This is a genomic window from Streptomyces sp. NPDC012510 (assembly GCF_042955065.1).
In the GTDB taxonomy this organism is placed as follows: Bacteria; Actinomycetota; Actinomycetes; order Streptomycetales; family Streptomycetaceae; genus Streptomyces.
The window spans coordinates 38022-151688 of the sequence record NZ_JBIBEN010000018.1 but is presented as its reverse complement, the minus strand read 5'-3'; the positions used below and the strand labels follow the sequence as shown (position 1 = coordinate 151688).

Annotated in this window: 104 protein-coding genes, 1 tRNA gene and 7 pseudogenes (1 of these 112 cut by a window edge); 53 read left to right on the top strand and 59 right to left on the bottom strand. The window is 70.1% G+C overall.

The window, feature by feature from the left end; all coding sequences use genetic code 11:
* The 4 genes from ACFY9I_RS30050 to ACFY9I_RS30035 form a co-directional block, all read left to right on the top strand.
* A protein-coding gene (locus ACFY9I_RS30050) for an aminotransferase class III-fold pyridoxal phosphate-dependent enzyme (RefSeq protein ID WP_391007219.1) crosses the window boundary here: on the top strand, positions 1-1318 show its 3' portion. Its footprint begins 38 nt before the window's first position; 1318 of the gene's 1356 nt are visible here — the last part of the coding sequence; the start codon falls outside the window, past its left edge; the stop codon is at positions 1316-1318.
* 167 nt (positions 1319-1485) lie between these two features.
* The gene (locus ACFY9I_RS30045; RefSeq protein ID WP_391007217.1) at positions 1486-2172 is read left to right on the top strand and encodes a GntR family transcriptional regulator; all 687 of its coding nucleotides are present in this window, start codon (positions 1486-1488) and stop codon (positions 2170-2172) included.
* A complete protein-coding gene (locus ACFY9I_RS30040; protein ID WP_391007215.1) occupies positions 2169-4625 on the top strand; it encodes a glycosyltransferase in 2457 nt (818 codons plus the stop codon). The genes ACFY9I_RS30045 and ACFY9I_RS30040 overlap by 4 nt, the downstream gene beginning before the upstream one ends.
* 98 nt (positions 4626-4723) lie before the next feature.
* Positions 4724-5374: a hypothetical protein gene (locus ACFY9I_RS30035; RefSeq protein WP_391007213.1), complete on the top strand. Its 651-nt coding sequence runs from the start codon at positions 4724-4726 to the stop codon at positions 5372-5374.
* A gap of 20 nt (positions 5375-5394) precedes the next feature.
* On the opposite strand, the gene ACFY9I_RS30030 is transcribed toward ACFY9I_RS30035, so the two are convergent.
* Positions 5395-5688, bottom strand: coding sequence for a DUF3303 family protein (locus ACFY9I_RS30030; protein WP_391007211.1), 294 nt, complete (start codon positions 5686-5688; stop codon positions 5395-5397).
* Between the two features lie 265 nt (positions 5689-5953).
* Positions 5954-6271: pseudogene (locus ACFY9I_RS30025) on the bottom strand (RNA polymerase subunit sigma-70); the annotation flags it as partial.
* Here ACFY9I_RS30025 and ACFY9I_RS30020 point away from each other — a divergent pair.
* Positions 6270-6359, top strand: a pseudogene (locus ACFY9I_RS30020) (carboxymuconolactone decarboxylase family protein); the annotation flags it as partial. The pseudogenes ACFY9I_RS30025 and ACFY9I_RS30020 sit on opposite strands and share 2 nt — an antisense overlap.
* A 159-nt stretch (positions 6360-6518) precedes the next feature.
* Here ACFY9I_RS30020 and ACFY9I_RS30015 read toward each other — a convergent pair.
* The gene (locus ACFY9I_RS30015; RefSeq protein ID WP_391007209.1) at positions 6519-7802 is read right to left on the bottom strand and encodes an adenylosuccinate synthase; all 1284 of its coding nucleotides are present in this window, start codon (positions 7800-7802) and stop codon (positions 6519-6521) included.
* Between the two features lie 199 nt (positions 7803-8001).
* On the opposite strand from ACFY9I_RS30015, the gene ACFY9I_RS30010 reads away from it, so the two are divergent.
* Together ACFY9I_RS30010 and ACFY9I_RS30005 are read left to right on the top strand one after the other, a co-directional pair.
* On the top strand, positions 8002-8979 hold the full coding sequence (locus ACFY9I_RS30010) for a diacylglycerol kinase family protein (protein ID WP_391007207.1): 978 nt from the start codon (positions 8002-8004) through the stop codon (positions 8977-8979).
* 482 nt (positions 8980-9461) lie between these two features.
* Positions 9462-10094: a hypothetical protein gene (locus ACFY9I_RS30005; RefSeq protein WP_391007205.1), complete on the top strand. Its 633-nt coding sequence runs from the start codon at positions 9462-9464 to the stop codon at positions 10092-10094.
* Between the two features lie 171 nt (positions 10095-10265).
* Here ACFY9I_RS30005 and ACFY9I_RS30000 read toward each other — a convergent pair whose 3' ends face one another.
* Together ACFY9I_RS30000 and ACFY9I_RS29995 are read right to left on the bottom strand one after the other, a co-directional pair.
* Complete coding sequence (locus tag ACFY9I_RS30000; RefSeq protein WP_391007203.1) at positions 10266-10451, bottom strand: DUF397 domain-containing protein; 186 nt, start codon at positions 10449-10451, stop codon at positions 10266-10268.
* Complete coding sequence (locus tag ACFY9I_RS29995; RefSeq protein ID WP_391007297.1) at positions 10448-11317, bottom strand: Scr1 family TA system antitoxin-like transcriptional regulator; 870 nt, start codon at positions 11315-11317, stop codon at positions 10448-10450. The genes ACFY9I_RS30000 and ACFY9I_RS29995 overlap by 4 nt, the downstream gene beginning before the upstream one ends.
* Positions 11318-11505: 188 nt before the next feature.
* Between ACFY9I_RS29995 and ACFY9I_RS29990 the strand changes: the two genes are divergently transcribed.
* Entirely contained in the window at positions 11506-11916 is a 411-nt protein-coding gene (locus ACFY9I_RS29990; protein ID WP_391007201.1) for an ATP-binding protein, read from the top strand.
* Between the two features lie 232 nt (positions 11917-12148).
* Positions 12149-12394, top strand: a complete 246-nt coding sequence (locus ACFY9I_RS29985) for a hypothetical protein (RefSeq protein WP_391007199.1) — start codon at positions 12149-12151, stop codon at positions 12392-12394.
* A gap of 32 nt (positions 12395-12426) precedes the next feature.
* Here ACFY9I_RS29985 and ACFY9I_RS29980 read toward each other — a convergent pair whose 3' ends face one another.
* On the bottom strand, positions 12427-12762 hold the full coding sequence (locus ACFY9I_RS29980) for a hypothetical protein (protein WP_391007197.1): 336 nt from the start codon (positions 12760-12762) through the stop codon (positions 12427-12429).
* 124 nt (positions 12763-12886) lie between these two features.
* Between ACFY9I_RS29980 and ACFY9I_RS29975 the strand changes: the two genes are divergently transcribed.
* The 4 genes from ACFY9I_RS29975 (at position 12887) to ACFY9I_RS29960 (ending at position 15747) form a co-directional block, all read left to right on the top strand.
* The gene (locus tag ACFY9I_RS29975; protein WP_391007195.1) at positions 12887-13420 is read left to right on the top strand and encodes a DNA-binding protein; all 534 of its coding nucleotides are present in this window, start codon (positions 12887-12889) and stop codon (positions 13418-13420) included.
* A gap of 121 nt (positions 13421-13541) precedes the next feature.
* Complete coding sequence (locus tag ACFY9I_RS29970; RefSeq protein WP_391007193.1) at positions 13542-13949, top strand: YciI family protein; 408 nt, start codon at positions 13542-13544, stop codon at positions 13947-13949.
* 17 nt (positions 13950-13966) lie between these two features.
* A complete protein-coding gene (locus tag ACFY9I_RS29965) occupies positions 13967-15148 on the top strand; it encodes a DUF6596 domain-containing protein (RefSeq protein WP_391007295.1) in 1182 nt (393 codons plus the stop codon).
* Between the two features lie 134 nt (positions 15149-15282).
* Positions 15283-15747, top strand: coding sequence for a hypothetical protein (locus ACFY9I_RS29960; RefSeq protein ID WP_391007192.1), 465 nt, complete (start codon positions 15283-15285; stop codon positions 15745-15747).
* Here the strand turns inward: ACFY9I_RS29960 and ACFY9I_RS29955 are convergent.
* The 18 genes from ACFY9I_RS29955 to ACFY9I_RS29870 form a co-directional block, all read right to left on the bottom strand.
* Positions 15730-16947, bottom strand: coding sequence for a cytochrome P450 (locus ACFY9I_RS29955; RefSeq protein ID WP_391007190.1), 1218 nt, complete (start codon positions 16945-16947; stop codon positions 15730-15732). The two genes, ACFY9I_RS29960 and ACFY9I_RS29955, sit on opposite strands and share 18 nt — an antisense overlap.
* Before the next feature lie 178 nt (positions 16948-17125).
* Positions 17126-17791 (bottom strand): response regulator, encoded by a 666-nt coding sequence (locus ACFY9I_RS29950; RefSeq protein WP_391007189.1) that lies wholly within the window; start codon positions 17789-17791, stop codon positions 17126-17128.
* Positions 17788-19137, bottom strand: coding sequence for a histidine kinase (locus ACFY9I_RS29945; RefSeq protein ID WP_391007187.1), 1350 nt, complete (start codon positions 19135-19137; stop codon positions 17788-17790). Before ACFY9I_RS29945 ends, ACFY9I_RS29950 begins: the two co-directional genes overlap by 4 nt.
* Positions 19138-19263: 126 nt before the next feature.
* Entirely contained in the window at positions 19264-19668 is a 405-nt protein-coding gene (locus ACFY9I_RS29940; protein WP_391007185.1) for a DUF1772 domain-containing protein, read from the bottom strand.
* Positions 19669-19885: 217 nt separating this feature from the next.
* On the bottom strand, positions 19886-20782 hold the full coding sequence (locus ACFY9I_RS29935; protein WP_391007183.1) for an alpha/beta hydrolase fold domain-containing protein: 897 nt from the start codon (positions 20780-20782) through the stop codon (positions 19886-19888).
* A gap of 297 nt (positions 20783-21079) precedes the next feature.
* Positions 21080-22438 (bottom strand): aminotransferase class V-fold PLP-dependent enzyme, encoded by a 1359-nt coding sequence (locus tag ACFY9I_RS29930; RefSeq protein ID WP_391007181.1) that lies wholly within the window; start codon positions 22436-22438, stop codon positions 21080-21082.
* Positions 22431-23276, bottom strand: a complete 846-nt coding sequence (locus ACFY9I_RS29925) for a tryptophan 2,3-dioxygenase family protein (protein ID WP_391007180.1) — start codon at positions 23274-23276, stop codon at positions 22431-22433. The genes ACFY9I_RS29930 and ACFY9I_RS29925 overlap by 8 nt, the downstream gene beginning before the upstream one ends.
* A gap of 152 nt (positions 23277-23428) precedes the next feature.
* Positions 23429-23842 carry a DUF3151 family protein gene (locus ACFY9I_RS29920; protein ID WP_391007178.1) on the bottom strand — a complete coding sequence of 138 codons (414 nt, stop codon included), beginning with the start codon at positions 23840-23842 and terminating at the stop codon, positions 23429-23431.
* Between the two features lie 54 nt (positions 23843-23896).
* A complete protein-coding gene (locus tag ACFY9I_RS29915) occupies positions 23897-24079 on the bottom strand; it encodes a GntR family transcriptional regulator (protein WP_391007177.1) in 183 nt (60 codons plus the stop codon).
* A gap of 100 nt (positions 24080-24179) precedes the next feature.
* Complete coding sequence (locus tag ACFY9I_RS29910; protein WP_391007175.1) at positions 24180-25652, bottom strand: DHA2 family efflux MFS transporter permease subunit; 1473 nt, start codon at positions 25650-25652, stop codon at positions 24180-24182.
* A 142-nt stretch (positions 25653-25794) separates the two neighbouring features.
* Positions 25795-26817 carry a class II fructose-bisphosphate aldolase gene (gene fbaA / locus ACFY9I_RS29905; RefSeq protein WP_391007173.1) on the bottom strand — a complete coding sequence of 341 codons (1023 nt, stop codon included), beginning with the start codon at positions 26815-26817 and terminating at the stop codon, positions 25795-25797.
* Positions 26818-26983: 166 nt separating this feature from the next.
* A complete protein-coding gene (pyrE, locus tag ACFY9I_RS29900) occupies positions 26984-27538 on the bottom strand; it encodes an orotate phosphoribosyltransferase (RefSeq protein WP_391007171.1) in 555 nt (184 codons plus the stop codon).
* A gap of 48 nt (positions 27539-27586) precedes the next feature.
* Positions 27587-28381 (bottom strand): aldose 1-epimerase, encoded by a 795-nt coding sequence (locus ACFY9I_RS29895; RefSeq protein WP_391007169.1) that lies wholly within the window; start codon positions 28379-28381, stop codon positions 27587-27589.
* Positions 28374-28817 carry a hypothetical protein gene (locus ACFY9I_RS29890; protein WP_391007167.1) on the bottom strand — a complete coding sequence of 148 codons (444 nt, stop codon included), beginning with the start codon at positions 28815-28817 and terminating at the stop codon, positions 28374-28376. The genes ACFY9I_RS29895 and ACFY9I_RS29890 overlap by 8 nt, the downstream gene beginning before the upstream one ends.
* Positions 28818-28847: 30 nt before the next feature.
* Complete coding sequence (locus ACFY9I_RS29885) at positions 28848-29903, bottom strand: carbon monoxide dehydrogenase (RefSeq protein ID WP_391007165.1); 1056 nt, start codon at positions 29901-29903, stop codon at positions 28848-28850.
* 87 nt (positions 29904-29990) lie between these two features.
* Positions 29991-31628 (bottom strand): polyamine aminopropyltransferase, encoded by a 1638-nt coding sequence (locus ACFY9I_RS29880; RefSeq protein ID WP_391007163.1) that lies wholly within the window; start codon positions 31626-31628, stop codon positions 29991-29993.
* Positions 31629-31933: 305 nt separating this feature from the next.
* The gene (locus ACFY9I_RS29875; protein ID WP_391007161.1) at positions 31934-32455 is read right to left on the bottom strand and encodes a DUF2617 family protein; all 522 of its coding nucleotides are present in this window, start codon (positions 32453-32455) and stop codon (positions 31934-31936) included.
* Positions 32456-32994: 539 nt separating this feature from the next.
* Positions 32995-33408: a hypothetical protein gene (locus ACFY9I_RS29870; protein WP_391007159.1), complete on the bottom strand. Its 414-nt coding sequence runs from the start codon at positions 33406-33408 to the stop codon at positions 32995-32997.
* Positions 33409-33935: 527 nt separating this feature from the next.
* Here ACFY9I_RS29870 and ACFY9I_RS29865 point away from each other — a divergent pair.
* The 5 genes and pseudogenes from ACFY9I_RS29865 to ACFY9I_RS29845 form a co-directional block, all read left to right on the top strand.
* Positions 33936-34644, top strand: a pseudogene (locus ACFY9I_RS29865) (aminotransferase class I/II-fold pyridoxal phosphate-dependent enzyme); the annotation flags it as partial.
* A 245-nt stretch (positions 34645-34889) separates the two neighbouring features.
* Positions 34890-35081: a hypothetical protein gene (locus ACFY9I_RS29860; RefSeq protein WP_391007157.1), complete on the top strand. Its 192-nt coding sequence runs from the start codon at positions 34890-34892 to the stop codon at positions 35079-35081.
* Positions 35078-36568, top strand: a complete 1491-nt coding sequence (locus ACFY9I_RS29855) for an N-6 DNA methylase (protein ID WP_391007155.1) — start codon at positions 35078-35080, stop codon at positions 36566-36568. Before ACFY9I_RS29860 ends, ACFY9I_RS29855 begins: the two co-directional genes overlap by 4 nt.
* A gap of 434 nt (positions 36569-37002) precedes the next feature.
* Complete coding sequence (locus tag ACFY9I_RS29850; protein WP_391007153.1) at positions 37003-37878, top strand: restriction endonuclease subunit S; 876 nt, start codon at positions 37003-37005, stop codon at positions 37876-37878.
* Between the two features lie 13 nt (positions 37879-37891).
* On the top strand, positions 37892-39058 hold the full coding sequence (locus tag ACFY9I_RS29845) for a pyridoxal phosphate-dependent aminotransferase (RefSeq protein WP_391007152.1): 1167 nt from the start codon (positions 37892-37894) through the stop codon (positions 39056-39058).
* Positions 39059-39628: 570 nt separating this feature from the next.
* Here the strand turns inward: ACFY9I_RS29845 and ACFY9I_RS29840 are convergent.
* A complete protein-coding gene (locus ACFY9I_RS29840; protein WP_391007151.1) occupies positions 39629-39979 on the bottom strand; it encodes a hypothetical protein in 351 nt (116 codons plus the stop codon).
* 113 nt (positions 39980-40092) lie between these two features.
* On the opposite strand from ACFY9I_RS29840, the gene ACFY9I_RS29835 reads away from it, so the two are divergent.
* From ACFY9I_RS29835 to ACFY9I_RS29825, 3 genes and pseudogenes are all read left to right on the top strand, one after another.
* A complete protein-coding gene (locus ACFY9I_RS29835; RefSeq protein ID WP_391007149.1) occupies positions 40093-40305 on the top strand; it encodes a hypothetical protein in 213 nt (70 codons plus the stop codon).
* 242 nt (positions 40306-40547) lie between these two features.
* Positions 40548-40820 (top strand): annotated as a pseudogene (locus ACFY9I_RS29830) (ATP-binding protein); the annotation flags it as partial.
* Between the two features lie 32 nt (positions 40821-40852).
* Entirely contained in the window at positions 40853-42064 is a 1212-nt protein-coding gene (locus tag ACFY9I_RS29825) for a hypothetical protein (RefSeq protein ID WP_391007147.1), read from the top strand.
* A gap of 60 nt (positions 42065-42124) precedes the next feature.
* On the opposite strand, the gene ACFY9I_RS29820 is transcribed toward ACFY9I_RS29825, so the two are convergent.
* Complete coding sequence (locus ACFY9I_RS29820) at positions 42125-42664, bottom strand: YbjN domain-containing protein (RefSeq protein WP_391007145.1); 540 nt, start codon at positions 42662-42664, stop codon at positions 42125-42127.
* A gap of 198 nt (positions 42665-42862) precedes the next feature.
* Positions 42863-45472 carry an ATP-dependent chaperone ClpB gene (gene clpB / locus ACFY9I_RS29815; RefSeq protein ID WP_391007143.1) on the bottom strand — a complete coding sequence of 870 codons (2610 nt, stop codon included), beginning with the start codon at positions 45470-45472 and terminating at the stop codon, positions 42863-42865.
* 254 nt (positions 45473-45726) lie between these two features.
* Here clpB and ACFY9I_RS29810 point away from each other — a divergent pair, with 254 nt between their 5' ends.
* On the top strand, positions 45727-46140 hold the full coding sequence (locus ACFY9I_RS29810; protein WP_391007141.1) for a TIGR03618 family F420-dependent PPOX class oxidoreductase: 414 nt from the start codon (positions 45727-45729) through the stop codon (positions 46138-46140).
* Between the two features lie 183 nt (positions 46141-46323).
* Here the strand turns inward: ACFY9I_RS29810 and ACFY9I_RS29805 are convergent, their stop codons facing one another.
* Positions 46324-46659: a hypothetical protein gene (locus ACFY9I_RS29805; RefSeq protein WP_037702762.1), complete on the bottom strand. Its 336-nt coding sequence runs from the start codon at positions 46657-46659 to the stop codon at positions 46324-46326.
* A gap of 309 nt (positions 46660-46968) precedes the next feature.
* On the opposite strand from ACFY9I_RS29805, the gene ACFY9I_RS29800 reads away from it, so the two are divergent.
* Together ACFY9I_RS29800 and ACFY9I_RS29795 are read left to right on the top strand one after the other, a co-directional pair.
* A complete protein-coding gene (locus ACFY9I_RS29800; protein ID WP_391007139.1) occupies positions 46969-47976 on the top strand; it encodes a helix-turn-helix transcriptional regulator in 1008 nt (335 codons plus the stop codon).
* Positions 47977-48016: 40 nt separating this feature from the next.
* Positions 48017-49018, top strand: a complete 1002-nt coding sequence (locus tag ACFY9I_RS29795; RefSeq protein ID WP_391007137.1) for a LuxR C-terminal-related transcriptional regulator — start codon at positions 48017-48019, stop codon at positions 49016-49018.
* Here ACFY9I_RS29795 and ACFY9I_RS29790 read toward each other — a convergent pair.
* From ACFY9I_RS29790 to ACFY9I_RS29775, 4 genes are all read right to left on the bottom strand, one after another.
* Positions 48975-50036 carry a LuxR C-terminal-related transcriptional regulator gene (locus tag ACFY9I_RS29790; protein ID WP_391007136.1) on the bottom strand — a complete coding sequence of 354 codons (1062 nt, stop codon included), beginning with the start codon at positions 50034-50036 and terminating at the stop codon, positions 48975-48977. The two genes, ACFY9I_RS29795 and ACFY9I_RS29790, sit on opposite strands and share 44 nt — an antisense overlap.
* Positions 50037-50498: 462 nt before the next feature.
* The gene (locus ACFY9I_RS29785) at positions 50499-51671 is read right to left on the bottom strand and encodes a substrate-binding domain-containing protein (protein ID WP_391007134.1); all 1173 of its coding nucleotides are present in this window, start codon (positions 51669-51671) and stop codon (positions 50499-50501) included.
* Between the two features lie 486 nt (positions 51672-52157).
* Positions 52158-52661, bottom strand: a complete 504-nt coding sequence (locus ACFY9I_RS29780; protein ID WP_391007132.1) for a hypothetical protein — start codon at positions 52659-52661, stop codon at positions 52158-52160.
* 295 nt (positions 52662-52956) lie between these two features.
* Positions 52957-53391, bottom strand: coding sequence for a Uma2 family endonuclease (locus ACFY9I_RS29775; protein WP_391007130.1), 435 nt, complete (start codon positions 53389-53391; stop codon positions 52957-52959).
* A 220-nt stretch (positions 53392-53611) separates the two neighbouring features.
* Here ACFY9I_RS29775 and ACFY9I_RS29770 point away from each other — a divergent pair, with 220 nt between their 5' ends.
* Positions 53612-55687 carry a PA14 domain-containing protein gene (locus tag ACFY9I_RS29770; RefSeq protein ID WP_391007128.1) on the top strand — a complete coding sequence of 692 codons (2076 nt, stop codon included), beginning with the start codon at positions 53612-53614 and terminating at the stop codon, positions 55685-55687.
* 241 nt (positions 55688-55928) lie between these two features.
* On the opposite strand, the gene ACFY9I_RS29765 is transcribed toward ACFY9I_RS29770, so the two are convergent.
* The 5 genes from ACFY9I_RS29765 to ACFY9I_RS29745 form a co-directional block, all read right to left on the bottom strand.
* Positions 55929-56381 carry a heat shock protein transcriptional repressor HspR gene (locus ACFY9I_RS29765; protein WP_391007293.1) on the bottom strand — a complete coding sequence of 151 codons (453 nt, stop codon included), beginning with the start codon at positions 56379-56381 and terminating at the stop codon, positions 55929-55931.
* 5 nt (positions 56382-56386) lie between these two features.
* Positions 56387-57556: a molecular chaperone DnaJ gene (gene dnaJ / locus ACFY9I_RS29760; protein WP_391007126.1), complete on the bottom strand. Its 1170-nt coding sequence runs from the start codon at positions 57554-57556 to the stop codon at positions 56387-56389.
* Positions 57557-57598: 42 nt separating this feature from the next.
* Positions 57599-58291, bottom strand: a complete 693-nt coding sequence (grpE, locus tag ACFY9I_RS29755) for a nucleotide exchange factor GrpE (RefSeq protein ID WP_391007124.1) — start codon at positions 58289-58291, stop codon at positions 57599-57601.
* Positions 58288-60138 (bottom strand): molecular chaperone DnaK, encoded by a 1851-nt coding sequence (dnaK, locus tag ACFY9I_RS29750; protein ID WP_391007122.1) that lies wholly within the window; start codon positions 60136-60138, stop codon positions 58288-58290. The genes grpE and dnaK overlap by 4 nt, the downstream gene beginning before the upstream one ends.
* A gap of 341 nt (positions 60139-60479) precedes the next feature.
* Entirely contained in the window at positions 60480-61667 is a 1188-nt protein-coding gene (locus ACFY9I_RS29745; protein ID WP_391007120.1) for an undecaprenyl/decaprenyl-phosphate alpha-N-acetylglucosaminyl 1-phosphate transferase, read from the bottom strand.
* A gap of 276 nt (positions 61668-61943) precedes the next feature.
* On the opposite strand from ACFY9I_RS29745, the gene ACFY9I_RS29740 reads away from it, so the two are divergent.
* Positions 61944-64265, top strand: a complete 2322-nt coding sequence (locus ACFY9I_RS29740) for a heterodisulfide reductase-related iron-sulfur binding cluster (RefSeq protein WP_391007118.1) — start codon at positions 61944-61946, stop codon at positions 64263-64265.
* An 87-nt stretch (positions 64266-64352) separates the two neighbouring features.
* Here the strand turns inward: ACFY9I_RS29740 and ACFY9I_RS29735 are convergent, their stop codons facing one another.
* Positions 64353-64640, bottom strand: coding sequence for a hypothetical protein (locus tag ACFY9I_RS29735; RefSeq protein WP_391007117.1), 288 nt, complete (start codon positions 64638-64640; stop codon positions 64353-64355).
* Positions 64641-65065: 425 nt separating this feature from the next.
* Between ACFY9I_RS29735 and ACFY9I_RS29730 the strand changes: the two genes are divergently transcribed.
* The 4 genes from ACFY9I_RS29730 to ACFY9I_RS29715 all read left to right on the top strand — a co-directional run bounded on the left by ACFY9I_RS29730 (position 65066) and on the right by ACFY9I_RS29715 (position 71195).
* Positions 65066-65338 (top strand): GntR family transcriptional regulator, encoded by a 273-nt coding sequence (locus tag ACFY9I_RS29730; RefSeq protein ID WP_391007115.1) that lies wholly within the window; start codon positions 65066-65068, stop codon positions 65336-65338.
* 281 nt (positions 65339-65619) lie between these two features.
* Complete coding sequence (locus ACFY9I_RS29725; RefSeq protein ID WP_391007114.1) at positions 65620-67095, top strand: FG-GAP-like repeat-containing protein; 1476 nt, start codon at positions 65620-65622, stop codon at positions 67093-67095.
* A 248-nt stretch (positions 67096-67343) separates the two neighbouring features.
* A complete protein-coding gene (locus ACFY9I_RS29720; protein ID WP_391007113.1) occupies positions 67344-70700 on the top strand; it encodes an NACHT domain-containing protein in 3357 nt (1118 codons plus the stop codon).
* A 99-nt stretch (positions 70701-70799) separates the two neighbouring features.
* Positions 70800-71195 (top strand): nuclear transport factor 2 family protein, encoded by a 396-nt coding sequence (locus ACFY9I_RS29715; protein WP_391007112.1) that lies wholly within the window; start codon positions 70800-70802, stop codon positions 71193-71195.
* Positions 71196-71305: 110 nt separating this feature from the next.
* Here the strand turns inward: ACFY9I_RS29715 and ACFY9I_RS29710 are convergent, their stop codons facing one another.
* Complete coding sequence (locus ACFY9I_RS29710) at positions 71306-71725, bottom strand: nuclear transport factor 2 family protein (RefSeq protein WP_391007292.1); 420 nt, start codon at positions 71723-71725, stop codon at positions 71306-71308.
* Positions 71726-72049: 324 nt separating this feature from the next.
* Here ACFY9I_RS29710 and ACFY9I_RS29705 point away from each other — a divergent pair, with 324 nt between their 5' ends.
* The 3 genes from ACFY9I_RS29705 (at position 72050) to ACFY9I_RS29695 (ending at position 76039) form a co-directional block, all read left to right on the top strand.
* Positions 72050-73528, top strand: a complete 1479-nt coding sequence (locus ACFY9I_RS29705) for an FG-GAP repeat protein (protein WP_391007110.1) — start codon at positions 72050-72052, stop codon at positions 73526-73528.
* Positions 73529-73681: 153 nt separating this feature from the next.
* Positions 73682-74719, top strand: coding sequence for a YIP1 family protein (locus ACFY9I_RS29700; protein WP_391007108.1), 1038 nt, complete (start codon positions 73682-73684; stop codon positions 74717-74719).
* Positions 74720-74929: 210 nt separating this feature from the next.
* Positions 74930-76039: a hypothetical protein gene (locus ACFY9I_RS29695; protein WP_391007106.1), complete on the top strand. Its 1110-nt coding sequence runs from the start codon at positions 74930-74932 to the stop codon at positions 76037-76039.
* Positions 76040-76108: 69 nt separating this feature from the next.
* Here ACFY9I_RS29695 and ACFY9I_RS29690 read toward each other — a convergent pair whose 3' ends face one another.
* Both ACFY9I_RS29690 and dcd read right to left on the bottom strand, forming a co-directional pair.
* The gene (locus ACFY9I_RS29690; protein WP_391007291.1) at positions 76109-76621 is read right to left on the bottom strand and encodes a phosphoribosyltransferase family protein; all 513 of its coding nucleotides are present in this window, start codon (positions 76619-76621) and stop codon (positions 76109-76111) included.
* A 68-nt stretch (positions 76622-76689) separates the two neighbouring features.
* Complete coding sequence (gene dcd / locus ACFY9I_RS29685; protein ID WP_391007104.1) at positions 76690-77265, bottom strand: dCTP deaminase; 576 nt, start codon at positions 77263-77265, stop codon at positions 76690-76692.
* Positions 77266-77795: 530 nt separating this feature from the next.
* Here dcd and ACFY9I_RS29680 point away from each other — a divergent pair.
* Positions 77796-77869, top strand: a tRNA-Gly gene (locus ACFY9I_RS29680).
* A 490-nt stretch (positions 77870-78359) separates the two neighbouring features.
* Positions 78360-78878 (top strand): hypothetical protein, encoded by a 519-nt coding sequence (locus ACFY9I_RS29675; protein ID WP_391007102.1) that lies wholly within the window; start codon positions 78360-78362, stop codon positions 78876-78878.
* Positions 78879-78936: 58 nt separating this feature from the next.
* On the opposite strand, the gene ACFY9I_RS29670 is transcribed toward ACFY9I_RS29675, so the two are convergent.
* From ACFY9I_RS29670 to ACFY9I_RS29650, 5 genes are all read right to left on the bottom strand, one after another.
* Entirely contained in the window at positions 78937-79416 is a 480-nt protein-coding gene (locus tag ACFY9I_RS29670) for an ASCH domain-containing protein (protein WP_319131457.1), read from the bottom strand.
* A complete protein-coding gene (locus tag ACFY9I_RS29665; protein WP_319131460.1) occupies positions 79413-81479 on the bottom strand; it encodes a GNAT family N-acetyltransferase in 2067 nt (688 codons plus the stop codon). The genes ACFY9I_RS29670 and ACFY9I_RS29665 overlap by 4 nt, the downstream gene beginning before the upstream one ends.
* Before the next feature lie 199 nt (positions 81480-81678).
* Positions 81679-82830: a site-specific integrase gene (locus ACFY9I_RS29660; protein ID WP_319131462.1), complete on the bottom strand. Its 1152-nt coding sequence runs from the start codon at positions 82828-82830 to the stop codon at positions 81679-81681.
* Positions 82830-83042 (bottom strand): helix-turn-helix domain-containing protein, encoded by a 213-nt coding sequence (locus tag ACFY9I_RS29655; RefSeq protein WP_210551118.1) that lies wholly within the window; start codon positions 83040-83042, stop codon positions 82830-82832. The genes ACFY9I_RS29660 and ACFY9I_RS29655 overlap by 1 nt, the downstream gene beginning before the upstream one ends.
* A gap of 141 nt (positions 83043-83183) precedes the next feature.
* The gene (locus ACFY9I_RS29650; protein ID WP_143640031.1) at positions 83184-83441 is read right to left on the bottom strand and encodes a helix-turn-helix domain-containing protein; all 258 of its coding nucleotides are present in this window, start codon (positions 83439-83441) and stop codon (positions 83184-83186) included.
* A 480-nt stretch (positions 83442-83921) separates the two neighbouring features.
* Between ACFY9I_RS29650 and ACFY9I_RS29645 the strand changes: the two are divergent.
* The 6 genes and pseudogenes from ACFY9I_RS29645 to ACFY9I_RS29620 all read left to right on the top strand — a co-directional run bounded on the left by ACFY9I_RS29645 (position 83922) and on the right by ACFY9I_RS29620 (position 89972).
* Positions 83922-84727, top strand: a pseudogene (locus tag ACFY9I_RS29645) (helix-turn-helix domain-containing protein).
* 12 nt (positions 84728-84739) lie between these two features.
* Complete coding sequence (locus ACFY9I_RS29640; RefSeq protein ID WP_391007289.1) at positions 84740-85429, top strand: hypothetical protein; 690 nt, start codon at positions 84740-84742, stop codon at positions 85427-85429.
* 314 nt (positions 85430-85743) lie between these two features.
* Positions 85744-86626 (top strand): annotated as a pseudogene (locus ACFY9I_RS29635) (DUF2637 domain-containing protein).
* A 123-nt stretch (positions 86627-86749) separates the two neighbouring features.
* Positions 86750-87415, top strand: a complete 666-nt coding sequence (locus ACFY9I_RS29630) for a plasmid mobilization relaxosome protein MobC (protein ID WP_391007099.1) — start codon at positions 86750-86752, stop codon at positions 87413-87415.
* Positions 87412-89118 carry a relaxase/mobilization nuclease domain-containing protein gene (locus ACFY9I_RS29625; RefSeq protein WP_391007097.1) on the top strand — a complete coding sequence of 569 codons (1707 nt, stop codon included), beginning with the start codon at positions 87412-87414 and terminating at the stop codon, positions 89116-89118. Before ACFY9I_RS29630 ends, ACFY9I_RS29625 begins: the two co-directional genes overlap by 4 nt.
* Positions 89119-89618: 500 nt before the next feature.
* Entirely contained in the window at positions 89619-89972 is a 354-nt protein-coding gene (locus ACFY9I_RS29620) for a hypothetical protein (RefSeq protein ID WP_391007096.1), read from the top strand.
* Positions 89973-90131: 159 nt separating this feature from the next.
* Here the strand turns inward: ACFY9I_RS29620 and ACFY9I_RS29615 are convergent, their stop codons facing one another.
* Both ACFY9I_RS29615 and ACFY9I_RS29610 read right to left on the bottom strand, forming a co-directional pair.
* On the bottom strand, positions 90132-90653 hold the full coding sequence (locus tag ACFY9I_RS29615) for an NUDIX domain-containing protein (RefSeq protein WP_391007094.1): 522 nt from the start codon (positions 90651-90653) through the stop codon (positions 90132-90134).
* A complete protein-coding gene (locus ACFY9I_RS29610) occupies positions 90650-91915 on the bottom strand; it encodes a helix-turn-helix domain-containing protein (protein WP_391007093.1) in 1266 nt (421 codons plus the stop codon). The genes ACFY9I_RS29615 and ACFY9I_RS29610 overlap by 4 nt, the downstream gene beginning before the upstream one ends.
* 232 nt (positions 91916-92147) lie before the next feature.
* Here ACFY9I_RS29610 and ACFY9I_RS29605 point away from each other — a divergent pair, with 232 nt between their 5' ends.
* The 8 genes from ACFY9I_RS29605 (at position 92148) to ACFY9I_RS29570 (ending at position 96996) form a co-directional block, all read left to right on the top strand.
* Positions 92148-92729, top strand: coding sequence for a hypothetical protein (locus ACFY9I_RS29605; protein ID WP_391007091.1), 582 nt, complete (start codon positions 92148-92150; stop codon positions 92727-92729).
* Positions 92726-93274 (top strand): hypothetical protein, encoded by a 549-nt coding sequence (locus ACFY9I_RS29600; protein WP_391007089.1) that lies wholly within the window; start codon positions 92726-92728, stop codon positions 93272-93274. The genes ACFY9I_RS29605 and ACFY9I_RS29600 overlap by 4 nt, the downstream gene beginning before the upstream one ends.
* Complete coding sequence (locus ACFY9I_RS29595) at positions 93264-93806, top strand: DUF6415 family natural product biosynthesis protein (RefSeq protein WP_391007087.1); 543 nt, start codon at positions 93264-93266, stop codon at positions 93804-93806. Before ACFY9I_RS29600 ends, ACFY9I_RS29595 begins: the two co-directional genes overlap by 11 nt.
* Positions 93807-93919: 113 nt before the next feature.
* Positions 93920-94108 carry a hypothetical protein gene (locus ACFY9I_RS29590; RefSeq protein WP_391007085.1) on the top strand — a complete coding sequence of 63 codons (189 nt, stop codon included), beginning with the start codon at positions 93920-93922 and terminating at the stop codon, positions 94106-94108.
* A gap of 172 nt (positions 94109-94280) precedes the next feature.
* A complete protein-coding gene (gene tgmA, locus ACFY9I_RS29585) occupies positions 94281-94574 on the top strand; it encodes a putative ATP-grasp-modified RiPP (protein ID WP_359144491.1) in 294 nt (97 codons plus the stop codon).
* Positions 94571-95524, top strand: coding sequence for an ATP-grasp ribosomal peptide maturase (tgmB, locus tag ACFY9I_RS29580; protein ID WP_391007083.1), 954 nt, complete (start codon positions 94571-94573; stop codon positions 95522-95524). The genes tgmA and tgmB overlap by 4 nt, the downstream gene beginning before the upstream one ends.
* Positions 95521-96651: an ATP-grasp peptide maturase system methyltransferase gene (gene tgmC / locus ACFY9I_RS29575; RefSeq protein ID WP_391007082.1), complete on the top strand. Its 1131-nt coding sequence runs from the start codon at positions 95521-95523 to the stop codon at positions 96649-96651. Before tgmB ends, tgmC begins: the two co-directional genes overlap by 4 nt.
* Positions 96652-96678: 27 nt before the next feature.
* The gene (locus ACFY9I_RS29570) at positions 96679-96996 is read left to right on the top strand and encodes a DUF6087 family protein (RefSeq protein ID WP_391007080.1); all 318 of its coding nucleotides are present in this window, start codon (positions 96679-96681) and stop codon (positions 96994-96996) included.
* 118 nt (positions 96997-97114) lie between these two features.
* Here the strand turns inward: ACFY9I_RS29570 and ACFY9I_RS29565 are convergent, their stop codons facing one another.
* Positions 97115-98056, bottom strand: coding sequence for a TIGR03564 family F420-dependent LLM class oxidoreductase (locus ACFY9I_RS29565; RefSeq protein WP_391007079.1), 942 nt, complete (start codon positions 98054-98056; stop codon positions 97115-97117).
* 274 nt (positions 98057-98330) lie between these two features.
* On the bottom strand, positions 98331-99254 hold the full coding sequence (locus tag ACFY9I_RS29560; RefSeq protein ID WP_391007077.1) for an NAD-dependent epimerase/dehydratase family protein: 924 nt from the start codon (positions 99252-99254) through the stop codon (positions 98331-98333).
* A gap of 87 nt (positions 99255-99341) precedes the next feature.
* Here ACFY9I_RS29560 and ACFY9I_RS29555 point away from each other — a divergent pair, with 87 nt between their 5' ends.
* The 3 genes from ACFY9I_RS29555 (at position 99342) to ACFY9I_RS29545 (ending at position 102676) form a co-directional block, all read left to right on the top strand.
* Positions 99342-99908, top strand: a complete 567-nt coding sequence (locus ACFY9I_RS29555) for a TetR family transcriptional regulator (protein WP_391007075.1) — start codon at positions 99342-99344, stop codon at positions 99906-99908.
* Positions 99909-100043: 135 nt separating this feature from the next.
* Positions 100044-100877, top strand: a complete 834-nt coding sequence (locus tag ACFY9I_RS29550) for an SDR family NAD(P)-dependent oxidoreductase (protein WP_391007073.1) — start codon at positions 100044-100046, stop codon at positions 100875-100877.
* 587 nt (positions 100878-101464) lie between these two features.
* A complete protein-coding gene (locus ACFY9I_RS29545; RefSeq protein ID WP_391007072.1) occupies positions 101465-102676 on the top strand; it encodes a trypsin-like serine protease in 1212 nt (403 codons plus the stop codon).
* A 389-nt stretch (positions 102677-103065) separates the two neighbouring features.
* Here ACFY9I_RS29545 and ACFY9I_RS29540 read toward each other — a convergent pair whose 3' ends face one another.
* A complete protein-coding gene (locus tag ACFY9I_RS29540; RefSeq protein ID WP_391007070.1) occupies positions 103066-103902 on the bottom strand; it encodes a trypsin-like serine protease in 837 nt (278 codons plus the stop codon).
* Positions 103903-105018: 1116 nt separating this feature from the next.
* Between ACFY9I_RS29540 and ACFY9I_RS29535 the strand changes: the two genes are divergently transcribed.
* The gene (locus ACFY9I_RS29535) at positions 105019-105261 is read left to right on the top strand and encodes a PLDc N-terminal domain-containing protein (RefSeq protein ID WP_391007069.1); all 243 of its coding nucleotides are present in this window, start codon (positions 105019-105021) and stop codon (positions 105259-105261) included.
* Positions 105262-105275: 14 nt separating this feature from the next.
* Here ACFY9I_RS29535 and ACFY9I_RS29530 read toward each other — a convergent pair whose 3' ends face one another.
* The 8 genes and pseudogenes from ACFY9I_RS29530 to ACFY9I_RS29495 form a co-directional block, all read right to left on the bottom strand.
* Positions 105276-106508 (bottom strand): histidine kinase, encoded by a 1233-nt coding sequence (locus ACFY9I_RS29530; protein ID WP_391007068.1) that lies wholly within the window; start codon positions 106506-106508, stop codon positions 105276-105278.
* A 209-nt stretch (positions 106509-106717) separates the two neighbouring features.
* Positions 106718-107725, bottom strand: coding sequence for an ElyC/SanA/YdcF family protein (locus ACFY9I_RS29525; RefSeq protein WP_391007066.1), 1008 nt, complete (start codon positions 107723-107725; stop codon positions 106718-106720).
* Between the two features lie 144 nt (positions 107726-107869).
* Positions 107870-108517, bottom strand: a complete 648-nt coding sequence (locus ACFY9I_RS29520; protein WP_391007064.1) for a response regulator — start codon at positions 108515-108517, stop codon at positions 107870-107872.
* On the bottom strand, positions 108514-109701 hold the full coding sequence (locus ACFY9I_RS29515; RefSeq protein ID WP_391007063.1) for a histidine kinase: 1188 nt from the start codon (positions 109699-109701) through the stop codon (positions 108514-108516). The genes ACFY9I_RS29520 and ACFY9I_RS29515 overlap by 4 nt, the downstream gene beginning before the upstream one ends.
* Positions 109701-110390, bottom strand: a complete 690-nt coding sequence (locus tag ACFY9I_RS29510; protein ID WP_391007061.1) for an ABC transporter permease — start codon at positions 110388-110390, stop codon at positions 109701-109703. Before ACFY9I_RS29510 ends, ACFY9I_RS29515 begins: the two co-directional genes overlap by 1 nt.
* Before the next feature lie 29 nt (positions 110391-110419).
* Positions 110420-111355 (bottom strand): ATP-binding cassette domain-containing protein, encoded by a 936-nt coding sequence (locus tag ACFY9I_RS29505; RefSeq protein ID WP_391007059.1) that lies wholly within the window; start codon positions 111353-111355, stop codon positions 110420-110422.
* Between the two features lie 481 nt (positions 111356-111836).
* On the bottom strand, positions 111837-112619 hold the full coding sequence (locus tag ACFY9I_RS29500) for an NPP1 family protein (RefSeq protein WP_391007057.1): 783 nt from the start codon (positions 112617-112619) through the stop codon (positions 111837-111839).
* A gap of 172 nt (positions 112620-112791) precedes the next feature.
* Positions 112792-113320 (bottom strand): annotated as a pseudogene (locus ACFY9I_RS29495) (hypothetical protein).
* Positions 113321-113667 lie beyond the last annotated feature (347 nt).

Sequence of the window (113667 nt, the reverse complement as noted above, 5' to 3'; positions counted from 1 at the left end):
GAAGGCCGCGGACCGCGCGCACGTGTTCCACTCCTGGTCCGCGCAGGAGCTCATCGACCCGCTGCCCGTCGCCGGCGCGGAGGGCTCGTACTTCTGGGACTACGACGGCAACCGCTACCTCGACTTCACCAGCGGCCTCGTCTACACGAACATCGGCTACCAGCACCCGAAGGTCGTCGCGGCGATCCAGGCGCAGGCGGCGACGATGACGACGTTCGCCCCGGCGTTCGCGGTCGAGGCACGTTCGGAGGCGGCGCGGCTGATCGCGGAGCGGACACCGGGCGACCTGGACAAGATCTTCTTCACCAACGGCGGCGCGGACGCGGTCGAGCACGCCGTCCGCATGGCCCGGCTGCACACCGGCCGCCCCAAGGTGCTGGCCGCGTACCGCTCGTACCACGGCGGCACCCAGCAGGCGGTGAACCTCACGGGCGACCCGCGCCGCTGGGCCTCCGACACCGGGACGGCCGGGGTCGTGCACTTCTGGGGGCCCTTCCTCTACCGGTCCCGTTTCCACGCGGAGACCGAGGAGCAGGAGTGCGCGCGGGCGCTTGAGCACCTGGAGACGACGATCACCTTCGAGGGGCCGTCGACCATCGCCGCGATCATCCTGGAGACGATCCCCGGCACGGCCGGGATCATGGTTCCGCCGCCCGGCTATCTGGCCGGGGTCCGGGAGCTGTGCGACAAGTACGGGATCGTCTTCGTCCTGGACGAGGTCATGGCGGGCTTCGGGCGGACGGGCACCTGGTTCGCGGCGGACCTCTTCGACGTCGTACCCGATCTGATGACCTTCGCCAAGGGCGTGAACTCCGGTTACGTCCCCCTCGGAGGCGTCGCGATCTCCGCCGCGATCGCCGAGACGTTCGCCCGGCGCCCCTACCCCGGCGGTCTCACGTACTCCGGGCACCCGCTGGCCTGCGCCGCCGCCGTCGCCACGATCGGGGTCATGGCGGAGGAGGGGGTCGTCGAGAACGCGGCCACGCTCGGCGCGTCCGTCGTCGGGCCGGCGCTGCGCGAGCTGGCCGAGCGGCATCCGTCGGTGGGCGAGGTACGCGGCACGGGGATGTTCTGGGCGCTGGAGCTGGTGCGGAACAAGGAGACCCGCGAACCCCTCGTCCCCTACAACGCCGCCGGTGACGCCAACGCCCCCATGCTCGCCTTCGGGGCCGCCGCCAGGGCGAGGGGCCTGTGGCCGTTCATCAACATGAACCGCACCCATGTCGTCCCCCCGTGCAACATCACGGAAGCCGAGGCCAAGGAGGGTCTGGCGGCCCTGGACGCTGCCCTGTCCGTGGCTGACGAACACACGGTGTGAGGCGGTGATCCGCCGCCCCGTCCGCCCGTCGCCGGGCGGCCGGGGCAAAAACTCCTCGCAGGAATGCGAACGCGTAAGGTGACGTGCTCGTAAGAGAACTCGTAAGGGAACTCGAAGAGCACGCGCAGGCAGGCGTGCGCGTACGCGGATGGGGGAACCGGACCACAATGCCCGGCACCGGCGGCGGCAATGGCGCCGTGACTCGTAGCACCCTGCGGCAGCAGCTCGCGGACGCGCTCCGTGACGAGGTGCTCGCCGGCAGACTGAAGCCGGGTCAGGAGTTCACCGTCAAGGAGATCGCCGAACAGTACGGGGTGTCGGCGACGCCCGTGCGCGAGGCGCTGGTGGACCTGTCCGCGCAAGGGTTGCTGGACGCCGTGCAGCACCGGGGGTTCGAGGTCCACGAGTACTCGGAGCGCGACTACCGGAACATGGTCGAGGCCCGCATCCTGGTCACCGACGGCATGTTCCGGCGGCTCGGCGACCGCGAGGTGGACCCCCGTACGGCCGCCGCGCTGGCGGGGGTCCGACGGCGCGGCGAGGAGGCTCGACGCGCCGCGACCGCCGGGGATCTGGACATCCTGGTCGGCTACGAGCTGCGGTTCTGGCGCGAGTTGAGCGCCCTGTTCGGCAACCCGTACCTCACCGACTTCCTGCACCGGCTGCGGGTGCAGTCCTGGGTGTGCGCGGTCCAGCACCTGCGCCGGGTGGACGATCTGCGAGGCAGGTTGTGGGCCGACCACACCGATCTTGTCGACGCCCTCAGCCGTCGTGACGCGCAGACCGCCCAGGAGATCATCGCCGGTTACGACGAGCACTCCCTGACCCTGGTGGAACGCCTGGCGGGCGGATGAGCGGCACCCACAGGGCGGGCGGCGGCCAGGTGAGCGTCGACCTCTCCGTCGTCGTCCCCGCGTACAACGAGGAGGAACGTCTCGGCCCGACGCTCGACGCGATCATCGCCCATCTCGCGGCGGCCGAGGCCCCCGCGCGCTGGGAGATCATCGTCGTCGACGACGGGTCGACGGACCGTACGGCCGAGGTCGTGGCCGCCGTCACCGCCCGCGACGCACGGGTCCAACTCGTCTCCGCGGGGCCCCGCAACCGGGGCAAGGGCCACGCCCTGCGGCTCGGGGTGCTCGCCTCGCACGGCCGCCGGGTCCTGCTGACGGACGCCGATCTCTCCGCGCCCATCGACGAGTTGGAGCGCCTCGACAAGGCGTTGTCCGACGGGCACACGGCCGCGATCGGCTCCCGGGAGGCGCCCGGCGCGAGCATCGAGCGCCATCAGCACCGGTTGCGCGAGGCGCTGGGGCGGGCCGGGAACCTGCTGATACGCGGGGTAGCGGTGCCCGGAATCCGCGACACCCAGTGCGGCTTCAAGCTGTTCGACGGCGACCGCGCCCGCGAGGCGTTCGCCGCCTCCCGTCTCCACGGGTTCGGCATCGACGTGGAGATCCTGAGGTACTTCCGCCGCAACGGCTGGCCCGTCGTCGAGGTGCCCGTCCGCTGGTCGCACCAGCCGGGCTCGAAGATACGCCCGCGGGACTACGCCCGTGTCCTCGGCGAACTCGCCGTACTGCGGACCCGTTCCGTCCGCCCCGCCGACGTCCTCGCGGTCACCTGCTTCCTGTTGATGTCCGTGACCCTCTACATAGGCCGCTGGCGCGACCCGAACGGCCGCTACCTCCCCGACTCCCTCCAGGACCAGAACCAGTGGGAGTGGTTCTTCGCGGTCACGGCGGACAACCTCGTCCACCTCCGCAATCCCCTCTTCACCACCTTCCAGGGCTTCCCCGACGGCGTGAACCTGATGGCCAACACGGTCATGCTGGGCCTGTCCGTACCCTTCGCCCCCGTCACACTCGTCCTGGGCCCGGCGGTGTCCCTCGCCCTGGTGATGACGCTGGGCCTCGCCGCCACGGCCGCCGCCTGGTACTGGCTGATCGTCAAACGGGTCGTACGGCACCGGGGAGCGGCCTTCGCCGGAGCGGCCCTCGCCGCCTTCGCGCCGCCGATGGTCAGCCACGCCAACGCGCACCCGAACTTCGTGGTCCTGTTCATGATCCCGCTGATCACCGACCGGGCACTACGGCTGTGCACGGGCGCCCGGACCCAACGGGACGGGACGGTCCTCGGTCTGATGGCGGCCTACCAGATCTTCCTCGGCGAGGAACCCCTCCTGCTCGCCGCGATGGGCATGCTGCTGTTCGCCGCCGCGTACGGGCTGCTGCGCCGGGACGTGGCCCGCGCCTCCTGGCGCCCCCTGCTGCGGGGACTGGGCGTCGCCATCCTGGTCGCGATCCCCCTGGTCGCCCTCCCGCTCTCCTGGCAGTTCTTCGGCCCGCAGAGCTACGGGAACATCGCCCACGGCGCCAACTCCGGCAACAGCCCGCTGGCCCTGCTCTCCTTCTCCGAACGCTCGCTCCTCGCGGGCGACCGCGAGCGGGCGGACGCGCTCTCCCTCAACATCACCGAGCAGAACGCCTTCTACGGCTGGCCGCTGGTCCTGCTGGCCCTCGGCATCGTCGTACGGCTCTGGGAGCGCCCCCTGGTGAAGGCGCTCGCCGTCACCGCGGTCGGTGCGGCCCTGCTCTCCCTCGGCCCGAAGATCCGCCTCCCGCAGACGGATCTGGTGCTGCCCGGCCCGTGGGCGCTGTTCGCCGAGAAGCCGCTGCTGGAGTCGGTCATCGAGAGCCGGGTGGCGATGATCTGCGCCCCGGTGTTGGGCATGCTGCTGGCGATCGCCTTCGAACGACTGGCGGCCGTGCCGGGCCTCGGCACGCGGTACGTGGGCTTCCTGGCGATCACCCTCGCCCTGCTGCCGATCGTCCCGGCTCCGCTGAGGTCCGTGGAGCGCGCCGAGGTCCCGGCGTTCTTCGCGGACGGCACCTGGAGGTCGTACGTCGACACCGGCGCCGGCGAGACACTGGTGCCGGTGCCCCTGCCGGACCCGGGCAACGCGGAGGCGCTGCGCTGGCAGACCACGGCCGGTTTCGGCTTCCGGATGCCCGGCGGCTACTTCAACGGCCCCTTCGGCGAGGACCGCGTCGGCATCTACGGCGCCGTCCCCCGCCACACCTCCAACCTGCTGCGGGACGTCCGTCACAGCGGGCGGGTCCCGGTGATCGGCGACAACTGGCGGGCGCAGGCGCGACAGGACTTCGCGTACTGGCAGGCGGGCGCTCTGGTGCTGCGTCCGCAGATGTACGACGAGCAGGTGCGCGTCACCGTGGACAAGCTGGTGGGGCGACCCGGTAAGTGGGTGGGCGGTGTGTGGGTATGGGACCTGCACGCGGGGGACTGAAGACGCGTCCAGCGACTACGCTTCCCTGACCACTGTGTGCCGTACGCGAACGTATCCGTACCGTGCGTGTGCGTGCCGGATGACCGAGGAGTTCTCTTTTGGCCTGTGACCTCTGGCTGGTCCCGCTCGTCGACGTGTTGTGCCACACACCCGACAACCCCTTCGCCGAAGAACTCGCGCTCTACAACAAGCTGCTGGGTGAGGCCGGACTGCCGCCGGTGCCGGTGTACCAGTACATGCCCGGACTGACCGGTGAGGTCGCCCCGGTCGCGGGCTTCGACTACGACGCGCTGCACTTCCTGCGCCGCGCCTACCTGCTCCAGGTGTGCGGGCTCGCGGTGACCCCGGTGGACGCGCTGGGCGGCGACTACGAACAGCTCCTGGAGATGTTCGAGGGCACGGCCCAGCAGTCGCACCTGGTCTGGCACTACGACCACGCGGGCGCGTATGTCCCCGTCGACTTCCCGCACCCGCTCTCCAGCGACGAACTCCTCGCCGGCGGGGGCCCGTTGGGCTCCTCTCACGGTCTGCTGCGGGAACTGGAGTTCGTGGCCCCGGCGATCGGCATCGACCCGGCGAACCCTCCGGCGCCCCCGGAAGGGCCGCTCGCGCCCACGGAGTTGGAGGAACCGGCCGTGCCCGCCCCCTACGATCCCAGCCCCTTCGCCCGTGAACGCCACGTCTGGCTGGGTCTGCACGCGGCGGCGACCCGCAGCCTGGCGCAGGGGTCGATGATCGTGTTCAGCTGAGGCCCGGCGTTCTCCGAGGCTCAACGACCCAGCGCGGAAAGGCCCTTCTGCAGGTCCTCGGGGTTCATGACCGGGGTGTAGGTGACATCGGCGCCCAGTTCGAGGAAGAACGGCTCGGCGATGGACGGCATCTGGGAGCTGTCCTGCAGATCGAAGACCATGTAACAGGTGCGTTGCCCGTTGTCGGTCGTGAAGTAGGCCGCCTCCGGCTTGACCTGCTCCATGGAGGACTGCATCAGCTTTCCCAGAGTGCCGTTCCGAATGGCCTCGTTCGACTTCTCGGTGCCGAACCGGGCCTTGAGCATCATGCGCATGGCAATCACCGTTCCCCTGATCATCCGTCCGATATGTGCAGATCGCACATGCTTTAAGAATAGGTCCGAACTCGCGATCCCTCTCGGCCAACTCCCGCCCCCGCAGGGGTGCCGTGAACGGACGACTACGCCGAGCGACGGATGGCGTCACGGCACAGCGGGGATGCATCACGACACCGATGCCGGAACGACCGACGACAGACGGCACGGACTCCCCCAGCTTCGAGGGCCTGCCGGACGTCCCTCATGCGGTCCTGGACGTCCCTCATGCGGTCAGGCCGAGCGTGGCCAGGTGGTCAGGATCTGTGAGGATGTCGAGTCCGGTGATGCGGCCGTCCCGGATGGTGAACGACATGACGGACAAGGGTCGGTCTCCGGCGAACGAGACGACGCCGGGCGTGCCGTTGACCAGCACCACACGCGCGTCCGCCGCGAAGCGGGCGAAGGTGATCGCCTGGGACGCCACATCGCCCGCGCCGCGTCGCAGGATGCTCGGGACGAGCGTGCCGCCGTCGGAACGCGCGACCACGTCGGGGTGAAGGACGGCCAGGAGCGCCTCGAAGTCGCCGCCGCGGGAGGTGCTCTCCGCGATCATCCTGATGATCGGCCTCACCAACTTCTTCAACCGCATCAACACCACCATCGAGGAGCCCGCCGGCACAACCTGGTGACGCGCCGCCCGGGGTGCCGCCGACGCCGGACCCTTCGTCAGGGCCCGAGGTGCGTGCCCGGAGCGACGGTGCCGGTGGTCCATCCGGCCGCCGTCCCGGGTATGCGACGGCGGCCGACACCGTCACCGGGTCGGCCGCCTCGCGGATGGGGCCGGCGGACTAGATGAAGGAGTTGATCTCGATGGTCTCGTCGCGGCCCGGGCCGACGCCGATCGCGGAGATCGGGGCGCCGGACATCTCCTCCAGCGCCTTCACGTAGTTCTGCGCGTTCTTGGGCAGGTCGGAGAAGGACTTCGCCTTGGTGATGTCCTCGGACCAGCCGGGCAGGGTCTCGTAGACCGGCTTGGCGTGGTGGAAGTCGGACTGGGAGTACGGGAGTTCCTCGACGCGCTTGCCGTCGATCTCGTACGCCACACAGACGGGGATCTGCTCCCAGCCGGTGAGGACGTCGAGCTTGGTGAGGAAGAAGTCCGTCAGGCCGTTGACACGGGTCGCGTAGCGGGCGATGACCGCGTCGAACCAGCCGCAGCGGCGGTCACGGCCGGTGGTGACACCCCGCTCGTGACCGATGCGGCGCAGCGCCTCGCCGTCCTCGTCGAAGAGTTCCGTGGGGAAGGGGCCGGCGCCGACGCGGGTCGTGTAGGCCTTCAGGATGCCGATGACTCGGCTGATCTTCGTGGGGCCGACGCCCGCGCCCGTGCATGCGCCGCCCGCGGTCGGGTTGCTGGAGGTCACGAAGGGGTACGTGCCGTGGTCGATGTCGAGGAGGGTGCCCTGGCCGCCCTCGAAGAGGACGACCTTGTCGTCGTCGAGGGCCTGGTTGAGGACCAGGACCGTGTCGGCGACGAACGGGGCCAGCTTGTCGGCGTAGCCCAGCAGCTCCTCGACGACCTGGTCCACGGCGATGGCGCGGCGGTTGTAGAGCTTGGTGAGGAGCTGGTTCTTGATGTCGAGGGCAGCCTCGACCTTCTGCGTCAGGATCGACTCGTCGTAGAGGTCCTGGACGCGGATGCCGACCCGGTTGATCTTGTCGGCGTAGGTCGGGCCGATGCCACGGCCCGTCGTCCCGATCTTCCGCTTGCCGAGGAAGCGCTCGGTGATCTTGTCCACCGTCACGTTGTACGGCGTGATGATGTGAGCGTTGCCGCTGAGCAGGAGCTTGGACGTGTCGACGCCGCGCTCGTTCAGACCGCTCAGCTCGGAGAGCAGGACCGACGGGTCGACGACGACGCCGTTGCCGATGACCGGAGTGCACTCCGGAGTGAGGATCCCGGAAGGGAGCAGGTGGAGGGCGTACTTCTGGTCACCCACGACTACCGTGTGGCCGGCGTTGTTGCCGCCCTGGTAGCGCACCACGTAGTCGACGGATCCGCCTAGCAGGTCCGTCGCCTTTCCCTTGCCTTCGTCACCCCACTGAGCACCGAGCAGCACAAGTGCGGGCACGCGCGTACACCCCTTCCGGGCGGGGCATGTCCATGGTCGGGGGCGTGCGCGATGGCTTGTTACCGTCGCGTGCGCCGCGCGACCGTCGTTGGCCGCACACTGTGGACCCGGATGCCCCGGAATAGACGAAGCCCCTGGCGCAATAGCGCAAGGGGCTCTTGCACAAAGATGCTACCCGAGGAAGCGAGGCAGGACCGAGGTGGCGACTGACGACCAGCTCCTCGTGGTCATCGACCCCCTCGCCCGTCGCACGGACGGCGAGGCCGTACGGATCGCGAAAGACGTGCTCAGCGCGGGTGCGGCGAGTACGAAGGTGTGCCTTCCCGAGGGCCCCGAGGAATTCATGCGAGCGCTCGTCCGACGTGGTTCCCGGCGGCCCGTGGTGGTCGGCGACGACCGCGCGCTGCTGCGGACCGTGGCCGTTCTGCATCGGCGGCGGGAGCTGGCGGCGTGTGCCCTCTCCCTCGTCCCGGTCGGCTCGGCCCTGGGGCTCGCGCGCTCCCTCGGCGTGCCCACCGACGCGGTCACGGCGGCGCGCGCGGCCCTCGACGGCGTCGAGCGACGGCTCGATCTGCTCGTCGACGAGAGCGACGGGGTGGTGCTGGGCACGCTCCGGATCCCGGTCCTGCCGGGTACGGCGCCCCCGGGGCCGGAGGAGGCGACCGGGCCCGAGGCCGACGGCAGAGTGGAGTCGGGCAGGGGCACGGGCCCGGACACGTACGCGGACCGGGGTTCGGGGCAGGGCGGGGTCTCGGCCGACGGCCACCCCTCCTGGCTGCGCGCCTGGCCGCAGTCCCTCGTCCGTACGCTGTCGACGCGTCCCCACCGGCCCATCAGGATGTCCCGCCCGTTGCGGCCCTCACGCATACGGGTCGCCGCCGGGGGCGGGGCCGGGCCTTCGCGGCTGCGGGTGGAGGTGGACGGGGTGACGCTCGTCGACCTCGACCAGCCCGTGGAGGGTGTCTCCATCACCCCCGGTACGGACGGTGGCGCCGACGTCGAGATCCGCCCGGTGTCCGTGGGCGCCGAGGCGTCCCCGTTGCACGCGACCGGCCACCGGGTGACCGTGTCGGGCGCGGATTTCCGCTACGGGGCGGACTCGCTGGTCACCGGCCCCGTGCGCACCCGGACGTGGACGGTACGGGAGGGTGCATGGGGGCTGACCCTGCCGGGGTGACCACTTCGGCAGGGTCAGCACTCATCGCCCAGGTGCGGGATTCGCCGGTGGTGCGGGATTCGCCGGTGGTGTGGGCGGCGCCGCCCTTGTACGGCGACCGCCTGACCGGCCGTCAGTCGCCTCGACGGGCTCTTGAGGGCCCGTCAGCTGCTCGCCTCCCGAGGAAACGGCGCCGTGGGGGCAGGATCCCCTGACGGGAAGCCAGGGCGGAGGTCCGGCAAGGTCACCTCCAAGAGAGTGACGGCACGTCAGTTCCGGCAGGTGTGACAAGGCTTTTAATTCGAAATACCAGCTCACCGCCGTCCTTTGATGGCACATCAGGCGACTCACCGGTCCCCCGAAAGGGCGACTACCAATGCGACCATTCAGTCCTATTTTCACCGCACGCCGGACAACTTCGAGATGACAGCGGAAATGCCCCTCATTACGTTCGTTCTCGTCGGCGGATCCCGCCGACGAGAACGAAGAGAAGGGGAAGTGCATTGCGCACTCGTAAGATCACGGTGATCGCCGCTTCCGTCGGCGTCGCGGTCGCGGCCGCCACAGGTGTCACCTACGCCAGCTCCGCCCTGGATTCCGCCCCCAAGTCCGCCGCCGTCACGGACGCCGCCCCCGCCCCGCGCGGCGGAAACGGCACGGGCACCAACGCCGGCTCGAACGCCGCCTCCGACGCCGGACAGAACGACAACAGCTGGAGGCAGGGCAAAGGGAACGAGGGGCGGGGCGGCAACGGGGGCGGCAACGGAGGCGAGAACCGCGGCGGGAACGGGGGGGAGAACCGCGGCGGGAACGGGGGTGAGAACCACGGCGGGAACGGGGGCGAGAACCGGGGAGACCACCACCGGAACGACGGTCAGATCATGGTCAACGATCGCACGTACGCCGCCGAGCCGGGATCCTGCATCTCAGTGATCAGCGACGTTTCCACCTTCAACATCCGGAACGACAGCTACCGAACTGTCGAATTCTTCGCTGGGTCCGAATGCGCCGGCAGCCCCATTGCCACGGTCGGCCCCCACGGCTCCAACAACACTGTGACAGTGCCAGGTGCGGCTCCCTTCATGGGCAGTTTCCGCGTGATCCACGGGCACGACGGGTACAACGGGCACCACTGACGCGACTGAATCCGGCAACGAGGAAGGGCAGCCCTTCACCGCAACATCGGAAACCCCGGCTCGCCGCAATCGAGCCGGGGTTCCGGCACAGGGCCTCCCCATGTTAATTCGCGCGGATTAGCCGCAGGGTCCGCGATTACTCCTGACGGGTTTCTCCCGGCCCGTCCGTGTCTATCGGCCGACGATGCCGCTCAGGAAAGCGTGCCAGCTCGTGGGGCTGAGGTGCAGAAGGGGACCGTGGGGGTTCTTGCTGTCGCGTACGGCTCGGCCGCCGGTGGCTGTGGCGGCGACCTCGACGCAGTTACTTTCCGGTCCGGAGTACGTGGACTTCCGGAAGGGTCCTACGACGTCGGTCATGATGCGTCTTCCCCGATGCTCCGCAGTTCGCTCCGGATGAGTCTCGCGCTCGCTTCCGGAGCCAGTGCCGATGATCGTAGTAGGTCGAACACATTGGCGTAAGCCGTGAGGTCCTCCGCCCCCTCAAGGACCGAGGCACCCCTGAGATTGTCCAACGTCACCGCTTCGACCACAGGCTCCGATTCGAAACTGAACGTCGAGAAGGCCGAGGCCAAACCACCCAGTACACCTGCGCTGAACGGCAGAACCTGCACGGTGACGTTCTTCCGCTTTCCGATGTCGAGGATGGCGGACAACTGCTCCCGGTGAATGTCGACGCTCACCAACGGATGTGCGACGACCGCTTCCCAGAGGATGACCGAGTACGTCGCACCTCCTTCGTCGATCTTCGACTGTCGCCCCTTGCGCACTTTCACCAACTGTGCCACCCGTTCTGGGGCGATGTAGGTGGGGCTCGCCTTGATGATCGCCTCCGAATACGCGGGCGTCTGCAAGAGCCCCGGGACCAGGGCGGGCTGCCATTCCCTGATATACGTCGCGTCCTCCTCCAACGCGATGTGGTCGAGGTAGTCCGGCCGTAGATGCGCCGCGTGTTCGAGCCACCACCCGCGATGCTTCGACCGCTTGGCCAAGCCCTCAAGCGTGTCGCGGACTTCCGAATCATCGATGCCGTACGCGCTCAGCAGTGCGCGAATCTCGATGATGCGGGCGGTCACATGACCACTCTCCATGCGGCTGATCCGAGTCTGATGCACCCCAAGCACTTCGGCGGCCTGCGGCTGATCAAGCTTGGCGGCCTGTCGGTACCTCTTGAGCGCAGCGCCAAGTCGCCTGCTGCGCACCGTCGGCCGTCCCCCTGCGGGCATCGCTTCCCCTCTCCTGCGATAGCCGGTCTCGCCAACCCAACTGTAGGCGTGCGCACGCGCAGCACAGATGACAAACAGCATGCATGCTGTTCGTTCGATTGCAGTTCCGTCGACTTTTCTCATAGCCTCGTCGCACACGCACCACTACAGGGCGTGAACTTGACTGCACGTCAGGGGGTCTATTCGCCATGCCCGCTCTCACCCCACGTCGCGACTCCTTCCGTTTCCCCAAGCGGAGAAGACACGTTCCGGAGGCCCGCGCCCAGGTGTGCCGGATTCTCAAGGACTGGGCCCTCGACGGTGAACTCGCCCAAGACATCGCCACGGTGGCGACAGAGCTGGTCACCAATGCCGTACGGCACTGTCGGGTGGGCCTCGCCGAGGTCGAGGTCGTGCTGTCGGTCCGGGGGTGCGGGGTGCTGGTGGAGGTGTCGGACCCGGACAAGGGGAAGGTGCCTACACCGGTGGTGGAGTCCGACGGGGACGGCGGTCGAGGGCTGGTGGTCGTCGCCGGGCTGGCCGAGCGGTGGGGGCACGAACTGCGGCCGTTCACGAAGTGCGTGTGGGCGTACTTCGTGATCCCGGGGCGGTCCCGGTGAACGCGGCGACGCTGAGCCCGGAGCGGGGGCGCTGGCGGCGTTGGGCCGCGCGGGCGGAACGGCAATGGGCCGCGTCCGGCCGTTGGTTGGCGCTGCTCCCCCGCGAACCGTGCTGGGAGGTCCGGCGGCCGGCCGTGCGGACCGTATCGCCGGAGGACACGGCCGCCTTGGACGAAGGGGACGTCGTGCGGGCGTACGTCACGGCGTACCTGGGGGAAGGACGGACGGCGGCATGAGCGAGGACGAGGTGGGCGAGGGCGGGGAGAAGACGGCCCGGCCGGACGGTGACCCACCGCTCGACCCGGTCATGGCCACGTTCAGCGAGTGGCTCGACCACGCCGTGGCCTGCAAGGAGGCGTGTCGCAGGGAGGGCGTCTCGTGCCTGCACTCGATGCGGCTGGGGAGGCGGCACCGCGAGGCGAGAAGGGCCGCGGCCCGGGCGGCCCGCCGGACGGACGGCCCGCCGGAGCTTGTGTGAGCAGGCGGGACACACACCCGGTCGACGCATCATCAGTGAGACCGGTGTTCGCACGAAGCGCTCCTGCGGACATGGGGCGCACGTGCACGCTCCTCATGGGAGCCCTTCTCGCCGCCGGCCGGTGCGACGAGAAGGCTCAGCAGCGCGGTGACCGCACTCGCCACCGCCAGGCGCACGCTCCACTCACCCGCCCACCCGTCCCTGACCTCCGCGAGTACCTCCAGGTCGAGCAGCGCGGTGCCGACCGGGTAGGTGGCCACACAGACCGCCAGCACCATCCAGAGCGGCGGCTCGTGCGGGACCGAGAGAGCGGACCCGGCACAGATCACGACGGCGCTGAGGACGATGACGAGTGCGGTGAAGGGCATGACCACCAGGATTGCGGCGACCGCACGCCCGATCGTCAGCGTCGGCAGGAAAGGCGTCTCTATCGCAAGATGGAGAAGTAAATAAATCGTTGACAACAAGTTGTTTGCATTTCATGCTGGCTGTATGACGTCAATCCCGCAAATCCCGCCACCGCCGTCCGGAGCCGCCGACCCCTTCACCCCGCCGAGCGCGGACGCGGCGAGGGCACAGCGCGTCTACACCTCCCTGTTCCGCATCGCGGAACGGCACGCGGCCACGGACGCGCAGCGCCATCGCCAGACCCACCCGTACGTACTCGGTCCGCACGAGGCGATCAGGCTGGTGTCGTTCCTGCTCAGCGGTGCCGCGCTCCTCGACGAGGGCGAACCCGAGGTCGACCGCGCGGACATCACCGCCGCCCTCACCCTCGTCCCGCTCGCCCGCGCCGAGATGGACGAACTGGAGGTCGGCCTCCTGGAGATGGCCCGAGGTCGTGGCATGACCTGGCCGGAGATCGCCTTCGGCCTCGGCCTCAAGACCCCGCAGGCGGCCCGTCAACGCTACGAGCGACTGGCGAGCCGTACGGAGACGGAGACGGAGGCGGAGCCCCACGCGGAGAAGCACGCAGGGGAGGTTGAGAAGCACGCAGGGGAGGCTGCCGACGAGGACGCCGACTGAGGGGGCCTCCGAGACGGCCCGGAAAAAAATCTCGCGGCGATGTCGAGAATCCGTGCCCGGCTCCGTCCCCGGTGTGAACGCGACCACCACAATGGGTCGCCCAGCACGGAGGAGAAACACTATGGCCAAGTACCTGCTGCTGAAGCACTACCGCGGCGCCCCGGCCGCCGTCAACGACGTGCCGATGGACCGGTGGACGCCGGAGGAGATCTCGGCGCACGTGCAGTACATGAACGACTTCGCGGCCCGACTGGAGGAGACCGGCGAGTTCGTCGACGGTCAGGCGCTCGCTCCCGAGGGGATGTGGGTCCGGTACGACGGTGAGGGGCGCCCGCCGGTGACCGACGGCCCGTTCGCCGAGACCAAGGACCTCATCGCCGGCTGGATGGTGATCGACGTCGACAGCCAGGAGCGCGCGGTGGAGCTGGCCGGGGAGCTGTCCGCCGCTCCCGGGGCGGGCGGGAAGCCGATCCACGAGTGGCTGGAGGTCCGCCCCTTCCTGACCGCGCCGCCCACCATCACGGAGTGACCCGACCGGTGTCACAGATGGACGAGGCCCTGCTCAGGCGTCTCACGCCGAGCGTGCTCACCGTCCTCGTCCGCCGCGGAGCCGACTTCGCGGCGGCCGAGGACGCGGTGCAGGAAGCACTGGTCGAGGCGGTCCGTGTCTGGCCGGACGACCCGCCGAGGGACGCGAAGGGCTGGCTGGTCACCGTGGCCTGGCGCAAGTTCCTCGACCAGGCCCGGTCGGACGCCGCCCGTCGGCGGCGTGAGGACCTCGTCGACGAGGAACCGGCGCCCGGTCCCGCGTCCGCCGTGGACGACACGCTCCAGCTCTACTTCCTGTGCGCCCACCCGTCGCTGACGCCGTCGTCCGCCGTGGCGCTCACCCTGCGCGCCGTCGGCGGCCTCACCACCCGCCAGATCGCCGAGGCCTACCTGGTGCCCGAGGCAACCATGGCGCAGCGGATCAGCCGCGCCAAGCGCACCGTCTCCGGCATACGGTTCGAGCAGCCCGGCGACGTCGCCACCGTACTGCGCGTCCTCTACCTGGTCTTCAACGAGGGCTACTCCGGCGACCTCGACCTCGCCGCCGAGGCCATCCGGCTCACCCGACAGCTCGCGGCCTCGATCGACCACCCCGAGGTGGCCGGGTTGCTCGCTCTCATGCTGCTCCACCATGCCCGGCGCGCCGCCCGGACCGCACCCGACGGCAGCCTGGTACCGCTCGCCGAACAGGACCGGCGCCGGTGGGACACGAAGTCGATCGCCGAAGGCGTCGCGATCCTGCAAGCGGCGCTCGCCCGCGACCGGTTGGGGGAGTTCCAGGCCCAGGCCGCCATCGCCGCGCTCCACGCCGACGCGCCCACCGCCGAGGAGACCGACTGGGTGCAGATCGTCGAGTGGTACGACGAGCTGGCCCGGCTGACCGACAGCCCGGTCGTACGGCTCAACCGCGCGGTGGCCGTCGGCGAGGCCGAGGGGCCACGCGCCGGCCTGGCGGCGCTCGCGGCCCTGGACCCCTCCCTCCCCCGCCACACCGCCGTCGCCGCCTACCTCCACGAACGCGACGGCGACCTGACGACGGCGGCCCGTCTCTACGCCGAGGCCGCCCACAAGGCCCCCAACCTCGCCGAACGTGCCCACCTCACCCGCCGGGCGGCCCGCCTCAACAACCGGAGACAGCGGACCGCGCCCGAGACGGCGACGGGACTGATCCGCGACTGATCCACCAGTTCGACGGAGGTCAGCGCGCCGGTGTCGGAGGTGAGGAGCGCGGCGAAGGCCCGCGGGCGTACGCGGCAGAGGTCTGTCTCTCCTCCCCGGAGAACCGTGCCCCGGCGCATCGCGTCCCTCCGGACATGGACCGACCGGAGCGGCGCGACGACCGGGGTGAGCAGGGTGAGCGGGTCGAGGGAGGCCGGCGGTCGGACCGGGACCGGCGGTTCGACCGGGACAGTGCGCTGGGGTGTGGTGGGTGTGCGCTGTCGGCGGTGGGTGCGACGGTCGCGACGCTCGTGTGGGGCACTTCGGATCGCACCCGGCGCCACCTCCGGGGCGGCTTCGAGGGCGAGGACATGGACTACACCGTCCTCGCCACAGAACTCCCGTTCGTCGCCCTGGCCGGAGCCACCGTCCCGGCCCTCGTCTGCCTCGCGCTCGCCCTGCTGCTCCCGGCCCGGCGACGGCGAGCGAGGCCGGACGCCGGTCCGGGGCCGGGTGGCAGGCCGGGGCCGGGTGGCAGGGCGGGGCCGGGTGGCAGGGCGGGGCCGGGTGGCAGGGCGGGGCCGGGTGGCAGGGTGGGGCCGTCAGATCTCGACCGCTAGGCCGCCCAGGCCCCGGATCACGAAGTTCGGTTTGCGGGTCGGCTCGGCGGCCAGGGCGAGCGTCGGGGCTTTCTCCAGGAGGGCCGCCATGGAGGCCGACAGTTCGACGCGGGCGAGGGGGGCGCCGATGCAGTAGTGGATGCCCGCGCTGAAGGAGATGTGCGGGTTCTCCTCACGGGTGAGGTCCAGCTTCCCGGGGTCGGCGAAGACGGACGGGTCGTGGTTGGCCGAGCCGAAGAGCATCGCGATCTCCGCGCCCCGGGGAACCGTCGTCCCGTCGATCTCGATGTCGTCCAGCACCCAGCGCTCGAAGAGCTGCAGCGGGGTGTCGTACCGCATCAGCTCCTCCACCGCCGCCGGCACCAGCGAGTGGTCGGCGCGCAGCGCCGCCAGCTGCTCCGGGTTCCGGAACAGCGCCCACCAGCCGTTCACCGTGGCGTTCACCGTGGCCTCGTGCCCCGCGTTCAGCAGCAGGACGCAGGTCGAGATCATCTCCTGCTCGGTCAGCCGGTCACCCTCGTCGTGCGCGGCGATCAGCCCCGAGATCAGGTCCTCGCCCGGCCGCGCCCTCCGGTGCGCGATCAGTTCCCGCAGGTACTGCGAGAACTCCACCGACGCCCGCACGGCCCGCTTCGCCGTCTCCTGCGACGGACTCAGCTCGTACATCCCGCAGATGTCCGCCGACCAGGGGCGCAGCGGCGCCCGGTCGGCCTCCGGGACTCCGAGCATCTCCGCGATCACCGCGACCGGCAGCGGTTCCGCCACATCCGTCAGCAGGTCGCCTCCGCCGGACTCCACCAGCCGTTCCACCAGTGCACCGGCCAGCTCCTCCACATACGGCTTCAGCCGCTCCACCGTGCGCGGGGTGAACGCCTTCGACACCAGCCGACGGATCCGGGTGTGGTCCGGGGGTTCCAGGTCGAGCATCCCGTGGTCGTTCAGCGTGTGGAACGGCTCGTGCTCCTCCGGCGGCGCCGTCCGCCCGAAGTCCTCGTGCGTGAACCTGTGCTGATACGTCCGCCCGAGCCGCCGGTCCCGCAGCAGCGCCGACACGTCCGCGTGGTGCGGGACGAGCCACTGGTTCGTGGGCTCGAAGTACTGCACCCTGCCCCGGGCCCGCAGCTCCGCGTACGCCGGGTACGGGTCGGCCACGAAGTCGGGGTCCCACGGGTCGAAAGCGAGATAGGAAACGGCTGCCATGAACGGACGCTAACCGTTTCTCCGGGCCTTGGCCAGTGTCGGCCACTCGGCGTAAACCGGCTGGTGAGAGCGTGAGGCCCGAGGGACCGCTCTCCGAAACGCTCGGCCCGGGTGTGACAGGACGCCCCAGCCGTGGGGGACAGGACGTCCCCGGCCGGGTGTGACGGGACGAACGCCCTCAGCCGGGTGTGACCAGCCTCGCCTCGTAGGCGAACACGGCCGCCTGTGTGCGGTCGCGCAGGCCCAGCTTGACCAGGACCCGGCTCACATGGGTCTTGATCGTGGACTCGGCGACGACCAGACGCTCGGCTATCTCCGAGTTGGACAGGCCCTGGGCGATGAGGACCAGGACCTCCGTCTCGCGGTCGGTGAGTTCGCCGTGTGTGAGCTGGGTGGCCGCCGACACACGGGGTGTCTGGGCGAGCTTGGAGAACTCCGTGATCAGACGCTTGGTGACGGACGGGGCGAGCAGGGCCTCACCGGCGGCCACCACCCGCACCCCGTCGGCCAGTTGGCGTGCCGAGGCGTCCTTGAGGAGGAAGCCGGAGGCCCCCGCGCGCAGGGCCTGGTACACATACTCGTCGAGGTCGAACGTGGTCAGCACCAGCACCTTCGCCCCGCCGTCCGCCGCCACGATCTCCCGGGTGGCCTCGATGCCGTTCATCTCGGGCATCCGGATGTCCATCAGGACCACGTCCGGCGACAGTTCCCGGACCCGCTCGACCGCGTCCCGACCGTTGACCGCCTCGCCGACCACCTCGATGTCCGGCATGGCGCCGAGCAGCACCGAGAAGCCCTCGCGGACCATCATCTGGTCGTCGGCGATCAGCACGCGGATCGTCATACGTCGGCCTCGCTCACGGTGGACACGGGCAGGAACACCGTCACCTCATAGCCTCCGTCGTCCGTCTCGCCCGTCGTCATCTCGCCGTTCAGCATGGTGACGCGCTCGCGCATACCGGTGAGACCGTGGCCGGCGCCATGGGTGGACTTCGCCAGGCTCACCTCGGGGGACGGGCCGTTGACCACGCGCAGGCCCAGTCCGCCCAGGACGTAGGCGATCTCCACCCCGGCCGACGCGCCGGGCGCGTGCCGCAGGGTGTTGCTGAGGGCCTCCTGGACTATGCGGTACGCCGACAGCTCCACGCCCTGCGGGAGTTCCCGGACCGCTCCGGTGACCGTCTTGTCGACGGTGAGACCGGCCTCCCGCACATTGGCGAGCAGACCGTCGAGGTCGGCGAGGGTGGGCTGCGGGGCGTCGGGGGCCTCGTAGTCCTCGGCGCGGACCACCCCGAGGACACGGCGCAGCTCGGTGAGCGCGGCCACCGCGTTCTCCCGGATCGTGGCGAAGGCCTGCTCCAGCTCCGGCGGCGGGTTCTCCACCCGGTAGGGCGCGGCCTCGGCCTGGATGGCGACCACCGACATGTGGTGGGCGACCACGTCGTGCAGCTCGCGGGCGATCGTGGTGCGCTCCTCCAGCAGGGTGCGCCGGGAACGCTCGTGCTCGGTCACCGTCTGCTGGGCGGTGACTTCCCGCTGGGCCGTGCGGCGTATGGTCAGCGCGGAGGCGGCCAGCAGGGACATGGCGGAGACGACGAGCAGCGGGCCCGTGTTGTTCGACGCGTAGTGGCTGCCGCCGAGGGTGCTCTCCAGGAACACCCCGTACGCCGCGGTCAGGCCCCACATCCAGGCGGCTATGCGCGGCCGCGTGCGCAGGGCCACGATGGTCATCACCACGAGGTGGGCCGCGAAGCTGCCGGCCGTCCACGGCCAGTCGTCCCACAGACCGCTGCCCGCCGCGGCGAAGGGGGCCACGATCATGGACACCCAGAAGGCCGCCACAGGTCTGACCATGGTCAGCAGGACCGGCAGCAGGGCCAAGGCGCCGGCCGCCATCACGGTGAGCCCGCTTCCGTCGCTCGCGGAGGCGGCGATGGTCATCGAGAGCAGGCCGGCCGTCACGACGGCCGCGTGCGGGGCCCAGGCGGCGTACTCGCGGAGGCGGCCGGACAGCCGACCGGTGAGCATGCCGTCCATCTTCATCGGGGGCATCGGCCGGTAGGCGAGCGCGTCGTGGAACAGGTCCTGCCGGAGCCTGTGCCACGCGTCCATCACCACCCGGAACTCCGGGCTGCTCAACCTGCCCCCGCCTCGCGAGGGCATCGTCTGCGTCTGGGTCGTCTCAGTCACGTGGAAAACGGTAGGCGGAGAGCAGGGGTGGCGTCGTCACCAGTGAGGAGGTCTGTCCGCGTCCGTCTCAGGTACTACGGCCGAGTGTGGTCATGGCGTGTATCACGTTCCGAAGCGGAAAGCTTCTCAGGCCAGGGCGAGCGCAGTGCATAGCGCGGCAACCGCGATCGCCTGCAGGGTGAGGCGGGCCGGCAGCACGCCGTCCCAGCGTCGTTGCAGGGCGTGGGCGTCCGGGACTGCCGCTTCTCCGGTGGCCGCAGCGATGAGAGCACGATTGATCGGTGCGCTGACTCGGAAATAGATGCTGATCCAGCAGAGGAGGGCCGCCACCGCGACCATGCTTGCCACCGCGACCGCCGTGCGCCCGGACACCAGTGCCGCCACCGCGCTGAGGGTGCCGGCGACGACGCTGACGGCGAAGGGGACGGGCAGCCGCTTGTCGCCGTAGTGGTGCACGCGGCCCATCGTGGTGATGAGGGTCTGATCATCGACTTCGGACAGCGCGGAACGAAGGACGACAGTCGCGAACAAGTCGGCTCCGTATACGGCCGAACAGGCGAGCACGGCGATACCGGGGAGCACGTGTATCAGGACGTCCATGCTTGAGCAAACCTCAGATCACGTCGGTGACTGAACCGCTGCCTGCTCGTCCGTATGCACCAGGTCGGGCCGGCCGCCATGATGCTACTGGGGTGGGACTCCCTGAACCTGGCCCCGGGCTCCCGCCGGGAGGGGGGCCGGGCGCCGCTCACCAGGCCAGTTGGGCGATTTCCTCCGCCACCACCGCGCACGCGTCTGCCGCCGGGTCTATGAGGGCGAAGTGGCCCACGTCCTCCAGGAGGGTGAGGCCCACGACCTCGCCCGCCCTGGCCGCGGCGTCTGCGTACGCCTCGGCGACGGCCTGAGGGACGACGATGTCGGAGCGGCCCTGTACGACGGTGGTGGCGATGCCGGTCGGGAGGAGGAGCGCCGGATCGGCGTAAGGGCGGCGTTCGGTGAACTTGTCCTGGCCGCCGAGGAGTTGGGTGGCCGCGCCGCCGCAGACGTCCAGTTTCCCGGCCACCACGAAGTCGGCGATGGGGGCCAGGGCGACGACGCCTCGGAGGGGGGCGGGGCGGGGGGTGCGCCACGGGCTGTCGGCCGGGAGTACGTGGCGGGCGGCGGCCCACAGGGCGAGGTGGCCGCCGGCGGAGTGCCCGGTGAGGACCGTACGGCGGGGGTCCGCCTGGGGGAGGGCCTGGCGTACGAGGTCGGGCAGGGCGTCGAGGGCCGCGGCGACGTCGTCGAACGTATCCGGCCAGCGGCCCGCGAGCGGGCCCGGGGTGCCAGTCCGGCCGGACTCGGCGGGGAGTGAACTGCCCCTTCTGTACTCGATGTTGGCCACCGCGAAGCCGTGACGGGTCAAAAAGTCGGCGAAGGGGGTGATGTGGTGGCGGTCGTAGGGGGCTCGCCAGGCGCCGCCGTGCAGGGCCACGACCAGGGGGGCGGTGGCAGCGGCCACGTCGGAGGTGCGGGGGGCGTAGAAGTCGATCAGCTGGTCGGGGTGGTCGCCGTAGGAGGTGGTGGTGTCGGGGGCGACCGGGGAGTGGGAGAAGGCGGACGCCTCTTCGGCGGCATCGCGGGCTGCGGCGTCGTCGTCCGGCATGCGTCGACCTCTCGGGTGAAATGGTTTGGAAGGGTTTGGAACGGGCGGGCCTCGGGGGCGGGGAGGCCTGCCGTTGGCGGGGACGGTATCAGGCCGGTGACGTGCGTTGACACGGGGATATGACACTGGGTCAGGGTGGGCGCGGAGAGACGGGCGAGGAGCGGCGTAGCGCTGGGGCGGGGTCGAAACGGGGCCGGGCGAGGGGGGGTTCGCTTGCTGCGCTTGCAGGGCGCCGCTGCGTCCACCCGCCCCCGCCCACCGCCCCCGCCCCGCCCCTGGCGGCACGACTGCCCGCGGCTACGACCGGCGGACCTGTCCCAGCGATCCCAACGTCTCCCCCAGTACCCGTGCCGCGCGCTCCACGTCCGCGAAGCTGACGTACAGCGGGGTGAAGCCGAAACGGAGGACGTCGGGGTGGCGGAAGTCGCCTACGACTCCCTGGTGGATGAGGCGTTTCATGACGTCGCCGGCGTCGTCGCAGCGCAGGGCCACCTGGCTTCCGCGTTCCGCGTGGGCGGTCGGGGTCAGGGACTCGACGCGGCCTTCGGGGACGTACGTCGCCACGCAGCGCAGGAAGAAGTCCGTCAGGGCGAGGGACTTGGCGCGAACCGACTCGATCGTCACCCGGTCTCCGTCTCCGTCCCCGCCCGCTCCCCCGGGCGCACCGCCCCACTGCCACACATCGAGCGCAGTCTCCAGGGCGAGCATCGACAGGATGTCGGGGGTGCCCACGCGGCCCCGCCGGGCGCCGGTCGTGGGCTCGTAGGCGGGGTGCATCGCGAAGGGGTCGGCGTGGGAGGTCCAGCCCGGGAGGGGGGAGTCGAAGCGGGGCTGGAGATCGTGGCGGACATAGAGGTAGGCCGGGGAACCGGGGCCGCCGTTGAGGTACTTGTACGTGCAGCCGACGGCCAGGTCGACGCCGTGTTCGTCGAGGCCGACGGGCAGTGCGCCGGCGCTGTGGCAGAGGTCCCAGACGACGCGGGCGCCCGCCCGGTGGACCGCCGCCGTCAGCGCGGGGAGGTCGTGGAGGCGGCCGGTGCGGTAGTCGACGTGGTTGAGGAGGACGGCGGCCGTACGGTCGCTCAGCGCGGCCGGGACCTCCGACGGCGTCACCGGGCGTAGCGTGCGGCCGGTCATACGGGCCGCGGACTCGGCTATGTACCCGTCCGTGGGGAACGTCGTCGCGTCGACCAGGATCTCGTCGCGCCGACGGCCACCGGCGTCACCGGCCCCGGCCCCGGTCCCATCCACAGTCCCGTTCGCACCCGCGTCCGCGTCCGCGTCCGCGTCCGCCATGCGTACCGCCGCCACAAGCGCCTTGAAGACGTTCACACTCGTGGAGTCGCCGACCACGATCTGGCCGGGCGCCGCGCCGACCAGCGGAGCGATGCGGTCGCCGATCCGCTCCGGCGCGGTCCACCAGCCGCTCTCGTCCCAGGAGCGGATGCGCAGTTCGCCCCACTCGCGGTAGACGACATCGGCGAGCCGCCCGGGTACCGAGACCGGCAGCGCGCCGAGCGAGTTCCCGTCGAGGTACACGGCGTCGTCGAGGACGAAGCGCGTGCGCAGGCCGGCCAGTTCGTCGGCCGCGTCCAACTTCCGTGCCTCAGCCGCCAGTCCGGCGTCAGCCGGTTTCGACTCGATCAGTTCAGACATGGGAGCGCGCCGTCCACAGCTCGGGGAACACGTTCTTGCGGGCGCGCTTCTCCAGCCAGGCCACGCCGGCCGAACCGCCCGTGCCGGCCTTGGAGCCCATCGCGCGACGGGTGGCGACCAGGTGGTCGTTGCGCCAGCGCCAGACGAGTTCGGCGACGTCGGTCAACGCCTCGCCGAGGCGGGCGAGTTCGTGGTCCGGGTCGCCGGAGTACAGCTCGGTCCACACCTCCTCGACCTCCGCGGAGGGCTCGTACCGCTGGGAGACGTCACGGTTCACGACGGACTCGGGGATCGCGTGGCCGCGACGGGCCAGGAGCCGCAGCACCTCGTCGTAGAGGCTCGGCTCGTGCAGCGCCTTCTCCAGTTCCGCGTGGACGCGCGGGGCGCCCCGGTGCGGGACGAGCATGGAGGCGGACTTCTCGCCGAGCAGGAACTCCATCCGGCGGTACATCGCCGACTGGAAGCCGGAGCCCTCGCCCAGGGCGGCGCGGTAGGAGTTGAACTGGGCGGGGGTGAGCTGGGCGAGAGGGCGCCAGGAGGCGTTCAGGGCCTCCAGCTCGCGTACGGAACGCTTGAGCGCGTCCCTGGCCCTCGCCACGTCGTCGTTGCGGATCGCGGTGGTCGCGGTCTCCCACTCGTGGACGATGACGGTGAACCACAACTCCATGACCTGGGTCGTCACCAGGAAGACCATCTCTCCGGGATCGTCGGAGAGGGGGTGCTGGAGGTGGGTGAGGACGTCCGCCTGGACGTAGTCCTCGTACGGGGTCGTGCCGTGGAAGTCGAGATGCGGGGTCTCGGGCTCCGAAGCCTCGTGGGGCTGAGCCTGGAGGGACATCGCTGTCTCCTGATGTGTACTCCGGGTAGCGGTCCGCCCCTGCCGAATTCCGACACGGGGGCCCCGGTCCCCACCGGCATGTTCGGGCATGCCGCCCCGGACCGCAAGGTCCGCCTGGTCACACCAGGCGGACCTGCGCGAACGCGACGTGACTAGCTCAGCGTCTGCGCCGCCGTCGGGGAGGAGTCCTTCAGGAACTGGGAGCAGCGCTCGTACTCCTCCTGCTCACCGATCTCTCCGGCGGCGCGGGCGAGGGCGTGCAGGGCGCGCAGGAACCCTCGATTCGGCTCGTGCTCCCAAGGCACGGGGCCGTGGCCCTTCCAGCCGCTGCGGCGCAGGGCGTCGAGGCCCCGGTGGTAGCCCGTACGGGCGTAGGCGTACGACTCCACGACACTGCCCCGCTCATAGGCCTCGTCGGCGAGCTGGGCCCAGGCGAGGGAGGAGGTGGGGTACTTGGCGGCGACGTCGGCCGGGGCCGTGCCGTTCGCGAGGAGTTCGCGGGGCTCCGGGTCGTCGGGGAGGTGCGTCGGGGGCGGGCCCCCGAGGAGGTTCTCGTGAATCGTCATGGGTTCCAGTCTGGCCCATGGGGGTGCGGGGGGCGGTACGGGTGGGGGGGTGGATCAGTCGGCGGTCGGGGACGCTTCCGGGGTGTCGTCGGTGGGCGGCTGTTCGGCTCGGACGAAGGCGCCCTTGACGGGGACCGTGATGACGAGACCTTGATCGCGGAGGTTGCGGACAGCCCGGCGGACGGTGTTGACGGCTACGCCGTACTGCTCGGCGAGGTCACGCTCCGCCGGGAGCACGCTCCGCCGGGAGCCGGGCCCCTGCGGACAGCCGCCCGGTACGGATCTGCTCGGCGATGTGATGCACGACCTGAACACCCAGCACGACGACAGCTGAGCCTCACTTCTCCCGGCCGCCCCCCGACTCCCCCGCCTCCAGCGGCGGAGCCGTCACCCCGCAGTGCGTCCGGCACTCGGGATGGTGGCAGTCCGGGGCCGGCCGGCGGATCGTGGCGTAGGCCAGGGCCGCGCCGGCCACCAGCGTGGCCGCGCAGACGATCATCGCCGTGCCGAACGCGTCGTCGAACTGCGTCGCCGAGCGGTACGCCTCCGGGCCCATCCCCGCCATCAGCGGCAACGCGGCCACAGCGATGAGGCCTGCCGCGCGGGCAGCCGCGTTGTTGATGCCGCTCGCCAGGCCCGCGTGCTCGGTGTCGACGGAGGCGAGGACCGTCGCGGTCAGCGGCGCGACCAGGGTGACCATGCCGAGGCCGAGCACCAGGAGCGCGGGGAGGACATCAGCGGCGTACGACGCGTCCGGCCCCACCCGCAGCGCCAGCAGCATGCCCGCCGCGCACAGCAGCGGGCCGACGGTGAGCGGGACGCGGGGGCCGATCCGTTCCCCCAGCGCACCCGCCCGGGACGAGAGCAGAAGCATCAGAACCGTGATGGGGAGCAGGGCCGTGCCCGCGCCCAGCGCCGAGTAGCCCGACACCACCTGGAGCTGGAGCGCGACGAGGAAGAAGAAACCACCGAAGGCCGCGTAGACGCACAGAGTGACCAGGTTGACCACGGTGAACTGGCGGGAGGCGAAGATCTCCGGCGGCATCATCGGGTCGGGACGCCGGCGTTCGACGTGGACGAAGGCCACGCCCGCCGCGACTCCCGCCACGGCCGACACGGTCACCGCCAGTGAGCCCTCCCCGGCCTCGATCAGTGCGTACGTCACCAACGCCAACGACAACGCGCCCAAGGTCGCGCCGAGGACGTCGAAGCGGCTCTGGTACGCCCGGCCGGCGCCCGACTCGGGTACGTGGCGGGTGGCGATCGGGACGCAGACGAGCGCCAGGGGGACGTTCAGCAGGAAGACCCAGCGCCAGCCGGGGCCGTCCACCAGCCAGCCGCCCAGGAACGGGCCGACGGCCGCGCCGACACCACCGAAACCGGACCACAGGCCGACGGCCCGCGCTCGGTCGTCGGGGTGGAACGAGGCCTGGATGAGCGCCAGCGAGCCCGGGGTGAGCAGGGCACCGCCCACACCCTGCAGCGCGCGGGCCGCGATCAGGACGCCGACGTTCGGCGCGAGGCCGCACAGCAGCGACGCCACGGCGAACCACACCACGCCGATCACGAACACCTTGCGCCGGCCGAAACGGTCGCCGAGGGCGCCGCCCAGCAGGATCAGACCGGCGAGGGTGAGCATGTAGGCGTTGACGGTCCACTGGAGGGCCGCGAGGTCCGCGTCCAGGTCGTCGCCCATCCGGGGCAGGGCGACATTGACCACGGTGGAGTCCAGCAGGGCCATGCTGGAGCCGAGGATCGTGGTGAACAGCACCCATCTGCCCTGGGGCGAGGCGAGCCTGAGGTCGGGCATGGGTCAGGTATACAGCGCGCCCGACACATGCGGCGAGCCCGGCGCCGCCAGGGCACCGGGCTCGCCGCGAGGTCGTCCCGCGAAGTCGTCCTCCGAAGTCGTCCTCCGAAGTCGTCCTGCGAGGTCGTCCTCCGAGGAGGAACTACTTGATCTTCGTACCCGCCGAGCGCAGGTTGCCGCAGGCCTCGACCACACGGGCGGCCATCGACGCCTCGGCGAGCTTGCCCCAGGTGCGCGGGTCGTAGGTCTTCTTGTTGCCGACCTCGCCGTCGACCTTCAGGACACCGTCGTAGTTCTGGAACATGTGGGCGGCGACGGGGCGGGTGAAGGCGTACTGGGTGTCGGTGTCGATGTTCATCTTGACGACGCCGTTCTCCAGGGCGGTGCGGATCTCGTCCTCGGTGGAGCCGGAGCCGCCGTGGAAGACGAAGTCGAACGGGGACTCCTTGCCGAAGCGGGCGGCGACGCCCTCGTTCAGCTCCTTGAGGAGGTCGGGGCGCAGGACGACGTTGCCCGGCTTGTACACACCGTGGACGTTACCGAAGGACGCGGCCAGCAGGTAACGGCCCTTCTCACCCAGACCCAGCGCCTCGGCGGTGCGGATCGCGTCGTCGACCGTGGTGTAGAGGGAGTCGTTGATCTCGTGGGAGACGCCGTCCTCCTCGCCACCGGTCGGGGTGATCTCGACCTCCAGGATGATCTTCGCGGCGGCGGCGCGGGCGAGGAGCTCCTGGGCGATGGAGAGGTTGTCGGCGAGGGTCTCGGCCGAGCCGTCCCACATGTGCGACTGGAAGAGGGGGTTGCGACCGGCCTTGACCCGCTCCTCCGACACCGCCAGCAGCGGACGTACGTACCCGTCCAGCTTGTCCTTCGGGCAGTGGTCGGTGTGCAGGGCGACGGTGACGGGGTACTTCTCGGCCACGATGTGCGCGAACTCGGCCAGGGCGACGGAACCCGTCACCATGTCCTTGCTGTACTGACCGCCCAGGAACTCGGCGCCGCCGGTCGAGATCTGGACGATGCCGTCGCTCTCCGCCTCCGCGAAGCCCCGCAGCGCGGCGTGCAGCGTCTGGGTCGAGGTCACATTGATGGCCGGGTAGGCGAACTTGCCTGCCTTCGCCCGGTCGAGCATCTCGTTGTAGACCTCGGGGGTTGCGATGGGCATGGTCCGCTCCTTGTATGTGCGGTGGCGTTGTGCTTACGAGCCCTGACCTAGGGTTGCGACATCATCGTCGGCCCCATCTTTCCAGACATGACCGGCTGCTCCGGCCAGGGTGTCGCGAACTGGTCGGTAACTGCTGACCTTGGCGTTTCCGCCCGGCGAGTCGACCTCAGCCCAGGCCCAGCTCGTCCTGCGAGAACGCGAAGAGGTACGGGACACCGGCGCCCTGTTCGATCTTCTCGGCGGCACCGGTCGCGCGGTCGACGATCGTGGCGACGGCGACGACCTCGGCACCCGCCTCCCGGACGGCCTCGACGGCGGTCAGCGGGGAGCCGCCGGTGGTGGAGGTGTCCTCGACCACGAGGACCCGGCGGCCCGCGATGTCGGGCCCCTCGACCCGCCGCTGCATCCCGTGCGCCTTGGCGGCCTTGCGGACGACGAACGCGTCGAGCCGCCGGCCGCGCGCGGCGGCGGCGTGCAGCATCGCTCCGGCCACCGGGTCGGCGCCCATCGTGAGCCCGCCGACCGCGTCGAAGTCGAGGTCGGCGGTCAGGTCGAGCAGCACCTGCCCGACCAGCGGGGCGGCCTCGCCGTCGAGGGTGACCCGGCGCAGGTCGACGTAGTAGTCGGCCTCCAGGCCCGACGACAGGGTCACCCTCCCGTGCACCACGGCCTTGTCCTTGATCTGCTGCAACAAAGATCCACGTACGTCCACGTCAGTCATGGCAGTCAGCTTAGAGGGGGCCCATATGTCCGCTTACACGCTGTCCGCCTACAGGCGCCGCCAGGTCCAGGTCGTGGTCGCTTCGAGGGGGTCGATCGGGGTGACCAGGCGGGGGTGGGTGTTGAGGCCGTTGGGCGGGCCGGTCTGGGGTTCGACGCACACGGCCTCCGCCTGCTCGTCGTAGAGCACGACCCACTCCTCGCGGGAGGTGACCTTGAGCTCCAGCCGGTCCGGCCAGGTGAGGGTGACGTCGACGCCGTCGGGCATGCCGAAGCAGTCGTCCCAGGGGCCGGGCTTGGGGTCGAGGCGGTTTCCGGTGGGCAGGTGGTCCTCGCCGCGCTCCTCCTGCCAGGCGGGCGTGAAGTCGATCCGTACGTCCTCCCCGCCGCCCGCGAGGTTCCGGTTGAACCAGGGGTGCCAGCCGATCTGGGCCGGGAAGGAGTTGTCGTGCGCCTCCACGGCCATGGCGAGGGTGAGGGTGTCCGGGGTAAGGGTCACGACCTGGGTGACGCGGCCGGGGTAGGGCCAGGGCTCGACGAGGTCGTACGTGAGGACGGCCTCGGCGTCGCCGCGGCTCGCGACCCGCCAGGCTCCGTCGCGGGTGGTGCCGTGGATGGCGTTGGGCGGGGCGTTGAGGGGCATCTGCTGTACGGTGCCGCCGCTGAGGAAGCGGCCGTCGCGGACACGGCCGCACCACGGCACCATCGGGAAGCAGCCGAACCGCTCGCCCTGCCGCAGCAGTTCGACCCCATCGACCCGCAGGCCCGCAACCCGTCCGCCCTTGTCCGGCGTCAGCACCGCCTCCGCGTCACCCGCGGCCAACGTGATCTCTTCGCTACTCACCCCTCGACCCTACTGGTCCCGCGGTCCCGGGAGTTGCCGTCCTGCGCGTCGGGTCCTCGGCCCCGTCCCCGAACACCCGGGCCACGCAGGCATCGAGCAGGGCGCCGAACTCCTGGGCGGAGCGCAGTGCCGGGGACGGGAGAACGCCCGCGTCCTCGGCGTCCACCAGGTAGTCGATGTCGGCCCACCCGCCCCGGTAGAGGACGACGAGGAGTTCGGCGTCCCGCCGTGCACCGTCGCCGAGTGCGTTGTGCAAGTGGACGCCGACGGAGTCCGGGTCCTGGGTCCGGGACCTGTCCGTCTCCAGCCGCTGGGGCCATGGGGCCGCCCCGTCCCGCCAGGTCACCGGCTCCACCACCAGGCCCGCGGCTTCCCAGGTCGCGCGTCGGTCCGCGATCACGGTGGCGGCCTCGTCGAGGTCGATGACACGGTCCATACGGCGATCATCGCCGACGGGCGCCACCCGTCAGCGGCGTTTGCGCAGGGCGCGGCCGACGACGATGGCGGAGGCGACGACGAGGGCCGCCGCCGGGGCCGCCCAGCGGAGGGCCGCGCTCGCGGAGCCGGTCTCGGGGGCCGGGACCGGGGCGTACCGGCCGCGTGGCGGGGCGTGGTCCACCTCCTCCGCGCTACGCCCGATCATCGTCCGCCGCGCGTGCGCCGCCTCGGCCGGCGGCTCGCCCCCGGCCACGAAGTCGTCCTCGACAAAGGGGTCCAGCGCGGACGGCGGCACATCGGTCTGGAAGACGGAGGCGGGGGGCTCGTCCTCGGCGGAGGGCTCTTCGCCGGCGGAGGGTCCGGAGGCGGGGGGCTCGTCCTCGGCGGAGGGCTCTTCGCCAGCGGAGGGTCCGGAGGCGGGGGGCTCGTCCTCGGCGGAGGACTCTTCGCCAGCGGAGGGTCCGGAGGCGGGGGGCTCGTCCTCGGCGGAGGACTCTTCCCCGGCGGAGGGTCCGGAGGCGGGCGGTTCGGCGGCGGGCGGTTCGGCGGCGGGGGCCGGCGGTTCGTCGTCGGCCGAGGCACCGGTGGCCTCGGCGGATTCGCGTGTGCCCGGCGCTTCGACGGAGGGCTCGGCCTTCGCGTCGGCCGGCGTCTCGTCCGGGGCCCCGGTGGTCCCCAGGTTCTCCGCGAACCGCCCCAGCAGTCGGGCCACCGCCGAGGACACCGCGTCCGGGGGCAGTTCCGTGATGCGGCCGTCGGCGGTGGCGGTGCCCGTGCAGGCGAGGGTGGTGCCCTCGGGGGACGGGACGAGGCGGAGGGCGAGAGCGAGGGTGACGGAGCCGGTGCCACGGGCCTCGGTGGCGTCGCCCTCGACGGCGTAGGAGCCGTCGTCCCGGGCGGTGACGCGGAGGGCGCCGCGGTAGGTGATGGTGTGACCCGCGACCCGTACCTTCAGGCGGCCGGCGACGGGCGGGGTGCCCGCGTCCTGCTGGAGCCCGGGGACCGCTCGGGCCACCCGTTCGGGGTCGGCCAGCGCCTCCCGTAGGCGGCCGACGGGAACCGGAACGAACACCTCATGCTCCATGGGAGCCGAGCCTACCCAGCGGGGACCGCCCCGCACCCGTACCCGCGCGTTATTGCTCGTGTTCAGTCGCACCCGGCCACCTGCGGCTCAGTGGGCATACCTCGGATGCACCAGCGTCGACGGCGGCAGCCCGTCCACACGGTCGTCGGCGTCGAGTCGTGTGGCCCCCGAGCCGAGGCGCGGTGTGGGCCGACGGCCGTCGGAGAGCCGGGTCGCCAGGACGAACCCCCGGTCGTGGGGGACGCGGGAGGCGTGGACCGTGCGGTCGGGGCCGGTGACGAAGCCGGGGTCGGACGCGGCCACCCGGTAGGGGACGGTGCGCAGACCGCCCGCACGGACGGTGGTGTCGACCGTCCAGAACACCTCCCGGCGGGACGACACCGGTCCCGCGTGCACGACCATGCGGCCGTCGTGGGCCAGGACCTCGCGGGCCAGTCCGTAGAACTCCTGGGAGTAGAGCTTGGTGCTCGCCGTGATGCCGGGGTCGGGGAGGTCCGAGATCACGACGTCGTACGTCTGCGTCGAGCGGGCGGCCCGCAGCCAGGTGAAGGAGTCCTCCGTGAAGACGCGGACACGGTCGTCGTCGTAGACGTGGCCGTTGAGGGAGGACAGGGCCGGGTCCGTACGGGCCAGACGCACCACGCCCGGGTCGAGTTCGACGACATCCACCCGGCGCACGTCCTCGTGGCGGAGCACCTCACGGGCGGCGAGACCGTCACCGCCGCCGAGGACGAGGACGCGGGCGTGGGGGCCGGAGGTCATGGCGGGGTGGACGAGGGCCCGGTGGTAGCGGTGTGCGTCGTGACCGCCGACGCGCAGACGGCCGTCCAGGAAGAGGGAGAGCGGGCGGCCGTCCCTGCCTCCGGTGAGAACGACTTCCTGGAGGTCGGTCCGGAGTGCGACCCGTACGTCCTTGCCGTAGACCGCGCGCCGGGCGGCGCGTTCGAAGTCGTCGACGTGGGCCGCGGCGGTGGCGAGGAGGCCGAGGACGACGACGTTGGTGACCAGCAGCAGCCGGCGGGCGCGGGGGCTGAGGTCGTGGCGGAACAGGCCCAGGACGAGGGCGCCGCCGACGAGGGCGTTGACGGTGCCGGTGAGGAGGGCGCCGGTCAACTGCCCGAGCCAGGGCAGGAGAAGGAAGGGGAAGGCGAGGCCGCCGACCAGCGCGCCCACGTAGTCGGCCGCGAAGAGGTCGGCCACCGCGCCGCCCGCGTCCTGGCGGCGGATGCGCTGGATCAGCTCCATCAGCAGGGGGACTTCGGCGCCGATGAGCAGGCCGATGGCGAGGGAGAAGGCGACGAGGAGGTAGCGCGAGCCGCCGGCCCACATACCGCCCCAGTCGCCGGTCCAGGCGAACGCCGCGTACAGCGCGAGGGCGCTGCTGCCGCCGACGAGGGCCAGGGCGGCCTCGATGGCGCCGAAGCCGAGGGCCGCGTGCGGGCGGAGACGTTTGGCGGCGAGGGAGCCGATGCCCATGGCGAAGACCATGACCGAGAGGACCACGGAGGCCTGGGTGACCGAGTCTCCGATCAAGTACGAGGCGAGAGCGACGAGTTCGAGTTCGTACACGAGTCCGCAGGCGGCGCAGACGAAGACGCCGGCAAGGACGAGGAAGCGGCCGATTCCGGGGCGGACCGGCAGCCGGAGGTGAGGGCCGCCCGGGCCGCTGTGGCCGCGCCAAGAGGGTGGGGCGCCGGGGGCTGCGGGGGCGTGCGGCTCGATCACTCCTGGCACGCTACCGTCAGGGTCACGCTCCACCGGGTCACCCACACGGGTGGTCTGCGACGCTGCGCCGGGTGCCTAATAGCTCGAAGGTTCGGGTGCGTTGGCGGGTGCGGCTGAGTGGGGACTGGTCGCGCCGTTCCCCGCGCCCCTGAAAGCAGAGGCTGCGCCCCATGCTTTTCGGCCCGCAGGGCCGTGTCATTCAGGCCCGCAGGGCCTGGTCTTTTAGGGGCGCGGGGAACTGCGCGAGCAGCCCCCACCGAACCCGCACGAACCCACCCACCTCAAACACCCCACCCCCCGTCCCGTCAAAGCGCCGCAGGCACCCGCACCCCCACCCTCGTTCTCGTGGCGACCAGTTGCCCGTCCTGCGGATACGCGTGCCACGTACGCCAGTGCACCTGCCCCTCGTGGTGCTGCGCGAGCATCGCCGTGAAGGCGTGAGGACTGCCGGGGAAGACCCCGGCGAGGCCGTGCGGATGGTCGGAGACCAGGGCCAGCAACTCCTGGGCGCGGCCCGCGAAGGACCCCGGGGAGAGGACCTCCACGCGGGCGGCGAACTCGTACTCCCAGTCGTCCACGCGTTTGGCGACGCCGAGCGGGAGGGGTGTGCTGGAACCCGGGATACAGGCGACCGTCTCCGACCAGTGGCTGCCCCGCTCCTCCTCCAGAAGTACCTGGTGGGACGCGCCGAGCAGTCGCAACTGCAGTTTGGCGCCCATGAGTTCGAGGTCGAGCGTGGCGAGCGCGGGGAGCGGTTCGCGGCCCAGGGCCCAGGCGAGGTCGGCCGCGCGCGTGTCGGTGTAGGCGGTGTTCAGGGTCGTGAGCATGGGTCGACTCCGCAGAGACGCAAAGAGAAGAGGAGTGGGGTCCGGCGCACCCCGGTCGGCACAGGGGGCTGTGGCCCGGTCAGCCAGGTCAGGCGAGGACGGCGTCCCGGTCGGTCCGGCGAAGCCCGTCAGGCCTGCCGGGAGGGACGTCCGGGGGCTGCGTTGGCGATTTATAGGGAATCATGAACTGTGGCGCCACCACAGCGTTTTTACCCAACTTGACGTGCTTTCCATCTCCTTGAGGGCTGCGCGGCTCAACTGTTCAACCGGGCGTACGCCCCCACCGTCGAAGTGCTCCCCGCACACCCGCCGGGTGGGGCGCGCGAACCTCTGAGAGCGCCCCACGGACAACCGGACTCAACCGGCGTACCCAGGCGTACCCAGGAGTCCCACCCGTGCGCCGCCCGGCCGTGCGACCGTCAGGGCCACCTCGTGCGCCTGCCCGGTCGCGCCGGACGTACACACACGAGCGCGCACGAGCGCCCGCCGGGAATACCGTCCCGGCGGGCGCTCGTGTCGTGGAGCTCGGCTGCCCCGTGTCAGCTGCCTCCTCCACCGCATCCGCCACCGCCACCGCCACCGCAGGAGGAGGACCCGCCGCCGCAGGACGAGCCGCTGCTACTGCTGCCGCACGACGAGGAACTGCCGCTGCCGCAGGACGCTCCCCCGCTCCCGGACGACGAACCGCGGTCGTCGTCCGACGAGGAGTGGGACGAACCGCTGTCACCGACGCCGGCGGCACCCATCACCCACCAGCTGCTGTCGCTGTTGCTGTTGCTCGAGGCACTCTCACCACGGCTGCTGCTGCGGTGCGCGCTGCCGCCGTACCCGGCCGACCGGCGTCGTGCCGCCGCCCGTGCCGCGTTCGCCCTGCTGCGGTTGACGGCCACGACGATCACCGTCACCACACAGACCATCACCAGGATGATGCCGATCACCACGATCACGTTCATGGCGTCCCCCTCCCCTCTCTCCTGTTTCCCCCGAAGCGACCCCCCGTGGGCGCCCCGCTCACTTGCGTACTGCTCTCACGTACGTGCGCCTGTCCGTACTTCGTACGGGCGCACTTCGTACGGGCGTATCCCGTACCGGAGTGCGCCGTGCCGGCGCACTCCCTACCGGCGTCCGCGGCCGTTTCCGCCCGCTCAGCTCCCCCCGCCGCAGCCGCCTCCGCCGCCGCACGAGGAGCCGCCGCCACAGGACGATCCGCCCCCGCAGGACGAACCACCGCTGTGGCTCGACGAACCCTTGTCCGCCCACCAGCTGCGCGAGCGGCGCCTGCCGCGACGCGAAGCCCCGCCGATGCTCGACACGATGCCGATGAGGACGATCGCGCCAAGGAAGATGAGGAAGATCTCCATCTCGGCACCTGCCTTCCGTTCCCCCTTGCAGACCCCCCGTGGGCCGTGCGTGACGTGGGGATGCCCTCGCCCGTCACCGCCCAAAGCTGAGTTGAGGAACTCCAGAGGTTCGGCGCAGGATGACGGCCATGACCTCCAGCGCCAGCTCCTCCCCCACGCCCCGCCCTCCGCTCAACCGGCGGCTCGCCGCGTTCGGGACGACGATCTTCGCCGAGATGTCGGCGGCCGGGCGTCCCCGAGCTGCGCGCCGCGATCGTCGCGCACCAGGAGCGGCGCTACGGGCTGACGTACGACCCGGACACGGAGGTACTGGTCACGGCGGGCGCCACGGAGGCCATCGCCGCCGCGCTGCTGGCGCTGCTGGAGCCCGGTGACGAGGTGGTCGCGCTGGAGCCGTACTACGACTCGTACGCGGCCTGTATCGCCATGGCGGGCGGGACGCGCGTACCGGTGACGCTTCGGCCGTCCGAGGGGCCGGCCGACGGTGTAGCGGAGCCCGACGCGGTCGGGGACCGCCGCTTCCGGCTGGACCTCGACGAGTTGCGGGACGCCGTCACCGACCGGACGCGACTGCTGCTGATCAACACCCCGCACAACCCGACCGGCACGGTCCTCACCCGTGCGGAGCCGACGGCGGTCGCCGAGCTGGCGGTGGAGCGGGATCTGCTGGTGGTCACGGACGAGGTGTACGAGCATCTGGTCTTCGACGACGCCGAGCATCTGCCGCTGGCGACCTTCCCGGGAATGCGCGAACGGACGGTCACCATCGGCTCGGCCGGCAAGACCTTCTCGTTCACGGGGTGGAAGGTGGGCTGGGTCAAGGCGTCTTCACCTACCTGTTTTGTCGACGGCATGGCGCTCGATCGCGCTGCCTAGCGGACCCACTCCCATATATCCCAAAGAGCGTGCACTCGATAACGACCCGTTCATCTACGCCCTCCCTCCTGGGAAAATCCCAAACACCGTGCATCAAGCGTCGCGCAGGCCGGGTCTTCTACTGTCCTTCCTGACGCCGGGGATCACGCGACTCGCTCGCGCTCTTGGAAATCCCCCTGATCTCAGGAAGGAAGCACGTGCAGCAGAAGTCGATGTACGTGATCATCGCAGTCCTCGTGGCGCTGGTTGCCGCTCTCGCCGGCAGCCTCGTGGCCGTCGTCGAGGGAGGACGACCCACGGCGGCTTTCAGGACCGGGGTGACGACCTTCGCCGGTGCCCTGACGCTCGTTCTCGGCGTCATGATCTGCCTGGGCGTGGTGGGCTCGTGAGCGACGTAGAAACCCTTCGAGGGGGGGCGCGTGATGAGGACCCCGCCGCGCTCAGGGTCTTCACGGAGGTACGCCAACACCGCGCGCGCCTCTCACGTCTGATGAACGCCCACGACGCGGCCCGGCTCGTCCTCGTGCTGCTCTACCTGAGCCGAACCGCGCGCACCGTCTCCACAGCCGGTGTCCCCACGTGGTTGTGGCTGCTGAGCGAGGCCGTAGAGCGTAGGTCGCCAATCGGACCTTCCCTGCGCAAGTGCCTTGCCCACTGGCTTCCCGCCAACGACGCCGGAGGCGACGACACGGGTGCGAGGGACTTGATGCCCGTACCGCCTCCCGGCGCCGACGGTCCGCTGCGCGGTCTCATCCTGGCGATCGGCTCCGTCCAACACGTAGGAACGCTCCTCGACCAGTGCCTGCACGACCTCTCGGCCGAGCAGGCACGCGGAAGCCACTACTTCACGCCCGGCGACATGGCCCGCCTCATGGTCGGTACCGCCGCGCCCCAGGACGGACACAGCGTGCTGGACCCCGTATGCGGTTCAGGAGGGCTGCTGGTCGAGAGTCACCGCTACGTCCGCGAACGCGTCGGCCTGAACCCGACCATGTCCTTGCAGGGAAGGGATCAGCACGCCCATACCTCGCAGGTCGCCCGCATGAATTTCGCCGTGCGGGGCATCGAGGCCCGCGTCTTCCCGCCGACGGACAGCCTTGCCACGCCGGAGCCCGATCAGCACGACATCGTCCTGGCCAACCTTCCGTTCAACCAGCACGACTGGGCACCGGAGCGCCAGGTCACCCGACAGAACTGGCACCTCCCCGCCGACCCCCGGTGGCCGGAGGAGCCCCCGCCCAGGGGATCCGCCAACTCCGCGTGGATCCTGCACATCGCGCACGCCCTGGCCCCGCAGGGCCGAGCTGCCTTCCTGATGGCCGACAGTGTGGCTAAGAGCCCGCAACCCGCCGCACGAAGGCTGCGCGAACGGCTGCTGCGGTTTGACCTCGTCGAGTGCGTGATCGCACTGCCGCCACGCGTGTTCGGTCATTCCGAGGCCACTGCCTGCCTGTGGGTGCTGAACAGGGACAAGAGCGCGCGCCCCGGCTGGGGCAGCATCGACCGTCGCCATCAAGTGCTGTTCATCAATGCGCGGCGGGCCTTCGAACCCGTCCCGGGGTCGAGGGCAAGGAGGCTGGGAGACAAACACACGGAGTCGATCCTGAACACCCTGGCGATCTGGCGGGGCATTGCGGAGAACCGTGCCACCTCCATGTCCTACCGCGATGAGCCGGGCTGGTCCCGAAGCTGCTCGACCAAGGAACTCGGCCGCCGCAAGCACGACCTCATGCCCACCTCGTACGCCGTGGAACCCACAGGTCCCGAACGCGACACGCGGAGGCGGATCGACGAGCTCAAGCTTGAGCTCGTCGAGAAGCTCAACCAGGTCCATGCTCTCGAATCGCAGCTGCTGGAATCCCTGGAGGAGATCTGATGGACGCGACGGCCCACCACGACGGCTCCAGTACCGAGGGGTGGAAAAGAACCACCATTGCCGAGTTCCCGATGGGATCCGTGTACACCACCTCCGGCGTCCTCGACGATAACGCTCCCGATCAGACGGGCATCGTCAGCTCGACGTACGTCAGGGACGGGAAGATTCACTCGCCGCAGACCGGCAAGCGCGGTCCGGGGGATTCGCGTCCCAACCGGGCAACCCTCAAGGAGGGCGACCTGGCCGTCGTACTCGTCAGGCGGACGGGCGACGCCGCCTTCGTCACCGCCGAGCACGCGGGTTGGACCGCAACCAGGTCGATCGGCATCATCCGCGCGGACCCACACGTCGTGAGGTGGCTTCGCATCTGGCTGCAGACACCCACGGCGAAGGCTCGTATCGACGAGGACGTCACGGCACACGTCGAGCCCACGGTGAGCCTCGACACGCTCCGCAGCATGCCCTTCCCGCTTCCGCCGCCGGACATCATCACCAAGTACCACAGGGCCTTCAGCCTCATCGAGGAAAAGATCGACCTCCACCAGGAGGCCGCGCGAGCGGCAGTGGAACTGGCCGACGCGATCCACGACGACTGGTCCACCGCGAGTCCGGTCTGGGAAACACGACTGCTCGGCGAAGTCGCCAAGGCGAAAACGGGCATGGGTTCCGCGCGCTCGCTTCCCCGCGGAACGAAAGGACCCGGCGCCGATGCGATCACCCCGACCGACCTCTTCGACCTTCCGGTGCCCCACGTGGAGAGGTTCCGCCTGAACAGCCCGGCGCATGTCTCGGAAGCGTGGCCTCCCGGCACCTTCATGTTGACCACTCGCCCCGACGGCGCGCACATCGCCGTGACGCAACACCCGGCGTCACCCACCAGAGGTGTCGTGGCGGTGCGACCTGCGGACGAGAAAGACAGTTGGTGGCTGCTCCACGAGCTGAGGAGCCGTAGCAACGGCGTCGCCCAAGTGGCTCAGGGCCAAAACGCCCGGGAGATATCCGCGCGCGCCCTCTCGCGCCTGAGCATCTCCTGGCCCGACTCGACCACCCGCGGCGACTTCCACACCTTGACCGACCCGCTGCACGCGATGGCAAGGCAGCTGGTCTCCGAGATCACGACCCTGCACGACCTGAAGGACGCGCTCCTGCGCGACATCTCGGCGAAGGCCGGCGTTCTCCTGGAGCAGGATGCGGAGCCCGACGAAGAGCGCGTAAACGTTCCTCGGCCCTCGATGGTCCCTGCACCGCGCGAGGCCACGACCGGCCATGAGTCAGGATGGTCCTCGGTGAATCGACGAGCATCCCAGTGAGAACGGTGGAGACATGAACGCCAGGCCGCTGCTGAACCGAAGGCTGGACGGACTCGGGACGACGATCTTTGCGGAGATGTCGGCGCTGGCGACCGTGACAGGCGCGATCAACCTGGGCCAGGGCTTCCCCGACACCGACGGGCCCGAGGAGATCCGCGAGGCTGCAGTCCGCGCCCTGCGTGAGGGCAAGGGCAACCAGTACCCGCCCGGCCCGGGCGTCCCGGAACTGCGCGCCGCGATCTCCGACCACCAACAGCGCTTCTACGACCTCTCCTTCGACCCCGACACCGAGGTCCTGGTCACCGCCGGCGCCACCGAGGCCATCGCCGCCACCATGCTGGCGCTGCTGGAGCCGGACGACGAGGTCATCGCCTTCGAGCCCTTCTACGACTCCTACGCCGCCTGCATCGCGATGGCCGGTGCGAAGCGCGTACCGCTCACTCTGCGAGCACCGTCCTTCCGCCCGGACCTGGACGAACTCCGCGCCAAGATCACCCCGCGGACACGTCTCCTTCTCCTCAACACCCCGCACAACCCGACCGGGATGGTCCTGACCGCCGAGGAACAGAGCGCCATCGCCGCACTCGCGATCGAGCACGACCTGCTCGTCGTCACCGACGAGGTGTACGAGCACCTTGTCTACGAGGGCACGCACCGCCCCATCGCTGCCCTGCCCGGAATGCGCGAGCGCACGGTCACCATCGGCTCGGCCGGCAAGACCTTCTCCTTCACCGGATGGAAGGTTGGCTGGGTCACGGCGAACCGCCCGCTCGTCTCCGCCGTCCGGACGGCCAAGCAGTACCTGACGTACGTCAGCGCCGGCCCGTTCCAGTACGCGATCGCCGAGGCGCTGCGCCTGCCGGACTCCTACTTTGAAGAATTCCGCGCCGACCTCCGCCGCAAGCGCGACCTGCTCGGCGACGGCCTGCGCGCGGCCGGGTTCCAGGTCTACCAGCCGCAGGGGACGTACTTCATCACCACCGACATCACCCCTTTCGGCGAGAAGGACGCCTACACGTTCTGCCGCGCGATCCCCGAACGCTGCGGCGTCGTCGCCATCCCCAACTCCGTCTTCTACGACGACCCGGACGCCGGCCGCAGCCAGGTCCGCTTCACCTTCTGCAAGAGGGACGAGGTTCTCCACGAGGCGGCTGGTCGGCTGCAGCGCCTCGCTGGCTGAGCTCGCGACCTTTGCGACCTGAAAAAGAAGTGCTGTGCGGAGACCAGATCGGGGGCTCGACGACCTGGTCGCGCACGGCTCACATGCCTGCCTTCCAGTCTGGATGGACTGGTCAAGGCGGGAACGCAGCCGGGCCGCCGCCTCCTTGCCGTGCAACAGCTCGTCAGCACGGCGCTGGACGGTCGGAGGGAACGCCGACGACGCGTTATTCAGGAGGGCCAATACTATGCGGCGCAGTACCGCATGGAGATCGGTGATCCACGGCGGCCCCTGCTGCTTTCGGCACCTATGTACGGCGAGAGCCAAAGCGCATGACCAGGGCGCTGTCGATCGGCATTTCGACGCGCTCGCCGCTGCGCACGTACGTCTGGAGAGCATGCGTGTCGAACCCCCGCCGGAACTCGGCCCGGGTGTGAAAGAAGGCTTTCGCCGGAGAGGGGCAAGATCCCCGGTTCGTACTGTTCGGCTTCGAACTGCTTCCAGGCACCTTCATTCACCGCGGCTTGGTCGACTTCCGCCACACCCACCCAGAGGCTTCCCTCGCCATCCGAATGCGGGAAGCGCTTGAGGTTATTCGGTGTCCTTCGGGTGCCGAGGGGAGGCGTACACCAGGATCACAGTGGAGGTCTCCGGACTCACGAGGTAACGAACCCTGCCGCCGCTCGTGATCTCGTACTCCCACTGTTCCAGCTCGGACCCCTTCCACTCCTTCGTGGCAAGCTTCCCCCGAAGTTGGTGCTGGCGATTCCAGTTGTCACGCGACAGCGGGTCGGAGCGCAGCGCCTCCAGGCAGCGGTGGGCGCTCGGCAGCGCCACCCGGCATAGCTCCTCCCAACCGGTCGCGGCCTCGGTCGTCCCGTGGATGACGTTCCAGCCGCTCAGCGGAGGGACGCTGATCCTCTCGCCCTTCTTCGGGCTCACTCGTGCACCTCGACCGGGCCGAGGTCGACGTCAGCGAGGGGACGGAGTGCTTCCCTGAGCTGGTCAGGGTCTGCGTTGATGCGGGCGGTTGCCCGCCACGAGACGATCGCTCGGTGCACAGCCTCCCTGGCGCCCAGCTCGGCGGCGTCGGACAGCGCGTCCAAGAGCTCGACAGTGAATTCCCGGACTTCTTCATCGTCCAGGTGACGCACCCACGGGAACACCTCGGGCAGCGCGAGCAGAAGCGACCTGGCGCCGCCGTCCTGCTCATCAGGGCAAGGAACAGCCGGGACGCGGTGGTCAGGCAGCAGGCCGAGACGCCGTAGTCCCTCGTCAGCAGGCGTGCGCCTCGGGCTCCGGGCGCGGGAGCTCGTCGAGGTCGAGGGTGAAGGTGCGGCCGTCGGCCAGGGGAATGGGGAGCTTGCCCGTGCCGTACTTGTGCGTGTGTGCCGCGATGTAACCCGTGGCGGTCGGCTGGGTGTGGAGGACGACTTCCTGGGCGTAGGGGTCCACGACCAGGTAGATCGGGATTCCGTAGCGGCCGTACTTCGCGGTGCAGTCGTCGTAGCTGGTACGCGTCGAGGTCGCGGACGCGGCCTCCGCGAAACGGCTCCCCGAGGCCCCGCCCGCGACGCCTCCCGAGGGCGAGTCAGGGCGAGGGCTGCTCCTGGTGGACGCCCTGGCCGTGCGCTGGGGTTCGACGCCGCGTCGCCCGCTGGGCAAGACGGCATGGGCGGAACTCCGCATCGCCCCGCCAATGGAGGTGGCCGCCGGCACCCCGCACCGTCGGCATGCCCCCGCCAACGGTGGAACCGCCGCGTCCGGCGGCGTGGAGAGCTGACATATCGGATGAACGGAGCACATGGTTTCCATGTGACTCAAGCCAGTACCCTCGCGCCCCACGCCCCGAAGACGGTCGAGGAGGCCGGCGGGACCCGGGCGCGCGGCCGGCGGCTCCGTGCGGGGCGCCATGCCTGGCTGTGGGCCCTCGGGCTGTTCCTCGGGGCCCGGCTCACCGGTGCCGCCGTCGTCGCCGTCGCCGCGGACGCGGTCGGGAAGCGGCCGTTCGCGCTGCTCGGGCGGTCGTGGGACTCCGTCTGGTATCTGGGGATCGCGGCGGACGGGTACGGGCGGACCGTCCAGTACCCGTCCTTCCTCGCCAGTGACCTGGCGTTCTTCCCGCTGTATCCGGGGCTCGTGCGGGCCGTGACGGAGGCGCTGCCGTTGAGCGGGGGCGCGGCGGGGCTGCTGGTGTCGTGGACGGCGGCCGTGGTGGCCGCCTGTGGGATCTACGCGGTCGGGGACCGGCTGCACGGACGCGCGACCGGGGCCGTGCTCGTGCTCCTCTGGGGGCTGCTCCCCCACTCCGTGGTGCTGTCGATGGCGTACACGGAGCCGCTGCTGACGGCCTGCGCGGCCTGGTCGCTGTACGCGGTGCTGACCGGGCGCTGGGTGTGGGCGGGCGTCCTGGCCGCGCTCGCGGGGCTGTCCCGGCCGAACGGGCTGGCGGTGGCGGCGGCGGTGCTGGTGGCGGCGGCGTACGAGGTGGTGCGGCGGGGGCAGGGGGTCCGGAAGGTTTCCCACAGGCTGTGGACGGGGGCCGCGCTTGCGCCGGTCGGGTGGTGCGGCTTTGTGCTGTGGGTGGGGGGCCGAGAGGGTGATCCGCTCGGCGGCTACTTCGCGGTGCAGCGCCGCTGGAGCTCCCGTTTCGACTTCGGCCACGGCGCACTGCGCTTCGTACGCCACCTGCTGCTGGGCCACGACCGCTTCGTGTTCGCCATGACGACGATGATCGCGGCGGTGGCGCTGGTGCTGTTCGCCCTGCTGCTCCTGGACCGTCCGCCGCTGCCCCTGCTGGTGTACACGGCCGTCCTGCTGGTGATCGCGCTCGGCGGTGACGGGTTCTTCGGCTCCAAGCCCCGCTTCCTGCTGCCCGCGTTCCCCCTGCTCCTGCCGGTCGCCGTGGCGCTGGCCCGCACGGCGAGAGCCCGGCCGTGGCACGCCACCGTGGTGGTGGGCGCGCTGGCCGGGCTCTCGTACGTCTACGGGGCGTTCCTGGTCGTGGTGAACCAGGTTCCCCTGTAGCCACCCCTCGCAGCCACCGGGGGCCGGTGACCGCCGGTGACCGAGGCTCCCTCGGGGTGACTACTCGGCGTCGTCCTCGGGCTTCTCGGGCTTGTCGGCCTCGTCGATGTCCTCGGCCAGGCCGAGCTGCTCGACGAGCCACTTGTCGAACTCGATGGCGGCCCGCACCCAGCTCACCGTCGACGAGACGAAGTGCTCCAGGCTGACGCCGGTGCCGATCAGCAGCTGGGCCTCGCCGATGAGGCGGACGGTGCCGTCGTCGTGCGTGTGGGTGTAGACCTTGGGCCACAGGGTGCGGCGGTTCCAGTCGTCTACGGACTCCAGCAGGGCCGGCTTCTCGTCGATCTGGTGCGGGCGGTCGTAGAACGTACGCACCGAGAAGACCTGCTGGTCGCCCTCACCCCGGAACATGAAGTACGTACGGAATTCCTCCCACGGCGCCGCGAGGTCGCCTTCGTCGTCGACGACGTACTTCAGCTCCATCTGGTCCAGGAGCTGCTTCACGAGATCCTGATCCGGGACGACGGGGCCCGCCGGCCCTTGGGGCTGCGGCTCGGGCTGGCCCCCGAAGTTCGGAATCGAGGACGGGTCGATGGACATACTGGATACTCCTGCGGTCGTCTGGCTCGTCCGGCCATAGCTGAGACCAGACGTACAGACTCCACCCTCTCTCTCTTGACCCGTGCCCGGCAACTAGCACCGTCCACAGGCCGCACCGCGTGGCGCATTAGTGACGCGAGTCCGGTCGCGCGTCCCGGGGCAGGTGCCCCGGAACGCGCTCATACCGATCATTTTGGTCTACAGCGTTTTGGCGGTCGCGGGCCCCACGATCAGCCCCTCGCCGTCTCCGAACGTGTCCACCCGGACCGTGTCCCCGTCCTTGACCTCACCCGCGAGAATCTCCTTGGCGAGCCGGTCACCGATGGCGGTCTGGATGAGACGGCGCAGCGGCCGGGCGCCGTACGCCGGATCGTTCCCCTCGTCGGCGAGCCAGGTCAGCGCCGCCGGCGTGATCTCCAGAGTGAGCCGCCGCTCGGCCAGCCGCTTGCCGAGCCGGTCGATCTGCAGCTGCGCGATCCGCGCCAGCTCCGCCTTGTCCAGCGCGGAGAAGACGACGAGATCGTCGAGCCGGTTGAGGAACTCCGGCTTGAAGGAGGTCCGCACCACCTCCAGCACCTGCTGCTTCTTCTCCGCCTCACTGGTGACCGGGTCGACCAGGTAATGGCTGCCCAGGTTCGACGTGAGGATCAGGATCGTGTTGCGGAAGTCGACCGTGCGTCCCTGACCGTCCGTCAGCCGACCGTCGTCCAGCACCTGCAGCAGGATGTCGAAGACCTCGGGATGCGCCTTCTCCACCTCGTCCAGCAGCACCACGGAGTACGGGCGACGGCGCACGGCCTCGGTGAGCTGGCCGCCCTCCTCGTAGCCGATGTAGCCGGGCGGCGCGCCCACCAGCCGCGCCACGCTGTGCTTCTCGCTGTACTCCGACATGTCGATGCGGACCATGGCCCGCTCGTCGTCGAAGAGGAAGTCCGCGAGGGCCTTCGCCAGTTCCGTCTTGCCGACGCCCGTCGGGCCGAGGAAGAGGAAGGAGCCGGTCGGACGGTCCGGATCGGCGATCCCCGCCCGGCTGCGGCGTACGGCGTCGGACACGGCCCGTACGGCCTCGGTCTGGCCGATGAGACGGCGGCCCAGCTCGTCCTCCATGCGGAGCAGCTTCTGGGTCTCGCCCTCCAGCAGACGGCCGGCCGGGATGCCGGTCCAGGAGGCGACGACGTCCGCGATGTCGTCGGCGCCGACCTCGTCCTTGACCATGGTGTTCTTGGACGCGGCGGCCTCCTCCTCGGCCTCGGAGGCCTCCTCCAACGCCCGCTCCAGCGCGGGGATCTCGCCGTACAGCAGCTTGGAGGCGGTGTCGAAGTCGCCGTCGCGCTGGGCCCGTTCGGCCTGGCCGCGCAGGTCGTCGAGCTTCTCCTTCAGCTCACCGACGGCGTTGAGGGACTGCTTCTCCTTCTCCCAGCGCGCGGTGAGACCCCGCAGCTCCTCCTCCTTGTCGGCGAGGTCGCGGCGCAGCCGCTCCAGCCGCTCGCGGGAGGCCGCGTCGGTCTCCTTGTCGAGGGCCATCTCCTCCATGCGGAGCCGGTCCACGGACCGCTGGAGCTCGTCGATCTCGACGGGCGATGAGTCGATCTCCATCCGGAGCCGGGAGGCGGACTCGTCGACGAGGTCGATGGCCTTGTCGGGCAGGAAGCGGGAGGTGATGTACCGGTCGGAGAGGGTGGCGGCCGCGACCAACGCCGCGTCCGCGATCACGACCTTGTGGTGGGCCTCGTAGCGGCCCTTGAGTCCGCGCAGGATGGCGATGGTGTCCTCGACGGTCGGCTCCGCCACCAGCACCTGCTGGAAGCGGCGCTCCAGGGCGGGGTCCTTCTCGATCCGTTCCCGGTACTCGTCGAGGGTCGTCGCACCGACCATGCGCAGCTCGCCGCGCGCCAGCATGGGCTTGAGCATGTTGCCGGCGTCCATGGCGGAGTCGCCGCCCGCGCCGGCCCCGACCACGGTGTGCAGCTCGTCGATGAAGGTGATGATCTGCCCGTCGGAGTCCTTGATCTCCGCGAGGACCGTCTTCAGCCGCTCCTCGAACTCGCCCCGGTACTTCGCGCCGGCGACCATGGCGCCGAGGTCCAGCGCGACCAGCCGCTTGTTCCTGAGCGACTCGGGCACGTCGCCCTTCACAATCCGCTGGGCGAGCCCTTCGACGACGGCGGTCTTGCCGACGCCCGGCTCGCCGATGAGGACGGGGTTGTTCTTGGTACGGCGGGACAGCACCTGCACCACACGCCGGATCTCCGGGTCCCGGCCGATGACCGGGTCGAGCTTGCCCTCCCGCGCGGCGGCGGTGAAGTCCGTACCGAACTTCTCCAGCGCCTTGTACTGCCCCTCCGGATCGGCTGTCGTCACCCGGCGTCCTCCCCTGGCCTTCTGGAACGCCTCCCGCAGCTTCCTGGCGTTCGCACCCTGCCGGGAGAGTACGTCCCCGGCCTGGCCGCCCTTCTCGGCGATGCCGATCAGGAGGTGCTCGGTGGAGACGTACTCGTCGCCCAGCTCCTTGGCCTTGGCCTGGGCCTCGGCGACGACGGCCAGCAGTTCGCGGTTGGGCTGGGGCGGCGAGACGGTGGAGCCGGTCACGCTGGGCAGACCGGCCAGGATCTTCTCGGCGCCGGAGCGCACGGCCGCCTGGTCGGCGTCGACCGCGGCGAGCAGGTCGGTGATGTTCTCGTTGTCCTGCCCCTGGAGCAGAGCCAGGAGCAGATGGGCAGGGGTGAAGTCCGGGTGACCCTCGGACACGGCCCGGCTGCTGGCCGCGTTGATCGCGTCCCGGCTCCTGTTGGTCAGCTCGGCGTCCACGTTCGCGTTTCCCTCCTTGCGTTCAGCCCACAGTGACTAGGGCAACGTACATAAAGTTGAGTCTATTCCACTCAAGGTCGAAGCGGGAGCGATCCAAGGGATTGGGAGCGGAGGGGTCCGGCTCCAACGCCGGATCGGAGCGGAGGGGGCCAGCTCCAAGAGGATCGGAGGATATAGATCCAGGGGGATCGCGGGGATCCGGAGAGGTCGGCCCCCGGGGATCCCCGGACCGCGCCCCCGCTAGATTCCAGACCGTGAGCAGATACCAAGTGGACCCAGGCGATCCGGACGCCACGTACCTCGCCTTCTGGCAGGAACGTCACCTCTGCACCCTGACCACCCTCCGCGCCGACGGCAGCCCGCACGTGGTGCCGGTCGGCGTCACCTACGACCCCGAGGCACGGCTCGCCCGGGTGATCACCAGCGGTACGAGCGCGAAGGCACGGCATGTGCGTCTCGCGGGGGCGGAGGGCGCCCGGGTCGCCGTATGCCAGATGGAGGGCCGGCGCTGGGCCACGCTGGAGGGCCGCGCCTTCGTCCGGACGGACCGGGAGCGGATCACGGAGGCCGAGCGGCGCTACGCGGAGCGCTACGGGAGGGAACCGCGGGTGAACCCGCAACGGGTCGTGATCGAGATCGAACTCACGGGGGCCCTGGGGCGGGGCTGACGATCACCGGCCGCTCGGTTGACCTTTTTTCGGACAGAAGCTCGAGCGGAGGGGACGGTGCCGATACCGGTGGGCATCGGGAAATGTCCCCCACACAATGCAGCGGCGTCACCGTGTTCAGGTCACGGTGACGCCGCTGCTGGGGGGAAGCGCCTGAGCGATATGAAACGACGGGGGATCGCTTCAGGCACTGCGGGGGGTGGCTGAGACGGCCGTGGAGGCCGGGGTCTCCGGCTCGGCGAGCCGGTGGTCGCGCTGGTCGAGATTGACGAAGACCATCCCGTACCGAACGGCACACCGCACTGGCTGCGGCGCGCCGCGCGGGCGCCGCAGACACCGGTACGCCCGGATGTCCTCGTCCTCGTCCCGGGTCACCACCACCGGTTCGCCGAACACGGTCACCATCAACGAGTCACCGCTGTGGGGGATGGCGGTGGCCAGGTCGATGAAGTGCCAGCCGGAGCGGTAGGCGGTGGCCATCTCGCGCCGGAAGGAACGGTCGTCGGGTGGAGTGGTCACATCAGCTCCCTGCACCGTCGCGAGCCGTGGTCGCCGGCCAACTGGTGTCAGCGGCCCGCGTCAGTGTCGTCGACTCCGCCACCGCCGGCCAACTGGTGTCCGCGCGATTGTCACCCTTCGTATCGGAGAGACCGCTCAACGCTCCGACGACGACAACGGTGGAGAAGGCGGCGACAAGCACCGAGCGAAGCATTCTCTTACGCATAGTCGGCTTCGTCCTCACTTGAAGGTCCCCTCTTCCCCCGTCGAGTACGACGATGGCTCATTCGGGCACGTCATGGCCACATAATCGATGCATCATGTTCCTGCATGTTCAGGACCCTGGGGGGTGGAGATTTAGTGGAAACTCGGGTTAAAGCGATACATCCCCACACGGTGGCTGATCTGTGTGACGAGGGAGCACGTCTCTACGCACACGCGCTGCGGACGGGACGCATCGCACGTGAGGAGGTGCAAGCCGCCCCCTGCCTCATGGAGTTCCCCCTTCTCCATCCCGACCCGGATGACGCGAACTGGCTTCGTCCCGTTCCCCCTTCGGTCGCACTGGCCCAACGGCTGAACCCGATAGAGCGCGAGATAGCCGAGCAACGACGGCGGTCGATCGAGCTCAGTGACGCCTTCGAGCCCTTCATGGCCCTCAGCGCGCAGGTGTCGACCCCGACGCACGCGATCAGGGTGCTGGAAGGCGGCGAGCAGATCCAGACGGCCCTGAACCTGGCCACCGCCGAATGCCAGACCGAGGTGCTCACGGTCCAGCCGAGCAACCGCATATCGGAGCGCAACCTGCTCCAGGGGCTGGAACGTGACAGACCGTTGATCGAACGTGGTGTGCGGATCCGTACGCTCTATCAACACACGGCCCGACACAACCCGGAGAAGCTGGCCTACGTGGCGCGGTTGTCCGACGGCAAAGTGGAGTACCGGACCATCGACGAGTTGGTCGAGCGCCTCATCATCTGCGACGACACCGTGGCTTTCATCCCCACCCGCGACGACCAGCAGGTCGCCCTGGAGCTCAGGCATCCAGGCCTCGTGCGCTACCTGGTCAAGGTCTTCGAGTTCATGTGGGGCCGAGCTGTCCCACTGACCGCCGGCGCCCCCTATGAAACGGCCCCCGACGGCATCACCGACATTCAGCACTCCATAGCCAAGCTCCTCGTCGAAGGCCACGTGGACGAGGCCATAGCGCGCCGCCTCGGCATGAACGTCCGCACCTGCCGTGCCCACATTGCCAAGCTGGCCACCGCGCTGGGCAGCGGTAGCAGGGCCCAACTCGGCTATCTGATAGCGCAGTCGGGGATCCTGGAGCCGGGATAGACCCCCTAGAGCCACTGACAGCCGAGGGAAGCGAGCACAGGTGACCAGCGAGGTCCACACGCATCGGGCCGACGAACTGTGCGCGGTCGGCCTCGAGTTGTACGCGCGAGCATTACGGGAAGGGCGGGTGGGCGGCGAGGAGGCGTCAGCGGCGCCCTGTCTGCTCCGGACCGGTCTGCTGCACCCAGCGATCGAGGAACCCGACTGGCTGGAGCCGGCTGCTCCCGCGACCGCTCTGCACCGACTGCTGCGCGGCATCGAGGACCGGGTCGCCGAGGAACGACGCCGGGAGGAGCGGCTGGCGACGGCCTTCGAGCCGTTGCTGCGGATCACGGAGCAGCGCACGGCCCCCGCCGACAGTGGCATACCGGCGGCGATCACCTTGCTGAGCGGGATCGAGCAGATCAACGGCGCCATCACCGCGGCCATGGCCGCGGCATCCGAGGAACTGCTGTGCATCCAGCCACACACCAACTACCACGCCCCTCGCGACCAGAACGGCCACATGGTGGCTCTCGATCGCGATCAGGCTCTGCTGGGCCGGGGTGCCCGCATCCGCACGCTCTACCCGCACACTCTCCGGCACTCCCCGTACGTCCTCGACCGCTACGCACAACTGCGCGGAGACGCCGAGGCCCGTACTCTGGACGAGGTCACCAACCGCCTCATCCTCATCAACCGCAGAGTGGGCTTCATCCCTGCCGATCCCGACCGGACCATGGCCCTGGAGATCCGCCATCCCGCATTGATCTCGTTCTTCGCCACCACCTTCGACCGTCTCTGGCACCTGGCGACGCCCATGTACCCCAAGGCCGTCCAGCTCCCCGTCATCGACGGCATCACCCCGCGCCAACGCGCCATCGCCCGCCTCCTCGTGCAAGGCCACACCGACACGTCCATCGCCGACCGGCTGGGCCTCAACGTCCGCACCGCCCGCCTCCACATCGCCAAGCTGGCGGCTCAGCTCGGCAGTGAGAGTCGGGCCCAACTCGGTTATCTCATCGGGCAGTCGGGGATTCTGGAGAGGGAACCGACGCCGTAGGGGCGGGCAAGCTGAGGGGGTCGCCCGCCGAGGTGGTGCGGGGCGGCCCCGCGAGGCCCGCCTCGGCGATGCGGACACCCAACTGCGTACGGCTGGCCGCGCCGAGGCGTTCGGAGAGGCGGGCGATATGGGCCCGGCAGGTACGGACGCTGATGCCGAGCCGCTCGGCGACAACCGCGTCCTGGTGGCCCTCCGCCAGCAGCGCCGCGATGGACCGCTCCCGGTGGGTGATGCCCGCGACGCCGGTCGAGGGCAGGGACTCGGCGAGCGGGACCCCGAGGCGCCAGAGGCGTTCGAAGACCGTGACCAGGTACTCCACCAGCGCCGGGTGGCGAACCTCCAGGGCAATGGTCCGGTCGGAGTTCGCGGGGATGAAAGCCACGGTGCGGTCGAAGACGATGAGGCGTTCCACGACCTCGTCCAGGGTGCGGGCCTCCGCCGACTCCCCCATCATCTCCATGTAGTTGTGCAGGCCCTGCCCATGCCGGGCCACATGCGTGTACAGGTCCCGCATCCGCACGCCCCGGCGGCACATCGCCAACGCCCGGTGCAGCCCCTCGCGCAGCTCGTCCTCGCGCCGGATGCCGCCCGGCTGCACGGTCAGCACCTCGGTCGTACAGCGGTCGGTGGCATCGTCGATCGCCGCCCGGATCCGGGACAGCCCGTCGAGCACCCGGATCGCCGTGCTCTCCGCCGCCTGCCGGGCCCGGGAGCCGCTGAGGCCCGCGTACCACTCCACCGCGTCGACCGCCGCGCCCATCCGGGCCTGGCTGGCGCTGACCTCGGCGTGGACGCTGCGCAGCAGCCGGGTCATGACCTCCTGTGGGGAGGTCGGCACCAACCAGCCCATGTCGTCGGGGTCGGGGTGCAGCAGGGCCAGTTCGAGCAGACAGGGCACGGCGTCGGCGTCCGCACGCGGGACACGGCCCCGCCGTACGGCTCGGGAGTACACCCGGTCCCCGGCCCCGCAGAGCCGTTCGGCACCGTGCGGATGCTCCTCGGTCGCGTGCCCGGCCATCACCCAATTCACCCCCGGTTCCAGCCTCTTCGCAGCGCAACTATGCGCGGCCGGCCCGGGCTCCGCAACATGACTCCGTCGTCCTTCCGCCCGAGTACGTCTCCTTTCGTACCGTCTCCTCCACCCCTCAGGTAGTGCGCTCTGCAACAAGCTGAAAACGCCGACGTACGGGGCGACGAGTCCCGCGGGACCGCGACGGTCCGCTCCCCGTCCAGACGTACTCGAACGCCGCGCGGGTCAGGAGTCGTCAAAGGGCGACTGCCACGCGTAGTTCGTCAGTACGCAGCCCGCGTCGGCCTCGACGCGGGTGTATGTGGGCGGAATCTCCAAGCCCGGCTCGCAGGCGAGGTAGAGGAGACCGGTGTCGAGGAAGATCTGCGCCAGTTCGTCGCAGGCCAGGAGTGGGGCGGCCGGACGAGCTCCCTCGCCCCGCGCCGCCGGCCCGGCCCTCCCCCTCGTTGACTACCTCAGCTTGATCGCGTCGCAGTCGGCCTTGAATTCCGCGGTGCAGATCTGCTTGATCGTGTAAATGCCGTCGAGGACGACCGTGTCCTTGATGTTGTTCTTGGTCAGGGCGACCGGCGGCACGAGCTGGGCCGGGATGTTCTTGGTGGTCGGGGAGTCGACCTTGTCCTTGGCGAGGGCGTCGAACTCGATGGAGCGGCCCTGGACCTTGGCGACGGCCATCTCGGCGGCGGCGCTCGCCTGCAGCGGGAACGACTTGTACACGGTCATGTACTGGTCGCCCGCGACGATCCGCTGCACCGCGTCCAGGTCGGCGTCCTGCCCGGTGACCGGCGGCACCTTGGCGACCCCGGCGGTCTTCAGCACGTCGATGACCGCACCGGCGATGCCGTCGTTCGCGGCGTAGACGGCGTCGATGTTGTCGACGCCGAGCTTGGCGACGGCCTTCTCCATGTTGACCTTGGCGACCTTCGGGTCCCAGTCCTTGGTGTCGAACGTCTCGGAGATCGTCACCTTGTCCTGGAGCTCGGAGAGGGCGCCCTCCTTGAACATGGCCGCGTTCGGGTCGGTGGTGGACCCGTTCATCATGACGATCCTGTTGGCGGCGCTGTCACCCAGGTCCTCCACCAGGGAGCGGCCCTGCACCTGTCCGACGAGCTCGTTGTCGAAGGAGACGTAACCGTCGATCGGCCCCTCGGCCAGGCGGTCGTAGGCGATGACCGGGATGCCCGCGTCGTGCGCCGTCTGCACGGCCGGCGCGACCGCCTTGGCGTCCACGGCGTCGAGGATAACGATGTCGACCTTGTCCTCAACCATCTGTTCGAGCTGGCTGTTCTGGGTCTCCTGGTCCTTGTCCGCGTTGGCGTACTTGGTCACGCCCTTGTTGTCGGTGAGCTCGGCGATCTTCTTCTTGATGTGGGGGTAGTCGAACTGCTCGTACCGCTTGGTGTCCTTGTCGGGGAACAGCACACCCACCGTGATGTCGTCGCCCTTCGTGGGGCTCGCCTCGGCGCCGTCACCGATGTTCGCGACCCCGCAGGAGGCGAGGGAGACCGCCGCGGCCGAGGCGGCGAGGGCGACGGCGGTGCGGCGCAGACGGGTACGACGGGATATGCGCGTGCGGGGGGTGGTGCTGGTGGTACCGGTAGTACTGGTGGTACGGGCGTTCACATCAAGGGCCTTCCGGGCGTGGGCGCAACATTGCGCCCATATGGCTGAAAGCCAACGCGGTGACCACCTCAGCGTCAAGGAGCAATCACTTAACGAGATGACAACAGCCTCGTGTGGTCTCGGTGTGAAGAGGGTAAGGCAAGGGGCCATCGGCGTTCCCGTTCGGCTTTCATGACCCCGGAGCCGACCGATTCCCGTGAGTAGCCCTTGATCTCACGACGGTCGCCGGGCGCCGGGCCTTCCCGGCGAGGCGGCTCGTGCCGCCCGCCGCTGGGGCATTCCGCCAGGGGCGGCAGGTCAGCGCGGTGCCCGTGCCTTGCCCGTGCCTTGCCCGTCCCGGGACAGGACGGGTCGCGCACACGATGACGGTGACCGGGTTCGTCTCCCTCACCCCGCGGCTGTGCGGCCCTCGCTCCGGCGGGCGCCCCGCCCAGGGTGGTGGACCTCACTACGGCCGTCCTGTGGGACTCCGGGCCGGGTTCCGGGTCAGCCGTCGGCCCACTTCCGCAGCAGCGCCTCGCGCTGCTCGCGTCGGGGTGTGCCCTCGGCGGCGTGGGCGCGGCCCCAGTCCGCGAGGGTCTCCACGTCCGCCGTACCCGCGACGATCCGCTCCAGCAGGGCGACGGAGAGGTCGTACTCGGACTGGACGTAGCCTCCGAGAGCAGCGGCCGACTGCGCGTTCAGTTCGACGGTCCGGTCCGCCGTCTCGAGGTGCACCTCGAACGCGGCCGCGGCGTCACCGCCGCCCGCGACGGCGTTGGTGACGAGTTCGACGGCCGTGGTGCCGAGCAGCCGGGCGGCGGACCGGATCCGTACGTACCGCACGTCGATCGACCGGATCTCCGACCAGCCCCACACGGCGCTCTGGCCGGTCCCGAGCCCCTCCACCCAGTCCCGCGTCAGCCGCACCCCGTACCCGTACCCCTCCGGCTCCGCCCCGACGTACACACCACCGTCCGCGGCGATCCAGAACAGCCCGACCATGGCCATGAGTGCCTCCCCAAGCGACGTACGCGTTTCACCTGGTGAGACGGATTCCGGCATCGGACGGTTCAGCGGCCCGGCGCCGTCCGCTCTGTGGAAACCGGCCCAGGCGGACCGGTCATCAGCCCCGCTTCGGCCCCGTGATCGCCTCGCCGATGACGAAGCCCTTGGCGGGCCCTTCGGGGATGACGACCTCCGTGCCGTAGGGAAACCGCCGGATGTCCCCCCAGTCGGCCGCCTCCGGACGCGGTCCGGTGAAGAGCGTGACGGCGCCCTCACCATCGTGGTCGTCGATGAGGACCTACACCGGAATGCCGGCGCGGGCGTACTCGCGCCGCTTCTTCACCCGGTCCCGGTCCTGGTTCCGCTTCCCCGGGGAGACGACTTCGACGATGAGGTGCACGGAGTCGGCGGTCACACCCATGTCGTCCTTGTCACGGTAGGGCTCCGTGTCCTCCGGAGCGACGAAGGCGTCCGGGATCCACGCCTTACGGTTGTGGATCACGTTTCCGGCCTGGTAACAGGCGTACTCGCCGCCGTCCAAGAACTGGTCCAGGACCCGTCGCACTCGATTGGCGATCAGGCCGTGCGAACGGCGGGCGGTGGGCGACAACTCGATGGCTCCCTCAATGATCTCACCGCGGTAGCCCTCGGGTGGGTCCATGGCCTTCCACACCTGCCACAAGGCCTCGTCCGGGCTGGGTCCGTTCGCGAATACAGCCCCTGCCTCGGACATGGTCTCGAGCCTCTCCTGTGCAAAAGCGGTCAAGGTGGCACCTCCTCCTCAAGTGTGGGCTTCGCCTCGCGAACCACCACACTCCACGTCCCACACCCCACTCCCTCCCACCTGCCCGTACAACCATTCCCCCACCTCACACGTCTGATCGTCACCGGCGGTGCCCCCCGCCGGTGACGATCGGCATCACGCTCTGCAGCATCACGCCCTGAAGGACCCCATGACCTCAGCCAGACGTACGGCGACGGCGGCCGCGGCCACCGCCGTCGTGCTCGCCTCCACCGGCGGTCTGCTCCTCGCGACCGCCACGACGGCGAACGCGGCCGTCACCTGCGCCTCCCCCGTCTTCAAGCGGCAGTTCTATGGCAACACCACCTTCTCCGGCACGCCGAAGAAGACGGACTGCGACAGCGCGATCGACGAGAACTGGGGCACCGGCGCGCCCGCCACCGGGCTGGCGTCCAACAACTTCGGCGTCCGCTGGAGCGTGACCCGCGACTTCGGCTCCGGCGGCCCGTTCACGTTCTCCGTCTCCGGCCTGGACGGCATCCGCGTCTACCTCGACGGCGTCCGCAAGGTCGACCTGTGGAAGAACGTGTCGACGACCGTCTCCAAGACCGTCAACGTCACCATCCCCTCCGGCAAGCACACCCTCCGCGTCGACTACGTCAACTGGACCGGCTCCGCCAAGGTCAAGTTCACGTACGCGCCCCGCACTTCGGCCACCGTCGACAAGGTCAAGCCGCTCACCCCGACCGCCCCGGCGGTGACGTACGACCAGGCGACGGGTGCCGCCAAGCTCACCTGGGCGAAGAACAAGGAGATGGACCTGGCCGGGTACCGCGTCTACCGGCGCGGCAAGGGCGGCTCCTTCCCCACCTGGCACCTGGCGACGACCACCTCCACGTCGTACACCGACACCACGCTCCCGAAGTCGGGCGCGATCTACTACTACGAGGTCCGCGCCTACGACAAGGCGGGCAACGTGTCCACCGGCACCGCCGACCAGCGCGTCACCACGGTGGACCGGATCGCGCCGACCGTCCGTGATCTGAAGGTCGACGGCGAGACCTCGCTGAGCGGCGTGAGCCTGTGGTGGATGTCCGACGAGGGGTCGCTGACGTACGAGTTGCTGCGCTCCGGCGCGCCCGACGGCCCGTTCGAGGTGGCCGCGAAGAACCTGGGCAACTCCGCGACCGATGAGACCGCCCCCTACGGGGAGACCTCCTACTACAAGGTCGCGGCGACCGACGCGGCGGGCAACACCGGGTACTCGTCGGTGGTGTCGTTCGCCCGGCCGCTCGCCGTGCCGTACTTCAGCAGCTCGCAGAACCGGCCGGAGGACGGCGGCGGCGTCGACCTGGCCTGGCAGGTGTCGCCGTACGCGCCGACCGAGTTCCGCGTCCACCGCGAGGAGCGTCGCTTCGACGACGCGACCGGCACGTTCGCCACCGTCGACTCCCGGGTGGTGCCCTGCGCTCCGGAACTCACCGAGACCGCGTACGGCACCCGTCACACCTACGCCTGCACCGACACCTCGGTCGTGCCGAGCCCGTCGGACGGTTTCTACGTGTACTGGGTGACCACCGTCGACGCGCTCGGCCGGGAGTCGGGGCCGTCCCAGGTGCACCAGCACTCCTACGGTGACGGCACCGCCCCGCCGCTCGTCACCGGGTTCACGGCCACCGCCACCGAGTACGGCACGGTCCTGGACTGGGACGACAGCCCGTCCGCCGACGTGGACCACTACAACGTCTTCCGGCTCAGCACGGTGGACGACGGCACCGGCACCACGTACGTGGGCCGGGCCGAGGCGGGAAGCAGCCGGCTGGTCGACTCGGCGAACCTCCAGGACGGCGAGAAGCACACGTACTTCGTGGACGCGGTGGACACGTCCGGCAACTCCACCTACACGTCCACCGACAAGGCGACCTCCACCACCGTCACCGAGTACGACCTGCGGCCCACCGTGGAGACCCCCGCGGACTGGCTGGTCGACGTGAGCGCCGAGGCCGCCGACGGCGGGGCCGCGGTCGACCTCACCTGGAAGCTGTCCAGCGCGTACAACGGGCCGGACATCACCGGCTACCGGGTGTACCGGTGGAACCCGGCCACCGCCGCGTACGAGCCGCTGACCGCCGACCCGGTGACCGGCACGTCGTACACCGACACCACGGCCGCCGCCGGCACCACCCACTTCTACTGGGTGACCGCCCTCCACGCCGACGGCACCGAGTCCGCCCCCGGCGACGCCTGGGCGGCCCTGAACCCGACGAACGCCGAAGGACTTCAGTGATACGGCAACACCGCCTTCTCCGGTACGCCGAAGAAGACCGACCGAGCGGCGTCACCTGACCGCCGTACGTCACTCCTACACCCACGGCATCACAGCACCACGGCACCCGCGAACCCGCGACACCCGCGGCATGTGCGAACAGCGCGAAGGGCCCTGTCGGTACCCGGAGAGTACCGACAGGGCCCTTCGCTCGACACGACCCGTCCGTCGCGACCCGTCCGTCACGACCCGTCACGACCCGTCAGTCCGACGGCTGGCGCCCCTTAGGCCGCCACACCACCAACGCGCTGGTCTGCTGCACCTCCTGATACGGCACCAGATCGCGCCGGTAGGAGGCGTGGACCGCGGCCTCGCGCTGCTGCATGGCGGCGGCTGCGCCGTCGAGCGCGGCCTGCATCTCGGCCATCCTCGACTGGAGGGCGGCCACCTGGTTCTCCAGTTCGATGATGCGCTTGATGCCGGCCAGGTTGATGCCCTCGTCCTGCGACAACTGCTGGACGGTGCGCAGCAGTTCGATGTCACGGGCCGAGTAGCGGCGGCCCCGCCCGGCGGTGCGGTCGGGGGAGACCAGGCCCAGACGGTCGTACTGACGCAGGGTCTGCGGGTGCAGACCGGAGAGCTGGGCGGCCACCGAGATGACGTACACCGGTGTCTCTTCCGTCAGCTCATAGGGATTTCGACGGCGGCCGTCCATCACACTCATGCTCCCTTCGCGGCCTGGAACAGCTCCGCCCGCGGGTCCTCTCCCGCGGTCGCCTCGCGATACGCCTCCAGCGCGTCACGAGCCTTCCCCGACAGGTCCTTCGGAACACTCACCTCGACGGTGATCAGCAGATCCCCGCGGGTGCCGTCCTTACGGAAGGCGCCCTTGCCCCGGGCCCGCATCGTACGGCCGTTGGGGGTACCCGGAGGCAGTTTCAGGGTGACCGGCGGGCCGCCCAGGGTCGGGACCCTGACCTCCCCGCCCAGTGCCGCCTCGGCGAACGTCACGGGCACGGACACCGTGAGGTTGTCCTCCTTGCGTCCGAACACCGGGTGCGCGTCGACGTGCACGACCACGTAGAGGTCGCCGGCCGGGCCGCCCCGTTCACCGGGCGCGCCCTTGCCGCGCAGCCGGATCCGCTGGCCGTCGGAGACGCCCGCCGGGATACGGACCTGCATGGTGCGGGAGGACTTGGCGCGACCCGAGCCCTTGCAGATGTCGCAGGGGTGCTCGGCGATCAGGCCCCGGCCCTTGCAGTCCGGGCAGGGGTCGGTCAGGGAGAAGCCGCCGCCGGAGCCCCGCGCGACCTGGCCGGTGCCGACGCACGTCGGACACACCCGGGGGGTGCCGTTGGCGTCGCCGGTGCCCGAACAGGCCTTGCAGGGTGACTGCGAGGACATCCTGAGCGGTACGGTCGCGCCCTCGATGGCCTCGGTGAAGCTCAGCGTGACCTCGGACTCGACGTCCTGGCCGCGCCGGGGCTGCACCCGCGTGGTGCCGGAGCTGCCCCGGTTGAACAGGCCGCCGAAGACATCGCCGATGCCCCCGCCGAAGCCGCCCGCCCCCTGGGCGCCGCCGCCGAAGAGGTCGCCCAGGTCGAAGTTGAACGAGCCGCCGCCGGCGCCGGGCCCCGGGCGGTACCCGCCGTTGCCGAAGAGGGCGCGGGCCTCGTCGTACTCCTTGCGCTTCTTGGGGTCACCGAGGATGTCGTTCGCCTCGGAGATCTCCTTGAAGCGCTCCTCGGCCTTGACGTTCCCCTTGTTGGCGTCCGGGTGGTACTCGCGGGCGAGCTTGCGGTACGCCTTCTTGATCTCGGCCTCGGTGGCGTCCTTGGGGACGCCGAGGACCTTGTAGTAGTCCTTCTCGATGAAGTCCTTGGTACTCATCCGCGACGTCCCTCCTTCCACCGGGCGTGCACTGCGTCGGCGTCAGCCCTCGTCCGGGCCACCGCTCTCCTTGTCGTCGGCACCGGAGGCACCCTCCGCGGTCTCCGGGGAGTCCGCCTTGACGGTCTGGGCCCCCGGCTGGGGCTCGGCCACGGCCACCCGCGCGGGGCGGATGGTGCGCTCGCCGATGCGATACCCCGGCTGGAGAATCGCCACGCACGTCGTCTCGGTGACGTCGGGCGCGTAACTGTGCATCAGGGCCTCGTGGATCGTCGGGTCGAAAGGCTCGCCCTCCTTGCCGAACTGCATGAGTCCCATCTTCGCGGCGACGGTCTCGAGGGACTCGGCGACGGACTTGAAGCCGCCGACGAGTTCGCCGTGCTCCCGCGCGCGCCCGATGTCGTCGAGCACGGGCAGGAGTTCGGTCAGGAGGTTCGCGATGGCGATCTCCTTGACCTGGATCCGGTCGCGTTCGACCCGGCGCCGGTAGTTCTGGTACTCGGCCTGGAGCCGCTGGAGGTCCGCCGTGCGCTCACCGAGCGCCGTACGCACCTGGTCGAGCTGAGCCGTCAGACCGGCGACCTGGGCCGCCGCTGCCGCGTCCCCGGCCGGGGCCGCCCCCTCCTTGGGGGCGGCCTTCGGCTCGGCGTCCTCGGAGCCGGAGGGGACGTCGGGCTGCTGCGGCTGAGCCGACTGCGGCTGCTGCTCGTCGAAGCCCGGGGTCTCCTCCGTCACGCGGCACCGTCCTTCCGGTCCTCGTCGACGATCTCGGCGTCGACGACGTCGTCGTCAGCGGCCTTGGCCCCGGCGTCGCCGGCGCCCTCCGGACCACCCGCGGCCTGCGCGGCCTGGGCGTCCGCGTACAGGGCCTGGCCGAGCTTCTGCGAGACGGCCGCGACCTTCTCGGTGGCCGTGCGGATCTCGGCGGTGTCCTCGCCCTTGAGCGCGTCCTTCAGCTCGGTGACGGCGGCCTCGACCTCGGTCTTGATCTCGCCCGGGACCTTGTCCTCGTTGTCCTTGAGGAACTTCTCGGTCTGGTAGACGAGCTGCTCGCCCTGGTTGCGGGTCTCGGCGGCCTCGCGACGCTTGGTGTCCTCCTCCGCGTACTGCTCGGCCTCCTGGCGCATGCGGTCGACCTCGTCCTTCGGCAGCGAGGAGCCGCCGGTGACGGTCATCTTCTGCTCCTTGCCCGTGCCCAGGTCCTTGGCGGTCACGTGCATGATGCCGTTGGCGTCGATGTCGAAGGACACCTCGATCTGCGGGACGCCGCGGGGCGCCGGCGGCAGACCGGTCAGCTCGAACATCCCGAGCTTCTTGTTGTACGCCGCGATCTCGCGCTCGCCCTGGTAGACCTGGATCTGCACGGACGGCTGGTTGTCCTCGGCGGTGGTGAAGATCTCGGACCGCTTGGTCGGGATCGTCGTGTTCCGCTCGATGAGCTTGGTCATGATGCCGCCCTTGGTCTCGATACCGAGGGACAGCGGGGTGACGTCGAGGAGCAGGACGTCCTTGACCTCACCCTTGAGGACACCGGCCTGGAGCGAGGCGCCGATGGCGACGACCTCGTCCGGGTTCACACCCTTGTTGGCCTCCTTGCCGCCGGTCAGCTCCTTCACGAGCTCCGCGACGGCGGGCATACGGGTGGAGCCACCGACGAGAACGACGTGGTCGATCTCGGACAGGGCGATCCCGGCGTCCTTGATGACGTTGTGGAACGGCGTCTTGCAGCGCTCCAGCAGGTCCGCGGTCAGCTGCTGGAACTGGGCGCGGGTGAGCTTCTCGTCGAGGTGCAGGGGGCCCTCGGCGGACGCGGTGATGTAGGGCAGGTTGATCGAGGTCTCGGTGGAGGAGGACAGCTCGATCTTGGCCTTCTCGGCGGCCTCGCGCAGACGCTGCAGCGCCATCTTGTCCTTGGCGAGGTCCACGCCGTGACCGGCCCGGAACTGCTGCACCAGGTAGTCGACGACGCGCTGGTCCCAGTCGTCACCACCGAGGTGGTTGTCGCCGTTGGTTGCCTTCACCTCGACGACGCCGTCACCGATCTCCAGGAGCGACACGTCGAAGGTGCCGCCACCGAGGTCGAAGACGAGGATCGTCTGGTCGTCCTTGTCGAGGCCGTAGGCGAGGGCGGCGGCGGTGGGCTCGTTGACGATACGGAGCACGTTCAGCCCCGCGATCTCACCGGCCTCCTTGGTCGCCTGCCGCTCGGAGTCGTTGAAGTAGGCCGGGACGGTGATGACCGCGTCCGTGACCTTCTCGCCCAGGTAGGCCTCGGCGTCCCGCTTCAGCTTCTGCAGGATGAAGGCGGACATCTGCTGCGGGTTGAACGGCTTCCCGTCCAGCTCGACCTTCCAGTCGGTACCCATGTGCCGCTTCACGGACCGGATGGTCCGGTCCACGTTCGTGACCGCCTGGCGCTTCGCGACCTCGCCGACCAGCACTTCACCGTTCTTCGCGAAGGCGACGACGGACGGCGTGGTCCTGGCACCCTCGGCGTTGGTGATGACGGTGGGCTCGCCGCCCTCCAGAACGCTGACGACGGAGTTAGTCGTGCCCAGGTCGATGCCGACCGCACGTGCCATTTCGATTCCTCCAGCTGACTTGAGTGGAACGGACTCAAGTGTGCATGACGCCCACCGCTGGGTCAACAGAGCTGAGTCGAGGGGGCTCAACTCTTATGTTTTCCTTATGCGCAACCACCGGCTGACCTGCGACGACACTCCACCAAGGACGGGCAAGAGCACGCCCGAACGGGGTCCCCGGAGAGGCTGCCGGGGCCCCGGAGAGGCTGCGAGGGGCCGCGCACGGCCCGAGCCCGGCGCACGCCGGTCGGCTGCACCAGGTTCGACGGGCCCGGCAGGCTTCACGGGCTTCACGGGCTTCACGGGTTTCACGGCCGAGGCCGGTCAGCAGTGCGGCCCGGCTACCCCGCCCATCCCCGCCGTCCCAGTTCGGCGGCAGCCGCCCGGGGGCGCGACCGTTGGGCCCGGAGGGGGAGGTCGGGGGTGCGGCCTCCCGGAATGGGGCGCGGCCGGGAGCGGGTGGCTGCGACGGGGCGTGCCCCCGCCGGGGCCGGGCGCGCGCCCGGGGGACGACGGGCCGTCGCGCCCGGGGTGGGGCGGGAGGCCGGGCCCGGGGCGGGGCGGGAGGCCGGGCCGGGTGGCACGAAGAGCATGCCCAGCACGATCACCCCCGCGACCCCGGCCACCCACCACGCCGTACGTGACTCCGTCCACAGCATGTGGATACCGAGCCCGACCCCGGACGCCCCCGCCGCCGCCGCGCCCAGCACGAGCACCACCCCGGGCGGCGCGAGCCCGAGCCGCCGCAGCCGGTGGGCGAGATGGTCGGGCCCGCCGCGCCACACCTCCCGCCCCGCCCGCCTGCGGGACACGAGGACGAGTACGGCGTCGGCGGTGGCCACGGCCGTGAGGGCGAAGGGAGCGCCGACACCGGCCTCGTACCCGACGGCGTACACATGCAGCACACCCCCCGCGAGGAGGAGGCCCACGAAGAGCGCCCCGCCGGTGCCGAGCACGACGCGCGCGGGCGGCCAGTTGTGCATCAGGAACCCGGTGAGCGCGGCGGCCAGCACACTGAACAGCGCCGCCAGCCCGTCCATGACCTCGGCCGCCGCGCACCCGCTGAGCGCGAACGCGGTGACGGCGCCGACCACCCCGAGCACCCCGTCGGAGCGCCCCATCCCCTTGAACCCGTGCACCACGAAGACCACCCAGAGGACCCCAAGCAGCCCGCCCAGCACTCCCAGTTCGCGGTAGGGCACGACCAGCGCGGCGGCGAGGACGACCCCGGCCGTCCGCACCACGAAGGGCAGCCGCCACACATCACCGATCAGCCCGAGCACCCCCAGCCCGGCCCCGACCACGACCAGCGTCCCGGCCTCGCTCCCCAGCGGAGCGACCCCGCTCCACTCCCCCATGCAGGCCACACCGCCCACCCCGGCCATCACGGCGACGCCCCCGACCACCGGCACCCCCCGCCCCCGCCGCCGCTCCACGATCCCGAGCCGCAGCGCGGGCACACGCACGGCCGCCGACAGCACGGCGGTCAGCAACAGGGCGGAGGCAGCGGCGAGGATTCCGTACAGCACGGATCCAAGTTAGGCCTGAATGTCACAATTTCTCATGAATAACACGATCGTTTTGAAATGGCATGTTCGCCCGGGGGCCCACAGGGCGCACTCGGGTGGGCCCCGCCGCGCCACTCAGGTAACCCTCAGCGACGCAGATCACCGCCCGTCTGGCTACAGTGCGGCTGGAGAACTGGGTAGTCTCAGACGGACTGCATAAGTTACCGCTTAGTAATGATCTCCGAGGCGCCCGGCGGGTACCCCGGACGAAACCCTCGCAGGCCCGAGGAGCCCCCAATGCAACTCGCCGCGATCATCGTGTCGCTGGTCCTGACCGTGGTCGGCGTCGCCCTCATCGCCCGAGCCGTGGCGCAGATCTACCGGTTCGTGAAGCTCGGTCAGCCGGTGCCGGCGGGCAGCCGCACCGACAACCCGAAGGCGCGCACGATCACCCTGGTCAAGGAGTTCCTCGGCCACACCCGGATGAACCGGTGGGGGATCGTCGGCTTCGCGCACTGGTTCGTCGCGATCGGCTTCCTGACGCTGCCGCCGACCCTCGCCCAGGCGTACGGCCAGCTCTTCCAGGCGGACTGGATGCTGCCGGTCATCGGCGGCTTCCTGCCGTTCGAGATGTACATCGAGTTCATCGGCGTGATGACGACCCTGGGGATCCTCGTCCTCATCGCCATCCGGCTGCTCAACCTGCCCTCCCGGGCCGGCCGCAAGTCGCGCTTCGCGGGTTCCAAGGCCTGGCAGGCCTACTTCGTCGAGTACGTCATCCTCACCATCGGCCTCGCGATCTACACCCTGCGCGGCCTCGAGGGCGCCATCCACCACGTGGACCACTACGAGGCCGGGTACTTCGCCTCGTACCCGCTGGTCCTGGCCTTCAAGGACCTCGACCCGAGCACCCTGCAGAACCTGGTCTACCTCACCGCGATGATCAAGATCGGCACCTCGCTGATCTGGATGATCGTGGTCTCGCTGAACACCAACATGGGTGTCGCCTGGCACCGCTTCCTCGGCTTCCCGAACATCTGGTTCAAGCGCAACGCCGACGGCGCGACGGCGCTGGGTGCCCTGCAGCCGATGACCTCCGGCGGCAAGCCGATCGACTTCACCGACCCCGGTGACGACGACGTCTTCGGCGTCTCCCAGGTCGAGCAGTTCTCCTGGAAGGGCATCCTCGACTTCTCCACCTGCACCGAGTGCGGTCGCTGTCAGTCGCAGTGCCCGGCCTGGAACACCGGCAAGCCGCTCTCCCCGAAGCTGCTGATCATGTCGCTGCGCGACCACGCCCACGCCAAGGCCCCCTACCTGCTGGCGGGTGGCGGCAAGAGCATGGAGGGCGAGGAGAAGGCGTCCGAGGAGCAGCTCAAGGACGTGCCCGCCGCCGCCCTCGCCGAGGCGGAGCGGCCGCTGATCGGGACGGTCGAGGCTGCATCCGACAGCGGCTTGGCCACGGGCGGCGTCATCGACCCCGACGTCCTGTGGTCCTGCACCACCTGCGGCGCCTGCGTCGAGCAGTGCCCCGTCGACATCGAGCACGTCGACCACATCGTCGACATGCGCCGCTACCAGGTGATGATCGAGTCCGCGTTCCCGTCCGAGGCGGGCACGATGCTCAAGAACCTGGAGAAGAAGGGCAACCCCTGGGGCCTGGCGAAGAAGCAGCGCCTGGAGTGGCTCAAGGAGGTCGAGTTCGAGGTCCCGGTCGTCGGCAAGGACATCGAGGACCTCAGCGAGGTCGAGTACCTGTACTGGGTCGGCTGCGCCGGCGCCCTGGAGGACCGCGCCAAGAAGACCACCAAGGCCTTCGCGGAGCTGCTCCACATGGCGGGCGTCACGTTCGCCATCATGGGCGGCGACGAGAAGTGCACCGGTGACTCCGCCCGCCGTCTCGGCAACGAGCCCCTCTTCCAGGAGCTCGGCATGGAGAACGTCATGGCGCTGAACACGGCGTTCGGCGAGGAGATGGACGACGACGGCAAGGTCACCGACGAGTCCCGCAAGCCGAAGTCGGCCAAGAAGATCGTCGCCACCTGCCCGCACTGCCTCAACACCCTCGGCAACGAGTACCCGCAGCTCGGCGGCGACTACGAGGTCATCCACCACACCCAGTTGCTCCAGCACCTGGTGGACGAGGGCAAGCTGGTCCCGGTGACCCCGGTCGAGGGCATCATCACGTACCACGACCCCTGCTACCTGGGCCGCCACAACAAGATCTACACGCCGCCGCGCGAGATCATGACCGCCGTCCCCGGCCTGCGTCAGCAGGAGATGCACCGCCACAAGGAGCGCGGGTTCTGCTGTGGCGCCGGTGGCGCGCGGATGTGGATGGAGGAGCGGATCGGCAAGCGCATCAACGACGAGCGCGTCGACGAGGCCCTCTCCCTCAACCCGGACATCGTCTCCACCGCCTGCCCGTTCTGCCTCGTCATGCTGACCGACTCGGTCAACGGCAAGAAGAACGAGGGCAAAGCCAAGGAGTCCATCACGGTCGTCGACGTGGCCCAGCTCCTGCTGGAGTCCGTCAAGACCCCGGCCCCGGACGAGGACGAGCCTCCGGCGGGCGCGGCCGAGGCGGAGAGCGAGCCGGAGCCGCAGCCGGTGAAGTGACCCAGGCCAGTCCGATCGGCCGTTCGGCGCCCCCAGGTCCCACGCGGACCTGGGGGCGTCGTCGCGACGTTCCGTTCTCGTAGCCCGCTACGCCCTCGCTTTCTGCGCCTTCACTCCACCGTCCGCAGCCGCCATGATCCCGGCGCATTCTTCGAGCGCCGCGTGCAACGGCCTTACGAAGGCGGCGAGTTCGACGTCGGACGCCTTGCCTCCCTCCAGTACGGCCCCGACGACCGCGACGAGGACGGCGGCGGCCTTGAGCGCCTGCACATCGGCAAGCTCGTCGAGGAGGCCGCCGGGACGCGTTACCGCGAGCGCCTCCTTGCCGGTGCCCGGATCGACGCCGAGACTCCGCAGACGCGACGACGTGCTCATACCGCCACCTCCCACGGGCAGTAATCCTGTCCAAGAGTCGCGAGGACGGCCATCCGTCGCCGGTCGATTTCGGCGCACTCGCGTTCCCACAGGAGGACGTACGGCCGGACCACTGACCGCCCGTCGACGAAAACGACGTCCCCCGGGCACGGCAGCGGGCGCGAGGGCGCGGGCGAGGGCGCGGGGGCAAGGGGTGGTTGCGGCGGAGGCACACGGTGCGTTCCTCGGTCAGACAGGAAGGCTCATGACCGCGGCCACTAGGCTGCGCATAGGTCGACTCCTACTCAGTCGGCTCAGCCCCGGCATGGAAGCTCTCACTCTTCCCGCCGGGGCGTTTCTTTGGCTCATGGAATCGCCTTGTATCGCTCCGTCGCGATACGTATCTCAAAGATCGCACATCAGTCCGGTTGCCTAGCGTCGACTCCATGAACCCTGACACCGAGATCGACCACGGCGCGCCACTGACGCCGTACCGACAGCTGGCCGAGATCCTCCGCGCGCAGATCCAGCGCGGCGACTGGCAGCCCGGGCGGATGCTGCCGAGTGAAGCCCAGCTCGTGCAGCGGTACGGGATCGCTCGGACGACCGTACGGCGAGGGCTCGGCCTGCTGGCCGACGAAGGCTGGGTGTACGCCGTACCTCAGCGGGGCTGGTTCGTCACCGACCCCCTGCCGCCCTCCCCCGAACCCCGCGACTGACCAAGGTTCGGTCACGCGCCGCCTTCTCGCCGCTCAGGCCGCATTGGCTGATATCAGCCAATACCAATGAAGAGCGCCCCGGCACCCCTGCCGTTCCGCCGATCTCGCGATTTCTCAAATTTCTCAGGGGTCCCGTACAACCCAACCCCACCTCCGTCAGTCTCCTGTTCGCCTGCTTGCCCGTGAACCCCAGGTCAATCCGGGGTGAACGCGGACAGAAAGGGCACCCCATTTGACTGCGGACGTCTGCCAGGCGTCCGCATGCGGCAGGAGATTCCCGCATGCACAAGCATCTGCGACTCGCCCTCGCGACGGCCTCCGCGGTCGCGCTGACGGGCGGTCTGCTCACGTTCTCGGCCGTGACGGCGACGGCGGCCGACTCCGTCCACCACCCCGTGGCGGACTTCAACAACGACGGCTTCGGCGACGTCGCGTACGCGGCCGGGAGCGCCACCGTCGGCGGCAAGAAGGGCGCGGGTCAGATCGTCGCCCTGTACGGCTCGGCCAGCGGTGTGACGTCCACGAAGCGCACCACGATCAGCCAGAACACGACCGGTGTGCCCGGCAGCGCCGAGACGAACGACGGGTTCGGCTGGGTCAGCGCGTACGCCGACTTCAACGGCGACGGATACGACGACCTCGCCGTCTCGGCGTACCTGGAGGACGTGTCCGGCGACACGGACGGCGGCACGGTCGCCATCGTGTGGGGTTCGTCGAAGGGCCTGTCCGGCGCCACGACGATCAACGACCCGGCGCCTTCGTCCCACGACAAGTGGGGCAAGTCCCTGGCCGCCGGTGACTTCGACGGCGACGGGAAGGAGGACCTCGCGGTCGGGGCCACGTCGTCCACGATCCACGTCTTCAAGGGCGGCATCGCCAAGTCCGGCACCGCGGGCGGCCGTTACACCGTCAAGCCGCCCATCATGTCCGGCAGCGGCACGGGCCCGCTCAACCTCACCGCGGGCGACGTCAACGGCGACAAGCGGACCGACCTGATCGTCGACGGTTTCGAGACGGACAGCGCGTACGGCTGGAACGCCAACTACTACGTACCCGGCACGGCCACCGGTCTGAAGGCAGCGTCCGCGCAGAAGCTGAAGCCCGGCATCATCACCGGCATCGGTGACGTCAACGGCGACGGTTACGGCGACATCGTGACCGGCTCCGAGTGGGACCCGTCGAAGGACGGCAGCGAGCCCTCCGTGCCCGAGTCCGCCACCGGTGGCAAGGTCCACATCGTCTACGGCTCGGCCGCCGGCCCGGCGGGGGCCACCTCGGTCACCCAGAACTCCGGCAACGTCCCCGGCTCCTCCGAGCGCGGCGACTTCTTCGGCAACGAGATCTCACTCGGCGACATCAACGGCGACGGCTTCCAGGACCTGGTGGTGGGCGCGGCCGGCGAGAACCTGAACGGCGTCGTCAACACCGGCGCGGTGACGGTCCTCTACGGCTCGGGCTCCGGCGTCAACACGTCCTCCGGCTACCAGTACTTCGCCCAGTCCACGGCGGGCGTCCCCGGCTCGGACGAGGGAGACGACTTCTTCGGCTCCGAGGTCAAGCTCACCGACGTCACGGGCGACGGCAAGGCGGACCTGACGGTCGGCGCGTACGGCGAGAACGCCGGCAACGGCTCGGTCGTCTACCTGCCCTCCAACGGCTCGAAGATCACCACGACCGGCTCGCGCTCGCTGGCGCCGTCCTCGGTCGGCGTCTCGACGGACGCGGCCCCGCTGTTCGGCGGCAACGCGGCCAACTAACCCGTCCGTACACCAGTTGGGTCCGCACCCGGGCAGGGTGCGGACCCTCCTTTCTTCCTTCCGCCCCTCGTCCTTCCTTCCGTCCCTCCTCCTTCCTTTCATCTCCCCTCCATCTCGCTGGATTCCATCCGTTCCTCCCTCCTTCTCCCTGGAGCCCTCCCGTTGCGCAGGCGCACCCCCCATACGTCAGGGGTGAAGTGGGTACGGAGTTGAAGCCCGACTGACGGTGGACGACACGGGGGTGGCGGATGACGGGCGTGCGTGGTGGGCTCCGAGTCCTGGCCGGGGCAGGGTTGTTGGTCACGGCCGGGGTGGCGACGAACCAGGTCCTGTCGGACGGAAGGTTCAGCTGGACCTGGCTGTACGCCTCACTGGCCGTGGCGGTCCTCAGTCTGCTCTGCTCGGAACTGGGCACCGCCACCACCGCCGCCGCCCCTTCCGAGGAACCCGCACACGGCCGCCGCAGGGTCTATCTGCGACAACTGCGGGCCAGCGTCCGGGACATGGAGACCGTCGGCGTCGCCACCCAGAGCGAGTTCGTGTTCCGGATGCGCCAGGTGTACGTGGATGTCAGCGTCGTACCGCAGACCCTGCACGCCGCCGCGAGGGAGCCGTACCTGGGATCCATGCCCGGCGGGGAACGCCGCAGCCTGAAGTCGGTGCTCCGGGACGCCGAACGCGACGAGCGGTCCCGCGTCCTCGCGGTCATCGGCGGCCCCGGCTCGGGCAAGACGACGCTGGCCCGGAACACCGCCCTCGAACTGTGTGAACACCGCTGGCGCCCGTGGCGGCGACGGCTGCCGGTGCTGCTGTATCTGCGGGACCACGCCACGGCGTTGCTGTCCGACGAACCTCCGACGCTCGCCGCCGTGGCGGGCTCGGCCGGCTGGCTGGAAGGCCGGGTCTCCGTCCGCTGGCTGCACCGCCGCCTCGATCGCGGTGGCTGCGTGGTGCTGCTGGACGGCCTGGACGAGGTCGCCGACCCGGCGGACCGGAGCCGGGTCGTGGCCTGGGTCGGCCGCCAGATCCAACGGCATCCCCGCAACACGTACGTCGTGACCTCCCGCCCCCACGGCTACGAGTCGAACCCCCTCCCGGGCGCGGAGGTGCTCCAGGTCCGCCGCTTCACCTGGCAGCAGATCGAACGGTTCCTGCGCCAGTGGTCCTTCGCCACGGAGAGCCGCGCCCGGGAAGGCACCCGGCAGGAGATACGGGCAGCCGCGGACCGGAGCGCCGACGACCTGCTGTCCCGGCTGCGCAGACAGGCGGCACTGTACGACCTGGCGTCCAACCCGCTGCTGCTGACAATGACCGCGAACGTGCACCGCTATCGCGGCCAACTACCGGGAAGCCGCGCGGAGTTGTACGCGGAGATGTGCGACGTCCTGCTGCACCGCCGCTCCGAGGCGCGGGGCCTGCGCGACGCCACCGGCCTCACCGGGCCGCACAAGCAGCATGTGGCCCAGCACCTGGCGCTGGCCATGATGAAGGCGAGGGTCAGGGACTGGTCGGCGCGCGAAGCGGCCAGAGCGATCCGCCGGCCCCTGCGTCAGATCCCGGGCCAGGTCGCCCCCGAGGTGTTCCTGGAGGAGGCCCGGAAGAGCGGCCTGATCGTCGAACGCGAACACGGTGTCTACGGCTTCGCCCATCTGACCCTGCAGGAGTACCTGGCCGCCGCCCAGCTCAGTACCCCCCGCGCCGACACGTCCGTACTGACGGCGAACGTCGACGACCCGTGGTGGCGTGAGACCACCCTGCTCTGGTCCGCCGCCAACGACGCCACGCTCGTGATCACCGCCTGCCTGGACCGGGACACCGTCCCCGCGCTGGCCCTGGCCTTCGAGTGCGAGGACCAGGCCAGGACCGTCGACCCGGAGGTCCGGGACCGACTCTCACACCGGATCAACGACGCAACCCTCGCCTCCCCTCACCGCTCGCGCCTCCTCATCGGGATCTGGGCCACCCAGACCCTTCGGGAGGCGATCCAGCTCGACGACACCACCGCCCTGTGCGCGCACCCCGTCCCCCACTCCCTCTACCGGTACTTCGTCCGCTATGAACACGAGGCCGGCCGCTTCCACCCCGACCCGGACGGCCTGAACCGCTGGCGCTCAGGCCCCGGCCTCCTGGAGGACGGCCACGACGGGACGCACGCCATGGTCGGCATGCAGGCCGGAGACGCCGAACGCTTCGTCGAATGGCTCAACCACATCACCGGAGACGGCTGTTACCGGCTGCCCACCCCGGACGAACTGCGCGACCCCGCGGCCGCCATGGCCGCGGACCTCACCCGGCACACGGTCTGGGCCCAGGACGACACCGGCACCGTCCTCCACGCGCCACCGAACGTCGCGTGGCCCTACGCGCACGACCCCGCGCTGCTGCCCACGCTCCCGGTCACCGACCGACAGCACCTCACCCCCTACCTCGAACTCCTGGGCATGGAACCGGCCCAGCGCGCCCGGGTGGAGAGCTGGGCCCGCGTCCTCGACCGCGCCATCGCACACGTTTCCGAACTGCGTGACCCGTCCGGCCCCTCGCCGCTGGAATTCCCCCTGGCCCTGGCCACCGCGCTCACCCTCGACCTCGCACTCACCCGCACCGTCGACATGGTGCGCGGTGTCCACCCCGACTTCGCCCCCGCCACAGTCAGCCAGCACACCTTCGACACCTCCTCCCTCCCGAGCCTCGGCGGCGAGCGCGAACTCGAACGCGTCCGCCGCCTCGCCGACGCCCTCACCCCCAACTCCTTCCTCCGCCTGGAACTCGGCCTCGTCGGCATCGACGACGCCCTCGGACCGGACGACCAAGGGCCCTACCCGCCCTACCAGAGCTTCACCGACGTGCTCGGCCTCGCCCGCGCCCGAGCCCTGACCACCGCCCGGCACCTCGACCCCGCCCGCGCGCCCGATCTCACCGCCGACTCCCTCCCCGACCGCGACCACGTCCTGACCCGCGCCCGCACGCTCGACCTCGCACCCCACCTCCTCCCGGGGCTCGATCCCGTCATGAGCCCGGACGGCAGCCCCGCCGTCTACCTCGGCCACGACTTCCGCCCCACCCCGGAACCGCTGCTCGCCCTCGACCTGGTCCTCGACCCCGACCGACACCACCATGCCCAGATCCTGCACCCCGCTCTCACCGCGCTCCGGACCCTGATCCGCATGTCACCTCCCCGTCTGGCCACCGGGCCCTCGGTCCTCGCGAACCTCGACAGCCATCTGAGGGAGACAGCCGACTGGGACTCCTTCGCACTGCGCGCCACGGAAGACCCCGCCACCTGCGTGCACCGTGCCCGCACCCTCCTCCAGGAGGCCGGCGTCGCCGACCACGTGGACGACCAGGCGCGCACGGCCGTCGACACCGCCGCGGACCTGCTCACCGCCCTACGGGACCGGAGGGCGTCCTCGGACACCCGAGGCCTGGCCTGCGCCCGCACAGCGGTCCTGGCCGCCGTCTCGTCCCTGTCACGGGTACGCCATGACGTCCGGGAACCCCGCACCCTCCTGTACCTGGCATGGCACAGCCTGACCACACTCGACCACCCCGCCCCGGGCGAGGACCTCCCCAACCAGATCCTCCTCCTCACCCGCACCCGCCCCTAGCGTCCGCTCACCCGTCTCGCCGCGCCACCGGCCGAGCGCGGACGGACAATGGGACTTGCCATCACAAAGCGAACAAACCAGGGAAAGCCGGCGATCATCATGGCCGAACACCCCAACGCAACCCTCGTCCGCAAGGGCTACGAAGCCTTCAAGCGCGGCGACATGGACACCCTCCGCGGCCTGATGGCCTCGGACTGCACGCACCACGTCCCCGGCAGCCACCTCCTGTCGGGCGATTTCAAGGGCCAGGACTCGATCATCGGCCTGTACCAGCGGCTCTACGAGGAGACCGGCGGGACCTTCGACGTCGAGCTGAGCCATGTCTGCGTGGACGGGCGCGGCCACGCGGTCTCCGTACACCGCTACACCGCCGAGCGCGGCGACAAGCGGATCGAGCAGAACGGCTGCCTCGTCTTCCGCATCGTCGGAGACAAGTTCACCGACATCGACGAGTGCCAGGAGGACATGGACAAGGAGAGCGAGTTCTGGTCCTAGCCGCCCCGCCACAGACGCCCTCTCCCCCGGAACCGACTCCGCCCGACGAGACCGGAGCGGGTGACGTGCCCTCCGGTGGCACCGTCCCGGGGGTCCGGCTGGGTCCGGCCTTACAGGTTGTCGCCCCAGCCGCTCTGGATCATCGTCTGGAACGCCCAGGTTCCGTCCCTGCGGACGAGGACGTCGGCGTAGTCCGTCTCCTGAGTCAGGTCGCCCATGGTGACGGAGGAGTGGGTGAACACCACGGCCATGGAGGCGGAGAGGAAGACGGGCGTACGGGTGTTACGGAAGGCGACCTCCTGGCTGCCGTCCCCCATGACGTGGGACATGGTGGCGATGAACTGCCTGCGGTCCCACTGCGCCGACCTGCCGTTGCCGGCGGAGTCGTCGCTGATCAGGTTGAGCGGGAAGACGGCCATGTCCGCCATGTGCTCGACGTCGTTCCTGACGCAGTGCCCGTCGTACTCCTCGAACCAGGCGTCCAGGCTCGCGCGGTCCTCGGCGGTGGGGGCATAGCCGGTCTGGGGCAGGATCACACAGGCTCCTTCGGTGAGGTGACGTTGAGTGACTCATCAAATTTGACTACTTCTCGAGTATAGCCACATCCGCACCGGGCAACATCGGATGCGCCACCGCTTCGGCCCGGTCGTCCGTGCGACTCCCCCGCGGGAGCGGGCAGCGCCCCGCCGCCAGAATCTCGAACACCGGCGGCACACCCCCAGACACGCACCACCCCGGACACGCACCACCCCGAGACGCAGACCCCGACGCGCACAACCCCGCACGACCTCCAGGTGTCACACAGGTGAACCAGCCACCATCCCCGACATCCGGCCACCCACCTGGAGCCCCCCGTGCACAGACGGACATACGCCCTGGCCGCCGCCGGCGCAGCCGCGGCGGCACTGACCCTGCCTCTCCTCCCCCACCCGGCGGTGGCCCAGCCCACCTCCCCTGTGACCAGCGACTTCAACGCCGACGGCTATCCGGACCTCGCCGTCGGCGTCCCCGACGCGACCGTGAACGGCAAGGCGAAGGCCGGCTATGTGAACGTCCTCTGGGGCGGCACCAAGGGCGTCGGCAGGCACGGCGGCATCCGGATCAGCCAGTCGACCGCCGAGGTCCCCGGCACCCCGGAGGCGGGCGACCGCTTCGGCGCGGCGGTGGCGCTGGTGGACACCAGCGGTGACGGCGTGGCCGAACTGCTCGTCGGCGCGCCCGGCGAGGACATCAGCGGGCGCGGCAAGGACGCGGGCCTGGTCCAGGTGATCGGCGGCGCGAAGAGCGCCACGAACGGCCGCCCCGGCCCGGGGTCGAACGTCATCACCGGCCCCTCCGCCTCCGCCGCGTACGGCTGGTCGGTGGCCGCCGCCGATCTGACCGGCGACGGCGGCCGGGACATCGTGACCGGCGGCCGGGACAAGGTCGTCCTGCGCGCCGTCGTCGACGACGGCGAGGACGTGGTCGTCACCACCGTCCTCGCCACCCCCATGGGTGGCCGTGCCCCGCTCCTGGCCACCGGCGACTTCACCGCCGACGGCACCGACGACCTGGCCCTCGCCTTCCACACGATCAACGCCCCCCACACCCAGTCGCACGTACGGCTCTGGTCCTGGGACCCGGCCGAGCGGCGCATGGCCAACACCTGGAACGCCGACAACGGCGCCGCCTCCGCGCTCGCCGTCGGCGACTTCGACGGTGACGGCCTGGACGACCTGGCCCTCGGCGAGTGCCGCGAGATCGCCGACGAGAACATCGACGACCCGTGCGGCCCGGAGTCGTACGCCGAGGGCGGCGGCATCCACGTCCTCTACGGCCACGCGAACTCCTTCGGCTTCCGCTCCCAGACCCTCAACCAGGACACGGTCGGCGTGTACGGCGTCGCCGAGGACGGCGACCGCTTCGGCGCCTCCCTCGCCGTACTGGACTGGAACGGCGACGGCCGCGACGACCTGATCGCCGGCGCCCCCGGCGAGGCCATCGGCACCCGCGCGGCGGCCGGAGCGGCCACGCTGCTGCTGGGCCACGCCGGCGGCATCGTCGACCGGTTCGGCGAGGCGTCGTCCGTGCCGTACCACCAGGCCCGGCCCGGCGTCCCCGGCGCCGCCGAGGCCTCCGACGCCTTCGGCGCGGCCGTCGCCACCGGCGACTTCGACAAGGACGGCACCCCGGAAACGGCCGTCGGCAGCCCCGGCGAGAACACGGCTTCCGGCGGCGTCTGGGTCTTCCCGAAGACCTCGGTCACCGGTTCCTACGCCCTCACCCCGAAGAACCTGGGCCTGCCGTCCCCGACGACGGCGTTGTCGTACGGCAGGTTCCTGAGCAGCCACTGAGACGCCCGGAGGCGGCCCCGGCGAGACCATCGAAAGAACCCCCGACGGAAACCCCTGACGAGAACCCGCGACGAGAACCCTTGACGATCTGCTGGTGCCTCCCAAATGCCTCCCCGATGCCTCCCTGATGCCTCCCTGACGGACCCTTAGGGGATGTCACAGCTCGGCCGCAAAGCCGCGCCGGTGGGCCCCGGCCCGGCACACGACCGTCCGGGAACAGGTACGTTCGATGACGTGGCTGGATTCAGGATCGGACGCGGCCGGGACAACCGCGCTCCTCAAGCGCGACCGCAGAACCCTCCGTACGGACAGCAGGCCCCGCAGGCCGGCGGCCCGTCGTACGGCTATCCCCAGACGCCCCCCGCGCCGCCGTACGGCGGCGGCCGGGGCGGCGGTCAGGGCTGGCCCCAGACGCACGGCGGCGGGCACCCGGGCCATTACGGCACCCACGGCAACCGCGGGCCCCAGGGGAACCCCGGGAACCACGGCGAGCCGGAGTACTTCGGCGACGACGGTTCGCACCACGGCGCCGGCCCGGACCCGTACGCGGCCAACAACCCGGGTCACACACAGATGTTCGCCGTCGGCGAGGACCCGTACCACCAGAGCGAGCCCTACCGCGCGGGTCACGCGCCCGCGGCCCCGCTCGGTCCGCGGCTGCCCTGGAAGGCGCTCCTCAAAGGCATCATCACCAGCCCGAACCAGACCTTCCTGGCGATGCGCGACTACACGGTGTGGGGCCCCGCCCTCACCGTGACGTTCCTGTACGGCCTCCTGGCCGTCTTCGGGTTCGACAACGCGCGCGAAGAGGCGATCAAGGCGACGCTCTCGGCCGCCGTACCGATCGTGCTGGTCACCGGCGTGACGATGGTGGTGAGCATCTTCGTCCTGGGCGTGGTCACCCACACCCTGGCCCGTCAGCTCGGCGGCGACGGCGCCTGGCAGCCCACGGTCGGCCTCTCCATGCTGATCATGACCTTGACGGACGCGCCCCGTCTGGTCGTCGCGATGTTCGCGGGCGGCGACGCGTCCTTCGTCCAGATCCTCGGCTGGATCACCTGGGTCGCCGCCGGCGCCCTGCTGACCCTGATGGTCTCCAAGTCCCACGACCTCCCGTGGCCGAAGGCGCTGGGCGCGTCCGCGATCCAACTCGTGGCGATCCTGTCGCTGATCAAGCTGGGTACGTTCTAGGCGTACCGCACCCCGAGGTGACGAGTGAGGGGCTCCCGGCGACAAGCCGGGAGCCCCTCACCGCGCTTGACCTCGGGGGATCGTCGACGGCGTCTCGGTCCCCCGGCGACCCACCAGCGGTGATCATGGAGCCGAGTGGCGCTGTGTGATGATGCACAAAGATGAACGACCTGGGCATGGGCCGGGTGGCTGAGAAGGGCGGGGCCCGTCGTGGGCAAGGGTGGGGAGTCCATACCGGACGAGGAGTGGGAGCGTTTCCTCCGCGAAGCCGAAGCGGGGAGCAAGGGCGCGCCCGAGGAGCCGTCGGCGCGGGCCCGGATGGTGGCGGCGCGGTTGCGGGAGGAGACCGGCCGACCGGAACCGTGGCGGAGCCACCAACCGCCCCGACGGCGGGGAGGCAAGGGCTGGTACGCGATCGGTCTGCTGGTCGCGGTCGCCTTGCTGGTCGTGGCGCTGGCTCCAGGGCGGGTGGCTGCTTGGTTCGGAGGCGGAGGTGGAGGCGGAGGCGGCGAGAGCACGCCGCTCGCCGTGGAGTCGGAACGTCCGGATCAACCACCGCCCGCGGAAGCGGCAGCCCAGCCTCCGACCATGCGGAAGCCGTTCAGAGGATCACCCGCGGCGCGGTGGGGCGACGGAACGGCTGGGATCGGCCTGCCCGAGGCACGGGCGACCGGCTGGATGAGCAAGGGGCAGGTCGCGCGGGCGCTCGAGGAGACCCGCGACTTCCTCGCCGCGTCCAGCCTGGATCCCGGTGTGCTGCTCGGGGAGCGCCCGAGGAAGGCGATCGCGTTGATCAACCCTCATCAGCGGGATGTCCGGGACTACCTGGCGACCGCGTTCCGTTCGCCCAGCCGTGAGAACGATCCTCTGCTGCTGTTCAGCCGGTTCGAGGACACGAAGGTCCGGCTCGTCGGGGATGTGGTCAAGACACGAGGGCTGATCACGTACCGAGAGGGCAAGCGCGGCGCGGTCGAGGTGACCACCGATGTCACATACGTGTATCCGGTCGTACGCGCTGCGGCGGGAAGCGACGAGGTCGCGCGCACCATCGTGCGCCGCGAGATCGTGATGAGTTGGGACGACCCGGCGAAGGTCGTCATCGAGCCGGGTACGTTCTCCCTCGTCTCCTACAAGGTGGACACCACCAACGGCGGCTGCGACACGTTCACCGGCTACCTCACCCCCGAGTTCAGCGCGGAGCGCGCGACTTCGCGGGCGGGCGACGGCCCCGAGGTCGACCCGTACGACCGGAGCACGTCGATGGAGACGCGCATGCGGGAGGCCGGCGAAGCGGGGTGCGGGACTGCCACACGGTCGTGACCGGCTCACCCGGCCTACGTACCGAAGGGCTGGCCGGGGCCACGTCCCGAAGGGCTCACCCGGCCTACCCTACGTACCGGAGGGCTCACCCGGCCTACGTACCGGAGGCAGGACACTCCACGGGAAGTCGATCCACTCGTCGGTCCGCCGCCACACGTAGTCGCACTTCACGAGGGAGTGGGACTTCTCATAGATCACGGCCGACCGCACCTCCGCCACGGCGCCGAGGCAGAAGTCGTGGACGAGCTTGAGCGTCTTGCCCGTGTCGGCCACGTCGTCCGTGATCAGAACCTTCTTGTCGGAGAAGTCGATCGCGTTCGGGACGGGCGCGAGCATGACGGGCATGTCGAGCGTCGTGCCCACACCGGTGTAGAACTCCACATTCACGAGGTGGATGTTCTTGCAGTCGAGGGCGTAGGCGAGCCCGCCGGCCACGAAGACGCCGCCTCGAGCGATGGACAGCACGATGTCGGGCTCGTACCCGTCGTCGGCGATGGCCTGCGCGAGCTCGCGCACGGCCGTGCCGAACGCCTCGTAGGTCAGGTTCTCGCGAACACCGCCGGCACCCCCGGCACCACCCACGGCGCCGGCACCACCCACGGCGCCGGCACCACTGCTCCCGCCGGTCCCGCCGGTCCCGCCGGTCACTGTCACACCTGTGTCCGGTGGAAGTTGAGGAAGGACCGGGAGGCGGTCGGCCCCCGCTGCCCCTGGTACCGGGACCCGTACCGCTCACTGCCGTACGGGAACTCGGCCGGCGAGCTGAGCCGGAACAAACAGAGCTGCCCGATCTTCATGCCGGGCCAGAGCTTGATGGGGAGCGTCGCGAGGTTCGACAGCTCCAGGGTCACGTGCCCGGAGAACCCGGGATCGATGAACCCGGCGGTGGAGTGCGTGACGAGCCCGAGCCTGCCCAGGGAGCTCTTCCCCTCCAGCCGCGAGGCGAGATCGTCGGGGAGCGTGATGACCTCGTACGTACTCGCGAGCACGAACTCGCCCGGATGCAGGATGAACGGCTCGTCCCCCTCGGGCTCCACGAGCCGCGTGAGGTCGCCCTGCTCGACGGACGGGTCGATGTGCGGATACCGGTGATTCTCGAACACCCGGAAAAAGCGGTCGAGACGCACGTCGACGCTCGACGGCTGCACCATGGATTCGTCGTACGGGTCGATCCGCACCCGGCCGGCATCGATCTCGGCCCGGATGTCCTTGTCTGAGAGAAGCACGCCCCGAGGATACGCAAGACGCGCGGACCGCCCACAACCAGGACGGACCCGCGCGCCTCTCCTTCTCCTGCTGACCGCTGCTACCGCTTCTGCAAGGCCACCGGCACGACACTGCGCATCCGGGCGCAGCGCGGACAGCGCATGAGCCGACCGGGGCCGAGGCGCTCGGCCTGCTGCATCGGGAACGAAGCGGTGCTGAACACGTGCCCATCGGCACAACGGACGACGGTGCGCTCCATCAAGTCCAAGAGTCCCTTCCCCAAGAGCCGCGTCTGGTTGTCGACCTGCGTCGACCTCACGACGAAAGCCACATTACGGGATCATTGGGACGGCCCTCCAGGCGGCACTCCGTTCCCTTCCGAGCCCCACCCAGCCCCTCTTCCGCGCCTCCACCGTACGCCCCAACTCCCGCGCCCCGCAGCCCCATCCCCACCCCGGAAACACCACCGGGCCCCACGCCTTCAGCGCGCGGGGCCCGACATGAGGTAAAGTGACGACGCGTTCCGACACCGGCACAACCGGCGTCTTACGCGGGTGTAGTTTAATGGTAGAACATCAGCTTCCCAAGCTGAGAGCGCGAGTTCGATTCTCGTCACCCGCTCCATGACGAAACCCCAGGTCAGCGGTCTGGGGTTTGTTTGTTGTCTAGACCAAATTGAGGGTTGCGTGCCCTCTGCGTGCCCTAAGTCGGGGCCGAGCAGCCACCTCCAGGGCCTCCGGGCATCACTTTGCGCCACCCGGCCCTCGTTCGTCTCAAATGGCGAGACACATTTCATGTGATCCGCGCCACAGGTCGAGCAAATGGCGGCCAAGTCGCTTACGCAAAGGGCCGGTTGCGCGGCGCCGGTGTGGCCGGGTGGTTCACAATGCCCGGCATGCCCACCAGGTACGACCGTTCCCGAAGGCGCCGAGCGGCAGCGCGCTGTGGTCGCCCCACGAAGAAGGGGTCGCCATGCAAGCTCCCGCAGGAGATCGGGAAGGGCTGCCGACACCATGCCACTGGAGCAGAGCGCGAAGCCGCCGCAGAGGAGGCGAGGGCTCGGGCCGAGAGAGCAAGACAGCAGGCGGAACGGGAGCGACGGGCCATCCTTACTGTGGTCGCCCTCGTCACCGTGGCTGTGTTCGCCGGCCTCGGTGTTGGCATCTGGAACGGATGGAAGGACGATGAGCACGAGTCCATGTGCCAGCCACACCGGACCCAGGCACTGGCCCTGAGCGACAAGGCCCGCGCCGTGCGGATTCCCATGGTGTTCGCCGGTGACCCGAACATCAGCATCCTGCAGCTCGGGGCGGAGTTCCCCGAAGACCTGGGAAGCCTCGATGCCATCTCCGCGACCGAGCTGGACATATCCAGGGCGTACTCCGAGAAGCGGGCCTTGGCCGGGCAGGCAGCACGCGTTGTTCTCGATCACCGAGAGTGCTTCGGGGCCGATTTCGCCGCCGCTGCCTCCCGGATAGAACGGGCGCCCACCGAAGTCAGACGGGTCGAGATGCCGTCGCCTGCTCACTGCGCCGACGGATGGCCGTCCACTTCAATCGGCCGACGAGGTGCGTGCTCACACCACGGCGGCGTGGTTCCGGCTCAGCCCTGGGCGGCGCTGCTCTTCGGCTGATCATGTACGGCAAGTCCCGCACCAGAATCTCCGAGCGCGCAGGACTCCGACCGCGACCTTACGCAGGCACCAGGTCTCCCAGCACCTCACGAAGAGCGGTGCCTACGACCGGTCCTGCAACCGCCACCTGGCGAAGGTCATCGCCCTTCATATAGCGGTAACTCTGGGGAGGGTGGAACGTCCCCGCAGCCCGCAATGCCCCGAGTGTCACCGGTTCGTCAAAGGAAACCGGATCCTCCAGCGTCAGACCACTCGCCTGGGTCGCACCGTTCATGTAGGCGTCGTACTCGCGCCGGGTGATCCCCGTCTGGCTGCGGTGGGCCGACCAGACCTCCTTGGGAGAGGCGACATGTACCGCGGCAATGCGCGCCATGCCCACCAAGGCCATGGTGGGCGCGGTCGCGTAGAGCAGAACTCGGGTTCCGGGAGGGGCTGCGACGCGTTGGCGGCGGACCTCCACCGTCTTGCTGCCGACCAGGATCGCGGTGGCGAAGCGCGGGTGGACGGACAGCAGCATCGCGCGTTCCGGATCGTTCACGTCTTTCGGTGCCCCTCTTTGTAGACCGCCTGAAACAGCTCGTTGCTGATCTTCGACAGCGAGATCAGCATGTTCGACGACCACGGTAGTCCTAGCTCCCTGGCCAGCGAGCTCAATCGCCGCAGCGTCACCGGCTTGGGGAAGATCTCGGTGTCCGAGAACCTCAGCGCCATGGCGTGGCCGGAGGCATCAGCGGCTTCTTGTACCTCCGCCCGACCATATACGCCCAGGTGTTCGAATTTCGAGAAGAGGGTGTCGGGTGTGTCGATAAGCACCTCGTCGAGGCGCGAACTCCCCACCACCATCTGACCGTCCATGTGGGCGCCCCCGTCGCTGACGTACCAAAGGAGGCGGGCGGGAACGCTTTCGCCTCGGCGCCCCGAGGAACGGTAGTAGACGTGCTCCCTGCTGATGCCGAGGACGTGGCTGCGCAGCAGGAGCATGGCCGGGACGTTGAACAGCTCGGTGGACCAGCGCGGCTTGATCGGCAGCAGGAAGGACGGCAGCTCGGAGTCGATGACCTTCGCCGGCCACCAGGCGCGCTCCACCACAGCGGCCACCTCAGCCGGCATCTGCGCGTGCAGGGCAGTTGCCTCCACGGTCAGCTCACGAGCGAGTCCGCCGGCCACCGCCTCCACCTCTGCTGCTGTACCGCACACGTCCACCAGGAGGGCCACGAACTTGCCGTCGTGCTCGAAGAAGCCGTCGTCCCCGGCGGCGGCCTTGGCAACCGCTGGGAGATACGGGTCGCTGATGCGTACGGTCTCCGCCCCGCAGTCGCGCCCCTGACGCTTCAGCAGGAAGAGGATCTGCCTGGCCAGAGTCTCTTCCAGCGGATGATCTGCGGTGCGGAGCACGGGGACGATCAGCGTCCGGCCGTCCAACGCCCATGCGTAGAGGGCGACCGGGTGGCCCTGGCCGTCTCTCAGCAGCTCGCGACGCCACGCGACCGTGTCATCCGTGAGCGACCGAAGGCGCTCGGCGAAAGCCGAGCCGTCGTCGCCGCCCGACTGGTTGAAGAAGGCCACCAGCTCGTCCTCCGCACCTGGTGCCACCTCGCTCGACCGGAACTCCGTGCCCATCAGATCGGCCGGGCGATACACCTGGGCTTGCCGCAACTCGTCCACGTGGAGCGTCACGGTGGAGGGCGATACGACGCGGACACGGGCGACTTCCCAAGCCACGTCGGCAAGACGGGACAGGAGTGGGTTCCGGGTGGCCAGGACTTGAAGGCCAGCGCACGATGTCTCGGCCACATAGTGCAGGCAGCGTCGGAGTGTCGCGTCGACGGGGAGGTCGGCAAGCGACTCCACGGCTGCCTTCAGCAGCTCAGCCGTTCGTTCGGCCACAGCCTCGGAGGCAGGGGTGAGCTGGCGTAGGCCGTGGAGCGCTGCCCGCTGATGCTGACGCTCGGCGGTATCGCCGACGTCCCGGATCTGGTGGACCAGTTGGGGCGTGTAGGCGAGTTCGACGAGGTCCGTCATCCAGCCCGCCTCCAGCGCGCGGGACTCCTCCGCATCGGCCGTTTCGGCGAGTCCGCGCAGATCGGCGAAGACACCGTGGTCGACGGTCACCACCAGCAGCGCGTCGCTCTCCACCTCCGTGAACAGGTCCGGGTGCCCGAGGTCCAGCCACCATCCGTCGAGGATCTCCCCATCCCGGCCGCGTCCGCGCACCTCACCGTTCGGGACGAACCCCAGGCTCGTCCACATGTCGCTGAGTTCGTAGTCCCGTCGGCATTTGGCCTTGATGCCGAGCCGTTGGGGATAGCGCTGCTTGATGGCCTCCACCAGCAGTCGGGCGATACCCCGGCCGCGCTGTTCCTCCGCAACGCACAGGTGGGCGAGACGTATGTGAGCACTCCTCTTCGGGAGCCCGAACAGCGCGTAGCCGATCACTTCGTCCCCATCGACGGCGACCAGGAGCCCTCCGTTCTCCGCCGCCTGCCGATACGCGGGAGGCGTCAGCAGCCCCAGCGTCTTTGTGTAGCGATCGCCCAGCGCCACGGCCTTGTCGATCAACTCGACCTGCGCAGGCAACGCGGGAAGAACCTTGACCGCCATCGTTCCCCCTCCAGAAGGGTCGGCCAAGGCCGACCTCAACTCCCCTGTCAGTACATACAGGGAAAGCTGATCTCAACCGAGGCCAACCCTCAAGGGGGCACGAGGGGCGCACGGTACTGCAGAGGCTGTCACGGAGCGGCTACTGCCGTACGGACCCCGGCCAAGAGCTGTCCAACCGAGATCCGTACGACCGTGGGTGTCACGCTTCCTCGGCGTGCCGCCCCTCAGCGTCCGGCTTTCGCAGTTGCTGCCGTACCTCGGCGTCGATGGCATGGGCCAGCCTGCGCTGGTGCTTCGCCGTCGAGTGCTGATAGATCAGCTGGGCGCGCTCCGAGGACTGGCCGGCGCGGACCATGAGGTCCTTCAGCTTGGCACCCGTGTCGGCAGCCAGGGTGTTGCCGGTGTGCCGTAGGTCGTAGAAGCGGAAGTTGTCCGGCATGCCGACCTTGGCCCTCGCCTTGCGCCATTTGCGGCCGAAGGTCGAGCGGCGGAAGGGTGCACCCTTCTCCCCGATGAAGAGAAGTCCGTCCCGCTCCTTCTCGGCGAACCACCGAAGGTGGCGACGCAGTTCCGGGAGCAGAAAATCGGGCAGGTAGACGGTGCGCTTTCCCGCCCGGGTCTTGGGGTCGCCGGTGACGCGCCTGCCGTTCGTCAGCTCCGGCGAAGCCTGTGTGACGCGCAGGGAGCATTCGTCTAGATCGACACTGTGACGGCGTAGTTCAGCCAGCTCCTCCGGGCGGAGGGAGGCGAAGGCGCCGAGCAGGGCCATCAGGCGCCAGCGCGGTCCCATGGCGTCGGCGAGGTCGAAGACCTGCTCGATGGTGGCGGTGGGACGCTCGTCGGCCTCCTCCTTGCCGGCGCCCTTGATGCGGCATGGGTTGTTGCGGAGGAGGTCGTCGTCGACCGCGGTCTGAAGGATGGACTTCAGCAGGCGGTACGACTTGGCGACCGTGGTGGCGCCGGTAGCTTTCAGACGGTCGGCTCGCCATGTGCGGACGGAGGGCGGGGTGATCTCGTCCAGGTTCTTGCCGCCGAACGTCGGCAGGATGTGAAGGCGGAGCAGTCCGTCATAGCGGTCGACGGTGGTGGGAGCCAGGCCGCGTTCTTCCATCCAACGGAGTGCGTACTTCTCGAAGTTGACCGCGCCGGCGTCCGGGTCACGCCATGTGCTGCGCTCGATGTCCGCGCGGACGAGGTTGAGCCAGTCCTGGGCGTCAGACTTGGTCTCGAACGTCTCCGGTGCTTTGTGCCGTTGGCCGTCCGGTCCGAGGTAGCGGGCCTGCCATCGGCCGGAGGCGAGCTTGCGTACCGTGCCGAACTCGCGCCGCCGCTGCGGCTTGCGTGCCGCCATCAGGCCGCCTTCCCGTAGCGGGCACGGATGCGGCGGACCGGCTCGACGGTGCGCGCCTCGACGTACTCGGTGATCGCGCTCTCGGGGATGCGGACCGGGCGGCCGAGCTTCACATAGCGGATGCGGCGCTCGGCGATCAGGCGGCGGACGAAGCGCTCGCCCGTGCCGAGCATGTCGCCGGCCTCGGCCACGGTCAGGAGGCGGTCAGCCATGCGCGGTCACCTCCTGCGCGGTGTGGGCGGTGCGCTGGGAGCGGGGAAGGGCAGGGGGTATTGCGGGTCGGCGCAAGGGCGTTGGGTCCTTTACTCGGGGTGGTGCGGTGTGGCAGACCGTTCGGCGGGCGTCGCCTGGAACTACGCGGCGCGGATCCCATGGAGGAGGGCCAGGGGCGAGACCCGGAGAGCCTGGGCGAGGGCGACGAGGTCGTCGATGTCACAGCGGCGCTGGGCGCGTTCGATGCGGGACAGCATCGTGTTGGTCATCGGACGGCCGAGGGCGGTGACCCGGGCGGCGAGCTCGCGCTGGGCGAGGCCGCGTTCGGTGCGGAGAATTTCGATGGTGCGGGCGGTCCGTATTCCGGCCGGACCGATTTCCAGGGATCGTGCTGCCATGGCTCCATTTGTAGCTTGCATTCGCCGGTTTGGTTAACCGGTGATCGTCGGCTATGTTGCGCCCGGCGCAGGGCCGGGAGTTACCTCTCGGCTGGGGTTCCGGGTGTCCAGCGGGCGCTCTCTTCGCCACCCCGAGATGTGCTCTGACGTGGGGTGTTGTGTTGTAGCTTGCGCCGCAGCGGGAGGTCAACGGTCTCCCGATGTGATCCTTCTGGCTTTAGCTGACGGGCCATTATTTCGGCAACCGGCGATCCGGGTCTATTCTTTTGATGATGCCTCGCAGCACACGTTCGCCGTCAGCTGTCTGATTTCCCAGCGGAATGCTGGACTTGTGCGGCATTGATGTGGCTGTCTTGGCTATACGACGCCACCAGCCCTCCCCCGTGCCTTCAGACCGGGGCTGCGGGCCACCCTTCCCCCGTGCACCGCCCGACGAGGGCCGAGCGCACCTCCCCGCCCTCACCTAGGAGCCGCCACCCGATGAGCTACGACGCCCGCGAATGGGTGTGGGACCACAGCCGCAGCAGGGGCACCGCCCGCATGGTCCTCGCCCTGATCGCCGACCGGTGCCGCGACCGGCACTGCGTCGCGTACGCGTCCGTGCCCACCCTCATGAAACGCGCCAACGCCTCCCGCACCGCCGTGCGCGACGCACTGGCCAAGCTGATCGACAGCGGCGAGCTCGTGCAGCTCACCGACCGCAAGGGACCACGGGGAGAGACGTACTACTGCCTCCCGGTCGCTGCCCGATTCCTCGCCGAACAGCCTCGGGAAGGGGACCGGAATCCGGCCCCCCAAGGGGGTCAGGTTCCGCCCCTCGGGGGGTCGGAATCAGACCCTGCCGAGCACATCGAAGGGGGATCGGAATCCGACCCGGCGGGGGTGCAGATTCCGACCCCCAGAACAGAAGAGAACCGAAGGTGAACGGTAAGAGCAGCAGCAGCTCTGCCCCGCTCATCTCCGCCGCCGAGTGGCAGATCGACGACAGTGCCCGTGCCTGGCTGCAGCACCACGGCCACCTCGACCGGCTCGGCGAGCGAGCCCTGCACGCCGCTGACGAGAAGTGGCGCGCTTACCGGGCCACATGGGCGCCCCGCACCGCCGCCGCGTGGGCCACCGACTGGCGCGCGTGGATCGCCCGGGAGCACACCCCCACTCCTGGCCGCCCGAACCTCTACGCCCTGCCCGGCGGCACCCGCATCCCCGCCCCGCAAGCCGGCATGACCCGCACCGAGGCGCACATGGCCGCGCTGCTCGCCGCCCTCGACGAACCGACCGGAACGTAAGGAGCCACCACCCTGGAACGAAACGAAGTTGCCGCCGTCCTGGCCTACATCGGCCGCCTCGACCCCCGCACCATCCGCCCCGGCACGGGCGAGGCCCGTGACCAGATCGCCCAGTGGCACGAGCTCCTCCACGACGTGCCCTTCGCCACCGCCCACGGCTGGGACGCCCGCGAGGCGATACGGGCCCACGTCCTTGACTCCCCGTACCCGATCCTGCCCGTGGACGTCGCCCGCAAGTGGCACGCCTACCGGCGCGACCGCCTCAACCGCCACACCGACCCCACACCGGCCGCCGACCCGGACGACTGGGCGGCCTGGCGGAACGAACTGGTCGCCAGCCGACAGGCAGTCGCCACCGGCATCGCTGAGCCTTCGACTCATCGGCAGATCACCAGCGGCAGCCCGGGCCCCGACATCGAGGCCCGCCTCGCCACCATCGGATCGTGCATCCCGCCGCGCGTCCGAGCGGAACTCGCCCGCTACCGGCCGGCTCGCGCCGCCCGCGAGGCCGCCGTCGCCGCCGGACAGCCCGATGCTCTCAGCGTGCCGTGCCGGTGGTGCCACGTCGGCCAGGGCGAACCCTGCCGCAGCCGGCGCCTGGGGCTCGACGGCCGTGCCCGGGGCAACGTACCCCGCACGACCCCGCACCCCACTCGCGTTGACCTCGCTGTAGCAGCGCTGGCTCGGCAGGAGGCCGCGTGACCCGCGGTCTGCGTGCCGACGCCGACACCTGACCGGCAGCCCCTCCGCCGCTCGCCGCCAGCGCCAACGCCTAGGCCCGGACGGCTTCCTTGAAGACCGCTTTCGGTCCGTACTCCCCGCCCCCGGAGAAATCTGACTTGCCCTCCCCCGCCCCGATAGCCCCGGCCGCCGTCCCCGGCAGCCGCATCCTCCGCTCCGCCATCGTCCTGCTCCGCGCTCGTCCCAGTCGTCGAGCACCCGCACCCGCTGGGAGTCGTCGCGTGAACCACAAGGGACGCGTGACCCTCGTCGTCGGCCTGGTGGCCGTCGTCCTCATGGCCTTCCGAGTCTCGTGGAACGCGCTGTCCGACGTGGGCCCGCGCCGTCGGCGCCGACTCCACCGCCGCCTTTCTCTACCCGATCGTTGTCGACGGACTGATGGCCCTCGCGCTGGTCGCCACGCTCGTGCTGACCGGTAACGACCGCAAGTTTGCCCTGCGGGTCCTGGCGACCTACACAATCGCCAGCCTCCTGCTGAACTACGTGCACGGCCTCACCCCGGCCCTGCACACGACGTCGATCCGGTGGGGCCGACTGACCGACTGGGACCCTGCGAACTGGGCGCTCGTATTGCTGGCGACCTCGCTCCCGGTCGGGTCGATCTACTTCGGGTCGGACCTCGTGGCGAAGGTGCTGCACCACAACCCCGAGTCGGCTGACTCTGCCGAAGCAGCCTCTGCCCAGTCGGTTGGTCAGCAAGCTGACGGGCAGGCCACACGGTCGAGGTCTGACCAGGCCGAATCGGCTCCCGCGCAGCCGACCGAGTCGGCCCCCGCCACCCGACCGCCCCGGCTGGCCACCGCGGCGGAGTCGACCGCGGCCGCCCGGCGCCCGTCGGCCGGTCGGGTCCGTGCCACCGCCAAGTCGTCCGCCGACCGCACGCCCACCCGCACCGACGCCGAAGTCCTCAACGAGGCCCGACTCCTGACCTCCAGCTGGAGCGACGACCTGCTGACCGCCGAGCGTCTGCGCAGCGAACTACGCATCGGCCAGAGACGCGCCCGCACCCTGCGCGACCAGCTGCAGGCCGAGCGCACCAGCCAGGCAGCCGAGCCCGTCGCGTACGACGGCTTCGAGGCCGAGCCTCTCGATGGACTCGACGAAACCGACTCCCAGCGGCAGAGGGGACGCGACACATCCCCCGTCGGCACCGCCTGACCCCGCAAACACACCGATCGCCACACTGCCGACTCGCCGTGCCCCGCGCCGACAAGCGCTGGGCACCGGGGCTGCGCACAGTGACACCCCCGGCACGCACCCGCCCCCACGGAGAACCGCCCCATGCACGACCCGCACCACGAAGTCCCCACCCTCCAGCAGGAGATGACCACTGACCTGAACAGCGGAGCAAGCAATGGCGATGGACCGTCCACCGGCCGGTCCATCGCGAACGCCTTCGCCCCGGGGGTGGCGGAGGGGGAACTCCGGCACGAGGGCGTGCCGGAGCAGGAGGGGGTGGGCGAAGTCGTCGTCGCCGAGCAGCAGCCCGCCGTCGTGCGCGCTGCCGATGAAGCCGCGCTCTACCGTGTCGCCCGTCGCCGCGAAGCCAGCAGCGACGGCCAACGTAAGGAGCGTGTCGATGCCCGCTACAGCGTTGACGAGAAAGCGAGGATCCTCGCGAAGGCCAAGGCGTTGGACATCACCGGCGCGCACCTGGTCGGCGCGGTCGTCATGGCCTTCGTCAACGGCGAGGCACACCTGCCTGACCAGCGCACGGTCTACGACGACGTGATCGATGAGTTCGCCGCCCTGCGCACCCAGATCGCCCGGATCGGCACCAACGTCAACCAGATCGCCCGGCGCCTCAACTCCGGTGGCGATCCACACCCTGTGGACGCCGCCATTCTGGAGCGGGCCGAACGCCTCCTGGCCACAACCCGGGACGCGGTGAAGGCCGTGGACGAGGCCGCCTTCCGGGCGGCCGTGCAGAAGGCGGGCCGGGCGTGATCGCGAACATCGTCAAACCGGGCAGCAAGACCCGGGGCGTGCTGGCCTACCTGTTCGGGCCGGGCACGGCGACCGTGCACACCGACCAGCACATCGTCGCCTCCTGGGACGGCTTTGCTCCCGACCCCGGCCCCGAAGGCAGCCCCGGTCACAGGGAGCGGATGGACCAGCTCGTCAAGGCGCTCGACCTCCGGGTCAAGCAGGCCGGCGACCAAGCTCCGGAAGGCCATGTGTGGCACTGCTCGCTACGCGCCGCACCCGAGGACCGCACCCTGACCGACGCCGAGTGGGCCACCATCGCCCGCCGCGTCCTGCACGCCACCGGCATCGCCCCACACGGTGATCCGGACGGCTGCCGCTGGATCGCCGTGCGCCACGCGGACGACCACATCCACATCGTCGCCACCAAGATGCGCGGCGACCTGCGCCCGCCGCGCAACTGGAACGACTACCACCGCGCCATGACAGAACTCACCCAGATCGAGATCGACTTCGGCCTCCACCAGGTAAACCGCGACCGTGACACCTGGCCCGCCGCCAAGCGCCCCACCCGGGCGGAGAGCGAGAAGGCCGCCCGCAACGGACGCGACCGGGCCGCGCGCGAGCAGCTGCGCCGCATGGTGCGCACTGCGCTCTCCCACGCTCACAGCGTGGAGGAGTTCCTCAACCTGCTCGCAGATGCGGGCCTGCAGGTTGAAACCCGCACCCTGCCCTCCGGCGACCTCAAGGGCTACAAGGTCGCCCTGCCCGACGACACCAACACCGACTTCGAGCCCATCTGGTACTCCGGCTCCAGTCTCGCCACCGACCTGTCCCTGCCCAAGATCCAAGAACGCCTCGCCGCCACCGAACCCGCCGCCCCACAGCCCGCAGGCCGGCTTCGGCCGAACCCATGGCACCAGGCCGCAGCCACCATCGAGCGCATCCCCCACCACCTCGCCCAGGACAACCCGGCGACAGCCTCGGCACACCTGGTGGCGTTCGGGGAGATCCTCTACGCCCTGCCCGCCCTCGCCCCCGCCCACCTCCGCGCCGAGTTGCGCCAGGCGGCCTTCGCGTTCGAGTACGCGGTCAACACCCGTGCCCGCGTGGACCATCAGCATGCCCGCGCAATACGCGGCGCCCTGAGAACCATAGGCTCCCACCCGGCCGACGACGGCCTCGTGGCCATGCTCGTGGACGCCGCCATCCTCGCTGTCATCGCCGTGCGCCGCAGGAGCGCTCTGCACCACCACGACCAGCAGGTGGCGGCAGCGCAGCAGACCCTGCTCCACCTCCAGGCCGCGTACGGGCAGGCCGCACCGGTCCCTCTGGCACGACTCGCCGAACGAAAGCCGCCGGCCGACGTCACGCGCCGCTACGCCGAGCACCTGCGCAAGGCCGTGCCATCCTATGCCGAACAGGTTCTCGACGAGACCGCCTGGGACGCACTGGCGGCCGTGCTCGCGGACGCCGAACGCGCGGGACACAACCCCGCTACCCTGCTCCAACAATCAGCCGGGCTGCGTCCCCTGGACGATGCCCGCTCACCAGCGGAAGTCCTCACCTGGCGCATTCAGCGCCTCGGTGTACGCCACGCACCCAGCCCCCGCGCCGTACAAGCCCGCAGCGCCACTGCCCGCACCCGACCTGCCCCGAAGACGGCTGAACAAACGCCTCCCGCGGTCACACCGCTGACGTCCCTTCCGCACCGGTCGCGGTGATCACCCGGCCAGACAAGCAGGGTCTTCGGCGCTCATGCGGAGATCCTGAGACGTCGATCGGAGGAATCCGGTTTCAGTTCGGCAAACAGCTGACGGGTCCGACCACGCCATAGTCGGGCCCGTCAGCTGTCCAACCTCAACGGCTTCCGGCAACGACGGCCCCCCGACTCCGGGGAGAGCCCAACTCCCCTGCCAGCGGCTGCTGTCAGGCTGAGCAGTATTCGCCGCAGGCCGTCGTCAGGAGGAGAGCATGAGCAACGCCGATCTTGGTCCGCTCGTCATCACGCCCCGGAGCGGAAGTGAGCCGATACGGGCCAACGGTGAAGCTGTAGGCAGACTCGGCGAGTTCTGGAGCTGGGCCTGCTCCGACCTGGCCAACAACACTATGCGCGGTGTCCTGGCCGAGTACCTCGTGGCCACGGCCCTGGGCGCGGCAGCTGGTACCCGCACCGAATGGGACACCGTCCGACATCCGCACGCCCGAAGGGTGGCGCGTCGAGGTGAAGTCGACGGCCTACCTCCAGTCGTGGGCGCAGACCGAGCTGTCGGAGATCAAGTTCCGCATCGCGCCCGCCTCCGGCTGGGACGCAAAGACGGGCACCACCTCGGCCGAAGTACTGCGCCGCTCGGACGTGTACGTTTTCTGCCTGCTGCACCACCAGGACAAGCAGACCCTCGATCCCCTGGACCTCGGCCAGTGGACATTCTACGTCCTGCCCACCCGGATACTGGACGAGCAATGTCCTGGCCAGAAGAGCATCAGGCTGTCCAGCCTCAAGCGCCTCAACCCGCTGGAGACCGACTTCACTGGCCTGCAGAAGGCAGTCGCCGCGTGTGCCGAAGGCACTCGGTAGTTCCAGGGGCGGTGGGCTCAGCCCGCGCGGCAAGGACTGTCTCCGGGGCCCCCGAGGCCGGCATCGGGGGGCCTCCGGGCGTCGATCGCCACGAGGAGATCAGCGAGCGCCTCGTACGGACGCCGGTCGTGAAGTGCGTCCACTCTGTGTGTCTTCCCCTCAGGGTGCTTTAACGCCGTCGCGGAGGTATAGCGGGCGTCCCGCCGTGAGAGCGGTCATAGCGGCGGTGAAGCGGCGCCGGACACGTTCACCGAGCCGGGCGCCGGCCTCTTCCGGCTCGACGAACGCGACCTCGGCAAGCTCTTCGTCCCGTGGGTGCAGCCGGTCGGCCTGGTCCTGGGGCAGCGTGCCGCCGTTGAAGATGAACGCGATCTGGTCATCCCATGGACCGTGCGGAGCCACCCAGTCCACCACCAGCATCCCGTGCACCGTGATCTTCAGCCCCAGCTCTTCGAGAAGTTCGCGGCCCACCGTCTCCTCGGGCGGCTCGTTCGCCTCCGCCATGCCGCCGGGCAAGTCCCAGTCCGGCTTGTAGGTGGGATTCACAAGGAGTACGCGCCCGGTCGGATCACGCAGCAAGACGTCAGCCGCAACGCGCTTGCGGGCCTGCTTGGCGTTGCCTTCGGCAAGGTAGGCGTTCCAGGCGTCTGTGTCGCCGGGGTCGGGTGCGGTGGGCCTCATGCGCGGGTGCCTCCCGGTGATGACGGGATCAGATCGGCCAGGAGAAGCATTCTCGCCCTGCGTGCATCATCGAAGCGCACCAGGTACTCACGGATCGGCCGATACGCCTTGTGCAGTTCCAGCAGTCGGCGCAACTCGTCGAGCTGCTGGACGACCCGGACAGACCCCAGGGTCGGGCTCGTGCTCAGCAGCCCGTGTGCGGCATGTACCGCGGCGTCCAATTCCCTGCGGCGCACGTGGATGTCCACAAGGCTGATCTGGCTCAGTGCCAGCGACCGCGCCCGCCCGGTCTCGCGCAGGGCGACGGCCTGTTCGGCATGCTGTAGGGCGTCGTCGAGCCGTTCCAGGTCGCGGAGGATCAGCGCGGACTCGCTCGCCAGGGCGGCGGCGTCGAACGGGCTCAGCCACGGGTGCTCAGCATCCGCACCGCCCTCCAGATCCCGCTGTGCCGCGTCGAGCGCCCGGACGGCCGGGGCGTGCTGTTCGGCGGCGGCCAGGGCGCGGGCCTGCATCGTGTGCAACCGCGCGGTCAGCGCCGGAATCCGCGGCCCCTGCGCCGCGAGTTCAAGCCCGGTGCGCGCCCAATCCACGGCCGCCGCCGGGTCACCGGTCTGAAGCGCGAGGTGGCTGCTGCTCGCGGCGACATGGGCGGCCAGTGGGAGGTCACCGGAGGTGCGGGCCAGAGGCAGTGCGCGCGCGAAGTGCCGCCCGGCAAGGTCATCCTGTCCGGAGTCGTGGGCCATCCAACCGGCCATCTCCGTCAAGGCCGCCGCCGCGGCGAAGACCTGCGGACCGATCGCGGTGTCGACGAGGCGGGGTGCCACCCGGTCTGAGAGATGCCGCACCACGGCCCCGTACAGACGGCCGCCACCGGTCTGCCGGTCCGCGTTGCGGAAGTGGTCCATGGCCGCGAGATCGTCACCGTCCGGTGGCGGATGGTCCGTTCTCTGGTGCTCCGGCACGGCGGCGGCAGGCTCCCATGACCGGCGGGCCAGACCCAGTAAGTGGCCGGGGATGTGGAAGGCGTCGGCGATCTGCTCGAACAGGGTCAGCTTCTCTACCCGGCTCTTGCCGTTCATGTAGTCGTAGAGGCGCCCCTGTGTGATGTCGACGGCGGCGGCGAGCCGCCGCGTACTCACACCTCGGCTGTTGAGCATGCGGAACACGGTGCCCATGTCCCGCTCGGCCAGCGCGCGCAGCAGACGCTCATCCCCAAGCAGGCCGGAAATGATCACCCGCGGATCCGGTGGCTGATGACTCATCTACGACTCCCCCGAGTAGCGGCGACTCGATGCTATGTCCAACGACTGTCCCCTGACTCCGTGTTGGAGTCACGTGCTGGAGTCTCCCCACCCGGTCCGTGCGTCGTTGACTGGCTCCCAGCCACGAGGGACGCACCCGTGAACGTCTCCCCGTCGGCCGTCCCGCCCGCAGGTTTCTCCCCCGAGGCATGCGAGCGGGGCTCCCCCCTCCGCCCCGACCAAGGCGTTGACGATGACCCAAGCAGGAACCACGCAGGAGAGATCCGCCGCCGCCACCGGCCCCGATCCGTCATCCGCCGTGCTTGAGGCAACGGGCACGACGACCCTGCCAGAGCGGCAGCTCGCCGCTACCACCTGGCTCCTTGGTGCCGCGGACGACCGGGACATAGCGCGTCACCAGTGGGACGAGCAGGGCATCGCGCTCCTGTGCTGCGGCGGCATCCTCTCCGCCGTACGGATCCCCGCTCGCATCGTGTGGGCCACGGCCACGACGGACGAGCTCGGGAAGGTCGACGCCTTCCTCGCCCGGTGGTTCGACGGCGGCGCCGTGTTCATGGACCTCCACGCCCAGCTGTATTACGCCCTGGTACCAGGCACGGCTGAATGGCGGTTGAAAGAGCGCGACTTCCCCGGCGTGAGCTACCTGGGCCGTGACAACTTCCTCGGCGTCCCAGCGAGTCGGCTCACCACGCCGAAGGGGCGCGGGTACTGGTGCCTGCCGATGCAGTCACCCGGAGACCTCTGTTACCTGGATGAGGTGGAGTCGCTCGTCATCACCGGGCGGGCGGCCCTGGGCGAGGGAGGCGGCCGGTGAGCGTGGAGACGCTGCGGGGCGCGCGTCAGCTCCCCGGGCAGCGTCCGATACCGAGCGGGGAGCGGACGGCCCCCGCCGTGGGCCCGATGCCGTGGCTCACGGCCACCGGGCGCCTGGAGCAGGTCCTTACGGCATGGAGCCGCGGGCAGCTCGCGGAGGTCCCCGTGGGCCTCGGGTTCGATGTCCTGCTGACCCCTGGCGCCATGGCGGAGGACACCGTGCGGCGGATGCGTGAGGCCAGCCGCCGGGTGGGGCCGGTCATCCTCGGCCCGTCCGGCGGGGAGTTCCTCCTCGAACGTGGCTCTGCGCCCCGCTGGTCCGCGCCCCGCTCCCGGCTCCTCGTACCGGGCTCGCTGATCCTTCTGCCCCCGCCCGCCGTGTGCCACCCGGAGACGGTGGCCGCCCGGGGCTGGTTCGTTCCGCCCGTGCATGAGGAGACCGGCGCACCGCTGTGCGCTGAGGTGACGCCCGGGGGTGCGCTCCTGGAGCCGTACCTCACCGCCGTCCAGGCCGCCGAGGACGAGGAGGCCGACAGTGGGGCGTAGTGACGGCGCTCCGGTCGACGCGGAGGTGATCCGGGAGACGTACACCGGGATTCTGAAGGCCGCCCGCCTCCCGGAGGCCGCGGAACTGGACAAGGCCCTCGGCCGGTTGAGGGGGCACGTCCAGCTCCTCGTGCCGGAGGCCATGGCTCTCGCGGCACGCATGCGGGGGATGAGGCGGCGTACGGCGGTTCACTGCCTCGTCTGGGCGTATCAGCTCGTGCAGGAGGAGGAAGACGACCTCTCCGCCGCGCCGGAGGTCCGCGTCCAGGACCTCGCGATCGTCGCCCGCGCCCTCCTCGCCCTGTACGAGTACACGGGCCCGCTCGGCAAGCCGTACCGGGCCGGGGAGATCGAGAAGACCGTACGGCGACGCATGTGCGGCATGTGCATGCAGCCGATCGAGGACGGCGAGCCGTTCGAGCGGGCGGTGTACGCGAGCGAGGCAAGCGGCGGCATCCGCGGCTACAGCCACACCGGGAACTGCGCCGGGCTCGCCGCGGCACTGCGGTCACAACTGCGTGCCGTTCCCTGACCAGCACCACAGACCCCCTGGGGCTTCCGGGCCTTGTCCCCGGGGATGGTGGCTCCGGGCGTTCCTTTCTCCCCGCCCGGAGCCACCTGCACCACGCGAAAGGAGGCTGTCCTGTGGAAGCGCATTGGGTCATCGGTGACTGCTGGCTCGGGTGCGGGCGCACCGGCCTGCCGGTGGTCTGGCTCGGGCCGTTGCAGTGGGACGGACAGCACGCACCGGTTTACGCGTGCGAGGACGACCTCAACCGCCTCAAGGTGCAAGCCCTCGCCTACTTCATGCAGCGGCAGCCAGCCATCGCCTGACAGACGCCCTCGCGGGCTCCGGCAAGACGCCGCGGGGGAAACGGTCCCCACCCCGAGGGGACCACCACCACCGCCCGCTGCCAGAACGGCGGGCGGTAGTACCCCGGCCGGGGCTGCTTCGTTGCTCCACCCGCCCCGGCCGGGTTCCATCACTGCGACACAGAGGAGAGGCATGTTCGTCCACTCTGACCGTCTGCCGACGAGCACGGCGGTCCCGCAGGGAACCATCACCCCGCTGCCGTGGGGAGTCAGCCGTATGGCGCCGTACCCCACGATGGCTCCCGGGTACACCACGGCCCGGCTGGACCCGGACACCCAGACCGCCGAGTTCTTCGACGCGAGTGGCCAGGTCATGGAGATGCCCGGCCACGGAACCAGCACCGGCACCAGCCCCTCCACCGGGACCAGCCCCGACGGCAACGGCACCACCCAGGACACCGACACCGGGAGCGACAGCGACCAGTGAATGACACACGTCCGGTGTTGGTCGTCACCAGCCTGCACGACCCCACCGCCGACGTGGTGATTCGCGAGCTGCACGGCCGGGACATCCCGGTCGTGCGGCTCGACTCGGGGGACTTCCCCGCATCGCTGTCGGTGGAGGCAGAGATCACCCCGCACGGGATCGAGGGACGCCTCCTCACCCCCTCGCGCACCGCGGACCTGGCCAACGTCCGCGCGATGTACTACCGCCGGCCGACCGGGTTCTCTTTCCCGCACCTCAGCGACCAGGACGCACGGTTCGCCGTCACGCAGGCCCGGTACGGGCTTGGTGGGGTGCTGGCCGCCCTGCCGGGCTGCCTGTACGTCAACCACCCGCACCGCATCGGGGACGCGGAGTTCAAACCGTCCGGGCTCGCCGCGGCCGTAGAGGCCGGCTTCCTGGTGCCGCCCACGCTCATCACCTCCAGCCCTGACGCGGCCCGGGCCTTCATCAAGCGGCAGGGCTCGGTCATCTACAAGCCGCTGCACAACCCGGTGTACCGGGTGGACGGGGTGTCGAACGTCGTCAAGGTCGCCGAGGTGTCCGCCACGGACATCGATGACGGTGTGGCGGGCACGGCGCACCTCTTCCAGAAGCGCATCCCGAAAACTGCGGACGTACGGGTGACCGTCATCGGTACCCGGGTGTTCTGCGTCCGTATCGACTCCCACCTGTTGGACTGGCGCACCAACTACGACCGGCTCACTTACACCCCCGTGGAGCCGCCACCGGGCATCGCTCCGGCGCTGCGCCACTACATGGACCACTTCGGGCTTGTCTTCGGGGCTTTCGACTTCTGCGTGGCCGAGGACGGGCAATGGTGGTTCCTGGAGTGCAACCCCTCCGGTCAGTGGTACTGGCTGGAACCTGAGACGGGTCTGCCCATGTGCGCAGCCCTGGCCGACCTCTTGGAGAGGAAGACCACGACGTGACCGACGACGACAAGGCCCTCCGCCTCGCGCTCGCCGAGCGCCTGGCCGCCAGTGGCCACCTGCGCACCGACCCATGGCGGGCCGCCGTCGAAAGCGTGCCCCGGCACGAGTTCGTGCGCGGTGGCTACTTCGAACGGGCCGACAGCCCCGGCCCCACGGCGTGGCGGCCGGTCCTGCCCTATGACGCCGGATGGTTGGGTGGCTGCTACCAAGACGCCTCCCTCGTCACCCAGATCGCCGGGACGATCGCCCCCCGGGACATCCGCGGCGAGATCCTGCGCGAGCCCACCTCATCGAGCACCCTGCCCGGCCTCGTCGCCCGGATGCTCGAAGACCTCCAGGTCGAGGACGGCAACCGCGTATTGGAGATCGGCACGGGAACCGGCTACTCCACCGGCCTGCTCTGCCACCGACTCGGCGAAGACCTCGTGACGTCCATGGAGGTGGACCCGGAGGTCTCCATCCGTGCCCGTGCAGCGCTCGGGCACGCCGGGTACGCGCCGTTCCTGATCACTGGTGACGGGCTGGCCGGCCACCCCGACGGCGGCCCGTACGACCGGCTGATTGCGACGTGCGGCGTCACCGAGCTCCCGTATGCGTGGGTGGAGCAGACCCGGCCCGGCGGGATCATCCTCGCCACGCTGTCCGGCTGGCTCTACTCCTCCGAACTCGCCCGGCTCACCGTGGAGGAGGACGGGACGGCCCGCGGCCGACTCCTCGGCGGGCAGGTCTCCTTCATGATCGCCCGTTCCCAGCTCCCGCCCCCGCTCGGCCTGCTGCCGGACATCGACGAGGGCGAGGAACGCACCACCGGGCTCCCCCCGCACGCTCTGGACGACTGGAACACGCGCTTCGTCGCCCAGCTCGCGGCCCCCCGCGCGCAGCGCCTCAACCTCAACCGGGACGGCCGCACCGAACACCTCCTGATCGACGTGGACGCCGCCGCCTGGGCCGCTCTCGTCCAGGACGGCGATGCCTGGACCGTCCGCCAGGGCGGGCCCGTGCGCTTGTGGGACGACGTCGAGGAGACCGTCACCCAATGGCGCGCCGACGGCGCCCCGGGCCTGGACCTCTTCGAGGTCACCGTCACCCCCGACGAGCAGACCGTGACCTGGTCTAGGGTCTGACGGCACGAGCACCAGGAGGCGCGAACGATGGCGGATGAGGAGCCCTTGCACGAGTGGGCAGCCCGACGTGACCGGCGCCGTGCCGCGCAACGGCAGATCACCGGCACACGCCGCGCCGTACCCCTCGCCGACGGAGCCCGCGCCTCCCATGTCGCCCCCAACGCCCCGCGCGCCCTGATGGAGTGGGACGGGCAGACATGGGTGACAGTCGGCGTGGCCCCGAACGCGGACGCTGCCAGGGAGTTTCTGGGACACGTTCCTGAGCCTGCCCACGAGAGCGGGCCGGACGTCCAGCCTGCTCCGCCTGGTCTCGGCCCCGGCCGAGGACGTCACCGGAAGCCCTGACCGACCCGTGCCAAAGGCGCCCCTTCTGATGCCTGGGGCGGGCGCCGCTCCGGCGGCTCACCCTGTCGCCACGAGCGGCGACGCGAGCGAGCTACGGGTCGCCATGCCGCCGCCGTGGTCAGGCTGAGCGCGTCAGGCTGCCGGCGAGCTGCCACGTGCGCCGGCGGTCTTCCTCGCGGGCGATGTCGGTGTAGGCGACGGTGATCTCGGTGGCCCCGGCCTCCATGTAGCGGCGCAGTCCGGCTGCGACCGTCGCCTCGTCGCCGATCAGTGCCAGGTCGACGGCGCGGTGTGCGCCCTCCATGTCGCGGACGCGGCGGTAGGACGGGATCGAATCGTAGAAGGCCAGATGGGCGGTGGCCGCGGCCCTGGCCTGGTCGATGTCGTCGGTCACGATGGCGGGGACCGAGGCGATCACCCGTGGAGCGGGGCGGCCGACACGCGTGGCTGCTTCGGTTATCCGGGGAACGATGTGTTCCTCGAGGGTCCGGGGTCCGGCCAGGAAGGGCATCGTTCCGTCTGCCAACTCACCTGCCACGCGTAGGGCCTGGGCGCCCATGGCGCCCACGATGAGCGGGATCTCCGGTTCTGCGCCGAGGACCTTGGTGGGGCCGACCGGGCGCGATGTCAGGGTGCTGCCCTCGTAGGGGGTGACCTCACCGGCGAGCAGGGGCCGGAGGGCGCTGAGGTACTCGCGCAGGTGAGCGATCGGCGGCGGGTAGGGCAGGCCGTAGGCGTGTGTGAGCAGGTCCGGTGCTCCGAGGCCGATGCCGAGTTGGAAGCGGCCGTGGGTGGCCGCCTGGGCTGTCTTGGCGGCGGATGCGAGGATTTGCGGGTGTCGTGGGTGCATGGGGACGACGGCGGTGCCCACGGAGATGCGGGGGACCTCCCGGCCCACGACGGCCGCGAGCACGATGGCATCGTGCGTGGCCGGCTGGTTGAACCAGACCGAGTCGATCCCCAGTTGTTCGGCTTCCCGGCCCAGTTCGGCGGCGCGGTCAGTGACGTTCTTGAGGTTCTCTGTGGGGGCGAACTGGGGCATGGCTACTCCGACGCGCATGTGTTCTCCCTCGTCTTGGTGAGCGACGTGCTCGTCATTACTGGGCCTCAATCGGTGGGATGGGTGCTGGTGAAGTGATGAAGCGGCGGGCCCGCAACCTGGCTTGGCGCTGCGGCTGACGACCGTGCGCTTCCTGGCTGTGTTCTTGGGCGTTCCTGCGGATGGTTCGGCGAAGGTCGTGGACTGTCTCGCCGAGGCGGAGGCGAGGGCGGGGGTGCTGGGGGGAGTTCTCCGCGCTGGCGGGACAGTCGCGCAGGTGGCGCCTTCGCGGCCGTCAGGCCGTTGGGGCGGAGGTGCGGAAGTAATGGCCCTTGTCGAGGTCTTCGAGGAGCCCGGGGTGGGTCGGGTGCCAGTCCAGCAGTTCGCGGGTCAGGGTGTTCGACGTCGGCGCGTCGAAGCCGAGGAGGGCGCCGAGGAAGCCGAAGCGCTCGGCCGCGGCCTCGGGGGCCACGGAAGCCACCGGGACGTCGAGGTGCCGGCCGATCACCTCTGCGATGTCCCGGATCGGGACGCCCTCCTCGGCGATGCCGTGCAGTACTGATCCCGCGGGTGCCTTCTCGACCGCCAGGCGGAACAGCCGTGCGGCGTCCAGCCGGTGGACGGCCGGCCAGCGGTTGGCGCCGTCGCCGATGTGGCTGGAGACACGCTGGGCCCGGGCGATGGAGATCAGCATCGCCATGAAGCCGTTGTCCCCTTCGCCGTGGCAGCTGGGCGCCAGTCGCACTACGGACGAGCGCACGCCGCACGAGGCGAGTGCGAGCGCGGCATGGGCCGTGGCCTGCCGGATCGTGCCCGGCGAGCCGTCGATGGCGGCCCTGTCCCGCTCGGTCGCCACCCGCCCGGGCGCGAGGCCGAGGAGATTGGAGGCGATGACGAGGGGGCGGTCGGTACCGGCGAGCGCGTCGCCGAAGGTGTCGACGGCGCGGCGGTCGGTCCCGGCAGCACCTTGCAGGTTGCCGGCGAAGGCCATGTCGTTGTTGAAGGCGAGATGGATCACCCCGTCCGAGGCGGCGGCGGTGCTGCCCAGGACGTCGAGATCGTCAACGGTGCCGTGGACCGCTTCCGCCCCGGCGGCGGCGAGGGCGTCGGCGGTGGCGTCGGAGCGGACGAGCCCGACGACCTGGTGCCCTGCGCCGATGAGCTCGGGCACGAGGGCGGAGCCGATCCAGCCGGACACACCGGTCACGAAGATGCGCATGGAGAGGACCCCTGACCACTGATGTCAGTCACTGTCATCAGACCCTAACACCTGATGTCAGTCACTGTCATCGCGTAGGATCCGGGCATGGGCAGATGGGAGCCGAACGCATGCGGTCGCCTCGCGCAAGCGGCGTTGGAGCTGTTCGGTGAGCGCGGCTACGAACAGACCACGGTGGCGGAGATCGCCAAGCGGGCGGGCCTCACCGAGCGGACGTACTTCCGGCACTACGCCGACAAGTGCGAGGTGATGTTCGGTCAATCCGGCGCGCTGCAGGAGCAGTTCGTGACCGCGGTAGCCGAGGCACCGCAGTCCATGGCGCCGATCGACGCCGTGGCAGCGGGACTCGAAGCGGTCGCCCAGGCGTTCGCCGACCCCCGCGAGTACCGGCAGCGCCAGGCCGTAATCGCGGCGAACGCGGAACTCCAGGAGCGCGAGCTGACCAAGTACGCCTCGATGTCTGCCGCGATCGCGGACGCCCTGCGCCGACGCGGCGTCGCGGAGCCGTCCGCGACTCTGACCGCCGAGGCGGGGATCTCCGTCTTCAAGGTCGGCTTCCAGCTCTGGCTCTCGGCCTCCGAGGAACGCGAGCTGGCCCAGGTGATGCGGGAATCGCTCGACGAGCTCAAGGCCCTGACCGCGCGGCGTGCCTAGATGAGAGAGCCGCAGTGCTGGTAGGCGATCAGCGATCGTCTGATCGTGGCGTCGATGGTCCGTGGATCCGGTAGGGCGAGCACACCAGGACTTGGCGGACCACCAGTGACGGCGCGCAGCGGAGAGGTGCATCCCGTGAAGACGAACACAGCACGCAGCGGTTCTCTGGAGCTCGGCTCGGCTCATGCGATCGTGACCGGCGGATCGAGCGGCATCGGGCTGGCCACGGCCCGGCTGCTCGCGGCCCGCGGGGCGAAGGTGTCGCTGATCGCGCGTGGAAAGGAGCGTCTGGAGGCGGCGGCCAAGGAGGTGGGGGCCGCGGCCAGGGTTGCTGACGTCGCCGACCGCGCGGCCGTCACCCGTGCCGTGACCGAACTGGAGCAGGAGCAGGGACGGCCCTGTGACGTGCTGGTCGCCTCGGCCGGGCTGGCCCGCCCCGGGCACTTCCTGGAACTGCCGGACGATGTGTTCCGGCAGATGATCGACGTGGACTACTTCGGCACGCTCCACGCGGTGCGGGCCGTCGTCCCCGGCATGGTGGAGCGCGGACAGGGCAGCGTGGTCGCGGTGTCGTCCGCTGCCGGCCTCATCGGGATCTACGGCTACAGCGCCTACGGACCGGCGAAGTTCGCCGTGCGCGGGCTGATGGAGTCGCTGCGGGCCGAGCTCACACCGCGCGGCGTGCACGTGGGGGTGGTGTTCCCACCGGACGTGGACACCCCGCAGCTGGCTGAGGAGAACCGGTGGAAGCCGGCCGAGACCCGGGCGATCGGCGGCACCATCGCACCCATCCCGGCCGAGCGGGTCGCCGAGGCGATCATGGCCGGCATCGACCGACGGCGCTTCCTGATCTGCCCGGACACCGGCACGTGGGCGCTGGCACGCTTCGGCAGTGTGCTGATGCCTCTGCTGAACCGGGAGTTCGACCGCAGGGCGAGGAAGGCGCGGGAGACGGACGACAACACCTGACCCTTCCGGGAACGACTGCCGACGATCCTCGACAGCCTCGAGGCCGGCCGCAGACCGGCCGGTCGAGCCGGCTCTGTCCGGGCTTCACCACCTGGACTCCTGGAGCACCTGGTCGAACAGCCTCTTCCCGGGCGCGCTGCGCACGCCGCCCCGCCGCAGACCGAGCGCGAACAACTGGCCGCCGACACCAAGGAGTCGGCCACGCTCGCCTCCCATTCGCCGTCGGCCCAACACCCATACTGGCCCGCCACCAAGGTTCGCCGCTCCCCGCGGTGCTCCCCGGCACACGGGCCGCACAGGTTCCGGCTCTTCTCACTCACCCAGCCGGATGCGAACCTCCGCCGCCCGAGGGACGAAGCCCGGAATCGTTCACGCGACACGCACCAAGGTGATGTCGCCCGCACACTCCTCATGGGGCGGGCCAGCGTGAACCGACGACCTGGCGGCGGCCAACCTCATCATCCTTCGTACTGACATCCGTACCTCTGCGGTCGTATACGGCTTTTGCCCCGGAGAGGGATGGTTGCCGACCGATCGTGGACGAGTCTGGACGCCATGCCGGCACCGCAAAGGTGCCGGCTCAAGTGATGAGAGAGGCGGGACGGCGGCCAAGGCCCCGGATCCCTTGCCAGGCTCTTCCGCCCGCGCGTCCCGCCCCACCAGATGGAGATGAAATCTTGCTGCGCAGAACAGCGACCTGGCTTGCCGCACTCGGTATCGCGGCAGCGTCCGCGACTCCCGCGTTCGCTGTCTCAGGCGGACACGAGGTGCGGAACCCGTCGGAGGCCCCCTGGATGGTCACCATTTCTTCCGGCGACGGCACCCCTGCCCAGCGGTTCTCGTGCGGCGGTGTGCTGATCTCGCCGATCAGGATCGCCACCGCCGGGCACTGCCTGGACCACGCGAACCCCCGCGACCTGGAGATACGTGTCGGCGGCGGCCCCCTGTCCACGCGCCCCGGACGGCTCGTCCATATGCGGGGCTTCGCCGTCCACCCGAACTATCGGACCATCCCCTCGCCCAAGGACCCCCAGAGCTACGAGAAGTCGGGCGCGGCCGACGATGTGGCCGTCATCGTGCTCACGAAGCCCGTCCGGGGCGTCCACCCGGTCCCGGTGGCACGGCACGCTCCCGCGGTCGACAGCCGCGTACGGGTCTACGGCCACGGGTTGACCAAGCCGCCCACCGAGAAGGACCCCAGCCCGGTCGGCGACGTCCTGCGCCGGGCCGACATGAAGGTCATCGGTGACCGCACCTGCAACAGCCGACTCGCGGGTGTCGTGGACGGCACCTCGGTGCTGTGCGCGCGGGCCCCGCGGGCGACCATCTGCTCAGGTGACAGCGGTGGCCCGCTGCTGGAGCGGGGGCGCCGGGGCCCCGAGTTGGCCGGGATTGTCAGCTTCGGCTCCGAGGTGCTCGACAAGGCGTGCGTCCAGGGCCATCCCAGCGCCTTCGCCGACGCCGCGAAGCTGCGCGGGTGGCTGACTCAGCCCCGCCCCACCCTGGTGCCGATGCCCGCAGGGAAGCTGACCATCACGGGCCGACAGCAGGCCGGCTCCAAGCTGACCTGCCACCTCCCGCGCTGGGCCGGCAAGGCTCCCGACTCGGTCAAGTACCAGTGGTTCAGAAGCGTGACCGGTGACGACGGCTTCACGTTCCTCGACGCCATCGACGGAGGCACCGGGGCGAGGCTGACCCTCACCAAGGATCTCGCCCGCAGTGCCGTCTCGTGCCAGGTCGAGGCGACCTCCGCGGGCGGCACAATCGCACTCGAGGCGATGACCCCAAGCCCGGCCTGAGCTGCGGGAATCGGCGAAGGCGGTCTCACTGGTCCGGTTGCCCCGTGCCGGTCGTCGCCGTTCCGGCGGACTCGCCGCATGCCCGGAAGGCGTCGGCCGACACCCTGGGCCGGTCGTGACGGTCACCGCGCAGTCGAACGCCTCCAAGCCGACGAAGTAGGCGAAGCCCGCCAGAGCCGCCGGTTCCCTCAAGGTGACCGAGGCCAGGCGGGGCGGCTGATGAGTGGTCCGACGCCAGCAGTGGTCAGACAGAGAGACAGGGTGGCTTGGCGCCCCCCCGGAGCCCTCTGAACGACTGTCCGGCGCTACCGTCGAGTGCCGTCGTACCGTTCGTGCGGCGATACGACACTCGGCGGTAGCTGTTTCACTATACGAGACGTCGTCAGCTGTTACTTGGTCGCACTCGCCAGGTCACCCGCGAACTTCGACACCTTGGTCATGACGTCGGGCTTGCCCGCCTCGGCGCACCCCTCTCCCCAGGAAGCCAGACCCGCCAGGAGCCACTCCTTCCCGTCCGAGACAAGCAGCGGAGCGCCGCGGTCGTTCACGCAGGCGCCGACGCCGCCCTTGGGCTTTCCGCCGCAGATCATGTTCTCGGGGTTGTAGTCGCCCTGGTAGGCGCGCTTGCAGGCGGAGTCGGGGAGCAGCGGGAGCGTCGCCTCCCGCAGGTCGCCCGGCGACTTCTCCTGGTCTGCGGAGGTGGTGCCCCAGCCGAGGAGGCGGGCCTTGGTGCCGGGCGTGTACGTGAACCCTGACGGGACCCACTTGATCGGCTTGTACTGGGAGGGCATGGGCTTGGCCAGCCTGAGCACGGCGATGTCGTTGTTGGGGACCTTCGCCTTGCTGGGGTCAGTGGAGTAGTCGGCGAAGCTGTCCGGTATCCAGACGTCCTTGACCCTGATGGGCGTGCCGGTCTTCTTCGTGTAGGCGTTCGCGCGGCCTGCGATGACTCTCGTCTCGTCCTTGTTGTCCTCGGTCGAGTAGATGCACTCAGCCGAGGTGATGACATGGATCTGGTCGAACGCCAATACACCGGCGCAGAAGTCCGTCTTGCCGTACTTGATCAGCATCATGAACGAGTTCTTGTCGGTCCGGGCGGGCTTGCCGCCGACGACAGCCTGCGCGGTCGCGGTGGCGACCACCGCCGCAGCCGCAACCCCGGCCACTGCGGCAACGGTTTTGACGGTGCGCTTTCGCTTGGACGCCACGCGCTTGTGCTTGAACATGAAACGGGAACTCCTCGAAGGGAAAGTGGGGAAGGTGGACGGAGTCCACAAAGAAGTGAGGCAACCCAAAGCCCGCAGCCGGCTTCCTCCCGCGCTTGCCCCGGAAGTCGTCCCAGCCGCTCGGCGGCGCCGACCTTCCAGCGCGTCAGCTCAGGTCTGGGCACGCTGCCGCGTGTGATGCCACCGTACGGTTGCACATCCGGGCGAGCATCACTCGAATGGCTATGCGGCGCTACATCCAAAGAACTATGGCCCTGGGAATTCTTGAAGGGCCTGAAGGTCGGTGCGCAGTGCGGCAATGAGGAAGTTCCATGATGATTGCGCGCAGGTAAACGGCCCTGGAATGAGGAGCCGTTGGGGTGCTCGCGCAGTTCGTCACGGTGATCATTGCGGGGAGATCACCGGTCACTGAGCCACCTGGTGGTGCGTCAGCACCACCAAGGCCCGCACCAGCGCGGTCGCGTGTCGCGGGTGCATGCGCACCTTGGTCGGAATTCCGGAAGGTCTTCGGGCTCGCGAAGCTGTGTTCGACCGGCGCCCGCGGGCTGCTGAGCAGCCGGTTCACGACCTTCTTCGGTGACGACAGCCGCTTGCCGCCGCTTGCCTCGAACTCCGTGATGACCGCCGGCTGCTCCTCGGCGCCCTCGTCCAGACCGACGAACCCGGGTCGGCCACCGCTGCGAGCTCCAGCTCGCGCAGTCGCGCGTACAGCTTCTCGTAAGGGGCCGCCGTGATCTCGCTGCAGGTGCCGCGGCGGACCGAGGAGATCGACAGAAGCCGCCCCTTCGCGTCGGTCAGGGCGCGGAGCAACAGGCCATGCGCCTTGTGCTTCCCCGAGTAGTTCTTCCGGTTCGCCCGCCCACTGCCGCGGGGCCCCGGGCCTTTGCCTCTTGGGCGCGGTGCGGTCGGCGTCACATCGTGCTGTCGTCGGCAGACGCGATGCGGCGTGACGAGCGGCAGGTCGCCTGCGTACCACTTCTGGGTTACCTGGGTGAGATCGAAAGTAGGACGCCGTCGGCATCCCTCAGCAGCGAATATCGCTGCACGTGATCGGTGAGACCCGGTCGTCCACCTTGAGAGGAACGCATGATGCAGACGCAGCTTGTACACCACCACATGACCCTCGCCGCCACCGGCACAGAAGTGGGCGTCGCGGTGGTGAACGGCGTGCTCGTTCTCGGTGCCTTTGCCTGCCTGGTGCTCTTCATCTGCACCCTGGTCAGCATCATCAGGTCCTCCCTTACCGTGGGGATGAAGCTGATCTGGATGATTTTTGCCTTCATCGCCCCCTTCATCGGCTCCCTGTGCTGGTTCGTCGTCGGCCGCAAGGACGCCCGGCGTCGGCCGGGCGTCGTCTGACACACGAGCTTCGATCAGCTGTAAGCAATACGAACACCGGCCGGGCCGGCGCCGACATCGGCGCCGGCCTCAAGCGCTGCTTCGCCCGCTGTGGCCGGGAGTACGGCGGTGACCTGCCAGCCCCGCTCGGGGCGCGGCCCGGTGCGCAGTTCGCCGCCGAGCGCGGTGACGCGTTCGGTGAGGCCGACCAGGCCGAAGCCGCCGCCGCGCGCCGCAACCGGCAGTGCCGTGCCGCCCTTGCCGTTGTCGAGCACGGTCACCTCCAGGGCCTGGCCGTCGTGGGTGAGACGGACGGCGACCTCGGTGGCGTCGGCGGCGTGGCGGCGGATGTTGGTGAGCGACTCCTGCACGACACGGTAGGCGGCGACCTGGATGTCGTAGGGAAGGTCGTCGGGGACGGAGGGATCGCGGTGGAGCACCGCTTGCGGGCCGACCGGGCCGCCGGAACCTTCGACGAGTTCGGGAAGGGACGCCAGAGTGCCCACGCGGCGATCGGCGGCGGCCTTTCCCGCGGCCGTCTCCTCGAGGCTGTCGCGCAGGAAGCCGACGGTGCGGCGCATGGAGGCGAGCGTTTCGGTGGCGCCGCTCACGACGCCGTCCAAGAGCTTGGCCAGCTGGTCCGGGTCGGTCGTTCCGATCATTTGTGCCATCCGGGCCTGCATCAGGATGCCGGTGACGTGGTGGGCCACGAAGTCGTGCAGGTCCGCCGCCATCGCCAGACGCTCGGCGCGCTGGGTCGCGGCGACGGCGGCCCTGCGGCGTTTGCCCAGGGCACGCAGATAGCCACCGAGTGCCGCCATGCCGGCGCCCAGGACGGCCATGGGGCCGGACCCGAGGAGGAGCGCGACGCCGACGAGGAGGGAGCACCCGACCACCCACCGGGGACGGCAGTCGCGGACCGCGATCAGCTGCAGACCCGACAGGGCGCCGGACACCGCGATGGGCAGATCGTCTCCACGCGCGACATCGGTCGCACACAGGGCGAATACGATCAAGGCGACGCCGGCGGGCACGGCGGTGCGCAGCTCGGCGGTGAACCAGGCCGGCCGCTTGGCGACCGGCCACGCGAGGGCGACCAGGCAGAACGGCAGCACGAGCAGGTCCCACCACAGGCTGACGTGGTAGTAGGGGTTCGCCGTCTGTTCCCAGTAGGCCGCGAGCACCAGCATGGCGACCACGGTGGCTCTCAGGATGCCGCGCCCTCGGATGGGGCGGGCGGCGAGGTCATCGGCAGGGGGCTGCGTCATCACACGTCACCTCGGTGCATGGTGGGCAGGTCCGCCGGAGCGGTGGCGGCCGGCCCCGGACCCGGCCGTCGGCCGGACGGCGCGCATTATGCCCGACCATGTCCGATGGGTGACGACCTGGATCACCATGTGGCGACGGTACGGGTGTCCATGTAGATCAGGCCGCGTCCGGGTTTTTCGCCCGCGGCTTTGTCGCACGTGGGACGGGTTCACAGGGCGAGCGCCACGCCGAGGGCGATCAGCACTGCGGAGATGCCGAGGTTCAGTACCCGGTGGGAGAGGAAGACGGCCGCGAATTCGCGGATCGTCGCGCTGGGCCAGAAGTAGCGGGCCGTCGGTGAGCCGATGACCTGTGCCCTGACCTTCTCCTTGCGCGCGATCTGTGCGGCGCGCATGACGTGGAAGTTGTTGGTGACCACCAGGGCCCGGTAGTCGGTTTTGTGGTCCTGCATCAGCGCTTTACTGAAGCGCAGGTTCTCCTGGGTGGTGCGGGACTGGTCCTCGACGAGGATCCGGTCGGCCGGTACGCCGGCCGCGATGAGGTAGTCGGCCATCGCCCGCGCTTCGGGGAGGTCCTCGTCCGGCCCCTGGCCGCCGGACGTCAGCAGCATCGGTTCCCGGCCCTTGGCCCGTTCGGCGTCGAAGGCGGCGCGTCCCCGCTCCAGCCGGCTGGCCAGCAGCGGCGGAACGCGCGAACCTCCGACCAGCCCGGAACCGAGGACCACGACGAAGTCGACGGCACCCCGGTGCCCGATCCTGCCGTAGACGAAGGAGTAGAGCAGGAAGCACACGAAGAGGAACGAGACATAGCCGAGGGCGCCCGTCACCGGGGTCACCACCAACTCCAGCGGCTTCCACCGGGTGTTACGGGCCAGCACGCTCAGCACGAGGAACAGGATGATGCCGACACCTGCCGCCAGCGACAGCAGGTTCGCCAGGCTCCTGCCCTCACGGCGCAGCATCGTCACCCCGTTGACGATCAGGAAGACGGCGAGCACAAGCATCGTCGGAGGCAGCAGGAGGAGGGGAGCGGCGAGCAGGTACACGGCCGCCAGTGCCGACGCCTGCATCACTTCCCCCGCCAGCCCCACGAGCAGGAACAGGAGCGCGAAGAACAGGTAGACGCCGTTGCGTACGAGTCTTCGGTCGTACGCGAAACTGCAGGCGAAGACCAGGAAGAAGACGCCTGCGGGAGTGAACAGAACCAGGTGCACCACTGTGCCGGCCCCTTGTACGTCATTGATCGTGCCGGGAGGTCTCCGGCCGAAGGAGGGAGGAAAGGGAGAGGGGGAAGGAAGAGGTGAGGAGGAGAGATGCGCCGTGGCGGCCGGGAGACACCGGCCGCGCCTGGCCGTTGAGGCTCAGGCTTCGCCTGCCTGGTGGACGAGGATGGCGATCTGGGTGCGGTTGTCCAGGTCGAGCTTGGTGATGATGCGGCTGATGTGGACCTTCACGGTGGCCTCGCTCATGTGGAGCGTGCGGGCGATCTCCGCGTTGGCAGCGCCGGTGGCCACGGCGGCGGCGACCTCGCGTTCCCGGCCGGTGAGCCGGGACAGTTTCCCCTTGGCCTCGGAGGCTTTGCTGCCCGCTCCGGTGGCGAACCGGGTCAGCAGCCGTTTGGTGATGGCCGGGGCGAGGATCGCCTCGCCCTTGGCGACGATCTCGACGGCACGGGCGATCTCGTGCGGTGGGGCGTCCTTGAGCAGGAACCCGGCGGCGCCGGCCTGGAGGGCCAGGTACACGTACTCCTCCAGGTCGAAGGTGGTCAGCACCAACACCTCGGCCGGAGAGGCCAGCGCCCGTACCCGGCGGGTGACTTCCAGACCGTCCACGACCGGCATGCGGATGTCGGTCAGCAGCACATCGGGCCGGTGGGCCTGCACGAGCTCGACGGCTCGGGTGCCGTCCGCGTCCTCCGCGACGACTTCGGCGGTCCCGGTGCTCTCCAGGATCATCCGCAGCCCGGCACGTACCAGCGGCTCGTCGTCCAGCAGTACGACTCGGATCATGACGGGTACCTCGGCAGGCTCGCGGTGACCAGGAAGCCTCCCCCGGGGCGGGGGCCGGCCGTCATCCTGCCACCCGCCAGCTGCACCCGCTCGCGCAGCCCCAGCAGTCCGAATCCGGTTCCGGACTCGGCCGCCGACGGGCACGCCGCGGGTGAGCTGCGTACCGAGACGGTGACGTCCTCGTCCGACACCCCGAGGGTCACGTCCACCTCGGCGCCAGGCGCGTGCCTCGCCGCGTTGGCGAGGGACTCCTCCACCAGCCGGTACAGGGCGCGCCCGGTCGTGCCGGACAGCTCGGGCAGTTCGTCGGGCAGGCCGACACGTATCCGGCGGCCCGAGCGGGACGCGTCCTCGACCAGCCGGCGCACCTGCTGAACGGTCGGCAAAGGGTGCAGCGGCACGTCCTCGTCCCCCTTGCCGAGCACGCCGACGAGCTTGCGCAGCTCCTTCAGCGCCGTCGCTCCGGCGGTCCGTATCGCGGTCGCGGCCTCCAGTGCGGCGGCGTCGCCGGAGGTCATCTCCAAGGCGCCCGCGAGCAGGGTCATCTGACTGATCCGGTGGGCCACCACGTCGTTCAACTCCCGTGCGATACGGGCGCGTTCCTCGCAGACCGCCCGCGCGGCCAGCAGCCTGCGCTCGCGCTCGGCCTGCTCGGCACGCTCGCGCAGTCCGGCGAGGAGTTGCGAGCGTTGCCGCAGCCACAGTCCGAGCACGACCGGGGTACCGACCGTGGTGACCGCGACGCCCGCCATGACCGGCAATCCGAGCCCCAAGGGCCAGGTGCTCCACGGCGCGACGACCACCACGCCGCCGACGACGGCGGTCACCCAGGTCATTGCGGAGGGCCCGTACCGCCTCGCCACCGTCCAGCAGGCCACGGGCACCGCACACAGTGTGCCCACGAGCACCCAGCCCAGCAGCGCGGCCGACGCCGCGGAGAGGGGGAGGCGGCGACGCAGGACGATCACACACGCCACGGCGAGAGGCACCACGGTCCGTCCGCCGGCCAACAGCCCGAACGCGGAGCCGCGGGCCATCGCCACGCCGAGGGCCCCGACGAGCGCCCCCACTGCCCCGTCCCCGAGCCACCGCAGGAGGGAGCCCCCGCCCCACCAGGGGCGGGGACTCCCGTCGCCGCAGCTCGCCGCGGTCGCGGCGCCCCCGGGCCGTCCGGCGGAAGGCATCACACGTCCCGTCGTACCAGTGCCGTACCCGCACCGACGACGACCAACGCGGCCAGCACCGTCAGGGGCAGCGGCGACTGCCACTTGAAGGAATCCACCAGCGACGCGGCGGAGAAGAACGGCGCCATCCACCACTCTTTCAGCACCTTCGACAGGAGGCCCTCCACCACGATCGGCACGGCGAGCATCACGATCATGGCCACGGTCGCGTTGCGGGTCAGCGCCGCGAGGCCCAGCCCGACGAGGAAACTCAGCACCCCGTAGACGACCACCGCGACCAGCACCTGCCCGATGCGCGCCCAGTCGTCCGGCGCGCCACCCCGCAGCACCTGGGCCAGCAGCGTCATCCCCACCAGCAGGACGCCGGTGACGGCGGCTAGGACAGCGGAGATCACGGCCTTCGACGCCATCACCACCGGGCGGGACCTCAGCGTCAGGACCGTGGTCGTGATGGTCCGGTAGCGGTACTCGTGACCGAACGCCCCCACCACGATCGCCATCGGGAACAGCAGGACCAGGGGCAGCGTCGTGTTGAACGAGGCGACGAAACGCCAGAGCCGAGTCTGGTCGGTGTGGCCGGCCGCCATGTAGGCCACGAGGAACTGCAGGACCGCACCGGCGGCCAGGAGTATCCAGGTGGAGCGGAGGGTACGGATCCGGATCAGTTCATAGCGAAGCGCGTTGAGCATGACGGTTCTCTCTTCGAAGTCGGCGGCGGTCAGATCCGGGCCTGCGGTGCATGCGCCTTGTACGCGGCCACGTCGGAGGTGGCCTTGAAGAACGCCTCCTCCAAGTCGGCCCGTACGGCCGAGAGTTCGAGCAGGGTCACACCGGCGCTCCGGGCCGCGGCGGCCACGCCGTCCGTGGTGGCGTTCACCACGGTGATCCGGCCGTCCTGTTCCTGCGACGCCTCGAACCCGGCCGCCCACAGCGTCCGCAGCAGCGCCTCGGGCTGGTCGGCACGGGTGATCACCTCCTTGCGGGAGTGACGGGCGATGAAGTCGTCGGTCGATTCGGCGGCGATCAGCCTGCCCCCGCCCAGCACGATCAGGGAGTCGGCGAGCACCGCCATCTCGTTGAGCAGGTGCGAGGAGACCAGCACCGCCCGGCCCTCCCCGGCGAACACCTTCAGCAGATCCCGCAGCCACCGGATGCCCTCGGGATCCAGCCCGTTCGCCGGCTCGTCCAGCATGATCACCGCCGGGTCGCCGAGCAGGGCCGCGGCGAGCCCGAGCCGCTGCCGCATGCCGAGCGAGAACTCGCCGGCCCGCCGGTTCGCGGCCGAGGCCAGGCCGACCATCTCCAGCACCTCGTCCACCCGCCGCCGCGGCAGACCCGCTCCCGCGGCGATCATCCGCAGATGCGCCCGCGCCGTCCGCCCGGGGTGCACGGCCCCCGCATCCAGCAGCACACCGACCGTCTGTGTCGGGTACTCCAGCTCCGCGTAGGTGCGGCCGTCGAACGTGGTGCGGCCTTCGCCCTGGTCGAGGCCCAGCATGAGCCTCATCGTGGTGGACTTGCCCGCACCGTTCGGCCCCAGGAACCCGGTCACCACACCCGGTTCCACCGTGAACGACACGTCGTCGACGGCTGTCACCTGCCCGTACCGCCTGGTCAACCCCTGCGCGACGATCATCCTGATCTGTCCCCTCACGAATCCCGGCACCACCTCGGCACCGGCAGGGCACCAGACTCGTCACAGCGGGCCGGTCAACCGTCCGCCATCCGGCCAAAGCCGCATACACCAAAGGATGTACGTCCTCAACAGCCAGCCGCCCACAGCAGCCACGAAGTTGATCCGTGGCTCACCGACGTGGCTTCAGAGGGGCACTCGGCGATACTGAGAACTACCGTCAGCCACATCACGGCATGCGGGTCTCGATCGACGGCTACCACGACCCGAACCCCTTGGCCCTGCCCCCTTGGCTCTGGTGTCGCTCGTCCGCGAACTGGGCCCCCTCCTCGCGGAGCTGCGCAGCCGGGTACCAGGGCGTGGGCGGGGCAACCCTGGAGAACGTCCACCAGCGGCTGCGGCAGCTTCAGGTCAGCGGACAGACGGTCGACGGGCGCACGGAGAGCCCCCGGCGGGACAGGGGGGTGTCCTCGCCGGGGGCGGTTCTGGGTGGGGCGGTGCGTCAGGAGAATGCGGGGACGGCGGCGGGCCGGGCCTTGTTGATGTTGCTGACGAGGTTGTTGGTCAGCGGGAAGTTGGCCAGACCCCACTTGGAGTTCCAGAGGGCGTCGCGCGGCGTCTTGGCCATGTTCTCCATGGTGACCAGGGCGGGCGTGTCCCACTTGCCGGTGCCCCAGGCCACCGGCCTCTCGCCCCACTTGGCGAAGCGGAAGGCGTGCGTGCTGGGTCCGTCCTTGTGGTAGACGATCTTGACGTGGTTGCCATCCATCGGCACCTCGTTGATCGGGTGGGTGCTGTAGCCGCCGTGCCGTGAGGCGGCGAGGTAGCGGGGCCGCTCCTCACCCTGCTTCTGGAAGACCACGACGGACTCCCAGTCGTGGCGGTGCCCGCACTCGGTGATGCTCGTGGGGTCGCACTGGTCCTTCTCGAAGTACAGCGCGTAGACGTACGCGCACCAGCCGTGCTGGCACTTGGACTGCGCGTAGGTGTTGGCCTTGCCGAGGTGGTTGCTGCGGCACATGCCGGTGAGCGAGCCGGACGGGTTGAGGCCGCCGTTGAGCCTTCCGCTCGCGTCGACGGCCGCCGCCGGGAAGCAGCTGTCGGAGTCGTAGTCGAAGCGCGGCATGTACTTGTTCTGGAAGGTGCTGGCGTTCCACCCCAGCGGGTTCAGGACAGCGGCGTCGGCACTGCCCGCCAGTCCGGCGGTCAGCGCGGTGACGCTGCCGAGGACGACGGCCGCCTGAGCGAGACGGGAGCTTCTGCGGGGCTTGGACGGCTGGGCCATGCGGGGCTCTCCAGTTGCTCGGTTGCCGGCACCCCCTCGGCACCGGCGGGGCACCAGACTCGTCAAGGCGGGATGGTCAACCGTCCGCCATCCGGCCAAAGCCGTGTACACCAAAGGATGTACGTCCTCAGCAGCCAGCCGCCGCACGGCAGTCACGAAGTTGATCCGTGGCTCACCGACGTGGCTTCAGATGGGCGTCGGAGGTGGACGAGCAGGTCGTCATCGCGGAGATGCCACCACAGGTGTAATGGCCGCCGGCGATGTCGACAGCGTCGTACAGGGCGCTGTTGTTCTTCATGTCGGTGGCGACGGTCCAGGCGTGGTCTCCCCAGTTGTCACCGCCGACCAGCTTGACCGAGGAGTAGCCGTTCGCCTTCAGGGCAGCCTTGAGATTCACGAAACAGGTGGCGTTGAAGTCCTTCCCGTTCCAGCCGCCGACGTAGTCGACCGTCACACCGTGCTGCTTGGCGCAGTCCAGCCAGGACAGGTAGTAGTCGATCATGTCCTGGGAGTAGAAGTTGCCGCCCCCGATCCAGCCGGGCGCGCCCCAGGGCATGCCGAGGACCTTGATGTCGGGGTTACGGGCCTTGGCCTGCTCCATCAGCCAGAACCCGTAGCCGGCTTCGCAGTTGACGGTGCCTGGGGTGCTGGTGGCTGGCCTCGGCGCCGTCGGTGGAGTTGGTGTCACCGCCTATCTCCACCTTGAGGATCTGCAGGTTCGCGCCGTAGGGAGCGCGAGACGCCGGTGGTGTGCAGACCGCCCCCGTCGGGGTGCCCGCTTGGCGAGCGGTGCCGCCGCACGCGTGTCCGGCGGCGAGGGAGGGCGTGTGGCCGGGGAGCCGGTCAGGGCCCCGGCTCGGGACCGCACGCCCCGGCGGGGCACGCCTGGGACGCTCCTCGCGGAGACGCCGCTGGTCGCGGGGGGGGGGGGGGGGGGCCCCCCCCCCCCCCCCGGGGGCCGGGGGGGGGGGGCGGGGGGGGGGGGGGGGGGGGGGGGGGGGGGGGGGGCGGGGGGGGGGGGGGGGGGGCCGCCGGGGGGGGGGCGGCG

Bases quoted from the DNA above. Each gene is read 5' to 3' on its own strand.
- ACFY9I_RS30045 (WP_391007217.1), top strand. From the start codon at position 1,486: ATGCCCGGCACCGGCGGCGGCAATGGCGCCGTGACTCGTAGCACCCTG.
- ACFY9I_RS30040 (WP_391007215.1), top strand. From the start codon at position 2,169: ATGAGCGGCACCCACAGGGCGGGCGGCGGCCAGGTGAGCGTCGACCTC.
- ACFY9I_RS30030 (WP_391007211.1), bottom strand. From the start codon at position 5,688: ATGCGCATGATGCTCAAGGCCCGGTTCGGCACCGAGAAGTCGAACGAG.
- ACFY9I_RS30000 (WP_391007203.1), bottom strand. From the start codon at position 10,451: ATGACCGACGTCGTAGGACCCTTCCGGAAGTCCACGTACTCCGGACCG.
- ACFY9I_RS29995 (WP_391007297.1), bottom strand. From the start codon at position 11,317: ATGCCCGCAGGGGGACGGCCGACGGTGCGCAGCAGGCGACTTGGCGCT.
- ACFY9I_RS29990 (WP_391007201.1), top strand. From the start codon at position 11,506: ATGCCCGCTCTCACCCCACGTCGCGACTCCTTCCGTTTCCCCAAGCGG.
- ACFY9I_RS29985 (WP_391007199.1), top strand. From the start codon at position 12,149: ATGAGCGAGGACGAGGTGGGCGAGGGCGGGGAGAAGACGGCCCGGCCG.
- ACFY9I_RS29980 (WP_391007197.1), bottom strand. From the start codon at position 12,762: ATGCCCTTCACCGCACTCGTCATCGTCCTCAGCGCCGTCGTGATCTGT.
- ACFY9I_RS29975 (WP_391007195.1), top strand. From the start codon at position 12,887: ATGACGTCAATCCCGCAAATCCCGCCACCGCCGTCCGGAGCCGCCGAC.
- ACFY9I_RS29970 (WP_391007193.1), top strand. From the start codon at position 13,542: ATGGCCAAGTACCTGCTGCTGAAGCACTACCGCGGCGCCCCGGCCGCC.
- ACFY9I_RS29965 (WP_391007295.1), top strand. From the start codon at position 13,967: ATGGACGAGGCCCTGCTCAGGCGTCTCACGCCGAGCGTGCTCACCGTC.
- ACFY9I_RS29960 (WP_391007192.1), top strand. From the start codon at position 15,283: ATGGACCGACCGGAGCGGCGCGACGACCGGGGTGAGCAGGGTGAGCGG.
- ACFY9I_RS29955 (WP_391007190.1), bottom strand. From the start codon at position 16,947: ATGGCAGCCGTTTCCTATCTCGCTTTCGACCCGTGGGACCCCGACTTC.
- ACFY9I_RS29950 (WP_391007189.1), bottom strand. From the start codon at position 17,791: ATGACGATCCGCGTGCTGATCGCCGACGACCAGATGATGGTCCGCGAG.
- ACFY9I_RS29935 (WP_391007183.1), bottom strand. From the start codon at position 20,782: ATGCCGGACGACGACGCCGCAGCCCGCGATGCCGCCGAAGAGGCGTCC.
- ACFY9I_RS29930 (WP_391007181.1), bottom strand. From the start codon at position 22,438: ATGTCTGAACTGATCGAGTCGAAACCGGCTGACGCCGGACTGGCGGCT.
- ACFY9I_RS29925 (WP_391007180.1), bottom strand. From the start codon at position 23,276: ATGTCCCTCCAGGCTCAGCCCCACGAGGCTTCGGAGCCCGAGACCCCG.
- ACFY9I_RS29920 (WP_391007178.1), bottom strand. From the start codon at position 23,842: ATGACGATTCACGAGAACCTCCTCGGGGGCCCGCCCCCGACGCACCTC.
- ACFY9I_RS29910 (WP_391007175.1), bottom strand. From the start codon at position 25,652: ATGCCCGACCTCAGGCTCGCCTCGCCCCAGGGCAGATGGGTGCTGTTC.
- fbaA (WP_391007173.1), bottom strand. From the start codon at position 26,817: ATGCCCATCGCAACCCCCGAGGTCTACAACGAGATGCTCGACCGGGCG.
- pyrE (WP_391007171.1), bottom strand. From the start codon at position 27,538: ATGACTGACGTGGACGTACGTGGATCTTTGTTGCAGCAGATCAAGGAC.
- ACFY9I_RS29890 (WP_391007167.1), bottom strand. From the start codon at position 28,817: ATGGACCGTGTCATCGACCTCGACGAGGCCGCCACCGTGATCGCGGAC.
- ACFY9I_RS29885 (WP_391007165.1), bottom strand. From the start codon at position 29,903: ATGGAGCATGAGGTGTTCGTTCCGGTTCCCGTCGGCCGCCTACGGGAG.
- ACFY9I_RS29875 (WP_391007161.1), bottom strand. From the start codon at position 32,455: ATGCTCACGACCCTGAACACCGCCTACACCGACACGCGCGCGGCCGAC.
- ACFY9I_RS29870 (WP_391007159.1), bottom strand. From the start codon at position 33,408: ATGAACGTGATCGTGGTGATCGGCATCATCCTGGTGATGGTCTGTGTG.
- ACFY9I_RS29845 (WP_391007152.1), top strand. From the start codon at position 37,892: ATGAACGCCAGGCCGCTGCTGAACCGAAGGCTGGACGGACTCGGGACG.
- ACFY9I_RS29820 (WP_391007145.1), bottom strand. From the start codon at position 42,664: ATGTCCATCGACCCGTCCTCGATTCCGAACTTCGGGGGCCAGCCCGAG.
- ACFY9I_RS29800 (WP_391007139.1), top strand. From the start codon at position 46,969: ATGTTCAGGACCCTGGGGGGTGGAGATTTAGTGGAAACTCGGGTTAAA.
- ACFY9I_RS29790 (WP_391007136.1), bottom strand. From the start codon at position 50,036: ATGGCCGGGCACGCGACCGAGGAGCATCCGCACGGTGCCGAACGGCTC.
- ACFY9I_RS29780 (WP_391007132.1), bottom strand. From the start codon at position 52,661: ATGGCCATGGTCGGGCTGTTCTGGATCGCCGCGGACGGTGGTGTGTAC.
- ACFY9I_RS29775 (WP_391007130.1), bottom strand. From the start codon at position 53,391: ATGTCCGAGGCAGGGGCTGTATTCGCGAACGGACCCAGCCCGGACGAG.
- ACFY9I_RS29770 (WP_391007128.1), top strand. From the start codon at position 53,612: ATGACCTCAGCCAGACGTACGGCGACGGCGGCCGCGGCCACCGCCGTC.
- ACFY9I_RS29765 (WP_391007293.1), bottom strand. From the start codon at position 56,381: ATGGACGGCCGCCGTCGAAATCCCTATGAGCTGACGGAAGAGACACCG.
- dnaJ (WP_391007126.1), bottom strand. From the start codon at position 57,556: ATGAGTACCAAGGACTTCATCGAGAAGGACTACTACAAGGTCCTCGGC.
- dnaK (WP_391007122.1), bottom strand. From the start codon at position 60,138: ATGGCACGTGCGGTCGGCATCGACCTGGGCACGACTAACTCCGTCGTC.
- ACFY9I_RS29740 (WP_391007118.1), top strand. From the start codon at position 61,944: ATGCAACTCGCCGCGATCATCGTGTCGCTGGTCCTGACCGTGGTCGGC.
- ACFY9I_RS29735 (WP_391007117.1), bottom strand. From the start codon at position 64,640: ATGAGCACGTCGTCGCGTCTGCGGAGTCTCGGCGTCGATCCGGGCACC.
- ACFY9I_RS29730 (WP_391007115.1), top strand. From the start codon at position 65,066: ATGAACCCTGACACCGAGATCGACCACGGCGCGCCACTGACGCCGTAC.
- ACFY9I_RS29725 (WP_391007114.1), top strand. From the start codon at position 65,620: ATGCACAAGCATCTGCGACTCGCCCTCGCGACGGCCTCCGCGGTCGCG.
- ACFY9I_RS29720 (WP_391007113.1), top strand. From the start codon at position 67,344: ATGACGGGCGTGCGTGGTGGGCTCCGAGTCCTGGCCGGGGCAGGGTTG.
- ACFY9I_RS29715 (WP_391007112.1), top strand. From the start codon at position 70,800: ATGGCCGAACACCCCAACGCAACCCTCGTCCGCAAGGGCTACGAAGCC.
- ACFY9I_RS29700 (WP_391007108.1), top strand. From the start codon at position 73,682: ATGTCACAGCTCGGCCGCAAAGCCGCGCCGGTGGGCCCCGGCCCGGCA.
- ACFY9I_RS29665 (WP_319131460.1), bottom strand. From the start codon at position 81,479: ATGGCGGTCAAGGTTCTTCCCGCGTTGCCTGCGCAGGTCGAGTTGATC.
- ACFY9I_RS29660 (WP_319131462.1), bottom strand. From the start codon at position 82,830: ATGGCGGCACGCAAGCCGCAGCGGCGGCGCGAGTTCGGCACGGTACGC.
- ACFY9I_RS29655 (WP_210551118.1), bottom strand. From the start codon at position 83,042: ATGGCTGACCGCCTCCTGACCGTGGCCGAGGCCGGCGACATGCTCGGC.
- ACFY9I_RS29650 (WP_143640031.1), bottom strand. From the start codon at position 83,441: ATGGCAGCACGATCCCTGGAAATCGGTCCGGCCGGAATACGGACCGCC.
- ACFY9I_RS29630 (WP_391007099.1), top strand. From the start codon at position 86,750: ATGCACGACCCGCACCACGAAGTCCCCACCCTCCAGCAGGAGATGACC.
- ACFY9I_RS29615 (WP_391007094.1), bottom strand. From the start codon at position 90,653: ATGAGGCCCACCGCACCCGACCCCGGCGACACAGACGCCTGGAACGCC.
- ACFY9I_RS29610 (WP_391007093.1), bottom strand. From the start codon at position 91,915: ATGAGTCATCAGCCACCGGATCCGCGGGTGATCATTTCCGGCCTGCTT.
- ACFY9I_RS29605 (WP_391007091.1), top strand. From the start codon at position 92,148: ATGACCCAAGCAGGAACCACGCAGGAGAGATCCGCCGCCGCCACCGGC.
- tgmA (WP_359144491.1), top strand. From the start codon at position 94,281: ATGTTCGTCCACTCTGACCGTCTGCCGACGAGCACGGCGGTCCCGCAG.
- ACFY9I_RS29570 (WP_391007080.1), top strand. From the start codon at position 96,679: ATGGCGGATGAGGAGCCCTTGCACGAGTGGGCAGCCCGACGTGACCGG.
- ACFY9I_RS29565 (WP_391007079.1), bottom strand. From the start codon at position 98,056: ATGCGCGTCGGAGTAGCCATGCCCCAGTTCGCCCCCACAGAGAACCTC.
- ACFY9I_RS29560 (WP_391007077.1), bottom strand. From the start codon at position 99,254: ATGCGCATCTTCGTGACCGGTGTGTCCGGCTGGATCGGCTCCGCCCTC.
- ACFY9I_RS29555 (WP_391007075.1), top strand. From the start codon at position 99,342: ATGGGCAGATGGGAGCCGAACGCATGCGGTCGCCTCGCGCAAGCGGCG.
- ACFY9I_RS29545 (WP_391007072.1), top strand. From the start codon at position 101,465: ATGAGAGAGGCGGGACGGCGGCCAAGGCCCCGGATCCCTTGCCAGGCT.
- ACFY9I_RS29540 (WP_391007070.1), bottom strand. From the start codon at position 103,902: ATGTTCAAGCACAAGCGCGTGGCGTCCAAGCGAAAGCGCACCGTCAAA.
- ACFY9I_RS29535 (WP_391007069.1), top strand. From the start codon at position 105,019: ATGACCCTCGCCGCCACCGGCACAGAAGTGGGCGTCGCGGTGGTGAAC.
- ACFY9I_RS29530 (WP_391007068.1), bottom strand. From the start codon at position 106,508: ATGACGCAGCCCCCTGCCGATGACCTCGCCGCCCGCCCCATCCGAGGG.
- ACFY9I_RS29520 (WP_391007064.1), bottom strand. From the start codon at position 108,517: ATGATCCGAGTCGTACTGCTGGACGACGAGCCGCTGGTACGTGCCGGG.
- ACFY9I_RS29515 (WP_391007063.1), bottom strand. From the start codon at position 109,701: ATGCCTTCCGCCGGACGGCCCGGGGGCGCCGCGACCGCGGCGAGCTGC.
- ACFY9I_RS29510 (WP_391007061.1), bottom strand. From the start codon at position 110,390: ATGCTCAACGCGCTTCGCTATGAACTGATCCGGATCCGTACCCTCCGC.
- ACFY9I_RS29500 (WP_391007057.1), bottom strand. From the start codon at position 112,619: ATGGCCCAGCCGTCCAAGCCCCGCAGAAGCTCCCGTCTCGCTCAGGCG.